The 115,343-nt window shown below is 55.2% G+C and carries 103 protein-coding genes, 1 tRNA gene and 5 pseudogenes (1 of these 109 running past the window's edge); 17 read left to right on the top strand and 92 right to left on the bottom strand.

Features of this window, described 5'->3' with window-relative positions; translation table 11 throughout:
- From menC to N438_RS21620, 6 genes are all read right to left on the bottom strand, one after another.
- A protein-coding gene (gene menC, locus N438_RS21645) for an o-succinylbenzoate synthase (protein WP_060619760.1) crosses the window boundary here: on the bottom strand, nucleotides 1-801 show its 5' portion. It extends 165 nt beyond the left edge of the window; only the first 801 of its 966 coding nucleotides appear in the window; the start codon lies at nucleotides 799-801; the stop codon falls past the left edge of the window.
- Nucleotides 801-1,658 (bottom strand): 1,4-dihydroxy-2-naphthoyl-CoA synthase, encoded by an 858-nt coding sequence (gene menB, locus N438_RS21640; protein WP_008803957.1) that lies wholly within the window; start codon nucleotides 1,656-1,658, stop codon nucleotides 801-803. Before menB ends, menC begins: the two co-directional genes overlap by 1 nt.
- Nucleotides 1,659-1,672: 14 nt before the next feature.
- Nucleotides 1,673-2,431 carry a 2-succinyl-6-hydroxy-2,4-cyclohexadiene-1-carboxylate synthase gene (gene menH / locus N438_RS21635; RefSeq protein ID WP_116696498.1) on the bottom strand — a complete coding sequence of 253 codons (759 nt, stop codon included), beginning with the start codon at nucleotides 2,429-2,431 and terminating at the stop codon, nucleotides 1,673-1,675.
- On the bottom strand, nucleotides 2,428-4,098 hold the full coding sequence (gene menD / locus N438_RS21630) for a 2-succinyl-5-enolpyruvyl-6-hydroxy-3-cyclohexene-1-carboxylic-acid synthase (protein WP_048331061.1): 1,671 nt from the start codon (nucleotides 4,096-4,098) through the stop codon (nucleotides 2,428-2,430). The genes menH and menD overlap by 4 nt, the downstream gene beginning before the upstream one ends.
- A gap of 82 nt (nucleotides 4,099-4,180) precedes the next feature.
- On the bottom strand, nucleotides 4,181-5,470 hold the full coding sequence (gene menF, locus N438_RS21625; protein WP_048331062.1) for an isochorismate synthase MenF: 1,290 nt from the start codon (nucleotides 5,468-5,470) through the stop codon (nucleotides 4,181-4,183).
- Between the two features lie 135 nt (nucleotides 5,471-5,605).
- The gene (locus N438_RS21620; protein WP_094284936.1) at nucleotides 5,606-6,067 is read right to left on the bottom strand and encodes a GNAT family N-acetyltransferase; all 462 of its coding nucleotides are present in this window, start codon (nucleotides 6,065-6,067) and stop codon (nucleotides 5,606-5,608) included.
- A gap of 57 nt (nucleotides 6,068-6,124) precedes the next feature.
- Between N438_RS21620 and rnz the strand changes: the two genes are divergently transcribed.
- The gene (gene rnz, locus N438_RS21615) at nucleotides 6,125-7,045 is read left to right on the top strand and encodes a ribonuclease Z (protein WP_012967513.1); all 921 of its coding nucleotides are present in this window, start codon (nucleotides 6,125-6,127) and stop codon (nucleotides 7,043-7,045) included.
- A gap of 53 nt (nucleotides 7,046-7,098) precedes the next feature.
- Here the strand turns inward: rnz and nuoN are convergent, their stop codons facing one another.
- The 14 genes from nuoN to N438_RS21535 form a co-directional block, all read right to left on the bottom strand.
- Nucleotides 7,099-8,556, bottom strand: coding sequence for an NADH-quinone oxidoreductase subunit NuoN (nuoN, locus tag N438_RS21610; RefSeq protein WP_008803951.1), 1,458 nt, complete (start codon nucleotides 8,554-8,556; stop codon nucleotides 7,099-7,101).
- Between the two features lie 6 nt (nucleotides 8,557-8,562).
- Nucleotides 8,563-10,092, bottom strand: a complete 1,530-nt coding sequence (gene nuoM, locus N438_RS21605; RefSeq protein WP_039102398.1) for an NADH-quinone oxidoreductase subunit M — start codon at nucleotides 10,090-10,092, stop codon at nucleotides 8,563-8,565.
- Nucleotides 10,093-10,393: 301 nt separating this feature from the next.
- Nucleotides 10,394-12,235, bottom strand: a complete 1,842-nt coding sequence (nuoL, locus tag N438_RS21600) for an NADH-quinone oxidoreductase subunit L (RefSeq protein WP_049162180.1) — start codon at nucleotides 12,233-12,235, stop codon at nucleotides 10,394-10,396.
- A complete protein-coding gene (nuoK, locus tag N438_RS21595; protein WP_002913148.1) occupies nucleotides 12,232-12,534 on the bottom strand; it encodes an NADH-quinone oxidoreductase subunit NuoK in 303 nt (100 codons plus the stop codon). The genes nuoL and nuoK overlap by 4 nt, the downstream gene beginning before the upstream one ends.
- Nucleotides 12,531-13,085 carry an NADH-quinone oxidoreductase subunit J gene (gene nuoJ / locus N438_RS21590; RefSeq protein WP_004201743.1) on the bottom strand — a complete coding sequence of 185 codons (555 nt, stop codon included), beginning with the start codon at nucleotides 13,083-13,085 and terminating at the stop codon, nucleotides 12,531-12,533. The genes nuoK and nuoJ overlap by 4 nt, the downstream gene beginning before the upstream one ends.
- Before the next feature lie 10 nt (nucleotides 13,086-13,095).
- Nucleotides 13,096-13,638 (bottom strand): NADH-quinone oxidoreductase subunit NuoI, encoded by a 543-nt coding sequence (gene nuoI, locus N438_RS21585; protein ID WP_008803948.1) that lies wholly within the window; start codon nucleotides 13,636-13,638, stop codon nucleotides 13,096-13,098.
- Nucleotides 13,639-13,652: 14 nt separating this feature from the next.
- Nucleotides 13,653-14,630 (bottom strand): NADH-quinone oxidoreductase subunit NuoH, encoded by a 978-nt coding sequence (gene nuoH, locus N438_RS21580; RefSeq protein WP_002913156.1) that lies wholly within the window; start codon nucleotides 14,628-14,630, stop codon nucleotides 13,653-13,655.
- Nucleotides 14,627-17,353 carry an NADH-quinone oxidoreductase subunit NuoG gene (gene nuoG / locus N438_RS21575; RefSeq protein ID WP_008803947.1) on the bottom strand — a complete coding sequence of 909 codons (2,727 nt, stop codon included), beginning with the start codon at nucleotides 17,351-17,353 and terminating at the stop codon, nucleotides 14,627-14,629. Before nuoG ends, nuoH begins: the two co-directional genes overlap by 4 nt.
- Nucleotides 17,354-17,384: 31 nt before the next feature.
- Nucleotides 17,385-18,722, bottom strand: coding sequence for an NADH-quinone oxidoreductase subunit NuoF (gene nuoF, locus N438_RS21570; protein WP_002913158.1), 1,338 nt, complete (start codon nucleotides 18,720-18,722; stop codon nucleotides 17,385-17,387).
- Nucleotides 18,719-19,219: an NADH-quinone oxidoreductase subunit NuoE gene (nuoE, locus tag N438_RS21565; protein WP_002913160.1), complete on the bottom strand. Its 501-nt coding sequence runs from the start codon at nucleotides 19,217-19,219 to the stop codon at nucleotides 18,719-18,721. Before nuoE ends, nuoF begins: the two co-directional genes overlap by 4 nt.
- Before the next feature lie 2 nt (nucleotides 19,220-19,221).
- Complete coding sequence (gene nuoC, locus N438_RS21560) at nucleotides 19,222-21,030, bottom strand: NADH-quinone oxidoreductase subunit C/D (RefSeq protein ID WP_008803946.1); 1,809 nt, start codon at nucleotides 21,028-21,030, stop codon at nucleotides 19,222-19,224.
- Nucleotides 21,031-21,117: 87 nt separating this feature from the next.
- Complete coding sequence (nuoB, locus tag N438_RS21555) at nucleotides 21,118-21,792, bottom strand: NADH-quinone oxidoreductase subunit NuoB (protein ID WP_002913178.1); 675 nt, start codon at nucleotides 21,790-21,792, stop codon at nucleotides 21,118-21,120.
- Between the two features lie 15 nt (nucleotides 21,793-21,807).
- Nucleotides 21,808-22,254: an NADH-quinone oxidoreductase subunit NuoA gene (gene nuoA, locus N438_RS21550; protein ID WP_002913181.1), complete on the bottom strand. Its 447-nt coding sequence runs from the start codon at nucleotides 22,252-22,254 to the stop codon at nucleotides 21,808-21,810.
- Between the two features lie 648 nt (nucleotides 22,255-22,902).
- Nucleotides 22,903-23,829, bottom strand: a complete 927-nt coding sequence (locus tag N438_RS21535; protein WP_008803945.1) for a LysR family transcriptional regulator — start codon at nucleotides 23,827-23,829, stop codon at nucleotides 22,903-22,905.
- An 876-nt stretch (nucleotides 23,830-24,705) separates the two neighbouring features.
- Here N438_RS21535 and alaA point away from each other — a divergent pair.
- Both alaA and yfbR read left to right on the top strand, forming a co-directional pair.
- A complete protein-coding gene (gene alaA, locus N438_RS21525; protein WP_008803944.1) occupies nucleotides 24,706-25,923 on the top strand; it encodes an alanine transaminase AlaA in 1,218 nt (405 codons plus the stop codon).
- 81 nt (nucleotides 25,924-26,004) lie between these two features.
- The gene (gene yfbR / locus N438_RS21520) at nucleotides 26,005-26,604 is read left to right on the top strand and encodes a 5'-deoxynucleotidase (protein ID WP_002913188.1); all 600 of its coding nucleotides are present in this window, start codon (nucleotides 26,005-26,007) and stop codon (nucleotides 26,602-26,604) included.
- Nucleotides 26,605-26,649: 45 nt separating this feature from the next.
- Here yfbR and N438_RS21515 read toward each other — a convergent pair whose 3' ends face one another.
- From N438_RS21515 to yfbV, 4 genes are all read right to left on the bottom strand, one after another.
- Nucleotides 26,650-28,482 carry an SLC13 family permease gene (locus N438_RS21515; RefSeq protein ID WP_008803943.1) on the bottom strand — a complete coding sequence of 611 codons (1,833 nt, stop codon included), beginning with the start codon at nucleotides 28,480-28,482 and terminating at the stop codon, nucleotides 26,650-26,652.
- A gap of 76 nt (nucleotides 28,483-28,558) precedes the next feature.
- Entirely contained in the window at nucleotides 28,559-29,218 is a 660-nt protein-coding gene (locus tag N438_RS21510; protein ID WP_008803942.1) for a sugar phosphatase, read from the bottom strand.
- Between the two features lie 11 nt (nucleotides 29,219-29,229).
- A complete protein-coding gene (locus N438_RS21505; protein WP_012540982.1) occupies nucleotides 29,230-29,724 on the bottom strand; it encodes a YfbU family protein in 495 nt (164 codons plus the stop codon).
- An 87-nt stretch (nucleotides 29,725-29,811) separates the two neighbouring features.
- Nucleotides 29,812-30,267 carry a terminus macrodomain insulation protein YfbV gene (yfbV, locus tag N438_RS21500; protein WP_002913194.1) on the bottom strand — a complete coding sequence of 152 codons (456 nt, stop codon included), beginning with the start codon at nucleotides 30,265-30,267 and terminating at the stop codon, nucleotides 29,812-29,814.
- A 338-nt stretch (nucleotides 30,268-30,605) separates the two neighbouring features.
- Here yfbV and ackA point away from each other — a divergent pair, with 338 nt between their 5' ends.
- Both ackA and pta read left to right on the top strand, forming a co-directional pair.
- Nucleotides 30,606-31,808 (top strand): acetate kinase, encoded by a 1,203-nt coding sequence (ackA, locus tag N438_RS21495; RefSeq protein ID WP_008803940.1) that lies wholly within the window; start codon nucleotides 30,606-30,608, stop codon nucleotides 31,806-31,808.
- Nucleotides 31,809-32,008: 200 nt separating this feature from the next.
- Complete coding sequence (gene pta / locus N438_RS21490; protein WP_008803939.1) at nucleotides 32,009-34,156, top strand: phosphate acetyltransferase; 2,148 nt, start codon at nucleotides 32,009-32,011, stop codon at nucleotides 34,154-34,156.
- A 90-nt stretch (nucleotides 34,157-34,246) separates the two neighbouring features.
- On the opposite strand, the gene yfcD is transcribed toward pta, so the two are convergent.
- The 3 genes from yfcD to yfcF are packed head-to-tail and all read right to left on the bottom strand — an operon-like array spanning nucleotide 34,247 to nucleotide 36,102.
- Nucleotides 34,247-34,792 carry an NUDIX hydrolase YfcD gene (yfcD, locus tag N438_RS21485; protein ID WP_012540981.1) on the bottom strand — a complete coding sequence of 182 codons (546 nt, stop codon included), beginning with the start codon at nucleotides 34,790-34,792 and terminating at the stop codon, nucleotides 34,247-34,249.
- Nucleotides 34,793-34,849: 57 nt separating this feature from the next.
- Nucleotides 34,850-35,401: a phosphodiesterase gene (yfcE, locus tag N438_RS21480; RefSeq protein WP_116696497.1), complete on the bottom strand. Its 552-nt coding sequence runs from the start codon at nucleotides 35,399-35,401 to the stop codon at nucleotides 34,850-34,852.
- A gap of 56 nt (nucleotides 35,402-35,457) precedes the next feature.
- Nucleotides 35,458-36,102: a glutathione transferase gene (yfcF, locus tag N438_RS21475; RefSeq protein WP_016161591.1), complete on the bottom strand. Its 645-nt coding sequence runs from the start codon at nucleotides 36,100-36,102 to the stop codon at nucleotides 35,458-35,460.
- Between the two features lie 190 nt (nucleotides 36,103-36,292).
- On the opposite strand from yfcF, the gene yfcG reads away from it, so the two are divergent.
- The 3 genes from yfcG to N438_RS21460 all read left to right on the top strand — a co-directional run bounded on the left by yfcG (nucleotide 36,293) and on the right by N438_RS21460 (nucleotide 38,262).
- Nucleotides 36,293-36,922, top strand: coding sequence for a GSH-dependent disulfide bond oxidoreductase (yfcG, locus tag N438_RS21470; RefSeq protein WP_012967506.1), 630 nt, complete (start codon nucleotides 36,293-36,295; stop codon nucleotides 36,920-36,922).
- A gap of 65 nt (nucleotides 36,923-36,987) precedes the next feature.
- Entirely contained in the window at nucleotides 36,988-37,350 is a 363-nt protein-coding gene (folX, locus tag N438_RS21465) for a dihydroneopterin triphosphate 2'-epimerase (protein WP_002913200.1), read from the top strand.
- A gap of 18 nt (nucleotides 37,351-37,368) precedes the next feature.
- Nucleotides 37,369-38,262: a TIGR01777 family oxidoreductase gene (locus N438_RS21460; protein WP_022066031.1), complete on the top strand. Its 894-nt coding sequence runs from the start codon at nucleotides 37,369-37,371 to the stop codon at nucleotides 38,260-38,262.
- Here N438_RS21460 and N438_RS28385 read toward each other — a convergent pair.
- The gene (locus N438_RS28385; protein WP_046621444.1) at nucleotides 38,242-38,361 is read right to left on the bottom strand and encodes a hypothetical protein; all 120 of its coding nucleotides are present in this window, start codon (nucleotides 38,359-38,361) and stop codon (nucleotides 38,242-38,244) included. The two genes, N438_RS21460 and N438_RS28385, sit on opposite strands and share 21 nt — an antisense overlap.
- Before the next feature lie 119 nt (nucleotides 38,362-38,480).
- On the opposite strand from N438_RS28385, the gene N438_RS21455 reads away from it, so the two are divergent.
- A complete protein-coding gene (locus N438_RS21455) occupies nucleotides 38,481-39,008 on the top strand; it encodes a GNAT family N-acetyltransferase (RefSeq protein WP_022066030.1) in 528 nt (175 codons plus the stop codon).
- 5 nt (nucleotides 39,009-39,013) lie between these two features.
- On the opposite strand, the gene hisP is transcribed toward N438_RS21455, so the two are convergent.
- The 5 genes from hisP to argT all read right to left on the bottom strand — a co-directional run bounded on the left by hisP (nucleotide 39,014) and on the right by argT (nucleotide 43,091).
- Nucleotides 39,014-39,787 carry a histidine ABC transporter ATP-binding protein HisP gene (gene hisP, locus N438_RS21450; RefSeq protein WP_008803931.1) on the bottom strand — a complete coding sequence of 258 codons (774 nt, stop codon included), beginning with the start codon at nucleotides 39,785-39,787 and terminating at the stop codon, nucleotides 39,014-39,016.
- Between the two features lie 7 nt (nucleotides 39,788-39,794).
- Nucleotides 39,795-40,511, bottom strand: coding sequence for a histidine ABC transporter permease HisM (hisM, locus tag N438_RS21445; protein WP_002913207.1), 717 nt, complete (start codon nucleotides 40,509-40,511; stop codon nucleotides 39,795-39,797).
- Nucleotides 40,508-41,194, bottom strand: coding sequence for a histidine ABC transporter permease HisQ (locus N438_RS21440; protein ID WP_004201769.1), 687 nt, complete (start codon nucleotides 41,192-41,194; stop codon nucleotides 40,508-40,510). Before N438_RS21440 ends, hisM begins: the two co-directional genes overlap by 4 nt.
- A gap of 64 nt (nucleotides 41,195-41,258) precedes the next feature.
- Nucleotides 41,259-42,041, bottom strand: coding sequence for a histidine ABC transporter substrate-binding protein HisJ (gene hisJ / locus N438_RS21435; protein ID WP_002913209.1), 783 nt, complete (start codon nucleotides 42,039-42,041; stop codon nucleotides 41,259-41,261).
- 267 nt (nucleotides 42,042-42,308) lie between these two features.
- On the bottom strand, nucleotides 42,309-43,091 hold the full coding sequence (argT, locus tag N438_RS21430) for a lysine/arginine/ornithine ABC transporter substrate-binding protein ArgT (RefSeq protein ID WP_002913210.1): 783 nt from the start codon (nucleotides 43,089-43,091) through the stop codon (nucleotides 42,309-42,311).
- 45 nt (nucleotides 43,092-43,136) lie between these two features.
- On the opposite strand from argT, the gene N438_RS28380 reads away from it, so the two are divergent.
- A complete protein-coding gene (locus N438_RS28380; RefSeq protein WP_012540975.1) occupies nucleotides 43,137-43,298 on the top strand; it encodes a hypothetical protein in 162 nt (53 codons plus the stop codon).
- Between the two features lie 65 nt (nucleotides 43,299-43,363).
- Here N438_RS28380 and N438_RS21425 read toward each other — a convergent pair whose 3' ends face one another.
- The 10 genes from N438_RS21425 to pdxB all read right to left on the bottom strand — a co-directional run bounded on the left by N438_RS21425 (nucleotide 43,364) and on the right by pdxB (nucleotide 53,186).
- On the bottom strand, nucleotides 43,364-43,948 hold the full coding sequence (locus N438_RS21425) for a UbiX family flavin prenyltransferase (RefSeq protein ID WP_008803929.1): 585 nt from the start codon (nucleotides 43,946-43,948) through the stop codon (nucleotides 43,364-43,366).
- A 134-nt stretch (nucleotides 43,949-44,082) separates the two neighbouring features.
- A complete protein-coding gene (gene purF, locus N438_RS21420) occupies nucleotides 44,083-45,600 on the bottom strand; it encodes an amidophosphoribosyltransferase (RefSeq protein ID WP_002913213.1) in 1,518 nt (505 codons plus the stop codon).
- A 33-nt stretch (nucleotides 45,601-45,633) separates the two neighbouring features.
- Complete coding sequence (gene cvpA, locus N438_RS21415) at nucleotides 45,634-46,122, bottom strand: colicin V production protein (protein ID WP_002913214.1); 489 nt, start codon at nucleotides 46,120-46,122, stop codon at nucleotides 45,634-45,636.
- A 216-nt stretch (nucleotides 46,123-46,338) separates the two neighbouring features.
- Nucleotides 46,339-47,034 (bottom strand): cell division protein DedD, encoded by a 696-nt coding sequence (gene dedD, locus N438_RS21410; protein ID WP_008803928.1) that lies wholly within the window; start codon nucleotides 47,032-47,034, stop codon nucleotides 46,339-46,341.
- Nucleotides 47,024-48,292, bottom strand: a complete 1,269-nt coding sequence (folC, locus tag N438_RS21405; RefSeq protein ID WP_116696496.1) for a bifunctional tetrahydrofolate synthase/dihydrofolate synthase — start codon at nucleotides 48,290-48,292, stop codon at nucleotides 47,024-47,026. The genes dedD and folC overlap by 11 nt, the downstream gene beginning before the upstream one ends.
- A gap of 75 nt (nucleotides 48,293-48,367) precedes the next feature.
- A complete protein-coding gene (accD, locus tag N438_RS21400) occupies nucleotides 48,368-49,288 on the bottom strand; it encodes an acetyl-CoA carboxylase, carboxyltransferase subunit beta (RefSeq protein WP_002913220.1) in 921 nt (306 codons plus the stop codon).
- A 186-nt stretch (nucleotides 49,289-49,474) separates the two neighbouring features.
- Nucleotides 49,475-50,134, bottom strand: a complete 660-nt coding sequence (locus N438_RS21395; RefSeq protein WP_008803926.1) for a DedA family protein — start codon at nucleotides 50,132-50,134, stop codon at nucleotides 49,475-49,477.
- A 26-nt stretch (nucleotides 50,135-50,160) separates the two neighbouring features.
- Complete coding sequence (gene truA / locus N438_RS21390) at nucleotides 50,161-50,973, bottom strand: tRNA pseudouridine(38-40) synthase TruA (RefSeq protein WP_008803925.1); 813 nt, start codon at nucleotides 50,971-50,973, stop codon at nucleotides 50,161-50,163.
- Entirely contained in the window at nucleotides 50,973-51,986 is a 1,014-nt protein-coding gene (locus N438_RS21385; protein ID WP_012967501.1) for an aspartate-semialdehyde dehydrogenase, read from the bottom strand. The genes truA and N438_RS21385 overlap by 1 nt, the downstream gene beginning before the upstream one ends.
- Nucleotides 51,987-52,049: 63 nt before the next feature.
- Entirely contained in the window at nucleotides 52,050-53,186 is a 1,137-nt protein-coding gene (gene pdxB, locus N438_RS21380; protein ID WP_022066026.1) for a 4-phosphoerythronate dehydrogenase PdxB, read from the bottom strand.
- A gap of 110 nt (nucleotides 53,187-53,296) precedes the next feature.
- Between pdxB and flk the strand changes: the two genes are divergently transcribed.
- Nucleotides 53,297-54,277, top strand: coding sequence for a flagella biosynthesis regulator Flk (flk, locus tag N438_RS21375; RefSeq protein ID WP_048268659.1), 981 nt, complete (start codon nucleotides 53,297-53,299; stop codon nucleotides 54,275-54,277).
- 58 nt (nucleotides 54,278-54,335) lie between these two features.
- On the opposite strand, the gene N438_RS21370 is transcribed toward flk, so the two are convergent.
- The 4 genes from N438_RS21370 to N438_RS21355 form a co-directional block, all read right to left on the bottom strand.
- A complete protein-coding gene (locus N438_RS21370; protein WP_023323056.1) occupies nucleotides 54,336-56,009 on the bottom strand; it encodes a carbohydrate porin in 1,674 nt (557 codons plus the stop codon).
- 60 nt (nucleotides 56,010-56,069) lie between these two features.
- On the bottom strand, nucleotides 56,070-56,381 hold the full coding sequence (locus tag N438_RS21365; protein ID WP_016161598.1) for a PTS lactose/cellobiose transporter subunit IIA: 312 nt from the start codon (nucleotides 56,379-56,381) through the stop codon (nucleotides 56,070-56,072).
- Complete coding sequence (locus tag N438_RS21360) at nucleotides 56,368-57,714, bottom strand: PTS sugar transporter subunit IIC (protein ID WP_016161599.1); 1,347 nt, start codon at nucleotides 57,712-57,714, stop codon at nucleotides 56,368-56,370. The genes N438_RS21365 and N438_RS21360 overlap by 14 nt, the downstream gene beginning before the upstream one ends.
- 108 nt (nucleotides 57,715-57,822) lie before the next feature.
- Entirely contained in the window at nucleotides 57,823-58,137 is a 315-nt protein-coding gene (locus N438_RS21355; RefSeq protein WP_008803918.1) for a PTS sugar transporter subunit IIB, read from the bottom strand.
- Between the two features lie 195 nt (nucleotides 58,138-58,332).
- On the opposite strand from N438_RS21355, the gene N438_RS21350 reads away from it, so the two are divergent.
- Entirely contained in the window at nucleotides 58,333-59,070 is a 738-nt protein-coding gene (locus N438_RS21350) for a GntR family transcriptional regulator (RefSeq protein WP_012540966.1), read from the top strand.
- A 1-nt stretch (nucleotide 59,071) separates the two neighbouring features.
- Here the strand turns inward: N438_RS21350 and N438_RS21345 are convergent, their stop codons facing one another.
- The gene (locus tag N438_RS21345; protein WP_012540965.1) at nucleotides 59,072-60,253 is read right to left on the bottom strand and encodes an MFS transporter; all 1,182 of its coding nucleotides are present in this window, start codon (nucleotides 60,251-60,253) and stop codon (nucleotides 59,072-59,074) included.
- A gap of 209 nt (nucleotides 60,254-60,462) precedes the next feature.
- Nucleotides 60,463-61,683 carry a beta-ketoacyl-ACP synthase I gene (gene fabB / locus N438_RS21340; RefSeq protein ID WP_008803915.1) on the bottom strand — a complete coding sequence of 407 codons (1,221 nt, stop codon included), beginning with the start codon at nucleotides 61,681-61,683 and terminating at the stop codon, nucleotides 60,463-60,465.
- Between the two features lie 158 nt (nucleotides 61,684-61,841).
- Here fabB and mnmC point away from each other — a divergent pair, with 158 nt between their 5' ends.
- Nucleotides 61,842-63,830: a bifunctional tRNA (5-methylaminomethyl-2-thiouridine)(34)-methyltransferase MnmD/FAD-dependent 5-carboxymethylaminomethyl-2-thiouridine(34) oxidoreductase MnmC gene (gene mnmC / locus N438_RS21335; protein ID WP_116696525.1), complete on the top strand. Its 1,989-nt coding sequence runs from the start codon at nucleotides 61,842-61,844 to the stop codon at nucleotides 63,828-63,830.
- A gap of 61 nt (nucleotides 63,831-63,891) precedes the next feature.
- Here the strand turns inward: mnmC and N438_RS21330 are convergent, their stop codons facing one another.
- Genes N438_RS21330 through prmB form a run of 6 tightly spaced genes read right to left on the bottom strand, consistent with a single transcriptional unit; the run spans nucleotide 63,892 to nucleotide 68,449 of the window.
- On the bottom strand, nucleotides 63,892-64,173 hold the full coding sequence (locus N438_RS21330; protein WP_008803913.1) for a YfcL family protein: 282 nt from the start codon (nucleotides 64,171-64,173) through the stop codon (nucleotides 63,892-63,894).
- 31 nt (nucleotides 64,174-64,204) lie between these two features.
- Entirely contained in the window at nucleotides 64,205-64,753 is a 549-nt protein-coding gene (locus tag N438_RS21325; RefSeq protein WP_012540963.1) for an elongation factor P hydroxylase, read from the bottom strand.
- Nucleotides 64,753-65,562 (bottom strand): sulfite exporter TauE/SafE family protein, encoded by an 810-nt coding sequence (locus N438_RS21320; RefSeq protein ID WP_008803911.1) that lies wholly within the window; start codon nucleotides 65,560-65,562, stop codon nucleotides 64,753-64,755. Before N438_RS21320 ends, N438_RS21325 begins: the two co-directional genes overlap by 1 nt.
- Complete coding sequence (mepA, locus tag N438_RS21315) at nucleotides 65,562-66,386, bottom strand: penicillin-insensitive murein endopeptidase (RefSeq protein ID WP_008803910.1); 825 nt, start codon at nucleotides 66,384-66,386, stop codon at nucleotides 65,562-65,564. The genes N438_RS21320 and mepA overlap by 1 nt, the downstream gene beginning before the upstream one ends.
- A gap of 2 nt (nucleotides 66,387-66,388) precedes the next feature.
- The gene (aroC, locus tag N438_RS21310; protein ID WP_110193248.1) at nucleotides 66,389-67,474 is read right to left on the bottom strand and encodes a chorismate synthase; all 1,086 of its coding nucleotides are present in this window, start codon (nucleotides 67,472-67,474) and stop codon (nucleotides 66,389-66,391) included.
- A gap of 42 nt (nucleotides 67,475-67,516) precedes the next feature.
- Nucleotides 67,517-68,449 (bottom strand): 50S ribosomal protein L3 N(5)-glutamine methyltransferase, encoded by a 933-nt coding sequence (prmB, locus tag N438_RS21305; protein WP_002913346.1) that lies wholly within the window; start codon nucleotides 68,447-68,449, stop codon nucleotides 67,517-67,519.
- Nucleotides 68,450-68,616: 167 nt separating this feature from the next.
- On the opposite strand from prmB, the gene smrB reads away from it, so the two are divergent.
- The gene (gene smrB, locus N438_RS21300; protein ID WP_023323062.1) at nucleotides 68,617-69,168 is read left to right on the top strand and encodes an endonuclease SmrB; all 552 of its coding nucleotides are present in this window, start codon (nucleotides 68,617-68,619) and stop codon (nucleotides 69,166-69,168) included.
- 18 nt (nucleotides 69,169-69,186) lie between these two features.
- Here the strand turns inward: smrB and sixA are convergent, their stop codons facing one another.
- From sixA to N438_RS21280, 4 genes are all read right to left on the bottom strand, one after another.
- Nucleotides 69,187-69,672: a phosphohistidine phosphatase SixA gene (sixA, locus tag N438_RS21295; RefSeq protein WP_008803906.1), complete on the bottom strand. Its 486-nt coding sequence runs from the start codon at nucleotides 69,670-69,672 to the stop codon at nucleotides 69,187-69,189.
- 209 nt (nucleotides 69,673-69,881) lie between these two features.
- On the bottom strand, nucleotides 69,882-72,026 hold the full coding sequence (fadJ, locus tag N438_RS21290; protein WP_116696495.1) for a fatty acid oxidation complex subunit alpha FadJ: 2,145 nt from the start codon (nucleotides 72,024-72,026) through the stop codon (nucleotides 69,882-69,884).
- Nucleotides 72,026-73,336, bottom strand: coding sequence for an acetyl-CoA C-acyltransferase FadI (fadI, locus tag N438_RS21285; RefSeq protein WP_016161604.1), 1,311 nt, complete (start codon nucleotides 73,334-73,336; stop codon nucleotides 72,026-72,028). The genes fadJ and fadI overlap by 1 nt, the downstream gene beginning before the upstream one ends.
- A 157-nt stretch (nucleotides 73,337-73,493) precedes the next feature.
- Nucleotides 73,494-73,778, bottom strand: coding sequence for a YfcZ/YiiS family protein (locus N438_RS21280; RefSeq protein ID WP_012540960.1), 285 nt, complete (start codon nucleotides 73,776-73,778; stop codon nucleotides 73,494-73,496).
- A gap of 373 nt (nucleotides 73,779-74,151) precedes the next feature.
- Here N438_RS21280 and fadL point away from each other — a divergent pair, with 373 nt between their 5' ends.
- Nucleotides 74,152-75,474, top strand: coding sequence for a long-chain fatty acid transporter FadL (gene fadL, locus N438_RS21275; RefSeq protein ID WP_012967490.1), 1,323 nt, complete (start codon nucleotides 74,152-74,154; stop codon nucleotides 75,472-75,474).
- Between the two features lie 61 nt (nucleotides 75,475-75,535).
- On the opposite strand, the gene mlaA is transcribed toward fadL, so the two are convergent.
- Complete coding sequence (mlaA, locus tag N438_RS21270; protein WP_008803901.1) at nucleotides 75,536-76,297, bottom strand: phospholipid-binding lipoprotein MlaA; 762 nt, start codon at nucleotides 76,295-76,297, stop codon at nucleotides 75,536-75,538.
- A 289-nt stretch (nucleotides 76,298-76,586) separates the two neighbouring features.
- Here mlaA and N438_RS21265 point away from each other — a divergent pair, with 289 nt between their 5' ends.
- Nucleotides 76,587-77,516, top strand: coding sequence for a formate/nitrite transporter family protein (locus tag N438_RS21265; protein ID WP_008803900.1), 930 nt, complete (start codon nucleotides 76,587-76,589; stop codon nucleotides 77,514-77,516).
- Nucleotides 77,517-77,605: 89 nt separating this feature from the next.
- Nucleotides 77,606-77,680, top strand: a tRNA-Arg gene (locus N438_RS21260).
- Between the two features lie 232 nt (nucleotides 77,681-77,912).
- Here the strand turns inward: N438_RS21260 and N438_RS21255 are convergent.
- The 32 genes and pseudogenes from N438_RS21255 to N438_RS21095 all read right to left on the bottom strand — a co-directional run.
- Nucleotides 77,913-79,136 carry a GIY-YIG nuclease family protein gene (locus N438_RS21255; protein ID WP_032740191.1) on the bottom strand — a complete coding sequence of 408 codons (1,224 nt, stop codon included), beginning with the start codon at nucleotides 79,134-79,136 and terminating at the stop codon, nucleotides 77,913-77,915.
- A 71-nt stretch (nucleotides 79,137-79,207) separates the two neighbouring features.
- Nucleotides 79,208-79,606, bottom strand: a complete 399-nt coding sequence (locus tag N438_RS21250; RefSeq protein ID WP_072023782.1) for a hypothetical protein — start codon at nucleotides 79,604-79,606, stop codon at nucleotides 79,208-79,210.
- A 108-nt stretch (nucleotides 79,607-79,714) separates the two neighbouring features.
- Nucleotides 79,715-80,063, bottom strand: a pseudogene (locus N438_RS28905) (phage baseplate assembly protein V); the annotation flags it as partial.
- Between the two features lie 296 nt (nucleotides 80,064-80,359).
- Nucleotides 80,360-81,339, bottom strand: a pseudogene (locus N438_RS21240) (DUF6402 family protein).
- Nucleotides 81,340-81,758: 419 nt separating this feature from the next.
- A complete protein-coding gene (locus N438_RS21230) occupies nucleotides 81,759-82,058 on the bottom strand; it encodes a hypothetical protein (protein WP_223347231.1) in 300 nt (99 codons plus the stop codon).
- A gap of 76 nt (nucleotides 82,059-82,134) precedes the next feature.
- A pseudogene (locus N438_RS21225) lies at nucleotides 82,135-83,119 on the bottom strand (DUF6402 family protein).
- A 4-nt stretch (nucleotides 83,120-83,123) separates the two neighbouring features.
- A pseudogene (locus tag N438_RS21220) lies at nucleotides 83,124-84,289 on the bottom strand (DUF2345 domain-containing protein); the annotation flags it as partial.
- A 34-nt stretch (nucleotides 84,290-84,323) separates the two neighbouring features.
- Nucleotides 84,324-84,452, bottom strand: a pseudogene (locus N438_RS28900) (type VI secretion system lipoprotein TssJ); the annotation flags it as partial.
- 75 nt (nucleotides 84,453-84,527) lie between these two features.
- Entirely contained in the window at nucleotides 84,528-85,085 is a 558-nt protein-coding gene (locus N438_RS21210; RefSeq protein WP_116696494.1) for a hypothetical protein, read from the bottom strand.
- Nucleotides 85,075-85,959 (bottom strand): glycine zipper family protein, encoded by an 885-nt coding sequence (locus tag N438_RS21205; protein WP_043876243.1) that lies wholly within the window; start codon nucleotides 85,957-85,959, stop codon nucleotides 85,075-85,077. The genes N438_RS21210 and N438_RS21205 overlap by 11 nt, the downstream gene beginning before the upstream one ends.
- A complete protein-coding gene (gene vgrG, locus N438_RS21200) occupies nucleotides 85,960-88,431 on the bottom strand; it encodes a type VI secretion system Vgr family protein (protein WP_116696493.1) in 2,472 nt (823 codons plus the stop codon).
- Nucleotides 88,432-88,435: 4 nt separating this feature from the next.
- Nucleotides 88,436-88,960: a type VI secretion system lipoprotein TssJ gene (gene tssJ, locus N438_RS21195; protein WP_043876241.1), complete on the bottom strand. Its 525-nt coding sequence runs from the start codon at nucleotides 88,958-88,960 to the stop codon at nucleotides 88,436-88,438.
- Between the two features lie 160 nt (nucleotides 88,961-89,120).
- Nucleotides 89,121-90,203 carry a type VI secretion system baseplate subunit TssG gene (tssG, locus tag N438_RS21190; RefSeq protein ID WP_043876240.1) on the bottom strand — a complete coding sequence of 361 codons (1,083 nt, stop codon included), beginning with the start codon at nucleotides 90,201-90,203 and terminating at the stop codon, nucleotides 89,121-89,123.
- Nucleotides 90,167-91,936 (bottom strand): type VI secretion system baseplate subunit TssF, encoded by a 1,770-nt coding sequence (gene tssF / locus N438_RS21185; protein ID WP_043876239.1) that lies wholly within the window; start codon nucleotides 91,934-91,936, stop codon nucleotides 90,167-90,169. The genes tssG and tssF overlap by 37 nt, the downstream gene beginning before the upstream one ends.
- Nucleotides 91,937-91,969: 33 nt before the next feature.
- Entirely contained in the window at nucleotides 91,970-93,577 is a 1,608-nt protein-coding gene (tssA, locus tag N438_RS21180) for a type VI secretion system protein TssA (protein ID WP_116696492.1), read from the bottom strand.
- A 491-nt stretch (nucleotides 93,578-94,068) separates the two neighbouring features.
- Complete coding sequence (locus N438_RS21175; RefSeq protein ID WP_043876237.1) at nucleotides 94,069-97,440, bottom strand: ImcF-related family protein; 3,372 nt, start codon at nucleotides 97,438-97,440, stop codon at nucleotides 94,069-94,071.
- On the bottom strand, nucleotides 97,433-98,641 hold the full coding sequence (locus N438_RS21170) for a membrane protein (protein ID WP_032740193.1): 1,209 nt from the start codon (nucleotides 98,639-98,641) through the stop codon (nucleotides 97,433-97,435). The genes N438_RS21175 and N438_RS21170 overlap by 8 nt, the downstream gene beginning before the upstream one ends.
- A 2-nt stretch (nucleotides 98,642-98,643) precedes the next feature.
- Entirely contained in the window at nucleotides 98,644-98,907 is a 264-nt protein-coding gene (locus tag N438_RS21165; RefSeq protein WP_009309568.1) for a PAAR domain-containing protein, read from the bottom strand.
- Between the two features lie 62 nt (nucleotides 98,908-98,969).
- Nucleotides 98,970-99,269, bottom strand: a complete 300-nt coding sequence (locus tag N438_RS21160; RefSeq protein WP_077257303.1) for a lysozyme inhibitor LprI family protein — start codon at nucleotides 99,267-99,269, stop codon at nucleotides 98,970-98,972.
- A gap of 259 nt (nucleotides 99,270-99,528) precedes the next feature.
- Nucleotides 99,529-99,897: a hypothetical protein gene (locus N438_RS27615; protein WP_133246605.1), complete on the bottom strand. Its 369-nt coding sequence runs from the start codon at nucleotides 99,895-99,897 to the stop codon at nucleotides 99,529-99,531.
- A gap of 677 nt (nucleotides 99,898-100,574) precedes the next feature.
- A complete protein-coding gene (locus N438_RS21150) occupies nucleotides 100,575-101,018 on the bottom strand; it encodes a hypothetical protein (protein ID WP_072041857.1) in 444 nt (147 codons plus the stop codon).
- 117 nt (nucleotides 101,019-101,135) lie between these two features.
- A complete protein-coding gene (locus N438_RS27610; RefSeq protein ID WP_129765697.1) occupies nucleotides 101,136-101,579 on the bottom strand; it encodes a hypothetical protein in 444 nt (147 codons plus the stop codon).
- 1 nt (nucleotide 101,580) lies between these two features.
- Nucleotides 101,581-103,968 (bottom strand): lytic transglycosylase domain-containing protein, encoded by a 2,388-nt coding sequence (locus N438_RS21140; protein ID WP_243414578.1) that lies wholly within the window; start codon nucleotides 103,966-103,968, stop codon nucleotides 101,581-101,583.
- Between the two features lie 342 nt (nucleotides 103,969-104,310).
- Complete coding sequence (locus tag N438_RS21135; RefSeq protein ID WP_116696491.1) at nucleotides 104,311-104,781, bottom strand: DUF3828 domain-containing protein; 471 nt, start codon at nucleotides 104,779-104,781, stop codon at nucleotides 104,311-104,313.
- A 73-nt stretch (nucleotides 104,782-104,854) separates the two neighbouring features.
- Nucleotides 104,855-105,208, bottom strand: coding sequence for a DUF3828 domain-containing protein (locus N438_RS21130; RefSeq protein WP_323108486.1), 354 nt, complete (start codon nucleotides 105,206-105,208; stop codon nucleotides 104,855-104,857).
- 199 nt (nucleotides 105,209-105,407) lie between these two features.
- The gene (vgrG, locus tag N438_RS21125; protein WP_116696490.1) at nucleotides 105,408-107,765 is read right to left on the bottom strand and encodes a type VI secretion system Vgr family protein; all 2,358 of its coding nucleotides are present in this window, start codon (nucleotides 107,763-107,765) and stop codon (nucleotides 105,408-105,410) included.
- Nucleotides 107,762-110,416 (bottom strand): type VI secretion system ATPase TssH, encoded by a 2,655-nt coding sequence (gene tssH, locus N438_RS21120; protein ID WP_080783329.1) that lies wholly within the window; start codon nucleotides 110,414-110,416, stop codon nucleotides 107,762-107,764. Before tssH ends, vgrG (N438_RS21125) begins: the two co-directional genes overlap by 4 nt.
- A 174-nt stretch (nucleotides 110,417-110,590) precedes the next feature.
- Nucleotides 110,591-111,082 carry a type VI secretion system effector Hcp gene (gene hcp, locus N438_RS21115; RefSeq protein WP_080783328.1) on the bottom strand — a complete coding sequence of 164 codons (492 nt, stop codon included), beginning with the start codon at nucleotides 111,080-111,082 and terminating at the stop codon, nucleotides 110,591-110,593.
- A 2-nt stretch (nucleotides 111,083-111,084) separates the two neighbouring features.
- Nucleotides 111,085-112,761 (bottom strand): OmpA family protein, encoded by a 1,677-nt coding sequence (locus tag N438_RS21110; protein WP_110236171.1) that lies wholly within the window; start codon nucleotides 112,759-112,761, stop codon nucleotides 111,085-111,087.
- On the bottom strand, nucleotides 112,761-113,450 hold the full coding sequence (gene tssL / locus N438_RS21105) for a type VI secretion system protein TssL, short form (RefSeq protein ID WP_049162640.1): 690 nt from the start codon (nucleotides 113,448-113,450) through the stop codon (nucleotides 112,761-112,763). The genes N438_RS21110 and tssL overlap by 1 nt, the downstream gene beginning before the upstream one ends.
- Nucleotides 113,447-114,796 (bottom strand): type VI secretion system baseplate subunit TssK, encoded by a 1,350-nt coding sequence (gene tssK, locus N438_RS21100; RefSeq protein WP_049162641.1) that lies wholly within the window; start codon nucleotides 114,794-114,796, stop codon nucleotides 113,447-113,449. The genes tssL and tssK overlap by 4 nt, the downstream gene beginning before the upstream one ends.
- A gap of 11 nt (nucleotides 114,797-114,807) precedes the next feature.
- The coding region (locus N438_RS21095; RefSeq protein ID WP_186980558.1) for a type VI secretion system contractile sheath large subunit at nucleotides 114,808-115,343 on the bottom strand (536 nt) is incomplete at its 5' end.

Below are 115,343 nucleotides of genomic sequence, written 5' to 3'. Positions count from 1 at the left end.
CTCGATTGACGAGCTAATCACCGCGCTAAGCCCCAGGGCGTGTGCCGCGGCGACCTGTTGCTGAACCTTTTGCACACTGCCGGTCAGCGTCGGTTTGATCACCACCGCGCGCACGCCGGGCTCCGCGACAAAGCGGAAATCCGCCTCGCGCAGGCTTTCATCCCAGGCGATAGCGATCCCCGTCTCGCGGCTAAAGGCCCGCGAGTCCTCCCGCGTTTTGCAGGGCTCCTCAAGAAACGCAATGCGCTGGCGATACGCGGGATTGACGTATTTGGCGAACTGCTGCGCTTTAAGCGGCGTCCACGCCCGGTTGGCATCCAGCCGCAGCTGGAGATCGGGGATGGCTTCCAGTAGCAGATTAACCACCATGCCGTCGCGGACCGCCTCCCACAGCCCCACTTTCACCTTAGCGACTTTCTCGCCGGGCATCGCCGCCAGTTTGGCGAACAGCTCATCCGGATCGCCGGAACAGAGCGGCGCCGCGCGATAATCCGCTGCCTGCGGTAGTTCGCCGTAAAGTTCCGCCTGCGCGCAGCTAATACCAAAAGCGACAGAAGGCAGTGTGGGAAGCGGCGGTTCCGCGCCGTCGCGCCAGGCCTGCGCCCACGCCAGCAGCGCCGTTTGCGCGTCTTCCAGCGTCTCGTCACTGAATCCCGGTAGGGGAGAAATTTCCCCCCAGCCTTCGCGTTCATCCTCCTGCAGGCGGATGAACAGCCCGTCGCGGGTTTTTAACCGCCGGTCGCGCAGAACCACGCCCGCGTCCATTGGTATCTGCCAGCGGTAAACCTGCGAAACGCGCATTATGGATTCCGTTTAAATTTGCTGAAGTCCGGCTGACGTTTCTGGTTGAAGGCATTGCGGCCTTCCTGCCCTTCTTCCGTCATGTAGAACAGCATGGTGGCGTTGCCCGCCAGCTCCTGCAGACCGGCCTGGCCGTCGCAGTCGGCGTTCAGCGCCGCTTTCAGGCAGCGCAGCGCCATTGGGCTGTTTTGCAGCATTTCACGGCACCAGCGCACGGTCTCTTTTTCCAGCTCCGCCAGCGGAACTACGGTATTCACCAGCCCCATGTCCAGCGCCTGCTGGGCGTCATACTGACGGCACAGGAACCAGATTTCGCGCGCCTTTTTCTGCCCGACGATACGCGCCATATAGGAGGCGCCCCAGCCGCCATCAAAGGAGCCGACTTTTGGCCCGGTCTGGCCGAAGATGGCATTGTCCGCCGCGATGGTCAGATCGCACATCATATGCAGCACGTGGCCGCCGCCGATAGAGTAGCCGGCTACCATCGCCACCACCGGTTTCGGGCAGGTGCGGATCTGGCGCTGGAAGTCGAGCACGTTAAGGTGGTGAACGCCGGAGTCGTCCTGATAGCCGCCGTAGTCGCCGCGAACTTTCTGGTCGCCGCCGGCGCAGAAGGCTTTCTCACCTTCACCGGTCAGGACAATCACCCCGATATTGTCGTCATAGCGGGCATCCGCCAGCGCCTGAATCATCTCTTTGACGGTCAGCGGGCGGAAGGCGTTGCGTACCTGTGGGCGGTTGATGGTGATTTTGGCAATGCCGTCGGCCGATTTGTGATAGCGAATATCGGTATAGCCTTCGGAACAATCGTGCCATTCCACAGGGGCATAGAGCATTGCTTCATCAAGAGAGATCATAGAATGTCCTTCAGTTAACTTGCCAGAATCTGCGCCAGACAAGCAATCACCGCGGCGGGGTTGTCCCGGTGCGCGTTGTGTCCGGCATGGTGAATGATATGGGTATCGGCAGCGAGCGCTTGCGCGATGGCGCGAAACTTCGCGTCGCGTTCGCCACACAGGTAGTGAAAAGGAAAATCGCGCGCCTGCAGAGGCGCGCGCAGATCGGCCTGCCCGGCAAGGGAGGTTGCCTGCAGCATCGCCGCCAGCGTGGCGCCGTTATTGCGGCTACGTAAGGCGACCAATGACTCGCGCTGCGCGGCATCCAGTGAGGCAAAAACCGGCTGCTGATACCAGTCGGCAAAGACCTGCGCCAACGGATCGCGGCGAAAACGTTCTGCCCAGGCGCGGTCATTGCTGCGCCGCGCCTGCCGCGCTTCTGCATCCTGCAGGCCAGGATGGCCGCCTTCAACGATCAGGCCGCGCAGGCCCGCACGCGGCTGACAGGCGAAGTTCATCGCCACCCGGCCGCCCAGTGAGTAGCCAATCAGCCAGTAGTTAAGGATGTTGTAACTATTTAGCGTAGCCTGCAGTAATTCGCTGACCCCGGCAAAGCCATCGACCGCGATATCCGCCGAGCCACCGTGCCCCGGCAGATCGAGATACAGCCGCGGCCAGGCGGGAAAAGCGTCGCCCACTTCACGCCACTCGTCGCGGTCGCCGGAAAACCCGTGCAGAAACACCAGCCAGGGATAACCTGACTGGCCGTTGTCGACCGCGGCGCTGAGGGTCACAGGCGGCTTACCTGCGCCAGCAGCTGCTGGAGAGTCTGCGTGCCGTCAGTCTCGTTGACCGCGAGCTCAATCACCGTCGCCCCCGCCCTGCGCCAGGCACCCGCCAGCCCCTCATCCAGCGACTGCCAGTCATCGGGACGATGATAGGCCAGGCCGAACATCGCCGCCGCGTGGCTGAAATCCACGTCCTGCGGCATTAAATAGAACTGGCGGCGCTCGTCCTGCGGTGTCGGCAGCATAGAGAAAATCTGTCCGCCGTTGTTATTTACCACGATCAGCACCAGCGGCGCCGACGCCTGGCGCAGCAGGGCCAGCGAGTTAAGATCGTATAAGGCCGACAGATCGCCGACGATCGCCAGCGTCGGCCGCGCACTGGCGCGCTGCACGCCGGCGGCGGTGGCGATTAAACCATCAATCCCGCTGGCGCCGCGGTTGCTGTAAACCGGATACCCGGCCGGTAGCTGCGCCAGGGCGTCGATCAGGCGCACCACCAGACTGTTACCGACAAACAGTTGCCCCTGCTCCGGCAGATAGCGCCGAATACGCTGCGCCAGCTGCGCTTCGCCAAAAGGCTCATTGCTGGCAACCGCCGCCTGCCACGCCTGCCCGGCAAGCTGTGGAATCACCGTCGCCCACGGCTGACGTTTTTCCGCCGGATGCAGCTCAAGCCAGCGCTCAACGCTGGCGAGCAGACGGCGGCCGCGGTGCTGCGCCGGGTCGAGGCGGCCTGGCAGATTATCCACCAGCCAGTATTCATCCGGCTCGCAGGTCGCCTGCCACTGGAGGACGCGTTTGCCGGTCAGGCTGCTGCCGAGCTGCACCACGATCTGCGCCTGCGCCAGTTCGCTGACCGCTTTACCGTTGCCCAGCCACAGGTCGGCGCACGGCAGCGGCTGCCCGGTCTGCGACAGGACATCGCCGATCAGCGGCCAGCCGAGAGTTTGCGCCCACTCAGCCACTTTTTTCCCTTCCGCGGCGCTCATTCTCCCCGCCACGACGACGCCGCGTTTTTGCCGCCAGAAGAACCAGTCGCGCTGCTTCTCGCTCTCTAACTGCAGCGCCTGACGCAGCCAGGGTTTATCGCTCTGCCACCAGTTGCCGAGCTGCTGCTGCCACTCCACGCCGGTCTCATCCATATCGCCATACAGCGGTTCGGCGAACGGACAGTTGATATGCACCCCGCCGGCGTGCAGCGCCCCCAGCGCCTGGTCGATGGTTGAGACCAGCCAGCGGGCAGGAATATCCTGCGAGGGACGCGGCAGAGAAATCGTCTGCGACGGATGGGAGGCAAACATTCCGGGCTGGCGGATCGCCTGGTTCGCGCCGCAGTCGATCAGCTCCGGTGGACGGTCGGCGGTCAACAGGATCAGCTTTTCGCCGGTGAGGCCCGCCTCAATCAGCGCCGGATAGAGGTTTGCGGTGGCGGTCCCGGAGGTGACTATCACCGCCACCGGCTGCCGGCTGGCCTTCGCCAGGCCGAGCGCCAGGTGGCCGAGGCCGCGTTCGTCGAAATGGGTATGATGTATAAAGGCGCGGTTTTCCGCCGCCGCCAGGGTTAAGGGTGTCGAGCGCGAACCCGGCGCGATGCAGATATGCTGCACGCCATGGCGCGTTAAAGCTTCCAGGATCACCGCCGCCCAGCGTCGGTTAAATGCGCTTACTGACATGAAATTGTCCGGTATCAAATATTGATGCTAAGTATAGATAAGGCAAAGTGACGACGTTTTGATATGCATCGTCATTCCCGCCTTATGGACACAGCAGCGAGCGCAGCCCGGCCGCTTTGTTGTCAATCTCCTGCCACTCCTGCTGCGCATCGGAGCCGCTGACGATCCCCGCTCCGGCATACAACCGCAGGGTGTCGTGGTCCACTTTCGCCGAACGCAGCGCCACGCAAAACTCGCTTTGCGCCAGCGACAGATAGCCGGCGGACCCGGCATACCATTCGCGGGCAAAGGGTTCATGGCGCTGAATGAATGCCAGCGCCGCCCGACGCGGCAGGCCGGCCACTGCGGCGGTGGGCTGCAGCTGCAGCAGACAGCGGCTGTCGTCAGGCGCCGCCAGCTCGGTCCAGATGCAGCGCCTGAGATGCTGCACCTTACGCAGCCTCACCACCTGCGGCGGCAGGACGTCCAGCGTCGAGGCCTCACTCTGCAGACGCTGGCAAATATCTTCCACCACCAGCATATTTTCCCGCTGGTTTTTGTCGTCTTTCATCAACCAGTCGGCCAGTTGCTGCGCCTTCGCGTCTTCCGGAAGGTTCGCGACGGTCCCCGCCAGCGCTTCGGTGCGCAGCAGCGCGCCGCGCCGGCGCCACAGCCGTTCCGGCGTGGAGCCGAAAAATGCCTGCCGGGCATTAAACGCCATCAGGAAATGAAAACAGTTAAGATTGCTGCGGCGGCTGGCCGCCATGATGCTCACGGCGTCCAGCGGCGCGGCAAACTGCAGGTCGGTTGCCCGCGCCAGTACCACTTTATCCATTTCACCGGCGCTAATCGCCTTAGTCGCCCGCGCAATCATTGCCTGCCATTGAGAATAGTCGGATGAGTGGCGCTCGCTCAGTAGCGGCGGGATAGCGCCAGGGGTCGCCTGAGTGGTGGTCAGACTGGCGAGAAACGCGCGGGCCGTCGCGGCATCCTCACGCAGGGAGATATCACTATGCAGCACCAGCCGCAGCACGGCCCTGCCGCCGCACCGGCGCCACTCCAGACGCGGCAGCACCAGGCTGCCCTGCTGCGGTTCAAACGCGTTCAGGCCGCAGATACGCAGATCCTGCCGCCCGGTCTGGCATAAAAAGCGGTTCGCCGCGTCGAGCGAGGAAAAGGTTTTTACCGCCCCCAGCGCCGCCAGTTCCTCATCGCCATTGCGCTGCTGCCAGTAAAACTGCGGCCATTGCGCCTGCTGGCCGCACCATAGTAGCGGATCGAAGGCATCATTCAGCGGAAAGGCAATATCGATAATTCGCGTGCCGGGCGAGTCTGGAAAAGACTCACCCAGGCCGTCTTGCAAACGGGCCAGCGCAGTGGAAACAGACAGCACGCAAACCTCCACGGTAGTAAAACCCCACATTATAAGGGGTTCGACGGCGGAATAGCAGTACCCATGACGAGGGAGCGGGTTTTATCTTACCCGCTCGCCGGGCCAAAGCAGCGTGTGGACGAGGGTGCAGAGGGGTCAGATAGCGCGCTTTTCTCGCGCCATGCCAATGTGGGGGATGCCATCCTCATCATAGACCTCGGTCACCGGCGTAAAACCGAAGTGGGCGTAAAAGGATTGCAGGTGCGCCTGCGCCCCGAGGTAAATTGCCTTTTGCGGCCAGTACTGCTGACAACTGGCCAGCGCCTGCTCCATCAGCTGATAGCCGAGCTTCTCACCGCGGGCGGCGGGGCTAACGATAACCCGGCCAATCACCACCGGCGCAAACTCCTCTTCGCTTTTGAGGATCCGCGCGTAGGCCAGCAGTTCGCCATCGCGCCAGCCGAGCAGATGGCGATTTTCACCGACCAAATCATCGCCGTCGACATCCTGATAGACGCACTGCTGCTCCACGACAAAGACTTCACTGCGCAATTTCAGCAGCGCATATAGCTGGGGAACGGTGAGTTCACTATGGTGGAGATCCTGCCAGGTCATCATCTGTAGCTCCTTATTGATATACTGATACTTTGCGACTCGCCCTGAGGACACTGGACGATGGAATTAACTTTTTTAGGAACATCCGCCGGGGTGCCGACCCGTACGCGTAATATGACGTCGATAATACTGAATTTGCAACAGCCGACCCGCGCCGAAATGTGGCTGTTTGACTGCGGTGAAGGGACCCAGCATCAGTTTCTTCGCACGCCCTATCACCCCGGCAAACTGAATAAAATTTTCATCACTCACCTGCACGGCGACCACCTGTTCGGCCTGCCCGGCCTGTTGTGCAGCCGCTCGATGCAGGGGAACTCTCTGCCCCTCACCCTCTACGGGCCAAAAGGGCTCAAAGAGTTTGTTGAGACCGCGCTGCGTCTGAGCGGTTCGTGGACCGACTATCCGCTCACCATCATCGAAGTCGGCCCTGGTCTGGTGTTCGACGAAGAGGGCTATCGGGTCACTGCGTACCCGCTCAGCCATCCGGTGGAGTGCTACGGGTATCGCATTGAGCAGCATGACAAGCCCGGCACCCTCGACGCCGCCCAACTGATTGCCGATGGCGTGCGTCCGGGGCCGCTGTTTCATCAACTCAAGCTCGGCCAGCGCGTTGAGCTGGAAGATGGCCGGGTCATTGACGGCAGCCGCTATCTGGGGCCAGCGACGCCGGGTAAAACGCTGGCCATCTTCGGCGATACCGCCCCCTGCCCGCAGGCGCTGGAGATGGCTCGCGGGGCGGATGTGATGGTCCACGAAACCACCCTTGAGCAGGCGATGGCGGAGAAAGCCAATAGCCGCGGCCACTCCTCGAGCCAGCAGACCGCGGCGCTTGCCAAAGAAGCGGGGGTCGGCACGCTAATCGCTACCCACTTTAGCTCGCGCTACGATGCCGAAGGCTGTCTGAAGATGCTGGCGGAATGCCGGGAGATTTTCGCCAATACGCTATTGGCGGAAGACTTTATGGTCTACAAGATGGCGTAAAATCCGGGCATAAAAAAACCGCCATCCCGGCGGTTTTTTATTTATAGCGCAGATTACATCAGCGGCGTCGCCAGCTGCACGATGCTAATCAGCGGCTGCGGCCAGATACCGAGCACCAGCACCAGCAGGGCGGAGATCAGCACCACGATACCGCCGGCGCTGTACTGCCAGTTCGACGGCGCATCGCGGTTCAGTTGCTCCGGTGCGCTCAGGTACAGGCTGACTGCCACTCGCAGATAGTAGTAGAGACCAATCGCCGAGCCGACAACCACTGCGGCAACCAGCCACCACAGATGCGCATGCACACCGACGGCCAGCACGTAGAACTTACCGATAAAGCCGAGGGTCATCGGAATACCGGCCAGCGACAGCATCATCACCGTCATGACCGCCGACAGAATCGGACGGTGCCAGAACAGGCCGCGGTAGGAGAACAGCGAGTCCGCATCCGGACCGCGGTACGGGCTGGACATCAGGCTGACCACGCCGAACGCGCCGAGGCTGCTGAACAGGTAACCGGCCAGGTAAACGCCCACGGCTTCCATCGACATTTCGCCGCTCTGCAGGGCGATCAGCGCCACCAGCAGATAACCGAGGTGGGAGATGGAAGAGTAGCCGAGCAGACGCTTAATGTTGGTCTGGCTCAGCGCCATCAGGTTACCGAAGATGATAGAGGCGAAGGCGATCAGGCCCAGCACCACGCGTACCGCTTCGCTGTTGCCCACCGGCATGTACAGGAACAGACGCATCACCACGCCGAAGATGGCGATCTTGCTGGCGGTCGCCAGGAAGGTGGAGACCGGCGCAGGCGCGCCCTGGTAAACGTCCGGCGTCCACAGATGGAACGGCACCAGCGACAGTTTAAAGCCAAGACCGACGATCATCAGACCGAGGCCCGCCAGCAGCAGCGGCTCGTGCAGCGTATTGTCCGCCAGGCTTTTACCCAGCGCGAGGAAGGACAGGTTGCCGGAGTTCGCATACACCAGCGCCATACCGAACAGCAGGAAAGACGAGGCTGCAGCGGAGAGGATAGTGTATTTGATGCTCGCTTCCAGCGAACGCTTCTGGCGGAAGGCGTAGCCGACCAGGCCGAACAGCGGTAGCGAAATCAGTTCGATACCGAGGAACAGCGCCGCCAGATGATTCGCACCGGCCAGCAGAATGCCGCCCAGCGCGGCGATCAGCACCAGCAGGTAGAACTCTTCTTTGTTGTCCTTGTAACCCTCAAGCCACGGGTAGGCGAAAGTACAGGTCGCGAGGCTCGCCAGCAGCACCAGCCCTGTGTAGAGCATGGCGTAGCCGTCAACGCGGATCATCGGCGTGACGTCCATCGCCCCGTTCTGACCAACAAACCAGAGCGAGACCAGCGCAGCGTTAAGCCCGAGAACCGACAGCGTGGCATTGAGAAAATGATTGCGTCGCCACGCAATGGAGAGCATCACAACCACCACCGTCAAGCCGACGATCAGCAGCGGTAGCAGTGCGATCAGTTGTTGTGGAGTTATTGTCATGGCGAATTACGGCCTTGTAGTAGAAACAGAATTAACAAACCACTGCTGAATGTTGCTCATCGCAGCATGCGAGGTGTCGAGGATCGGCTGCGGGAAGAAGCCCAACAGCACCAGCAGCACCACCAGCAGCAAGATGATAGACAGTTCACGCAGGGACATCCCCGGCAGCGCTTTCGTCGCGATTTCGCTTTTCGCTTTACCGAAGTAGGCGCGATGCAGCATCGACAGCGAATAAACGGAAGCGAATACCAGACCAAAGGTCGAGATAACGGTGATCACCGGCACCACTTTATAGCTGCCGAACAGGATCATAAATTCGCCGACAAAGTTACCGGTGCCCGGCATCCCCAGGGTGGCGACAGCGAAGAACATCGACATCGCCGGCAGCCATTTAATTTTGCTCCACAAACCGCCCATCTGACGCATATCGCGGGTGTGCAGACGTTCGTACAGCTGGCCGCACAGAATAAACAGACCCGCCGCGGACAGACCGTGGGCGATCATCTGGATCACCGCCCCCTGATAAGCCAGCTGGCTGCCGGTGTAGATAGCAATCAGCACGAAGCCCATGTGGGAAACGGAGGTATAAGCGATCAGACGTTTGATATCGGTCTGGGCGAAGGCCATCCACGCGCCGTAGAAGATACCGATCACGCCCAGCCACATGGCGATGGGCGCAAACTCGGCGGAGGCGTTCGGGAACAGCGGCAGCGCAAAGCGCAGCAGACCGTAGGCCGCGGTTTTCAGCAAGATGCCCGCGAGGTCGACGGAACCGGCAGTTGGCGCCTGGGAGTGGGCGTCCGGCAGCCAGCCGTGCAGCGGTACCACCGGCATTTTCACCGCGAAGGCGATGAAGAAGCCCAGCATCAGCAGGTATTCCACGCCGTGGGACATCGGCGTTTTCAGCAGATCTTCATAGTTGAAGGTCCACACGCCGGTCGCGTTGAAGTGGACGAAGGCCAGCGCCAGAATGGCGATCAGCATCACCAGACCGCTCGCCTGGGTATAAATGAAGAACTTGGTGGCCGCCGTGATACGCGTTTTACCGTCAGAGGCTTTGTGGCCCCACAGCGCGATCAGGAAGTACATCGGCACCAACATCATTTCCCAGAAGAAGAAGAACAGGAACATGTCGATGGCGAGGAACACGCCGATGACGCCGCCCAGGATCCACATCAGGTTGAGGTGGAAGAAGCCCTGGTATTTTTCGATTTCACGCCACGAACAGAGTACCGCCAGCACGCCGAGGAGACCGGTCAGCACCACCATCAGCAGCGACAGGCCGTCGATCGCCAGATGGATGCTAATGCCGAAGCGTGGGATCCACGGCAGCACGAATTCCGACTGCCATTGCGGAATACCCGCGGATTGCGTCAGAGAATAGCCGCCCTGCATCCACAGCTGCAGGCCAAGCGCCAGCGTCAGTCCCATGGTAATCAGCGCGATCCAGCGCGGCACTTTCACGCCAAAGCGTTCGGTCTGCCAGCACAGGAAGCCGCCGATAAAGGGGATTAATATCAACCAAGGCAATAACATGGTGATTTTTATTCCTTATTTAAGTCCGGTTCAGGCTATCTTACTCGTCATAGCGAACGTCGGCTGTGCTCACAATCCTCACGCATTTTAATACGCTCCGGTTGCTCCGCGCAGGCGGTGTCCACTCTGACTTCGCCGATAACGCCTGTCCTTTACGACCTGATTTTCAACGAATTCTCACAGAAAATTCACTTCGGATTGAGGCTTGTTTTGTCGGGTGACGCTAACGCTTGCCCGACCTACGGTCCCGTAGGCCCGGCAAGCACCGCGCCGCCGGGCGAAACAATCCCAATCCTCAAACTCAACGCAATACCATCAGCAGCGCCAGCACCACCACCGCGCCGATGCTCATTGATGCCACATACCAGCGCAGATAACCGTTCTCGCTCACCAGCAGACCTTTGCCTGCGAAGCGGGACAGAATCGCCGGGATATTCATCAACGCATTCAGCGGATCGCTCTTCAGCAGCCAGGCAATCCCGAGGAAAGGTTTCACGAACACCTTGTCGTATAACCAGTCGAAGCCCCAGGCATGGAACCACCAGGTACCGAAGAAGCGGCCAGGCGCGCTGTTGGCGATGGAGGTCACCAGGGTACGTTTACCCAGCCACAACCATGCGGCGATCAGGATGCCGGCAATCGCGATAATCCCGGAGGTAATTTCCAGCGTCATCACGCTGCCGTGCGCAAGCTCAGTGGTCTGCGGCAGTACGCCCTCCAGCGGCGGCACAATCAGCGCGCCAACGAAGGTGGACAGCACCAGCAGAACGATCAGCGGCAGATGATGGGTAATCCCCTTCCCTGCGTGCGCGTGAATTTGCTCTTTACCGTGGAACACGATGAAAATCATACGGAAGGTATACAGCGAGGTCATAAAGGCGCCGACCAGGCCCGCTACCATCAGATTGATATGACCGTTGGCCATCGCGCCAGCCAGAATCTCGTCCTTACTGAAGAAGCCTGCGGTGATAAGCGGCAGAGCGGACAGCGCCGCGCCCCCCACCAGGAAGCAGACATAAACCAGCGGAATGGATTTGCGCAGGCCGCCCATCTTGAAGATGTTCTGTTCATGATGGCAGGCGAGGATCACCGAACCGGACGACAGGAACAGCAGCGCTTTAAAGAACGCGTGCGTCATCAGGTGGAAGATCGCTGCGTCCCATGCCTGCACGCCCAGCGCGAGGAACATGTAGCCAATCTGGCTCATGGTCGAGTAAGCCAGCACACGTTTGATGTCGGTCTGCACCAGCGCGGCGAAGCCCGCCAGCACCAGCGTGATTGCGCCAACGATACCGACCAGATGCAGCACTTCCGGCGTCATCAGGAACAGGCCGTGGGTACGGGCAATCAGGTACACGCCCGCGGTCACCATGGTAGCCGCGTGGATCAGCGCAGAGACCGGCGTTGGGCCCGCCATCGCATCGGCAAGCCACGTTTGCAGCGGCAACTGAGCGGATTTACCGACCGCGCCGCCGAGCAGCATCAGCGTCGCCCACTGCAGCGTGGTGCTGCCGTTTGCGAAGTGCTGCGGCGCCAGCTCAACCATTTCACGGAAGTTCAGGGTGCCCAATTCGTTATAAAGAATGAACAGCGCGAAGGCGAGGAACACGTCGCCGACGCGGGTGACCACGAACGCTTTCATCGCCGCGGCGTTGTTCTTCGGATCGGTGTAATAGAAGCCGATCAGCAGGTACGAACAGAGACCCACGCCTTCCCAACCCAGGTACATCAACAGCAGGTTATCGGCCAGCACCAGAACGACCATGCTGGCGATAAACAGGTTGGTGTAAGCGAAGAAGCGAGAGTAGCCCTCTTCGCCGCGCATGTACCAGGAGGCAAACATGTGGATCAGGAAGCCGACGCCGGTTACCACGGAGAGCATGGTCAGAGACAGGCCATCCAGCACCAGGTTGAAGCCGATGTTGAAATCACCGACCGACATCCAGTTCCACAGCGGTACGCTGACCGCTTGTTTGCCGTTAGCGAAAAAGTCGACGCCAACGTACGCGGTGACCAGCGCCGCCAGGCCTACCGACCCCATGCCAACGGTGGCGGAAAGGTTTTCCGACCAGCGCCCGCGGGAGAAGGCCAGCAGCACAAAGCCAATCAATGGCAAAAGAATGGTTAAGGCAAGCATGTTCATCCACGCAACTCACTTACTGAATCGATGTTCAGGTTCTGGCGGCGACGATGGAGCTGCAGCAGCAGCGCCAGGCCGATACTCGCTTCCGCAGCCGCGAGGCTGATGGCGAGGATATACATTATCTGACCATCTGCCTGGCCCCAGTAGCTACCCGCTACCACAAAGGCCAGCGCGGCGGCGTTAATCATGATTTCCAGGCTAATCAACATAAACAGCAGATTGCGGCGGATCACCAGCCCCGTCAGACCAAGCACAAACAGGATGGCCGCGAGGATCAGTCCATGTGTTAAGGGGATCATGCGTGTTCCTCCGTTTTTCTTTTGTCGCTGTCGTTCACGCGGTTGCTCAGTACCTCACCGGCACGCTCTTCGCGGCCGATGTGGAAGGCGACCACCAGGCCCGCCAGCAGCAGCATGGAGGCCAGCTCCACCGCCAGGACGTACGGCCCAAACAGCGCAATACCCACTTCTTTGGCGTTGATCGCCGCGCCGTCGATACCCTGGTCGTTAATACCCAGGATGGCGTAAACGATAACCACCAGCAGCACTGCGGAAAGGATGGCCGGGCCAATCCAGATCCCCGGCTGCAGCCATTTGCGTTCCTGTTCGATCTCGCTGCCACCCAGGTTGAGCATCATCACCACAAAGACGAACAGCACCATAATGGCCCCGGCGTAGACGATGATTTCCAGCGCACCAGCAAAGTAAGCGCCCAGCGAAAAGAACACCCCGGCAATCGCCAGCAGCGAAATAATCAGGTACAGCAGCGCATGCACCGGATTGGTGTGGGTGACGACCCGCAAGGTTGCGAGGATGGCTATCAGGCCACAGATATAAAAAGCGAATTCCATTGCCCTCTCCTTACGGTAACAGGCTCTTGACGTCGATTGGCTTAGCTTCGTTTTCCGCTTCACCTTTATCTTTGCCGTCGATTGCCATACCCGCCATCCGGTAGAAGTTATATTCCGGGTATTTGCCCGGACCGGAAATCAGCAGATCCTCTTTTTCGTACACCAGATCCTGACGCTTGTATTCACCCAGTTCGAAGTCCGGGGTCAACTGGATCGCCGTGGTCGGGCACGCTTCTTCGCACAGGCCGCAGAAAATGCAGCGTGAGAAGTTGATACGGAAGAACTCCGGATACCAGCGGCCGTCTTTGGTCTCTGCTTTCTGCAGCGAGATACAGCCCACCGGGCAGGCTACCGCACACAGGTTACAGGCAACGCAGCGCTCTGCACCGTCCGGATCGCGGGTCAGCACGATGCGGCCGCGGTAGCGCGGCGGCAGATAGACCGGCTCTTCCGGATACATCCGGGTTTCACGTTTGGCGAAGGCATGCAGGCCAATCATCCAGATACTACGGACCTGGGTGCCGAACCCCACCAATAATTCTTTTAAGGTCATGTTCAATTCACCCCTTATTGCGCCTGCCAGAGAATGACAGCCGCCGTTACCAACAAGTTGACCAGCGTTAACGGCAGGCATACCTTCCAGCCAAAGGACATTACCTGGTCATAGCGCGGACGCGGTAATGATGCGCGGATCAAAATGAACATCATCATGAAGAACGCGGTTTTCAGCGCGAACCAGATGAAAGGTGGTAACCACGGGCCATTCCAGCCGCCGAAGAACAGCGTGACGATCAGCGCTGAAACGGTGACGATACCGATGTATTCACCGACGAAGAACAGACCGAATTTCATGCCGGAATATTCAATGTGGTAACCATCGGCCAGTTCCTGCTCCGCTTCCGGCTGGTCGAACGGGTGACGGTGACACACCGCCACGCCGGCGATGGCGAAAGTGACGAAGCCGAAGAACTGCGGAATGACGTTCCACAGATGCGCCTGGTTGTTGACGATATCGGTCATATTGAATGACCCCGCCTGCGCCACCACGCCCATCAGGGAGAGACCGAGAAACACTTCGTAGCTCAGGGTCTGCGCGGAAGCACGCATCGCCCCCAGCAGCGAGTATTTGTTGTTGCTCGACCAGCCGGCGAACAGCACCGCATAGACCGCCAGGCCTGCCATCATCAGGAAGAACAGGATGCCGATGTTCAGGTCAGCCACCACCCACGTCGGGCTGACCGGCACGATAGCAAAGGCCAGCAGCAGCGAGGTAAAGGCGATAACCGGCGCCAGAGTAAAGATCACGCGATCGGAGAAGCGCGGGATCCAGTCCTCTTTGAAGAACATCTTGATCATGTCGGCGACCAGCTGCAGCGAACCGCCCCAGCCGACGCGGTTAGGTCCGTAGCGGTTCTGGAACAAGCCGAGCAGACGACGCTCGCCGAAGCTCATGAACGCACCGCAGGTGACGACCACCAGCAGAATGACCACGGCCTTCAGGATGCTTAACAGAATGTCGATAAGATCCGGCGTTAACCAGCTCATGCTTTCGCCTCCTGCAGTGAATCAATACGCGATCCTGTCAGCACCGGCGCAATGCCCGGCATGCCCATCGGTAAGCCAACCTGTCCTGCGGTCAGGCCTTCAGAGATAACCAGCGGCAGACGCAGGGTCTGGCCTTCCACGCTAAAGGAGAGCATTGCCCCCGCGTTAACGCCCAGCTTCGCGGCATCCGCCGGATTCAGCTTGATGTACGGCTCAGGCATCCGGCTCTCGAACACCGGCGCGCGCTGTGACAGCTCATCGCTACCAAACAGGTGGTAATACGGCGCGATACGCCATTTGCCCTCTTCCGCCTGGAAGCTGGCCGGCACCGCGGTGAAATACTCCAGCCCGTTGGCGGACGCTTCAAACAGTCGAACACCCGGATCGCCGTGGCGCAGTTTCCCGCCCACTTCATCCTGGAACTTGTTCCATGCCTGCGGGGAGTTCCAGCCCGGCGCCCAGGCGAACGGGATCTGCGAACGCGGGGCGGACGGCTGGTTGTTCCCTTCCATGGAGAAGGCGAACATGGTGTCTTTATCCTGCGGCTGACGCGGCTCGTGCACGCTGATGTTGGCGCGCATCGCCGTGCGGCCGCTGTAGCGGTGTGGTTCACGCGCCAGCTTCTGACCGCGGATGCGGAAGGTCGCATCCGGCGCGGCATCTTTAATGCCCGCCAGCTGCGGCAGCGCGGCAATCGCCGCATCGATGACGTGGTCCAGCTGCGTCCAGTCAACCTGACGGTTGTTGACGGTGCTGTGCAGCGAATGCAGCCAGCGCCAGCTCTCCAGCATCACGGTTTTCGCATCGTAGTAAGCCGGATCGTAAACCTGGAAGAAACGCTGGGCGCGGCCTTCGTTGTTCACCACAGTCCCGTCGCTTTCCGCAAAGCTTGCGGCAGAGAGCACCAGGTGCGCTTTGTCCATAATCGCGGTGCGCTGATGGTCAACCACCATCACCAGCGGGGCTTTCGCCAGCGCAGCGTCAACGCGCGCGGCGGAAGCATGACGGTGAAGGTCGTTTTCCAGCACGATAACCGCGTCGGCGGCGCCGCTTTCCAGTTCGTCCAGCGCCTCTTCAAGCGAGCCGCCGCCGATCATGCCCAGACCGACGCTGTTCACCGCGCGGGCGACCATGGTCACGCCGACGTCGGCGCCGCGGCCTTTCAGGGCTTTTGCGACGTTAGCGGCGGCCTGGATGATCTCCATGCTGCCAGCGTTGGTTCCGGAGATAATCAGTGGTTTTTTCGCTCCGGCCAGCGCCTGGACAATCACGTCAACCTTACCCTTCAGGTCCTGGCTCAGGCCATCAACCGCCGGCGCGCTGTCGTCCAGCGCATGAGCGATGGCGAAGCCCAGACGCGCCTGATCTTCCACCGGCGCGCGGTAGGTCCACGCGGCAATGTCATCCAGGCGGGTGTCATCGATGTTGGTGACGAATAACGGGTGCTTGGCGCGCTGCCCGATGTTGAGGATCGCGGCGATCTGCCAGTCGGCTACTTTCTGCGCCGCTGCCATTTCGCGTGCTTTCCCTTTCACCGCCTGGCGGACTGCCAGGGCCACGCGCGCGCCGGTCTGGGTAATGTCTTCGCCCAGCACCAGTACCGCATCGTAGGATTCGATATCGCGCAGGCTTGGGGTATGGACCCCACCTTCACGCAGCACTTTCAGCATCATCTGCAGGCGCGCTTGTTCGCCTTTGGCGATGCCGGTATAGAAGTTGTCGGCGCCCACCAGCTCACGCAGCGCAAAGTTGCTTTCGATGCTGGCGCGCGGGGAGCCAATACCGATCACTTTCTTCGACTGGCGCAGGATATCTGCCGCGCCCTGCATCGCCTGCTCGGCGTTGAGAGTGATCAGATCGTCGCCGCGGCGCTGCACCGGCTGACGCGGACGGTCTTTCAGGTTGACATAGCCATAGCCGAAGCGACCGCGGTCGCAGAGGAAGTAGCGGTTAACGGTCCCGTTATAGCGGTTTTCGATACGACGCAGCTCGCCATAGCGTTCGCCCGGGCTGATGTTGCAGCCGATGGAACACTGCTGGCAGATGCTCGGCGCAAACTGCATGTCCCACTTACGGTTGTAACGCTCGGAGTGCGTTTTGTCGGTGAAGACGCCGGTCGGGCAGACTTCCACCAGGTTGCCGGAGAACTCGCTTTCCAGGGTGCCATCTTCCGGGCGACCGAAGTAGACGTTGTCGTGCGCGCCATAGACGCCCAGGTCGGTGCCGTCGGCATAATCTTTGTAGTAGCGCACGCAGCGGTAACAGGCGATGCAGCGGTTCATTTCGTGCGAAATAAACGGCCCCAGATCCTGATTGCGGTGGGTACGCTTGGTGAAACGATAGCGGCGGAAACTATGGCCGGTCATCACCGTCATATCCTGCAGGTGGCAGTTGCCCCCTTCTTCACAGACCGGGCAGTCGTGCGGGTGGTTAGTCATCAACCACTCCACCACGCTTTCGCGGAACTGCTTCGCTTCGCCGTCGTCAATAGAAATAAAGGTGCCGTCGGATGCCGGAGTCATACAGGACATCACCAGGCGACCACGCGTGTCTTCCGCGTTCTGATATTGCTTCACCGCACACTGGCGGCAAGCACCGACGCTCCCTAGCGCCGGGTGCCAGCAAAAGTAGGGAATATCAAGACCAAGAGAGAGACAAGCCTCTAGCAGGTTGTCCGCCCCGTTGACCTCGTATTCTTTGCCGTCTACATGAATCGTAGCCATTTGCGTGCTTCCAAAAATAAAAAACCTTTGATTACCAGCGCGTCTTAAGCAGGTTCGGCTGAATCCCGTTGATTGCATGGGTATTGCTGAACTGCTGCTTAATGCCAGCCTCGAATTCTTCGCGGAAATATTTAATCGCGCTCTGTAGCGGTTCGACCGCACCCGGCGCGTGCGCGCAGAAGGTTTTACCCGGGCCCAGGAATCGACACAGTTGCTCAAGCGTTTCGATATCGCCAGGCTGGCCTTCGCCGCGCTCCAGGGCACGCAGGATCTTCACGCTCCACGGCAGACCATCACGGCACGGCGTACACCAGCCGCAGGACTCGCGGGCAAAGAACTCTTCGAGGTTACGCACCAGCGAGACCATATTGATCTCATGGTCAACGGCCATCGCCAGCGAGGTGCCCAGACGGCTGCCCGCTTTACCAATGCTTTCGAACTCCATCGGCAGGTCAAGATGCGCTTCGGTCAGGAAGTCGGTCCCTGCCCCACCCGGCTGCCAGGCTTTAAACTTCAGGCCATCGCGCATGCCGCCGGCGTAATCTTCGAGGATCTCACGCGCGGTGGTGCCGAACGGCAGCTCCCAGACGCCCGGATTCTTCACCCGGCCGGAGAAGCCCATCAGCTTGGTGCCAGCATCTTTGCTGGTGGAAATGTTCTGGTACCACTCGACGCCGTTGGCGAGGATCGCCGGCACGTTGCACAGGGTTTCCACGTTGTTGACGCAAGTCGGCTTGCCCCACACGCCGGAGCTCGCCGGGAACGGCGGCTTGGAGCGCGGGTTAGCACGCCGGCCTTCCAGGGAGTTGATCAGCGCCGTCTCTTCACCGCAGATATAGCGCCCTGCCCCGGTGTGGACAAACAGTTCGAAGTCAAACCCGGTGCCAAGGATGTTTTTCCCCAACAGGCCCGCTTCAGTGGCTTCGGCAATCGCACGACGCAGATGCTGGGCCGCTTCGATATATTCGCCGCGCAGGAAGATGTAGCCGCGGTACGCTTTCAGCGCAAACGCGGAGATCAGCATGCCTTCCACCAGCAGGTGCGGCAGCTGCTCCATCAGCAGACGGTCTTTATAGGTGCCCGGCTCCATTTCATCGGCGTTACACAGCAGGTAACGGATGTTCATGGATTCGTCTTTCGGCATCAGGCTCCACTTCAGACCCGTGGAGAAGCCCGCGCCGCCGCGCCCTTTCAGGCCAGCGTCTTTTACCGCCGTGACAATCTCATCCGGCGCCATCCCGGTCAGGGCTTTACGTGCCCCTTCGTAACCGTTTTTGCTGCGATATTCGTCCAGCCATACCGGCTGCTTGTCGTCGCGCAGACGCCAGGTGAGCGGATGCGTTTCCGCAGTACGAATTACGGTTTTCATTTGTACTGCTCCAGCAGGTCAGGAATTGCCTCCGGCGTCAGATGACTGTGAGTATCCTCATCAATCATCATGGTCGGTCCCTTGTCGCAGTTGCCCAGGCAACAGGTCGGCAGCAGCGTGAAGCGGCCATCGAAGGTGGTCTGCCCTGGCTTGATATTGAGCTTCTTCTCAATCGCAGCCTGAATACCCTGATAGCCGGTAATGTGGCACACCACGCTGTCGCAGTAGCGGATCACGTGACGGCCAACCGGCTGACGGAAAATCTGGCTGTAAAATGTTGCCACGCCTTCGACGTCGCTGGCCGGGATCCCCAGCACATCAGCGATCGCATAGATCGCCCCATCCGGCACCCAGCCACGCTGTTTTTGGACAATTTTCAGCGCTTCGATGGACGCCGCACGCGGGTCTTCGTAGTGGTGCTTCTCGTGCTCAATAGCCTCACGCTCAGCCGCACTCAGCTCAAAAGCCTCGGTTTGTGGTTGTTGATTCTCGTGCATAATTAGCGGTCCACGTCTGACATAACAAAATCGATACTACCCAGATAGACGATCAGGTCGGATACCAGGCTGCCGCGGATCGCCGACGGGATCTGCTGCAGATGCGCAAAGCTCGGCGTACGCACGCGGGTACGGTAGCTCATGGTGCTGCCGTCGCTGGTCAGGTAGTAACTGTTAATCCCTTTGGTCGCCTCAATCATCTGGAAGGATTCGTTGGCCGGCATCACCGGGCCCCACGATACCTGCAGGAAGTGGGTGATCAGGGTTTCGATATGCTGCAGCGTGCGCTCTTTCGGCGGCGGCGTGGTCAGCGGGTGATCCGCTTTGAACGGGCCTTCCGGCATGTTGTCGAGGCACTGCTGAAGAATGCGCAGGCTCTGGCGCAGCTCTTCGACTTTCAGCATCACGCGGGTGTAGCAGTCAGAGACGCCGCCCCCGGTCGGGACTTCGAAGTCGAAGTTTTCATAGCCAGAATAAGGACGCCATTTACGCACGTCGAAGCCGATACCGGTGGCGCGCAGGCCTGCGCCGGTGGTGCCCCACTCCAGCGCCTCTTTGGCGGTATAGGCTGCCACGCCGACGGAACGGCCTTTCAGAATAGTGTTGCGCAGCGCGGCTTTCTCGTAAGAATCCAGACGCTTCGGCATCCACTCGAGGAATTCCCGCAGCAGGCGATCCCAGCCACGCGGCAGATCGTGCGCGACACCGCCGATGCGGAACCACGCCGGGTGCATACGGAACCCGGTAATCGCTTCCACCAGATCGTAAATTTTCTGCCGATCGGTAAAGGCGAAGAAGACCGGCGTCATCGCGCCGACGTCCTGAATAAAGGTCGAGATATACAGCAGGTGGCTGTTGATGCGGAACAGTTCGGAGAGCATCACGCGGATCACATTCACGCGATCCGGCACGGTGATCCCGGCCAGTTTTTCCACCGCCAGCACGTACGGCATCTCGTTGACGCAGCCGCCGAGGTATTCAATACGGTCGGTATACGGGATGTAGCTGTGCCAGGACTGACGCTCGCCCATCTTCTCGGCGCCGCGGTGGTGATAACCGATGTCCGGTACGCAGTCGACGATCTCTTCGCCATCCAGCTGCAGAATAATACGGAATGCACCGTGGGCCGACGGGTGGTTCGGACCGAGGTTGAGGAACATGAAGTCCTCGTTGTCGGTGCTGCGCTTCATGCCCCACTCTTCCGGTTTGAAGGTCAACGCTTCCATCTCCAGATCCTGCTTGGCTTTGGTCAGCTCAAACGGATCGAATTCGGTAGCGCGCGCCGGATAGTCTTTACGCAGCGGGTGGCCTTCCCAGGTCGGCGGCATCATGATACGGCGCAGGTTCGGGTGGCCATCGAAGGTCATGCCAAACATTTCCCAGGTTTCACGCTCATACCAGTTGGCGTTGGGGAACAGTTTGGTGAAAGTCGGCAGATGCAGATCATTTTCAGACAGCGCCACCTTGAGCATGATGTCGCGGTTGCGGTCGATAGAAATCAGATGATAGAAAACGGAAAAATCCGCGGCGGGCAGGCCATCGCGGTGGGTGCGCAGACGTTCGTCCATGCCGTGCAGGTCAAACAACATCACGTAAGGCTTCGGCAATTTCTTCAGGAAATCACCCACCTCAAGCAGTTGCTCACGCTTCACCCACACCACCGGTACGCCGGTGCGGGTTGGCTGAACGGTAAAGGCATCCGGCCCAAAGCGGTTGCGCAGTTCGCCGATCACCGGGTCATCAAGGTGATCGCGGGTTTGCCAGGCTGGTGCGGCGTCATGCGCGGTTAAATCGGTCATATTGTTCACCATTGCAAAAGGTCCGTGGTGACTGCCGGGCGAGACTTCGCGTTGTTGTAGATTGATTTGCGAAGTGGTACTCCCGCCCGCAGGCGCAAATTAAATCTCGTCCGGCGTCCGCAGATTGGTCACTGCAATACGTTCGCCGCGTTTACGCTCGCGTTCCGACTGCATATTGGCGCGATAAACGCCCTGATCGCCAACCACCCATGAGAGCGGACGACGTTCTTTACCAATGGACTCCTGCAGCAGCATCAGCGCCTGCATATAGGCCTCTGGACGCGGCGGGCAGCCCGGGATGTACACATCGACCGGAATGAATTTATCCACGCCCTGGACGACGGAATAGATGTCGTACATGCCGCCGGAGTTAGCGCAGGCGCCCATGGAGATCACCCACTTCGGCTCCAGCATCTGATCGTACAGACGCTGAATAACCGGCGCCATTTTGGTAAAGCAGGTTCCAGCGACCACCATCAGGTCCGCCTGACGCGGAGAGGCGCGCAGAACTTCTGCCCCAAAACGCGCAACGTCATGCACCGCAGTGAATGACGTCACCATTTCCACATAACAGCAAGAAAGGCCGAAGTTATACGGCCAAATTGAGTTCTTACGGCCCCAGTTCACCATGTCATGCAGCGCATGCTCGAGTTTCCCCATATACACGCTTTTATTGACTTCCTGCTCCAAGGGGTCGGTGACGATCTCCTGTTTCTGCAGGGGGTAACGGTCGTTCTCACCGTTAGGATCTATGCGGGTGAGCGTATAATCCATCTTATTGCCTCGCTTTTACTGCATATGACGGTTAGTGGGACTGTCTGTTTCCGGGTTAACCAGCGTGCGACGGGAACGCGCAGGCGTCCAGTCCAGTGCGCCGATGCGAACGAGATAAACCAGACCAGCCAGTAGCACTAAAATGAAAATTGCGGCTTCCACAAAGCCGACCCAGCCGCTCTCGCGGATAGAAGTCGACCATGCGTAGAGATACAGGGCTTCCACGTCGAAGATAACGAAGAACATGGCAACCAGATAAAACTTCGCAGAAAGACGTAAGCGGGCCGAACCAACGGAGTCAATCCCCGATTCAAACGGCGTGTTTTTGCTACGCGCGCGCGCGCGACCGCCAAGGTACCAGCCGCCGACGAGCATGAGGCAGCACAGGCCGATAGCGATGATGAGAAATATAGCGAATGCCCAATGATGAGCGATGACTTCAGTGGATGTTGACATACGCATTGCTTAACCAAAAAAGTGTAGCGCCAAAACCCTCTGCTCTTACTGGCAGATGAACGCCACAGCGTTTCACGGGAGGAATAAAAAAACCGTGCAAAAAAGCGTCCCTGGTTGATGTGAGAAGCCCAGATGCCGTGGCTTTTTACCCCTTTCTTTAACCTTTTGTCAACTTTAACAAAAGTTTTCATAACATTAATTTACATTGGAATCTTTTCATTAACATTAAATGCCCTTTTATGCGAAATAACCTTGCATACTGTTCGGTTTTAGTGTTGTTGAATCGTGTCCGTTTCCGTCGTAAATCAAAAATCCCTTCTATTTTGACAGGATTTAGCCTCGATTCCTCCCCCCAAAGAGGGGTATTTTCTTGATCTGTGACACGGTTTTGTTAATTACCCCAGGAAATCGGCAACAATCCGTCCGGTTTTTTAACATTAGCAGGAAGTGTTGAAAGTGCAGGGAAAAGTCGACAAGGTGAGCGCCCGGTCACGCCAATACGCTGATTTTTCAGGAAAGAAATAAAAAAAACATTCAAAACATCAATAATAGTGCAAAAAAAAGAGCCACCAGGCGGGAAACCCTCCCCTGAGGCTCTTTTTGCTCACTTACATTCTGTTACCAGTTTTTGTGATGTTTGTTAGAAAATTGCCCTCACAAAATGAAGGTGTTATCTCCCTCTTGCGGAGTAAGTGCCGGCCCCGTTCGCCAGGGGTCGCTCTCCTGACTCAGTGACTGAAAAATCACCTGCGGCAGCTCGCTCACCGTCTGCGGATTGCAACTGACCACATACCGGGTATCCGGCAGGCCAGGCAATCCATCGCTGATGCCAGCCACGCGCAAATCGGGGCTCATCATTTCGACGGGTCGCGCGGTGACGCCCAGCCCGGCTTTGACCGCCGCTTTCACCCCGGAGAGAGACGAAGCGCCATGGGCCAGATGCCATGGGACGCGGGCCGCCTCCAGCGCGGCAATAATATCCTGGCGGAATGGACCTGGCTCTTCGAGCAGGATCAGGGGAATAGACTCCCCTTTCGCCAGCACATATTCCGCCGCACAGTACCAGAGGGTCGGTGACGTTCTCAGGATGAAAGAGGTAAAGCCGGGAGGCTGATGGGTGGTCAGCGCCAGATCCACCCGCCCCTCGGCCAGCATCGCCATGATGGCGGCATGGGGATGCACTTTGATCTCCAGCGTCATTCTGGGATAGAAGCAGCCGATGCGGTTTAATAAAAACGGCAGGATGGTATCGGCCGTTTCTTCCGACGCGCCGATGGTCAATCCACCTTGCAGGCTGCCATACATCAGCGACATGCAGGCTTCATCGTTAAAACGCAGGATCTTGCGGGCATAGCCCAGTAGCTGGATGCCTTGCTCAGTCAGCAGTTTATTACGCCCGTGACGGGCGAAAAGCTCTTTGCCGACCAGCTGCTCCAGGCGTTGCATTTGCTGGCTGACCGCGGACTGGGTACGACACACTGCGGCGGCGGCAGCGGCGAAGGTGTTCAAATCAGCGACCGCCACAAAGGTGCGCAGCAGATCGAGATCAAGGTTGAGTATCGGACGTGTTGTATTAATCATCTTTCTTCACTTACAGGTGGCTAACGCTGACCTGCCTTGTTGATGCTTTGCGCCAGGTTTCCGGCTATTCCCTGAGCCTCGTGCTCACCGTCAGATGGCGGATAAACAACTGGACGAACGTTATTACATGCCAAAGTACTCGTCTGGGCAAATGCGCAGAACCACGGAGTAATATATTGTTCGTATTTCTCATTGTTATTTATTACCACGGCCAGCCAGGTGTCATGCGTCGCTCCGGAAAAGCGGCCAGTGGTGGTGAGAAAGTCTCTCTTCCACCGCGCGTTCACACAGGGAAGAATGAACAATAAAATCCTGTAATAACAATATATTAAACATCAATCCAACCGGAGTGCTTACCGGCTACCACTGATATTAACGGCGATATTCTAACCGATTCCCGCCCTTTTTATAAGCCTAAATAAGGATTAACTCAGATAATTTTAAATTTTTTTCAACGTTTTATATAAATTAACAAACCTCAGATTATTACCTGTCAAAAATAATAATAATGCCCCCGCGGACTGTTTTTTATTGATATTATTTAACATCAAAATTACAAATCAGTCCCTATTGTATTAAGGATAGCGTTGTTTAGTCTGCCAACATTCTTCGTTCGCCCCTTCGTCACACAAACAAACCAGATAAATGATGGCAAAAAAGGCATATGGTCTACATATACGACCAAAAAAAGCATCATAAGCAGGTATAACCTACAACCTAAAACCGTAAGCGGCAGATAAATCAATTACGCTTAAAATCCTGCGTTAGCAAAATCTTCTCCTGCAAAGCCTTCAAAACAGCGGGGATGCGGAGTACATTGTTCCGTGCTGACTTCCACGGCAGGGAGTGGCGATAACAGCTAAAAGGTCAAGATTCATGTCCCCCATCGAAAAATCCAGCAAGTTAGAGAACGTCTGTTACGACATCCGTGGCCCGGTTCTGAAAGAAGCGAAACGTCTTGAGGAAGAAGGCAATAAAGTTCTGAAACTGAACATCGGCAACCCGGCGCCATTCGGCTTCGAGGCCCCTGACGAGATCCTCGTCGACGTCATCCGCAATCTGCCTACTGCCCAGGGTTACTGCGATTCGAAAGGGTTGTATTCGGCGCGCAAAGCCATCATGCAGCATTACCAGGCCCGGGGAATGCGTGATGTCACGGTAGAAGATATTTACATCGGCAACGGCGTGTCCGAACTGATTGTGCAGGCGATGCAGGCGCTGTTAAACAGCGGCGATGAGATGCTGGTTCCCGCGCCGGACTACCCACTGTGGACGGCGGCGGTGTCGCTTTCCAGTGGCAAAGCGGTCCACTATCTGTGTGACGAATCCGCTGACTGGTTCCCGGATCTTGACGATATCCGCGCAAAAATCACGCCGCGCACCCGCGGGATCGTGATCATTAACCCCAACAACCCCACCGGCGCAGTCTATTCCAAAGAACTGCTGCAGGAGATCGTCGAGATCGCCCGGCAGCATAACCTGATTATTTTCGCCGATGAGATCTACGATAAGATCCTCTACGACGAAGCCCAGCATCACTCGATTGCTGCTCTGGCGCCAGATCTGCTGACCGTGACCTTCAACGGACTGTCGAAAACCTACCGTGTTGCCGGTTTCCGTCAGGGGTGGATGGTGCTGAATGGCCCGAAAAAACACGCGAAGGGCTATATCGAAGGCCTGGAGATGCTGGCGTCGATGCGTCTGTGCGCCAACGTGCCGGCACAACATGCTATCCAGACGGCGCTGGGCGGCTACCAGAGTATCAGCGAATTCATCATTCCCGGCGGGCGCCTGTATGAACAACGCAACCGCGCCTGGGAGCTGATCAACGATATTCCGGGTGTCTCCTGCATGAAGCCAAAAGGCGCGTTGTATATGTTCCCGAAAATCGATGCCAAACGCTTCAATATTCACGACGACCAGAAAATGGTGCTCGACTTCCTGTTGCAGGAGAAAGTCCTGCTGGTGCAGGGTACCGCGTTCAACTGGCCGTGGCCGGATCATGTGCGCATTGTGACGCTGCCTCGTGAAGACGACCTGGAGATGGCGATCTCCCGCTTTGGCCGCTTCCTCTCCGGCTACCACCAGCTTTAATCGCTACGCCGCCGGCATTTGCATCCGGCGGCGATCCCTGCGCACAATGGAACCCGATGTTGTCACTGATTAAGGGTTCCTATGAGTCAGAGTCATTTCTTTGCCCACCTCTCCCGCCTGAAACTGATTAACCGCTGGCCGCTGATGCGCAACGTGCGCACCGAAAATGTCTCCGAACACAGTCTGCAGGTGGCGATGGTCGCCCATGCGCTGGCGGCAATTAAAAACCGTAAATTTGGCGGCCAGGTCAACGCCGAACGTATCGCCCTGCTGGCGATGTACCATGACGCCTCCGAAGTATTAACTGGCGACCTCCCTACCCCGGTGAAATATTTCAATTCCCAGATTGCCCAGGAATATAAGGCGATTGAGAAAATTGCTCAGCAAAAGCTGGTGGATATGGTCCCTGACGAGCTGCGCGATATTTTCGAGCCGCTGATTGATGAGCATCACTACAGTGAGGAAGAGCAGTCGATCGTTAAACAGGCTGACGCCCTCTGCGCTTACCTGAAGTGCCTCGAAGAGCTGTCTGCGGGTAACAACGAATTTCTGCTGGCCAAAGGCCGTCTGGAAAAGACGCTGGCGTCGCGGCGAAGCGCAGAGATGGATTACTTTATGCAGGTGTTTGTCCCGAGCTTCCAGCTGTCGCTGGATGAAATAAGCCAGGATTCGCCGCTGTAATTTTTCAGGCCGGGCAGCGGTTGCGCCCTACCCGGCCTGACACCCTTAAAACGGAAACAATACCGGGATCAGCAGCACGCAGACCACCATCACCAGTACGGTGAAGGGCACGCCAATCTTCACAAAGTCGCTGAAGGAATACTTACCCGGGCCAAGCACCAGGGTGTTGACCGGCGAGGAAACCGGAGTCATAAACGCCGCCGAAGCCGCCATCGCCACCACCATGGCGAAGGGATAGGGCGACACCCCCATTGACTTCGCTGCTGCCAGGGCTATAGGCGCCATCAGGACCGCGGTCGCGGTATTAGAGATGAACAGGCCTATCGCCGCGCACATTACAAACAGGCAGCCGAGCATCAGATAAGGCCCCTCGCTTCCGGCGACGTCCATCAGTCCCTTGACCACCAGATCTACCCCGCCGGTTTTCTGCAACGCCAGGGCAAACGGCATCATCCCGACAATCAAAATAATGCTTGGCCAGTGGATCGCCTTATAGGCGCTTTCGGCGTTGATGCAGCGGAATTTGCCCATCAGCAGGCAGGCGATGATCGCGGCAATCGGGTTGGGAATTTCATCAGTGAGCATCAGGGCTACCATCAACACCAGACAGAAAATCGCGTGCGGAGCCTGGCTGTGTGCCGGCGAAGCGTCATCCACTTCAACCGGCATATTGAGCACCACGAAATCACGCCCACGCTTCGCCAGCAGGGCAATTTGCCGCCAGTTGCCGACCACCAGCAGGATATCGCCGAGCTGCAGCGGCTCATCGACCACGGAACCATCCATCGCCTCGCCATCGCGCTTCATGCCGACGATATTGAGACCAAACCGGGTGCGGAACGCTATCTCACGCACCGTTTTCCCAATCATCTCCGAATCCGGGATCAGCGACACCTCCGCCATGCCCACATCCAGCGCCTGATCGGCAAAATACTCGCCGCGCAGCACCATCGGCTCGAGCATCTGCTCACCACAGAACTGGCGTAAGTCGACATCGGAGGCGGACATATCGATCAGCAGGACGTCGCGGGCGCGGAATTCCGATACCCCGTTGACGTTAACAATCACCCGACGGAACCGCCGCCAGCGTTCGACGCCGATGACGTTGGCACAGTACCGCTCACGCAGTTTTAAATCATCAAGACGCTGGCCGATCATCGGCGAACCAGGACGGATCGCCAGCCGGCGGGCGCGGCCAGTGAGGTGATATTCGCGGATCAGATCGCGGAAGGTGCTTCTTTTACGGCCATCACGCGCGGATTCGCCATTCTCTGTCTTCAGCATAAAGCGCACCGCCAGCATATAGACGATGCCCAGGATCAGCACCACCAGGCCAATCGGCGTGACGCTGAAAAAACTGAAGCCGTGCAGCCCTTCGCGCAGCAGTTCACTGTTGACGACCAGGTTGGGGGGCGTTGCGACCAGGGTCATCATCCCGCTGATAAGTCCGGCAAAGCTCAGCGGCATCATCAGCCGCGAGGGAGAGGTATTCATCCGCGCCGACACGCTGAGCACTACCGGAATGAAAATGGCGACCACCCCGGTTGAACTCATAAACGCACCCAGCCCGGCGACGGTGAGCATCAGGTAAACCAGCATCTTGGTTTCGCTGTTGCCCGCCACACTCACCAGCCACGCCCCCATCTTGGTGGCCACCCCGGTACGCACCAGGCCATCACCGATAATAAACAGGGCGGCAATCAGGATCACGTTAGGATCGCTGAACCCGGAAAAGGCTTCATTCAGCGTCAGCGTGCCGCTGAGGACGAAGGCGACAATGACCATCAGGGCGATAGCATCCATGCGCACCTTGCCGGTAGCAAACAGCACAACCGCGATAGCCAGAAGGGATAAAACCCAAATCAATTCACCGTTCACAACGTTTCCTTGTCACAAGTGGGAGTCGACATAGTGGCATAAAAAAGCCCCGGCAACGCGGGGCGAAATCATACGTTTACGCTTTAAGACGCACATTAACATAGCCGTCCGCCTGGCGTTCGATCACCAGATCGTCCAGGCTACTCAGCACGAGGTCGGCTTCATCCAGTCGAGGGGCATCGGCAGGCACGTTGACCGCGATGGTGCGACACCCCGCCGCCAGGCCGGAGAGCAACCCCGCCGGCGCATCTTCTACCACCGCGCACTGATCGGCCGGTAGTCCCAGCCGCTCGGCGCCCAGCAGATAGGCGTCCGGCGCCGGTTTTCCGTGTTTTACCTGCTCAGCGGTGATGAAGACCTCCGGCATCGGCAGGCCTGCCGCGCGATGACGCGCGTGGGCAACCGGCACCGACCCGGAAGTGACAATCGCCCATGGGATCCCAGCCTCATTGAGGGTACTCAGCAGGGTTAACGCCCCCGGCAGAGCGACAATGCCCTCGATATCAGTGGCTTCAATCTGCTCGAGGAAGCGGAATTCGGCCTGGATATCCTCCTCGCTACGACCCGGCATAAAATGGCGAATAGAGGTAATGGCCTGCTTGCCGTGAATAAAACTGAGAATTTCATCATGGTCAATGGCGAAACGATCGCCCCACTTACACCATGAACGCTCCACCACCGGCAAGGAATCCACCAGCGTCCCGTCTAAATCGAACAGGAAACCTTTACACTGCACGGGCACCTCCCTCAGGCATTGATAATTTGGTTAATTTCATTACTGCTCAGGTGATACTGGCGCGGACAGGCGTGCCAGACGCTCAGCATCCGCTGATATTTCTCCCACATCGGGGTCTGCGAGTTAAAGCCATGAGTGCCGGCGTCAAAATGGCTGTAGCGGCCTTCAATATTGACCATAAAGCGTACATAGCCGAGAAAACGCGCTTCGGTGGCGGCATCAAATCCGAGGAAGGTAACCCGACGCTCGTCGATACCCGCCGCGTCTTTCAGGTTGGTCCAGGAGACATGTAGCGCGTGGTACATCTCCATGATATCGATAACGGTACGGCAGGTTTCTTCCGTCAGCTGGCCAAACTCGCGGTCCAGTTCGCGCATCTGCAGCCCATACCCACGCTCAATGATGGTCTGCAGACGACGGTAGCGTTCCGCATTGTCCGGGTCGAGCATCGTCATCATTTTGTACTGATTGGATAAAATCAGACGCTGCGCATTGGTCATTTCCATGTTGTGACTCCTGTAGCACGGTAGGGCGTGAAATAAAGAAGGCGCATAAATCATGCGCCTTCTTTTATATGCGTTTTCCGTAGTGAATTACAAATCATCAAGGAAAGTTTTATCCAGTTGTTTGAAGGCGCGCTTAAGCGTGTCAGCCAGCGCCTGATAATCGGGCTTGCCTTCGACCGGCGCCAGCGCCTGCCCCGCCTCCTGCAGTTTGCCGCGCACTTCGTAAAACCAGTTAAGAATGGAGGGCGGCAGCGGCGTCACCGAACGCTTACCCAACCACCATAATCCCTGCATCGGCAGGCTCAGGGCAAACAGCGCGGTGGCGACAGCGGGACCCAACTGGCCGCCCAGGGCTATCTGCCAGCACAGCGTAAAAATGGCGATCGGCGGCATGATACGGATAGCATAGCGGGTGGCACGAATAATGCGGTTTTCGATAAACACCGGCGCGAGGCGCTTGTCGAGAGGCCAGGTCTTTGCGTAATGCTGCCCGCGGTTGAACAAGCTAAAGAAGCTAACGGGGCGTTTCTCAGGGGTCGACATGGCTTTACCTCAACTTTACATATAAAACTTAAAAAATTCGTGCAAAACACCAACTATGCATGACATCGTTCAAAAGATTTTGGCAAAGGATGCCGCAATCAGGTATCCTGTGCCCGCCTGAAAGGGCGGATAGACTCTTTTGCCAGGCTAGTCAAATTATCGCATATTCTGCCATTGGCTGAAAATTATGCAAAATGGCATAAAATCAAATGTACTTCTCTCATCGTGCCCGAAAACAGAACAAGGCATGATGTTAATCATAAATGTCGAGGTCATCCTGCGCTACGCTAATGACACACTGACGTTTTTTTAGCCACGTATCATAAAAAGGTACTTCCATGTCGAGTAAGTTAGTACTGGTTCTGAACTGCGGTAGCTCCTCTCTGAAATTTGCTATCCTTGATGCCGTTAACGGCGACGAATATCTGTCCGGTTTAGCGGAATGCTTCCACCTGCCGGAAGCCCGTATCAAATGGAAAATTGACGGCGGCAAGCAAGAAGCTGAATTAGGCGCCGGTGCCGCGCACAGTGAAGCACTGAACTTTATCGTTAACACTATTCTGGCACAAAAACCAGAACTGTCTGCTCAGCTGACCGCAATCGGCCACCGTATCGTACACGGCGGTGAAAAATACACCAGCTCCGTGGTGATCGACGAGTCTGTGATTCAGGGTATTAAAGACGCAGCGTCTTTCGCACCGCTGCACAACCCGGCACACCTGATCGGCATCGCTGAAGCGCTGAAATCCTTCCCGCATCTGAAAGACAAAAACGTGGCCGTATTCGATACGGCGTTCCACCAGACCATGCCGGAAGAATCCTATCTCTACGCCCTGCCGTACAGCCTGTACAAAGAGCATGGCGTTCGTCGTTACGGCGCGCACGGCACCAGCCACTTCTATGTGACTCAGGAAGCCGCTAAGATCCTGAACAAGCCGGTGGAAGAGCTGAACATCATCACCTGCCACCTCGGCAACGGTGGTTCTGTTTCCGCTATCCGTAACGGTAAATGCGTTGATACCTCTATGGGGCTGACGCCGCTGGAAGGTCTGGTGATGGGTACCCGCTCCGGCGACATCGACCCGGCAATCATCTTCCATCTGCACGACACCCTGGGCATGAGCGTTGACGCGATCAACAAAATGCTGACCAAAGAGTCCGGCCTGCTGGGTCTGACCGAAGTCACCAGCGACTGCCGCTACGTGGAAGACAACTACCAGGAAAAAGCCGACGCTAAACGCGCGATGGATGTCTACTGCCACCGCCTGGCGAAATACATCGGCTCCTACACCGCGCTGATGGACGGTCGTCTCGACGCCGTTATCTTCACCGGCGGTATCGGTGAAAACGCCGCGATGGTGCGTGAACTGTCGCTGGGCAAACTGGGCGTCCTGGGCTTCGAAGTTGACCACGAACGTAACCTGGCTGCCCGTTTCGGCAAGTCTGGCTTCATCAACAAAGAAGGCACCCGTCCTGCCGTGGTTATCCCGACCAACGAAGAACTGGTCATCGCGCAAGACGCCAGCCGTCTGACCGCTTAATTCCACACCGCCAGCCATAACCTTCAATAATTCGAGCTGCAGGAAGGCGGCGACGCAGCAAATCCCCGGTGGCGTACACCACGTACGCCACCGGGGTGAGCAAGTAGAGCCAACGCGCATGCAACTTGAAGTATGACGGGTAGCTGGTGGTGCTGTTTTGTATCCCGCCTGATACTGGCGGTAACGAAAGAGGATATACCGTGTCCCGTACTATCATGTTAATTCCTACCGGTACCAGCGTAGGCCTGACCAGCGTCAGCCTCGGTGTGATCCGTGCTATGGAACGCAAAGGCGTTCGTCTGAGCGTCTTTAAACCAATCGCCCAACCGCGCTCCGGTGGCGATGCGCCAGACCAGACCACCACCATCGTTCGCGCCAGCTCCTCCACGACCACCGCCGCTGAACCGCTGAAGATGAACCACGTTGAATCTCTGCTCTCCAGCAATCAGAAAGATGTGCTGATGGAAGAGATCATCGCCAACTACCACGCGAACACTCAGGATGCGGAAGTGGTACTGGTGGAAGGCCTGGTGCCGACCCGTAAGCATCAGTTCGCGCAGGCGCTGAACTTTGAAATCGCCAAAACGCTGAACGCGGAAATCGTCTTCGTGATGTCGCAGGGCACCGATACGCCAGAGCAGCTGAACGAGCGTATTGAACTGACCCGCAACAGCTTCGGCGGCGCGAAAAACACCAGCATTACCGGCGTTATCGTCAACAAACTGAACGCACCGGTCGACGAGCAGGGCCGTACCCGTCCTGACCTGTCCGAAATCTTCGACGACTCGTCGAAAGCGAAAGTCGTGAAAATCGACCCGGCTCAGCTGCAGAAAGGCAGCACCCTGCCGGTGCTGGGCGCGGTGCCGTGGAGCTTCGATCTGATCGCCACCCGCGCGATCGACATGGCGCATCACCTGAATGCCACCATCATCAACGAAGGCGATATCAACACCCGCCGCGTGAAATCCGTGACCTTCTGCGCGCGCAGCATCCCACACATGCTGGAGCACTTCCGTGCAGGCTCGCTGCTGGTCACCTCGGCAGATCGTCCTGACGTGCTGGTCGCTGCCTGCCTGGCCGCGATGAACGGCGTGGAAATCGGCGCCATCCTGCTGACCGGCGGCTATGAAATGGACGCGCGCATCAGCAAGCTGTGCGAACGTGCCTTCGCCACCGGCCTGCCGGTGTTTATGGTCAATACCAATACCTGGCAGACCTCCCTGAGCCTGCAGAGCTTCAACCTCGAAGTACCGGTTGACGATCACGAGCGCATCGAGAAAGTTCAGGAATACGTGGCCAACTACATCAACGCCGACTGGATCGAATCGCTGACCGCGACCTCCGAGCGCAGCCGCCGTCTCTCCCCGCCAGCCTTCCGCTACCAGCTGACCGAGCTGGCGCGCAAAGCCGGCAAACGCGTTGTCCTGCCGGAAGGCGACGAACCGCGTACCGTGAAAGCCGCCGCTATCTGTGCGGAACGTGGCATCGCCACCTGTGTGCTGCTGGGTAACCCGGATGAGATCAACCGCGTTGCCGCAGCGCAGGGCGTTGAGCTGGGCGCGGGTATCGAAATCGTCGACCCGGAAGTGGTTCGCGAAAGCTACGTGGCTCGCCTGGTCGAACTGCGTAAGAGCAAGGGCATGACCGAAGCCGTCGCTCGCGAGCAGCTGGAAGACAACGTGGTTCTCGGCACCCTGATGCTGGAACAAGACGAAGTCGACGGCCTGGTGTCCGGCGCGGTTCACACCACCGCCAACACCATTCGTCCGCCGCTGCAGCTGATCAAAACCGCACCGGGCAGCTCGCTGGTCTCTTCCGTATTCTTCATGCTGCTGCCGGAACAGGTTTATGTCTACGGCGACTGCGCGATCAACCCGGATCCGACGGCAGAACAGCTGGCGGAAATCGCCATTCAGTCCGCTGACTCCGCCATTGCTTTCGGTATCGAACCGCGCGTAGCGATGCTCTCCTACTCCACCGGTACCTCCGGCGCGGGTAGCGATGTTGAGAAAGTCCGCGAAGCGACCCGTCTGGCGCAGGAAAAACGTCCTGACCTGATGATCGATGGCCCGCTGCAGTACGACGCCGCCGTCATGGCTGACGTGGCGAAATCCAAAGCGCCGAATTCGCCGGTTGCTGGCCGCGCGACCGTGTTCATCTTCCCGGATCTGAACACCGGTAACACCACGTACAAAGCGGTACAGCGCTCTGCCGACCTGATCTCCATCGGGCCGATGCTGCAGGGTATGCGCAAGCCGGTCAACGACCTGTCTCGTGGCGCCCTGGTTGACGATATCGTCTATACCATCGCTCTGACCGCGATCCAGTCAGCTCAGCAGCAGAAGTAATTCCCCGCTGAGATAAAAGCAAAAGGCAGCCAGATGGCTGCCTTTTTTCGTCAGGAGGCGAGCAGCTGTTGCTGCTGCGCGATTGCGGTATTACTCGCCCTCTTCCGCGTCATCATACTCATTACCCGCGTTACGGGTCATCCACAGCGCCAGCGCTTTCAGCGAGTCCGGCGTGAATTCATCGCAGCGGGCGGTGATCTCTTCCGGCGTTAACCAACACACCTCGCTGACCTCTTCTTCCTGCAGCGCAAATGGCCCATGCGAGACGCAGCTGAACAGGCTTCCCCAGACGCGACAGAACTTATCTTCGTAGTAAAACTGACCGTGATCGGCAAACGGTACTCCCGCGATGCCTAACTCTTCTTCGGCCTCGCGACGGGCAGACTCCAGCAGTTGCTCATCGGCCTGAACGACGCCTCCGGCGGTGGCATCCAGCATGCCCGGATGAAAGTCTTTTGTCTCGGTGCGTCGCTGCACCAGAATTTTTCCCATTCCGTCGTGAACGACGATATAGGTCGCCCGGTGACGCAGGCACTGCGCGCGCATCTGCTCGCGGCTGGATTGTGCTATCACCTCATTGTTTTCATTAACAATATCGACCCATTCTGTGCTTGCCAAATGATTCTGTTCCGCCATCAGGAAACCTTACTTTGAAAGCGCTCTCGCGGCGCGTCTTTATGATTGAGGGCTAAATTACGGGTAAATTGCGACCTCTGCAATAACCTGATTATCATTGAGTGCTAAAACCTGCAGACGCCCCTGATCCAGCAGCCCATAGCTGGCGGAATATCCCCCTTTCGGGATACTCACTGAGCCAGGATTAAACAGGTAGATCGCACCGCGTTTTTCCGCAACCGGAATATGAGTATGGCCGTAAGCCAGAACATCGCCAGCGTCCAGCGGCGGCAAATTTTCCGGGCTATAAAGATGGCCATGGGTCAGAAACAGGCGGTAGCGTTCGCTGAGCACCTGTTGCCAGGGCGCGGTCATGGGAAAACGAAGTAGCATCTGATCCACTTCGCTGTCGCAATTGCCGCGAACGGCAATAATGCGCTCCGCCACGCTGTTAAGCCGCTCCGCCACCTCACCCGGCGCATAGCCTTCCGGCAGCGCATTGCGTGGCCCGTGATTGAGCACATCGCCGAGAATAATAAGCCACCTGGCGCCGCTTTGCGCGAATCGTTCAAGCACGCGTTCCGTAGCGGGCAGCGAACCGTGAATATCGGAGGCAAACATCAGTTTCATAGATTCCATCTCCACTGGTTACAATGCCACTATGATAGCGGAAGCGCGGCGGGCGATCAGCCTGCGCGTTTGGCGGAAAGCGCGGCGTAACGCTGGATTGAGGCCCGTTGCCACTGAAAAGTCGCATAATCGGCCAGCGTCTCCGGCACCTCATCGCCATTGAGAACCAGACGATTGAGCATCAGCGCCAGGTCGGCGTCGGCAATGGACCATTCGCCAAATAAATTTTGCCCGCCGTGGGCCAGTAGCATGGCGGCGGTGGTAAACAGTTTTTCCGCAGATTGCTTGCCTGCCTCGCTGAGGGCCGGCATTTTCACCCCGCCAAACACCACGGCGGTCGATCGCTCTTCACGAATCGGCACCAGATCGCTGCGCAGCCAGGCCTGGATCTGCCGGGCGCGGGCGCGTTTTTGCAGATCATGCGGGTAAATGCGCTCCCACTCCGGCGGGGCGAAACGCTCATCCAGATACTCGGTAATCGCCGAGGACTCGCTCAGCGCGAAATCATCAACCTCCAGCAGCGGTACGCGACGGGTGGCGGTATAGCCCGTCCAGCCGGCCTGCAGATGTTCGCCGCGGTTCAGGTCGACGGTTTTAAGGCTAAAAGGCAGGCTCTTTTCCTGCAGGGCGACATAGACAGACATCACATACGGTGAGAAAAAATCGGCATCGGACCACAGGGTAATCACAGGCTGGCTCATGGCTTCCTCAAGGATGGTAGACAGGACAATAAGCCAACATAGCCTGGCTTGCCGGGGATGTCACTGCTCGTCCGCGAGTCAGCATCACCTGGCTGCCTCCAGACCGATGCGCCGCTCGCGGATTTCCTCCCGGGTTGCGCAGCTTCACCTATACTCGAACAGTTTGCGACCCACGACGGCGGGAAATATTATGATCGATCTCTACTATGCACCCACCCCAAACGGCCACAAAATCACCCTGTTTCTCGAAGAGGCGCAGCTGGCCTATCGGCTAATTCGGGTCGATATCGGCAAAGGGGAACAGTTTCATCCACAGTTTCTGGCGATTTCGCCGAATAACAAAATCCCGGCGATTGTCGACCATATGCCTGTCGATGGCGGGGCGCCGTTGAGCGTCTTCGAGTCCGGCGCCATCCTGCTCTATCTGGCGGAGAAAAGCGGCAAGCTGCTGAGCGGTGAGCTGCGGGAGCGCTATATTACTCTGCAATGGCTATTCTGGCAGGTCGGCGGTCTTGGGCCGATGCTGGGACAAAATCAGCATTTTGCCCACTCGGCGCCGCAAACGGTGCCCTATGCCATTGAACGTTTTCAGGTGGAAACCCAGCGACTGTACGGGGTTCTCAACCACCGTCTCGAAGCCAGTCCGTGGCTTGGCGGCGACCATTACAGCATCGCCGATATTGCCGCCTGGCCCTGGGTCAACAACCATGTCCGACAGCGTATCGATCTGGCGAACTATCCGGCGGTGCATAACTGGTATGAGCGCATTAAGCAGCGACCGGCGACCATTGAAGCGATGCTAAAAATTCAGCCTTATTAACCCCCTGCTCGCCCGTCGCGCTTTGTTGTATGATTGCAGAACTTACAACACGGAGGAAGCCTGCAATGTCTCAACCAGACGCCATTATTCGTATTAAGAACCTGCGCCTGCGTACTTTTATTGGAATTAAAGAGGAAGAGATCGCCAACCGCCAGGACGTGGTGGTGAATGTGGCGATTCACTATCCCGCCGATAAGGCGCGCGATAGCGAAGACATCAATGATGCGCTGAACTACCGCACCATTACCAAGCGCATCATCAGCCATCTTGAGAATGGCCGTTTCTCGTTGCTGGAAAAATTAACTCAGGATGTGCTGAATATCGCATGCGAACATCACTGGGTCACATATGCTGAAGTGGAGATCGATAAACTTCATGCGCTGCGCTATGCCGACTCGGTGTCAATGACCATGAGCTGGCGGCGATAACGATGTCAGGGAGGTGGTATGAAGATCCTGCTTACGGGTGGCACCGGCCTGATTGGCCGACATCTGATACCCCGGTTGCTGGAGCTGGGGCATAGCGTCACGGTTTCCACGCGGCACCCGGATAGCGCCCGCGCCCGCCTCGATCCGCGCGTCACGCTGTGGCGCGATTTCGAAGGCCATCACCACCTCAATGATATTGATGCCGTTATTAATCTGGCAGGTGAGCCCATAGCTGATAAACGCTGGACGGCCGAGCAGAAACAACGCTTGTGCCATAGCCGCTGGGATCTCACTCAGCGGCTGGTGGGCCTGATCCACGCCAGCGACACGCCTCCCTCCGTGCTGATCAGCGGGTCTGCCACCGGCTACTACGGCGATCTCGGCGAGGTGGTGGTGACCGAAGAAGAACCACCGCACAATGAGTTTACCCATAAGCTTTGCGCCCGCTGGGAGCAAATTGCCTGCGAAGCGCAAAGCGAACGTACCCGCGTCTGCCTGCTGCGCACCGGCGTGGTACTGGCCCCGCGGGGCGGTATTCTCGGCAAAATGACGCCCGCCTTTAAGCTCGGCCTCGGTGGGCCTATCGGCAGCGGCAGACAGTATCTGGCCTGGATCCATATCGACGATATGGTTAACGGCATTCTGTGGCTGCTGGATAACGATCTACGCGGTCCGTTCAATATGGTTTCTCCCTACCCAGTGCATAACGAACAGTTCGCCCACGCCTTGGGTCATGCGCTCAATCGACCAGCCATTTTCCGCGTTCCTGCCGCTGCTATTCGCCTGCTGATGGGTGAGTCTGCCGTCCTGGTGCTCGGTGGCCAGCGCGCGCTGCCTAAGCGTCTGGAAGCCGCTGGATTCGCCTTCCGCTGGTACGATCTGGAAGAAGCGCTAAAGGATGTGCTGAGTTAATGGCTGACACAGGGGAGCATTGGCTCCCCTGATTCCATTCTGCTGGCTCATGCTCCACGCCTGGATGGCGGCCTCACCCTGGCGCTGCAGCATCGCCATATTCACGACAAATAGCGCCCTTAATCGCCTGAATTCACCGCCAGCCGGCCGGTTCGCCGATGTTACCTGGCGAAGCAAAGTGCTAAGGTAGGCTTTTCTTTCTGCGTATTGACTGCTTTATGACAACCATCACCACACCACGCCTTTCGCTTACCCGCTTTGTTACCGATGACTGGCCCTTTTTTCTGCGCCTGCGCCAGGATCCGCTGGTGATGCGTTTTATGGGGGAAGTGTTAAGCGAGACGGCGCTACGCAGCGTATTTGCCAGCCGCTGTGCCGATCCCGGGGTGTTTGTTTTGCGTGATAAACGCGGCGACGCGCTGGGCGATATAGGGCTACGCATCAGTCCGAAAAATCCGCACGAGGCTGACGTCGGCTACGCCCTGTTACCGCAGGCTCAGGGAAGAGGCTATGCCAGCGAAGCGCTGCGCGCGATCTGCGATTATGGTTTCAGCACGCTGGGGGTGCAGGCCATCAATGCCTGGGTGCTGAGTGAAAATCATGGCTCATCGCGCCTGCTGGAGAAGCAAGGCTTTGTGCGCACCCAGGTGCTGGAGAAAGCCTATCATCTGAACGGCATCGATTACGATGACTGGATCTATCGGCTGGAGCGGGAAGTTCACCCGACGCCTACAGACGCCGGGTGAGCCGGTTATTTCAGCGACCCTTTCAGAAACTGCTGCAGGCGCGGGCTTTTCGGCGCGCCAAACAGCGCGTCCGGATGCCCTTCTTCTTCAATTTTGCCCTGATGCAGGAAAATAACATGCGAAGAGACGTGGCGGGCAAAGCCCATTTCGTGGGTCACCACCACCATGGTTTTTCCCTCTTCCGCCAGCTGCTGCATGATACGCAACACTTCGCCCACCAGTTCCGGATCCAGAGCGGACGTTGGCTCATCAAACAGCAGCACTTCCGGCTCCATCGCCAGCGCGCGGGCAATCGAGACACGCTGCTGCTGGCCGCCGGAGAGATGCACCGGGTATTTCGCCTGCTGACGTTCGTCAATCCCGACCTTGGCCAGGTATTTTACCGCGCGATCGCGCGCTTCCTGTTTGCTTAAGCCCAGCACCTGAATCGGCGCCTCCATGACGTTCTCCAGCACCGTCATATGGCTCCACAGATTGAAATGCTGGAACACCATGGTCAGGCGGGTGCGCAGCAGGCGCAGCTGGTTCTTATCAGCCACCTTCAGCTGGCCGTCCTTATCCCGCACCAGGCCAATATTCTGGCCACTGACGACGATCGTGCCTTCGCTCGGTTTTTCAAGGAAGTTAATGCAGCGCAAAAAGGTACTTTTTCCGGAACCCGATGAACCGATGATACTGATAACGTCCCCGGCTTTCGCCTGCAGGGAGACGCCCTTCAGCACCTCGTGTTCCCCATAGCGTTTGTGCAGATCGATAACGTTTAATTTATTGTCGGACATGGCGTTCTCAATGCGTCGAAGAAGGTTTGATATGCTGCAACCAGCGCTTTTCCGCTTTACGGAACAAGCTAATCAGCACATACGAGATAATTAAATAGAGCACCGCGGCGATGCCAAAGGCGGTGAACGGCTGATAGGTCGCGGAGTTAATATCGCGAGCGATTTTCAGCAGATCCGGCACCGTAGCGGTAAACGCCAGCGCGGTGGAGTGCAGCATCAGGATCACTTCGTTACTGTAGGCCGGTAGCGCAATGCGCAGCGCGGAAGGCAGAATAATGCAGCGGTACAGTTTGACGGACGAGAAGCCGTAGGCCCGTGCCGCTTCAATTTCTCCGGCGGGTACTGAGCGGATCGCCCCGGCGAAAATTTCAGTGGTATAGGCGCAGGTATTCAGGGTTAACGCCAGCACCGTGCAGTTTAGCCCGCTGCGGAAAAAAGCGTTCAGCAGCTCCGTGCCTTTGACGATTTCCAGGGTATACATGCCGGAGTAAAAAACCAGCAGTTGCACATACAGCGGCGTGCCGCGAAAGATGTAAGTGAACAACCAGATGGGGAACTGGATAAATTTATTGCTCGAGACGCGGCCAATGGCCAGAAACACCGCCAGAATGCCGCCCATCACCACCGAAGAGATCAGCAACCATAAGGTAATCGCCACGCCGGTAAAGCGATAGCCGTCGGTCCACAGCAGTGATTTCCAGTACTCCTGAATAATTTCAATCACAGGTCAGCCCTCTTCACGCCAACGGTATAGCGGCGTTCGAGCAGCAGCAGTACGCCATTAGAAAGGGTGGTAAACACCAGATAAATCAGGCCGCAGACGATGGCGAAATAGAACGGCTGCCAGGTGCTTTTCCCGGCCAGCTGCGTGGCTTTGACCACATCCTCCAGCCCCAGCAGCGAGACCAGCGCCGTTGCCTTGAGAATAACCTGCCAGTTGTTGCCGATCCCCGGCAGCGCGTAGCGCATCATCGCCGGGAACAGAATACGCCGGAACGTCTGCCCGCCGCTAAAGCCAAAGGCGGTAGCCGCTTCGATATGCCCCTTCGGCACCGCAAGGTAGGCGCCGCGGAAAGTTTCCGTAAAATAGGCACCATAGATAAAGCCGAGGGTAATAATCCCGGCGATCATCGGATCGATATCAAACTGCGCCATGCCCAGCGCATCGGTGACGCTGTTCAGCGCAATCTGCAGGCCATAGAAAATCAGCAGCATCAGCACCAGATCGGGCACGCCGCGAATCAGTGTGGTATAGCCTTCAAATACCAGCGCCAGAGGACGGTTGCTCGATAACTTTGCGCCAGCGCCCGCCAGCCCTATCAGGACGGCGAGAACGACCGAGCTGAGCGCAAGCTCCAGGGTGACGAGCGCACCCTGCAAAATAACCTGTGAAAACCCATACAGCATGCTGCCTACCCTGTCTGTCATTCACCATTGCGCGCGAAACGCACGCTATGGTGAGGCGTGAGAATTATTCGCCGTATACGTTAAAATCGAAGTATTTTTTCGCCAGTTTGTCGTAGGTGCCGTCCTTACGCATCTCTGCAAACGCCTTATTCAGCGCTTCACGCAGTTCGTTGTCTTCCTTACGCAGCCCCATACCGGTACCGACGCCGAACAGCTTCTCGTCTTTAATCGATGGTCCGCCAAACTGGTAATCTTTACCGATAGGCTGTTTCAGGAACCCTTCGCTGGCCGCGACCTCATCCTGGAACGCGGCGTCGATACGGCCGGCGGTCAGGTCGGAATAGATATTGTCCTGCCCCTGATAGGAGACAATTTCGATACCTTTCGGCGCCCAGTGCTCATTGCCATAGGTTTCCTGAGTCGTCCCCTGCAGCACACCCACGCGCTTACCCTTCAGGGTGGCGAGATCCGGCGTTACCGGGCTGCCTTTTTTCACCACCAGACGCGAATCTGCCGCGTACAGCTTGTCGGTGAAGGCAATTTCCTGCTGGCGCTTTTCGGTAATCGACAGCGAAGACATAATCGCGTCGATTTTCTTCGCTTTTAAGGAGGGGATCAGTGCATCCAGCGGGTTTTCAACAAAGGTACATTGGGTATTAATACGCTTACACAGCTCTTTTGCCAGATCGATATCAAAACCCACCAATTCCCCCTGCGCATTCTTCGATTCGAAGGGGGCATAAGTCGGATCGGTGCCAATACGAATTTTTTGCGGAATGGCGGCAAAGACTGTGGAAACGCTGGAAAGGGCCAGCGCTAAAGAGAGAGACAACGCCAGTTTTTTCATAACTATCCTCGACAGACTGTCATTCTAACGGGTTTATTAGAACTATTTACGCCAGTTATCGTGCCATTATTCGCCCCTTAAGGGCAAAGATTTATGCACCAGAAAGGCCGATTTTTTGCATCAGAAACGCTTAACTATGCATTTTTTAGCCAAAAAAATGGCTGCTTTTGCACTGAAATGATCCGCAGCGTGTTTGGATGCACCATTTTGGGGCATGGATACGAACCTGGCGGCAGGCCCACCCTATTGTGCGGGCCTGCAGCAGTCTTAGTCGCCGTACACGTTAAAATCGAAGTATTTCTTCGCCATTTTGTCGTAGGTGCCGTCTTTGCGCATCTCGCCCAGCGCTTTATCAAACGCGGCTTTCAGCTCGGCGTCGTCCTTACGCAGGCCGATACCGGTGCCGTCGCCAAAGTACTTTTTGTCTTTAACGGACGGGCCGGCGAAGGCGAAATCTTTCCCGGCAGGCTGTTTCAGGAAGCCTTCGCTGGCGGCGACTTCATCCTGCAGCGCCGCATCCAGACGGCCAGCTGCGAGATCTGAATAGATCAGGTCCTGGTTCTGGTAGGCCACCACGTCAACGCCCTGGCTGCGCCAGCGGTCATTGGCATAGGCTTCCTGAGTAGAACCTTGCAGCACCCCGACGTGCTTGCCTTTCAGCGCCTCCAGCGTCGGCTGGATCGGCGACCCTTTGGCGGCGATCAGACGCGAGTCAGCGGCATAAAGTTTGTCAGAGAAAGCGATCTCTTGCTGACGCTTCTCGGTAATGGAGAGCGAAGAGATGATGGCGTCAATTTTCTTCGCCTTGAGGGAGGGGATCAGGGAGTCAAAATCACTGCCGACCCAGGTACATTTCACCTTAATTCGGGAGCACAGTTCATTGCCTAAATCGATATCAAAACCAACAAAGTCCCCTTTTGCGTCTTTCGACGAAAATGGCGCATAGGTCGCGTCAGTGCCAATGCGAATGCTCTGCGGCAGAGCAGCAAACACGCTGGCTGTGCTGCTCATTCCCACGAGTAAAGAGAGAGCCAGAATCGTCTTCTTCATACAGTACCCTTAAGTGTCGTGTCGTGATGTGGTGCGTTGCTTGTTATGGTGATTGCCGATCAATCCTGCAGTTTTTGTGCCATCTTCCCGGTGCGTGCCGGGAACAGGGTTAAATTTGTTAAAATAAAGTTGCAGGATTGTCTTGGAAGGGAAGATACCAGCATTACTGGCGAAACCGCAGTGCCTCAGCGCAAAAAGACGAAATAAATGTCGAGGATTTGATCGGGACGACAAATTTGCACCACTGCGGCGCAAGCGTACATTGACTGCACTTATTTAGTGCAATCCTGTGCCCCCTGCCAGCGAGTAAACAAGTCTTGAGACAGGCTAATATCGAACTGATCGAGCACCCGGTTGACGGTTTGGTTGATGACATCATCCAGGCTTTGCGGCCGATGATAAAAGGCCGGCACCGGCGGCATTATCACCGCCCCGAGCTCCGCGGCCTGAACCAGTAGTCGCAGATGGCCGAGATGGAACGGGGTCTCCCGCACGCAGAGCACCAGCGGACGACGCTCCTTCAGCACAACATCGGCCGCCCGCGTCAATAGGCCATCCGTATAGCTATGGACAATGCCAGAGAGCGTTTTCATTGAGCAGGGTAAAATCACCATCCCGGCGGTTTTAAACGAACCGGAAGAGATACTGGCGGCGATATCGCGGGCGTCATGCACCACATCGGCCAGCGCCTGCACGTCGCGCACGCTGAAGTCGGTCTCGAGGGCCAGCGTTTGCCGTGCCGCCTGGCTGAGGATCAGATGGGTCTCAATCTCCGGCACATCCCGCAACACCTGCAGCATCCGCACGCCATAGATAGCGCCGCTGGCGCCAGAAATGCCAATAATCAGTCGTTTCACGTTCTGTTACCCCTTGCGCGTGTGCCGCAGACTTTGCCGGATTATAGCCTGTGGCGCAACTATTGATGCGCAGTTGAGGGGCGAAAAAAAGCCCGCCGTCCCTCAGGAGCGGCGGGCCGCGACGCGCGAACGGGTTAACCCTCGTTGTGCATCTCGAGGTTTTCGACTTCGTTCTGCAGCTGGACCGCTTTGGCATCATCGTTACGCAGGGAGTCAAGATAGTCGAGGTACTGCTGGTCGACATCCCGGGTCACATATACGCCGTTGAAGACAGAACATTCAAACTGTTGAATATCCGGGTTCTCCGCGCGCACTGCGTCGATCAGATCGTTGAGATCCTGGAAAATCAGGCCATCGGCGCCGATGATCTGGCGGATCTCATCCACTTCGCGGCCATGGGCGATCAGTTCGTTGGCGGTCGGCATATCGATACCATACACGTTCGGGAAACGAATTTCCGGCGCAGCGGAGGCCAGATACACTTTTTTCGCCCCCGCTTCGCGCGCCATCTCAATGATCTGCTCCGAGGTGGTGCCGCGTACAATGGAATCATCGACCAGCAGCACGTTCTTATCGCGGAATTCCGCACGGTTGGCGTTGAGCTTACGGCGAACAGATTTACGACGCAGCTGCTGACCGGGCATGATAAACGTCCGGCCGACGTAGCGATTCTTCACAAAGCCCTGACGATAAGGTTTGTCGAGAATGCGGGCGATTTCCAGCGCGATGTCGCAGGAGGTCTCCGGGATCGGGATAACGACGTCAATATCCAGATCTTCCCACTCGCGGGCAATCTTTTCGCCCAGCTTAGTCCCCATGTTGACGCGGGCGCTGTAGACGGAAATTTTGTCAATAAACGAGTCCGGACGGGCAAAATAGACGTACTCGAACAAGCATGGGTTGCTGACCGGATTGTCGGCACACTGACGGGTATACAGCTGGCCTTTCTCAGTAATATAGACCGCTTCGCCCGGCGCGACATCGCGCAGGAATTCAAAACCAAGCGTATCAAGCGCCACGCTTTCCGAGGCCACCATATACTCAGTGCGACCGTCGCCAACGTCACGTTTACCCAGCACCAGCGGACGAATGCCGTTAGGGTCGCGGAAGGCCACCATGCCATGACCGATGATCATCGCGACGCACGCGTACGCGCCGCGGATCAGGCGGTTGGTCGCCGCAATCGCAGCGAAGATGTTGTCCGCTTCCAGCGGGTAGTGACGGAAGTTATCCAGCTCACTGGCGAAAATATTGAGGAGGATTTCGGAATCAGAGGTGGTATTGATATGGCGGCGTTTTTCTTCAAACAGCTTTTTACGCAGCTCGTGCGCATTGGTCAGGTTGCCGTTATGCGCCAATGTGATGCCATACGGCGAGTTAACGTAAAACGGCTGCGCCTCGGAGGCGCTGGAGCTGCCCGCCGTAGGATAACGCACGTGGCCAATACCCATATTGCCCTGCATACGCTGCATGTGGCGGGCTTCGAATACGTCGCTTACCAGCCCGTTAGCCTTACGCAACCGGAAGCAGTTGTTGGCATCAATGGTGATGATGCCAGCGGCATCCTGTCCACGGTGCTGGAGCACCGTTAGCGCATCATAAATCGACTGGTTAACCGGCATAACACCGGCGATACCGACAATACCGCACATACGTCTTTTCCTCGTTCAGCAACGACCCAAAGTCTATACTTTAGGCAAGAAACTTGACGAGCTTTGCAGGTATTCAAAAAACCATCTGATGACAGGGGTAAAATAGGGAATAAACTGCGACTGATGCCAGTCATCGCTCTTCGCCATCCCGGTAAAGGTGTCCAGGAAGAACAAGATAGCGGCGATGATCAGCACCCCACGTAGCGCGCCGAAGCAGATCCCCAATACCCTGTCGGTTCCTGACAAACCGGTCTTCTCCACCAGCTGGCCTATCACATAGTTCACGATAGCGCCAACGATGAGCGTCACGATAAACAGCGCCGCAATAGCAATCCCATTTCGAACCCGTTCATCCTCAAAGCCCGTAAACCAGACAGACAGGTCAGCGTAGTAATGGCTGGCGACATAAAACGCGCAACCCCACGTCACTAACGATAAAGCTTCGCGAACAAAGCCGCGGATCAGGCTGACCAGGCAAGAAAGACCCAGCACCGCCATAATGGCGTAATCAATCCAGACCATATACGTCCCACGATTTACGCCCTGTCGTCCAGTTCGGGGCGCATTCTAACAGAAAAAGAAAACGTTTGCGTAGGGATTTCCATGCCCTACAGAAATAAAAATGGCGCTGAAAAAACATTCAACGCCAGACTGCCTTTCGCCTCTTGAGGGCGGCTGAGACAGGGTTTGCGGGGCGTTTCTCCCCGCCACGTTCTCTCCGCATGGCGGAAAAAACAATCAGTTTGGGGTGAAGCCCATCACGACCCCGCTAAGCCCGGAGATCTGCTGTAGATCGCCCAGCTGGCCTTTCAGCTTGTCTTTTGACGCATCCGGGCCGACGAGGATGCGGGTAATTTTACCCTGTACCGGCGTCGAAGGCGACGTATAGACTTTGAACCCCGAGGCCCGCAGTTTACCCACAATCTCATTCACCTTATCGGCGTTCTTCAACGCGCCCAGCTGAACCACATAGGCTTTCCCGGTCGGCGCCGGCAGGGCCGCCTGCTGCTGCGGTGGCTGTTGCTGCTGTGGCTTAGCCGGCGGCGGCGTTGGCGTCGCGGCCTGCTGTTGCGGCTGCGGCTGTGGTTTCGGCTGCGGCTTGGGCTGCGGTTTCGCGGCCACCACCGGCTCCTGAACGTCATCGAAGCTGTTGCTGTTCACCGGAATACGCGATGGATCTAACGATGGCGCGGCGGCATCGCCCGCCCGCACCTCTTCCGCCGCTCCTTCCGGCGGTTGCGAAGGCAACGCCTGGGTCGCCGCTGGCAACATATCCGGTTCATCGCGATCGCCCGGTTTCGGCACCAGCGGGATCGCGGCAAACTCATCCTGGTAATGCTTTTTCTGCCCGTCCAGCAGCCCTGGCAGGATAATCACCCCCAGCGCCACCAGCACGATTGTCCCGACTAAACGGTTCTGAAACTTACTCGCCACCGATTCTCCCCGCGTCTATCTCTTCCATAACCTGCGCTACGGTGTGAAACGAACCACACACCAGCACGGTATCTTCCACTTTAGCGTCAGCCATGGCCGCATGCCACGCCTGCGCCACGCTGGTATAGACTGTGCCGCCACGCAAATGTTCCACCAGCTGCTCCGCCGTCGCGCCGCGCGGGCCTTCCAGCGGCGCGCAGTACCAGGCGTCGACTTCCGGGGCCAGATTGGCCAGCGTACCGGCAATGTCCTTATCATGCAGCATACCAATAACCGCCAGCACGCGTCCCGTTTTCGCTAACGTTTTGAGACGCCCGGCGAGATAGGCCGCCGCGTGCGGGTTATGCGCTACATCGAGGATCACCCGCGGGGCATCGCTGATTATCTGAAAACGGCCCGGCAGCATCGCGTCGCGGACCCCATCGCGTAGGATGGCGTCATCCACGGCAAGCCCGCTGGCGCGCAGCGCCGCCACGGCCGTCGCCGCATTCGGCAACGGCACCTGAGGCAACGGCAGGCGGCTTAACGCCCCGGCCGCGTCGCGGAAGGACCAACTCTCGTCCTCCACCTCATAGCACCAGTCGACGCCGCGGCGCTGGAGCAGCGCGCCCTTCTCGCTGGCCACGTCGGCAATGGTGTGCGGCATATCCGGCTCACCCACCACCGCCGGTTTACCGGCGCGAAAGATACCCGCTTTTTCCCGGCCGATACTTTCGCGATCCGGCCCCAGCCAGTCGGTATGATCGAGGGCGATGCTGGTGACCACCGCGACGTCGGCATCTACGATATTGGTGGCGTCGAGACGGCCACCCAGCCCGACCTCAAGGATCACCACATCCAGCTGCGCCTGCTTAAACAGCCATAGCGCCGAGAGCGTGCCGTACTCAAAATAGGTCAACGAGATGTCACCGCGCGCGGCTTCGATTTCAGCAAACGAGGCCGTATGCGCGGCCTCCGGCAGTTCCGCTCTCTGAATGCGCACGCGTTCGGTGTAGCGCACCAGATGCGGGGAGCTGTAGACCCCCACTTTATAGCCGGCCGCCATCAGGACGGTTTCCAGCGTGCGGCAGGTGGTGCCTTTGCCATTGGTGCCCGCGACGGTAAAAACAAATGGCGCCGGTTTAACGATATCCATCTGCCCGGCGACCTCGCTGACGCGCGCCAGCCCCAGGTCGATGGTTTTACTGTGCAGATGTTCCAGATAAGAAAGCCACGTAGCCAGGGGCGACGTGGCCTGAGGAATAGGATCTTTTTCCATGATGCCCGTAAGAATTGACGGTTAACGCGTATGAATAAAAAAGGGCAGCGCCGCCAGGCCCTGCCCTCTGCTTTATCAGGCCTCAGGTTCCTGATCCGGTGCCGGCGGCACCACCACGCCTTCATGAGGCGCTTCCGAAACGGCAACCGGCGCCGGCAGGTTCATCAGCTTCGCCAGAATGCTGGCCAGCTTGAGACGCATTTCCGGGCGGCGAACGATCATATCGATCGCCCCTTTTTCAATCAGAAACTCGCTGCGCTGGAATCCCGGCGGCAGCTTCTCGCGTACGGTCTGCTCAATTACGCGAGGACCGGCAAAGCCGATCAGCGCTTTCGGCTCGGCAATGTTCAGATCGCCCAGCATCGCAAAGCTCGCCGATACGCCGCCCATGGTCGGGTCGGTCAGCACGGAGATGTACGGCAGCCCGCGCTCCTGCATTTTCGCCAGTGCGGCGGAGGTTTTCGCCATCTGCATCAGCGACATCAGCGCTTCCTGCATACGGGCGCCGCCGGAGGCGGAGAAGCAGATCAGCGGGCAGTTGTCTTCCAGCGCCTGCTCCACGGCGCGCACAAAGCGTGCGCCGACGACGGAACCCATCGAGCCCCCCATAAAGGAGAACTCAAAGGCGGCGGCAACCACCGGCATCGCGTAGAGCGTACCTTTCATTACCACCAGCGCGTCTTTCTCGCCCGTCTCTTTCTGAGCGGACGCCAGGCGGTCTTTGTATTTTTTTGAATCGCGGAACTTCAGCACATCTTTTGGCTCAAGTTCGCTACCCAGTTCTACCAGAGAACCTTCATCCAACAGGCTATGCAGGCGATTACGCGCCGACATGCGCATATGGTGATCGCACTTAGGACAAACCTCCAGGTTGCGCTCCAGCTCGGCGCGGTAGAGTACCTGACCGCAGCTATCGCACTTGGTCCATACACCCTCAGGAATGCTCGCCTTGCGGGTGGGAGTGATGTTGCTTTTAATTCGTTCAATCCAGCTCATTGATAACCTTTCTGCCTGAACCTGGTCGATGCCAGTTTTGTCGTAAGGGGCGCATAATGCCATTTTTGCCTCTTACAGACCATGAATGTTGCACATTAAATCATATCATCCCGGAACATGGGATAAAAAAGTGGTCAAACCGCTGCGCGCGACGATCATGCTCGGTCACGCGCAGCGCAGGGCGAACTACTTCGCCTGCTTTGACGCCGCCCGCTTATGGCGGATGATCTCAATCACACCCGGCAGGACGGAGAGGACGATGATCGCCACGATCAGCAGCTTCAGGTTCTCCTGCACCACCGGCAGATCGCCAAACAGATAGCCGGCGTAGGTGAACAGCAGCACCCACAGCAGCGCCCCGACCACGTTATAGGCTGCAAAATGACGATAGGACATATGCCCCATTCCCGCCACAAACGGCGCGAAGGTTCGGACTATCGGCACAAAGCGCGCCAGGATAATGGTTTTTCCGCCGTGACGTTCATAGAAGCTATGGGTTTTATCCAGATAGCTACGACGGAAAATCTTCGAGTTCGGATTACTAAACAGCTTCTCGCCGAACAGTCGGCCAATGGTGTAGTTGACCGCATCGCCGACGATGGCTGCGATGACCATCAGCAGTACCATCAGGTGAACATTGAGATCGTTCGTCGGCAGCGCCGAGAGCGCGCCCGCGACGAACAGCAAGGAATCGCCCGGCAGGAATGGCGTCACCACCAGCCCGGTTTCGCAGAACAGAATCAAAAACAGAATGGCATAAACCCAGACGCCGTACTGGGCAACCAGTTCGGCAAGGTGCACATCAATATGCAGGATGAAATCAATTAAAAAGTGAATCAAGTCCATGTTTGTCTTTACCCTTAATGACTCTATTAGTCCGCCAGAAACAGCGGGCCCATTGGCAGCACCGGTAAATCATAGTGGGCCGGGTAATCCACCGACACCAGATACAACCCTTCCGCTTTTGCCGTTGCCGCAGCGAGCGTCCTGTCTTTTGCTGCCAGCAGTTCTGCCATCCAGCTCTCCGGCTGGTTTCCGGCCCCGACTTCCATCAGGCTGCCCACAATATTCCTGACCATATGATGTACAAAGGCATTCGCTTTGATATCCACCACCACATACGCGCCGTAGCGGGTAACGTTAATATGCATCACATTCCGCCACGGGGTACGCGACTGGCACTGTACCGCGCGAAACGAGGTAAAGTCATTCTCGCCCAGCAGACACTGCGCAGCGCGCTGCATGCGCTCGGCGTCGAGCGGCTGGTGAAAATGCGTCACGCCATGACTTAGCACCGCCGGGCGCAGGCGATGATTATAGATGACGTAGCGATAACGGCGCGCCGTGGCGCTGAACCGGGCGTGAAAATCCGCCGGCACATGTTTAACCCAACGCACCGCGATGTCACCAGGTAAATTCGCATTTACCCCCAGCGTCCAGGCGGCATCTTTACGCTGCGCCCGGGTTTCGAAATGCACCACCTGGCCGGTGCCATGGACACCGGCGTCGGTGCGGCCAGCGCAAAAGACGGTAATCGGTTCGTTCGCCACCTGCGAGAGCGCCTTTTCCAGCTTCTCCTGCACACTGCGCACTTCGTTTTGCCGTTGCCAGCCGTAATATTTGCTACCGTCGTACTCGATGCCCAGCGCGATTTTAAAGATCGGCTGTTGCTCCATCTCAGACATCAGTACAGGTACTCCTCAATCAGCTTCTCGGCGATTTTCACCGCCATCAGCGCCCCGCCGAAGCGCACGTTATCCGCGACGGACCAGAACTGAATCTGCTCCGGCATGCCGTAATCGTTATGCACGCAGCCGATGGAGAGACGAGCGTTGCCGGAGGCATCGCCAACCTGGGTCGGGAATTCTCCCTCTTCAGAAAGTTCGATATCCTCACCGCGGGTAAAGGCGTCACGCGCCTCTTCCGCCGCCAGCGGACGCATCGCTTCAAAGTTCACCATCTGCGCATGGCCGTAGAAGACCGGCGACTGGACCACGTTGGCGGAGATCATCAGCCCGTCATCCTGAAGAATTTTGCGCGCTTCATCGACGATACGGCGCTCTTCGCGCACGCTACCTTCCCGATCCGGCAGCAGCGGCAGCATGTTGAACGCCAGCTGGCGGCCAAAGAAATCGTCTTCATCGATGGGGATGCCGTTCAGCAGCTTGGCGCTCTGCCCTGCCAGTGCATCCACCGCTTTTTTCCCCTGCCCCGAGGCGGAGAGCAGGTTGGTGACACTGATCCGCGATAGTCCCCCCTGGTCGATAAGCGGCTTGAGCGCCGTCAGCAGCTGGCTGGTCAGGCTATTGGGCACGGCAATCAGATTGCGGTTGCGGTAATCGCCTAACACGAACGGATTCACGTCCGGCACCACCAGCGGTACGTCTGGCTCCAGCGCAAACAGGCCGCTGAGATCGATAACCAGACACCCGGCGTTGGTGGCGTCTTCAATATACGCCGCGCTGGCTTCGACGCCGGCGGCGAAGAAAGCCAACTGGGCCTGGGTCCAGTCAAACTCGGCAGCGTCTTTGACGATCACTGACTTGCCACCAAAACGCAGATGTTCGCCCGCGCTTTCATTGCGCGCCAGAGCAAAAATCTCCCCCACCGGGAACTGGCGTTCAGCAAGAGTTTCGAGCAGGGCTTCGCCTACGGCGCCCGTTGCGCCCAGTACGGCAATATTCCAGCCTTCAGACATGGTGGTTTACTCCAGAAATAAAGCGGCCCTGCCGGAGTATCCGGCAGGGGCATTAAGAAGACATTAACGAACAGGATGATGCACAGCGTTAAAACCGAGCTGGCGCAATAGCGTCGCCGCCTGCGCATCGCTGCACTGTACGTACAGCGAAGACCATTCGCGGCGTTCCTGATAGTTTTTACGCAGCTTGTCAAATTCACCGGCGACGCCGGCCACCTTCCGCAGCGGCGCATCATCGCGGCGCACATCATACACCAAGTGGACCAGCCTTTTCAGCGTCGGCTGATCGAGCGGCCCATGCAGGGTGATGCGGCCAAATTCCGGCGCTGGCAACAGGGTATCCAGCGCCACCTGCTGCGGATGGCCGATAAAGGCGCTGTAGGCTTCAAAAACCTGCGTCGTCCCGCGCGCTTTCCCTTCGAGGGTGTAGCCGGCGATATGCGCGGTACCGATATCCACTCGCTTAAGAAGCTCTACGTTAAGATCCGGCTCCGGCTCCCAGACGTCCAGCACTACGCTCAGCGGCTGTCCAGCTTCCAGCCGTTTCAGCAGCGCAGCGTTATCCACCACCGGTCCGCGGCAGGCGTTGATCAAAATCGATCCTGGCTTCAGACGGCTAATCAGCGACTCATCCGCCAGATGCAGAGTTTTATATGGCCCTTCTTTATACAGTGGGGTATGGAAGGTGAGGACATCAGCTTCCTGAACCAGCGCATCGAGGGAGCGGAAATCGCCTTCGTCTCCGCGATCGGCGCGCGGCGGATCGCAGAGCAGCGTTTTGATCCCCAGCGCTTCCAGCCGTTTTTGCAGTCGTCCACCGACGTTGCCGACGCCGACGATCCCGACGGTACGATCGCGCAGCGCGAAACCGTCGCGTTCGGCCAGCATCAGTAGCGATGAAAAGACATACTCCACCACCGCAATGGCGTTGCAGCCGGGCGCCGCGGAGAAACCAATCCCTGCCTGCTGCAGCCACGCCTGATCGACGTGATCGGTGCCAGCGGTAGCGGTGCCGACGAACTTAACGGCCTTACCGGAGAGCAATGCTTCATTGACCCGGGTGACCGAGCGTACCATTAAGGCATCCGCATCGGTCAGGGCCTCAGCCGGGACCGGACGCCCCGGAACCGCTTGCACATCGCCTAAACGGCTAAAAAGCTCACGGGCATAGGGCATATTTTCATCAACGAGGATTTTCACAGTTCAGTACCTGTCTGAGAACGAGAGTTAACCGGGGAAGTGTGCCATAATCTGGCCGCCAGGCATACTCATCACCTGGTTCCAGCACCGCGATATCGAAAGGATGAATCATGACGCACCCCCTTGCAGATATGCCAGACCGCCCTCCGGGGCGAGGTCCATCAGGCACTGCCGCCACCGGCGAACCTTCGCTTTCCATGCAGCAACGCACCGTCCTGGAGCGACTGATCACGCGCCTGGTGGCGCTGACCTCGCAGCAGAATGCGGAAGTGTGGGCCTGCGTCAAGCATGATCTCGGACTGAAAGGCGACACGCCGCTGCTGGCCTGCCATTTCAGCGCCGCGGAGGCCAGTCTCAATCAGCGTTTAGCCGCCGCTCAGGACAATCATCATCATCGTCAGACGCTGGCGCAGCTCAGCGATCTGCTGGGTCAGGGCAATAACCGTCAGGCGGTCAGCGATTATATTCGTCAACATTATGGGCAAACGGCGCTGCATGCGTTAAGCCAGCCGCAGCTGGAGAACATTCTGCACCTGCTGCAGCGCGGCCAGCTATCGATCCCGCAGCCGCAGCAGCGCCCGCCGACCCTGCGCCCGCTGTTGCCGGCCGAGCACAACACGCTCAATCAGCTGGTGACTAAGCTGGCGGCTGCCACCGGCGAACCGAGCAAACTGATTTGGCAATCCATGCTGGAACTTTGCGGCGTCAAATCCGGAGAGCTTATCCCGGCGACGCACTTCACGCCGCTTTCATACTGGCTGCAGGCGCGGCAAACGCTGAGTGCGCAAAGCGCGCCCACGCTCACCTCGCTGCAGGGTGCGCTCAAGCAGCCGCTGGAGGCCGCAGAATGGCAAAAGATTGTCGACTTTGCGCGTCGCAGCTGGCAGGTCACCCCGCAGACGACGCTGAGCCCAGCGCAGATCCTGGCGCTGTTGAACAAGGTGTTTGTGCTGCGGGTAGCCCGCGCCCAGGAGACGCTGGCCATCCCGCAGGAAGAGCCCGCGCCGAAACGAGCGTGGGCCGCTAAGCCGTGGCAGCTGGCGCTAGGCGGTGTGCTGATCCTGCTCCTCCTGCTTTGGCTCCTGCTGTAGCCCACACCGTAGGAAAGCGCGCCCGCCTCATGCGGGCGCCCGTTAAGTGATTTGCCGGTTACCACCACACCTCGGCCTGAACGCCAACCATAAACTCATCTTTGCTGTCGTCGTTGAACGCAAACTGCGACAACTGGTTATCGAGAATATTGATATACGTACCATAAAAGCGAATTTCAGGACGTGACCCCAGCAGGCTCGGCCCAACCTTCAGCGCATGGTACAGCGTCGTTTTATACGCTGACTCCTGCAGATCGTCGCCCTGACGGGTGTTGTTTTTCTGGGTAAACCACCCCAGCTCGACCCCGGTCTGGTTCCAGGTGTCCCATATCCACGCCGGGCGGATCACCGCGCGCAGGCTGTCGAAATCGCTGTGCGCTCCGCTTTCATAGCTATACACATCATTGCCATGGGCCCACACCAGCGAATTGGCCATGATAATGCGATCGGCGAGATACATTTCCCCCTGCGAGATCAGACGCCAGGCCACGCCGTTGGTATGATCACCATAGTAATAGCGTCCGCTGGCCATGGAGTTACTGGCGCCGGAGAAGTTGGCGAAACTGCTGGCGTACGAGTTGTTCGCCACCTGCAGCGTAAATTCGTTAAAGCCCTTGCGCTCCAGCTCCTGACGAATAATGGCGGTGGCCATCCAGGTATCTTTGAACCGGAAGTAGCTGTTGTTATCCTCGTTTCTCTCCTGCTCGTCATTTTTATTCGCGAACGCATATTTGCCCATTAGCGACAGAGACCCCGACTGCCACAGGGGAATATTGCGATAGCGCAGGTCGACTGAGTTGGTGTTCATCTGAGTGGTTTGTGTGAAATCTCGTGAATATACGTCGACATCGTTCCGGCTGACGGACGCATCCAGCTGACCAACCCCCAGCGCCCAGTTCTGGATCCCGACCCCGGCCGCAACGTCGGTGGTCAGTGACTTCCAGTCCAGCATCTGAATTTCATACTCGGGCAGTTTATGTTTGCCGACCCAGAAATCCGCCTCTGGCGCGAACGGCAGGAAACCTTTGGTGGTCAGGTAAATATCACTAAACTGCAAAATGCTGTCGTTATCTTTGCCACCAAACCAGGCGTCGTTATACTGCTCGCCGACGTTACCGTCGTAAGTCACAACGGCATTCGCCGTTTTGCCATCCTGGTTATAGACCCGCTGATTCAATGTTAAGTCGAACCAGCCACTCATTTCATTACCGAAACGACCCAGCGAGCCGGGGGCGTAGGTCTGCGACGATCCGTGATTTGATGTTCCCCAGCCGGAACGGAAGTACCCCTGGTAGCTAAAGCCAATATCATCTTTAACAAATTTACTGATGTCCTTCAGGGTGACGCTTTCCAGTTTCGGCTTCTGGCCTTCGGTATCAATAACCGCCACCTGCTGAGTGGCTTTCACCTGCACCGGGGCCGCTTTTTTACTCAGTTCATTATTTTCATTGGCTATATTTTCCGCCACCGGCGACGTTGCTGTTGGATAACCCGTCGTGACATGACGTTTTTCATTCTCCTTAATACTTTTTTGTAATTCGGCCACCTTACCTTTATAGGTCGATAATTGTGATTGCGTTTTTTGTAGCTCTTTTTTATTCGCCGAAAGTTCAGACTCCAGTAATTCCAGACGCTGTTCGATGGTTAATTTAGCCGCCATCACATCACTTGTCGAAATAGCCAGCAGTACCGATAAAGACAATAAGCTCACCTTCAATTGACTTGAATACATAGGGTACCTTTACATATTGTTATAATTGGCCTTCAGCCAGAACGGCTGAAGGCGGGTAAATCAGGCAGAGCGCTCCTGGCGCAGGGCAATAATTTCTTTGGCTAAATCCTGGCACAGCATCGCGGTCATTAAGTGATCCTGGGCGTGCACCAGAATAAGGTTAACGGTGATTTTTCCGCAGCCTTCGTCCTCACCTATCAACGCCGTTTGGATCTGATGCGCTGCCCGACAGGCCGCTTCCGAGCTGGCCATCAAATCCGCTGCCCGCTCCCATTCCCGCTGCCGGGAGGCGGCAATCGCCTCCATGGCGTCTGAGCGCGCCTGACCGGCATAAATCAGCAACTCCATGACCGTACTTTCATCTGCAAACATCGCCATCCTCCTGATCCGTCGCCGCCGCGGTATTGACCTTGTTGGCGGCAATCACAAACGGTAAGTAAATCAATGTTGAAACCGCGAGACACAAAATGCCGACAAACAGCGCCAGCCAGTTGCCGCCAGTGCCAAAGAAGGCGATAAGCGGCCCGGGCGTGGTCCAGGGTACGGCGTAAGCAATCGGCGGAATAAACTCCATGCTAATAAAGAAATAACCGATCAGTGAATTCACAAATGGCACCAGAATAAACGGGATCACCAGGATAGGGTTAAGCACAATCGGCAGGCCAAACATCACCGGTTCATTGATGTTAAACAGGCCCGGCACGAAGGCCATTTTTGCCAGGTCACGGTAGTCTTTGCGCCGGGAGGCAATAAAGATGGCCAGTAACAGGCCCAGCGTCATACCCGACCCGCCGCAGTTGGCAAACGCATCGTTGATGCCAGTCCATGTGATGGGGTACGGCGCTCCCCAGGTGCTGCCATGCGAGGCGGCATAGGAGAGATTTTCGAGGTTGGCTTCCGAGAAGATGGTCTCGCGGATGGCGGCCACGGTGTTCGGCCCATGGATCCCCAGCACCCACAGGAAATTCGCCACCAGCCCCAGCACCAGAACCGTCACGATGTTGGTCCCCATATCCTTCAGCGGGGCCTGAATAAGGGTATAGATCAGATCGTTAAGACCGTTAGGCGAAATACGCGTCAACAGATAGTTGAGGATCGAAAAGAAGATCATCACGAAGAAAATCGGCAACAACACCTTAAAGGAACGCGCCACCGCCGGCGGCACCGCAGCCGGCATCGTGATGGTCACCCTTGGGTTGCGCGCCAGGCGGCAAAAGACTTCACTGGAAATCAGCGCGACGATAATCGCCACAAACAACCCCTGCGGGCCAAGATATTTGGTCGCCAGATAGGCCTGGCCATCGATGATGGTATAAGGCGTGTACACCACAAAAAAGGCGCCGATCGCCGTCAGGCCGCACAGGAGATCGTCCTGCTGATAGCTGATCGCCATATTGCGCGCCACCAGAAAGGTGATCAATATCGCCATAATATTGACCGAACCGTTCATTACCGGGGTGAAAATCTGCTGCGCCTCCGCGAGGTGGGGGAATATCGCCCCTAAATGCAGAATACTGGCGATAAATCCGTCAGGCGACAAAATAGCAAAGTTGATAAGAATAATCAGCGAACTGGCCATGACGATGGGAAACGAAAGAATAAACGCATCGCGAATCGCTGAAACGTGGATCTGAGAATTTAACTTAATCGCGACAGGCACGAGGATTTTTTCCATGCCGCGCTCAAAGGTATCCATGAAACTCATGACGAACCCTTATTCATAATAATTTATTAACGTCATCGTGTTTTTTAGCCGCAGCAGCCCAGGGCAGCAACGAAAGTACCCACACGATAACGGGGATAAATGAGAAAACTATTGGTTTGCCAATAATGCCAGCGCACTTTCCAGAACAGCTTTACCGTCCATTTGCCCATAATATTTCATATCAATCACCGCCACGGGTATTTTTCCCTGAGCCACCTCTTCTATTTCCTTTTTTTGAAAGCGGACCTGTGGTCCCAAAAGGACGACATCTACTTCATTGTTCTTAATTTTTTCTTTAGCTTCAGAAATGGCCAGCGCATTGATATTAACCTGAGCCTTAATATTTTCAGCCTGCTCCTGCATGCGTTTCACCAGCATACTGGTCGACATTCCCGCCGCACATACTAATAATATATTTTGCATTACCCCTTCCTGTTTTATTTATGACCTCAATTGACGAGCACTTTAATAATTGTTAATTTTCTTAACCGCGGTTTTGATCACAGTTAGCCATACCAAAGTGGTGCAGAAGCAAAGCAAAAAATGAACGTCTTGCCCTGTATTTAACAACATACGTTAGCAAACCCATGTTTCCAAAGGGATTGTGGAGGTTCAAAAGTGGTTTACAAAAATATCGTCAATTTGCTTAAAAACAAAATTAATAGCCCGTTTTACAACATTGGCGATCTTCTGCCGGCCGAAAAAGAGTTGGCAGAACTTTATGATGTTTCACGCAATACGTTACGTAAGGCGCTGAAAACCCTGGAAGAGGATGGTTTAATCGAACGCCGACATGGCTCAGGTACATGGATTAGAAATAAGCATTTCCAGGCGTCGGTGACACACCTAGACAGTTTTACCGAAATTGCCCGTAATCAGGGGAAAACGCCCTCCAGCCAGATCCTCAAATTCGAGTTACAGCCAGCGTCGGAGGAAATTGCCCGTGGACTGCAATTGCAGCATGGCGAAGCGGTATATTATGCTAAGAGATTACGTTTTATCGATAATATTGCCATGCAATTAGAAGAAACCTGGCTCTCCGCGACCCGTTTTCCCGATCTGACCATCGCGCATATGAAGAAATCGAAGTTTTCATATATAGAAAACGAATGTGGAGTAAGAATAAATGGATGTTACGAATCAATAGTGCCGGTGCTCCCAACGCCTGAGCTGGCAACCCTCCTGCATATCAGCGCTAAAGATCCGATTATCCGCATGCAGACGCAGGCGATTGATGAACACCACCAGCCTATCGATTATTCCATTCTGTATACCAATATGTTTGAATTCCAGGTGAAGTATTATCTGCCGCGACAGACGGCGTCCGGTCTGCCCGCAAGCAAGACCGGACAATAACTTAACCCTGGCGGCGAAAAGAGACGAGGGTGACGAGGATCCCCAGCGCCGCACAGAGGGCGCCGGCAAGGAACACCGACGAGTAGCCCAGCGAGGTCGCCAGCAGGCCGGTCAGCGGCCCGGTCAGGCCATAGGAGATGTCCTGAAAGGCCGCATAGCCGCCGAGCGCGGTGCCGCGCACCTGCGCCGGGACGCGCTTCACCACCTCCACGCCGAGCGACGGGAAAATCAGTGAGCAACCGCATCCGGTTAGCGCCGCACCGGCCAGCGCCAGCCAGGCATTCGGCGCCAGCCCCAGCAGGGTCAGACCAACCGCCTCTATCATCAGCGAAACCATCGCCACCCTGACGCCGCCAAACCGGTCCGGCATCCAGCCAAACAGAATACGCATCACGACGAAGGCGCCGCCAAACGCCGTCAGGGTAAAGCCGGCCATCGGCCAGCTATGGCTGGCGAAATAGAGGGAAACGAAGGTGCCGATCACCGCAAAACCAACGCCCTGCAGGCCCAGGCCAATGCCTGGCCGCCAGATCATGCCGATGACGCTCCATAATGAAGGCCGCTCGCCACCGTGAGCCGCCACTTTGCGCACGGTACCGTTAATAAGCCAGGCAACGAGCGGTAATCCCATGGTGACGCAGGCCAGCACCGCCACGCCGAAATGGCTATAGATCAATAATCCCAGCGGGGCGCCCACCGCCAGCGAACCGTACATCGCCATGCCATTCCATGACATCACTTTGCCGGAGCGGGCCGGCCCCACCAGCCCCATCCCCCAGCTCAGGTTACCGGTCAGCAGCTGGCTTTCGCCAAACCCGAGGATCAGGCGGCCCAGCAGCAGCAGGCCAAGCCTGGCGAGCACCGGCAACGGCAACAGCGCAGCGGCCAGCCATGCCGCGCCCGCCAGGGCGCAGGCCAGCATCCCTTGCAGGACGGAGCGTTTAGCGCCGTACTGGTCTGCCAGGCGCCCGGCGTAGCCGCGGGTCAGAACGGTGGCGAGGAACTGGATCCCTACCGCCACGCCAACCACGGTGTTGCCAAATCCCAGCTCCTGATGGACAAAGAGCGGGATCACCGGCAGCGGCAAACCAACAGTCATATAGGTCAAAAAGACGGCAAACGTAATACGGAAAAGCGAAAAATTCGCCGAAGAATGGGATGTTGTTTCAGTAACTGCGGACATGCATTACTCCAGATTCGCAGAGTAAGGCGAGCAAAGCGACACGCCCCCTCCACCTGATTATCAGGGTTAAGGCGCGTTGGTTGACGTTAAACGCTTACGCATTAGTGGAGAGACTAATGGATCCGCCAGCAGTGTGCCTGCTGGCCCTTACCCTGTCAAGATAACGAAAAAGGGGAGCCGGTGGCTCCCCTCTGCACTTCGCATGCTGATTAGGCGTTGTATTTACGCATCACCAGCGTGGCGTTGGTGCCGCCGAAGCCGAAGCTGTTGGACATCACGGTGGTCAGCTTAGCGTCAGTCGGTTTGGTGACGATGTTCAGGCCGGCAGCCTGCTCGTCCAGCTCTTCGACGTTAATGCTCGGCGCGATAAAGCCGTGCTCCAGCATCAGCAGGGAGTAGATGGCTTCCTGTACGCCCGCCGCGCCCAGCGAGTGGCCGGTCATCGCTTTGGTTGCCGAGATAGCCGGGCTGTTGTCGCCGAACACTTCGCGGATGGCGCCCAGCTCTTTCACGTCGCCGACCGGAGTAGACGTACCGTGGGAGTTCAGGTAATCGATCGGCGTATCAACACCGTGCATCGCCATCTGCATGCAGCGCACTGCGCCTTCACCAGACGGGGCGACCATGTCCGCGCCATCGGAAGTTGCGCCGTAACCGACGATTTCGGCATAGATGTGCGCGCCACGCGCCAGGGCGTGTTCCAGTTCTTCCACCACGACCATACCGCCGCCGCCGGCGATAACGAAGCCATCACGGTTCGCATCATAAGTACGGGACGCTTTTTCCGGGGTGTCGTTGTATTTGGTGGACAGTGCGCCCATGGCGTCGAACTCGCAGGCCATTTCCCAGCACAGCTCTTCGCCGCCGCCGGCAAAGACGATGTCCTGTTTGCCCAGCTGGATCTGCTCTACCGCGTTACCAATACAATGGGCGGAAGTGGCGCAGGCCGAGCTGATGGAGTAGTTAACGCCGTGGATTTTGAACGGCGTAGCGAGGCAGGCGGAAACGCCGGAAGCCATCGCTTTCGTGACTACATACGGGCCCACGGCTTTCAGACCACGCGGGCTACGCATGGCATCAGCGCCGAAGACCTGGAATTTCGGGGAGCCGCCGCCGGAGCCTGCGATCAGGCCAACACGCGGGTTGCTCTGGTATGCTTCCGGCGCCAGACCTGCGTCGGCAACGGCCTGTTCCATGGACAGGTAAGCATAGATAGAAGCGTCGCTCATAAAGCGCACTACTTTGCGGTCAATGAGGCCAGTGGTATCCAGTTTGACGTTGCCCCATACGTGGCTGCGCATCCCTGAATCTTTAAGCTCCTGAGAGAAAGTGATCCCTGAACGTCCTTCACGCAGAGATGCCAGGACTTCCTGCTGGTTATTACCGATGCTGGAAACGATGCCCAAGCCAGTAATCACTGCACGTTTCATTAAATACCTCTGTAAGTCGCACTATTTTAAGTTTCGTGTCGCACAATAGCGTACACTTGTACGCCGAACAAGTCCGATCAGACATTTTGTGTATAAATTTGCGCCCTCAGGCACACATCGTTAAGATCGTGCTACGCCTTGTGATTCGAGTAACTTACGTGAAACAAAACGCCATACAACCCGCCAACCTGGAATTCAACGCTGAGGGTACACCTGTTTCCCGAGATTTCGACGATGTTTACTTTTCCAATGACAACGGTCTGGAAGAGACTCGCTACGTTTTTCTCGGTGGAAATCGCCTGCCGGAGCGTTTCGCCAGCCACCCTCGCCCGCTGATGATCGTCGCGGAGAGCGGCTTCGGTACCGGGCTCAATTTCCTCACCCTGTGGCAGGCGTTTGACGTTTTTGTTCGTGATAACCCGGACGTTACCCTGCAAAGGTTACATTTCATCAGTTTTGAAAAATATCCGCTGAAGGCTGAGGATCTCCGCCTGGCGCACCAGCGCTGGCCAGAGCTGGCTCCGTGGGCGCACCAGCTGCAGACGCAATGGCCGTCGGCCTTCGGCGGATGCCATCGTCTGCTGCTCGACGGCGGGCGGGTGACGCTCGATTTGTGGTTTGGCGATATCAATGAGCTGACCAGGGAGCTGGATGATTCGCTGAACCAGCAGGTGGACGCCTGGTTTCTTGACGGCTTTGCCCCGGCCAAAAATCCCGACATGTGGACCCAGGATCTGTTCAATGCCATGGCACGTCTGGCGCGGCCCGGCGGGACGCTGGCCACCTTTACCTCCGCAGGGTTTGTCCGCCGCGGCCTGCAGGAGGCCGGCTTTACCATGCGTAAAAGCAAAGGCTTCGGCCGCAAGCGGGAGATGCTGACCGGTGAGATGGCGCAAACGCTGAGCTTTCCTGCGCGCGTCCCCTGGTTCGCTCGCAGTAGCAGCGATGCCCGCGAGGTAGCCATCATCGGCGGCGGGATCGCCAGCGCCCTGCTCTCCCTTGCGCTGCTGCGCCGCGGCTGGCAGGTGACCCTCTACTGCGCCGACGACGCCCCGGCGCAGGGCGCCTCCGGCAATCGCCAGGGTGCGCTGTATCCGCTGTTAAGCCAGCACGATCCGGCGCTGGCGCGCTTTTTCCCGGCGGCCTTTACCTTCGCCCGCCGAATGTATGACGCGCTGCCGGTGATGTTCGATCATCAATGGTGCGGTGTCACCCAGCTCGGCTGGGATGAAAAAAGCGCGCACAAAATCGCCCAGATGCTGGCGCTGAATTTACCTCCGGACATCGCCTGCGCGGTGACGGCGGAACAGGTTGTCGGGTTGACCGGCGTCGATACCGGCTGCGGCGGCATCACTTATCCGGCCGGCGGCTGGCTGTGCCCGCAGCAGCTCACCGCCGAATTGCTGGCGCTGGCGGCAACTCGCGGACTGCACGTGCACTATGGTTATCACGTTGAAACGCTCAGCGCGGAGGGCGATGGCTGGCTGCTCAATCAGCAGCGCAATCATCAGGCGGTGGTGCTGGCGAACGGCCACAGCATCGCGGATTTTGCGCAAACCGCGCAGCTGCCGGTCTACCCTGTTGGCGGCCAGGTCAGTCATATACCTACCACTCCGCGGCTTTCCGCCCTGCGCCAGGTGCTGTGCTACGATGGCTACCTGACGCCGCATAATCCGCAAAATCAGCAGCACTGTATTGGCGCCAGCTACCATCGCGGGAAGACCGATTCCACCTTCAGCGAGGAAGATCAGCAGCACAACCGGCAACGGTTGATCGACTGTTTCCCGAACGCGGAGTGGACGCTGGACGTGGATATCAGCGCCAATGCCGCCCGCTGCGGCGTGCGCTGCGCCACCCGCGATCACCTGCCAATGGTCGGCAACGTGCCAGACTATGAGGCAACATTGACGCAATACGCCAGCCTCCACGAACAGCAGGATCACGCCGGTCGCGCGCCGGTCTGTCACAACCTGTTTATGCTTGGGGCACTCGGATCGCGGGGACTCTGCACCGCGCCGTTAAGCGCTGAGCTGCTGGCGGCGCAGATGAGCGGTGAACCGCTGCCGCTGGATAGCGATACTCTGGCGGCGCTGAATCCGAATCGGCTGTGGGTGAGAAAACTGCTGAAGGGAAAAGCGGTGAAATAAAACCACGAGGGCAGGCAATTTCCCGGGTACGGCTGACGCCTGACCCGGGCTACAATATGGCTCAGGCCTGATTTTTCGCCTGTTGATACAGGTTATGCCACATCCCCTGCACCAGAATTTGGTCCGGCGGCGACAGTTCACCAGCGCTGATGGCCTTCTCCAGGCTCTGGCTGACCTTACTGTTTACCGCTTCAGCAGAATGCTCGCCCTCACCTTCCAGCTCAGCCACCGCCAGCGTCAGGTGGCCGCGCAGATAACCGCCGGCAAACAGTTCATCATCACTGGCGTGGTCTACCATGTTGTCAATCAGCGCCAGAATGCGTGATTCAAACTCCGCGATCATCATCTTACCTCTTGTCATGTAATGTGTGGCCTTAGTGCAGGTCTTCCGGCCACGGAAAGTGTTCCGCCGTCAATGTCGGCGTTTGATAATAATGTTGCAATGCGCGAATAAAACGCGCCGGACGTTCGGGGATCCCTTGTTCAAGCAAAGTCATCACCCGAGCATGGACCCGGCGCTGGAAGGCGATGCGATCGGGCTCAACGTCTCCTTCCAGATTGTCACAGCTGACGTTAAACGGAAATCCCGCCGCCACGCAGAACAGCCACTCATAGGCCTGCGGTTTCACCTCGACGTCCTCAAACTGGCTTTGAGTCATCGCATCGCGGCCATCCGGGCAGTACCAGTAGCCAAAATCGACTCGTTCGCGGCGCGCTTTGCCGGCGACACACCAGTGAGAAATCTCGTGCAGGGCGCTGGCAAAAAACCCGTGCGCAAACACGATACGGTGATAGGGCGTGTCGTCATCGGCCGGAAGGTAGATCGGCTCATCGTCGCCTTTTACCAGGCGAGTATTAAATTCTTCGGCAAAGCAGCTGTCGAAAAGGTCAATCAGCTGCTGATAATGGTGTTGCTGTTGCATTAATGAATTCCCAACCACTGCAAAATCTCAGCCCCGTGGCTGTCATAGAGAAGCTTCGCGCTCATCACCGCCGAGACGATAACGATCATCGGCCGGATCAGCGACTGCCCTTTACTCAGCACCAGCCGGGAGCCGGCGCGAGCGCCAATAAACTGGCCGGCCATCATCACAAAGCCGGTGGCCCAGATGACCTTCCCGCCGATGATAAACAGCAGCAGACCGCCGACGTTTGAGGTCGCGTTCAGCAGCTTGGCATGGGCCGTCGACTTCGCCAGGTTAAATCCGGCCAGGGTGACAAAAGCCAGTGCATAAAACGAACCGGCGCCGGGGCCAAAAAAGCCGTCGTAGAATCCTACGCTGCCGCCAGCAACCAGCGCAAACGGCAGACCGTACAGCCGACGCTGCCGGTCCGCTTCACCCAGTTTCGGCATCAGCAGAAAATAGAGACCGATGCCGATCACCAGCAACGGCAGGATCTGCTTAAGAATATCGGACTGGACGTGCTGGACCAGCAGCGCACCAGCGGTTGAGCCGATAAAGGTCATCAGAATATTCAGCTTCTGATCGGCGAGGCTGACCACCTTACGGCGGACAAAATAGAGGGTCGCCGATAGCGACCCGCCGCAGGCCTGCAGCTTATTGGTCGCCAGCGCCTGCGCTGGCGGCATGCCGGCCGCCATCAGTGCAGGGACAGTCAATAAGCCCCCGCCTCCGGCCAGTGAGTCAATAAAACCGGCCAGGATGGCGACAAAGAAGAGTACCACCAGCACCAACGGCGATACGGCAAACAACTCGATAAAACTATCCATTACAGCACATGCTCATCCAGTAGCGCCTGACAGGAAGGCGGCAACGGCGGCGGCGTCTTCTTCACAGGTGGGGTAGACCCGGGTTTAGGTGGTTCGAACCAGCTCTGCAGCTCCGCTCCGCAGCCATCGCCGGGCGGCGGTGGCGCCTGATCCTCGCACTCCAGACTTCCCGCCGGGCAACGCAGTCGGACGTGCATATGAGCGCGATGCTGGAACCAGGGACGGACTTTACGCAGCCACTGGCGGTCGCTGCCCGCGTCCAGGCACAGTTGCTGTTTAATCGCCGGGTTGACGAAAATACGGGTGACCTCGCTATCTTCCGCCGCCAGCTTGATCAGCTGGCTGATTTGCGGGCTCCACAGCGACGGCACCACGTGCTTGCCGTCGCTGGCGACCAGATCCAGCGCCTGCGGCTTCAACAGCTGAGACGATGTCCAGCGCGTTTGCGGCAGCTGGAGGAAAATATCGACATCCAGGCCCGTCTGGTGACTGGCGTGACCGCCGTTAAAGCGCCCGCCCGCCGGCATCCCCATGTCGCCAATCAGCACGGTTCCCATTCCTTTATTGTGCACCTGATTACTCAGGCGCTGAATAAACTGAACCAGATCCGGATGACCGAAGTAGCGACGCTGATCGGTACGCATCACCTGATAGCCGGTGGCGCTCAGAGGGAGCGCCTCGGCGCCCACGATACAGCCATTGGAAAATGCGCCGATTGACTGGGCGCTGCCGCCGATCGGCTGGGATATTTTCTGCCACGGCGTCGCGGCCAGGCTACCGGCGCTGGCCAGCAGCGCGAGCAGTGCGATAACGGTGTTTTTCATGGTTACCAGCGTGGAATTGTCGTCGTCACATCGCCATTCTGCGCGCGCTGACGCATAAAGTGATCCATCAGGACGATCGCCAGCATCGCCTCAGCGATCGGTACGGCGCGAATGCCGACGCACGGATCGTGACGCCCTTTGGTGATCATCTCCACTTCTTCGCCAAAGCGGTTAATCGTATGACCGGGAACGGTAATACTGGAGGTAGGCTTCAGCGCGATGTTGGCAAAGATCTGCTGGCCGCTGCTGATGCCGCCAAGAATGCCGCCGGCGTGGTTGCTCTGGAATCCGTCTTTGGTGATTTCATCGCGGTTTTCGCTGCCGCGCAGCTTCACCACTTCAAAGCCGTCGCCAATTTCCACCCCTTTCACGGCGTTGATGCTCATCAGCGCGTGGGCGATATCGGCATCCAGGCGATCGAAGACCGGCTCGCCGAGGCCCGGCGGTACGCCGTCAGCCACCACCGTCACTTTCGCGCCAATGGAGTCACCCTCTTTTTTCAGGCCGCGCATCAGTTCATCCAGAGCGTCGATTTTATCCGGGTCCGGGCAGAAGAACGGGTTCTGCTCGACCTGATTCCAGTCTTTGATGGCCAGCGGAATATCGCCCATCTGCGTCAGGCAGCCGCGAATGACGATGCCGAACTTCGCGGCAAGGTATTTTTTGGCAATCGCCCCGGCCGCTACGCGCATCGCGGTTTCGCGCGCAGAAGAACGACCGCCGCCGCGATAGTCGCGCAGACCATACTTTTGCTCGTAGGTGTAATCGGCGTGGCCCGGACGGAACAGATCTTTGATTGCGCCGTAATCCTGCGAACGCTGATCGGTGTTCTCAATCAGCAGACCGATACTGGTCCCGGTAGTAACGCCTTCGAAGACGCCGGAAAGAATTTTGACCTGATCCGGCTCGCGACGCTGCGTGGTGTAACGCGAGGTGCCCGGGCGACGACGATCGAGGTCGTGCTGCAGGTCGGCTTCGGTCAGCGGGATGCCCGGCGGCACGCCGTCGACGATGCAGCCCAGCGCCAGGCCGTGCGATTCGCCGAAGGTAGTGACGCGAAAGAGTTGTCCAATTGTATTTCCTGCCATCACGGCTCCAATCTTTTTCGTTATGTTGGCGTGTTGTTTTTTTTAGTCTTTATAAATACCGAAGTGCGCGCGGGCGTCAATCAGCTGCTGTTTGGTCAGCATGAAGACACCGTCGCCGCCGTTATCAAACTCAAGCCAGGTAAACGGCACGTCCGGATATTGCTCCATCAGATGTACCATGCTGTTACCGACTTCACAAATCAGAATCCCGTCATCGCTGAGATAATCCGGCGCGTTACCGAGGATGCGGCGCGTCAGCTTCAGGCCGTCGCTACCGGAGGCCAGACCCAGCACCGGCTCATGCTCATACTCTTCCGGCAGATCGGCCATGTCCTCTTCATCGACATACGGCGGATTGGTGACGATCAGATCGTACTGCAGCTTCGGCAGATCGCGGAACAGGTCGGAGCGGATCGGCGTCACGTGATGGATCAAGCCATGGGACTCCACGTTGTGCTCGGCGACGGCCAGCGCGTCCGGGGAAATATCCACGGCGTCGACTTCGGCTTCCGGGAAAGCATAGGCGCAGGCGATGGCGATGCAGCCGCTGCCGGTGCACATATCAAGGATATGCTGCGGCTTATGGTTAATCAGCCCGGCAAACTGATTGTTGATCAGTTCGCCAATCGGGGAGCGCGGGACCAGCACCCGCTCATCGACGTAAAACTCATGCCCGCAGAACCACGCTTTGTTGGTCAGATAGGCGACGGGAATGCGCTCGTTCACGCGGCGGATCACCCGCTCAACGATGCGGTGTTTCTCGCTGGAGGTCAGACGCGCAGTCCGCATATCTTCCGGGATATCCAGCGGTAGGTAGAGCGACGGCAGCACCAGCTGTACTGCCTCGTCCCACGGGTTATCAGTCCCGTGACCGTACCAGATATTAGCAGCACTGAAACGGCTTACCGCCCAGCGCAGCATGTCCTGAATGGTATGCAGCTCATTGACTGCCTCATCAACAAAAATTTTATCCACGACAACCTCCAGGGCACACTCTGCTATAAATTCGGCGGCTAGTGTGCCATGAAGACGGCGATAAATCAGCATTCTTGCGTGGGGTGACCGGGGAAAAAACAGGTTTTCCTTGCCCGAAGGGATATTGAGTCGGGTAAACTAGCGCAAAGTATTAATGAGAGTGGACAATGAAAAAGAAGACATCGCTAAGCGAGGAGGATCAGGCGCTGTTCCGTCAGTTAATGACCGGCACGCGGAAGATCAAGCAGGACACCATCGTTCACCGTCCGCAGCGCAAGAAAGTCACTGAGGTTGCTCCGAAGCGTTTGCTGCAGGAACAGGCCGATAACAGCCACTATTTCTCTGATGAGTTTCAGCCGCTACTGAATACTGAAGGCTCGACGAAATATGTCCGCGCCGACGTCAGCCATTTTGAGCTGAAAAAGCTGCGCCGTGGGGATTATTCGCCGGAACTGTTTCTCGATCTGCATGGGCTCACCCAGCAGCAGGCCAAACAGGAACTGGGCGCGCTGATTGCCGCCTGCCGCCGCGAACATGTGTTTTGCGCCTGTGTGATGCACGGGCACGGCAAACATATTCTCAAACAGCAAACCCCGCTGTGGCTGGCGCAACACCCGCATATTATGGCGTTTCACCAGGCACCAAAAGAGTACGGCGGTGACGCCGCACTGCTGATACTGATTGAGGTAGAGGAGTGGCAACCGCCGGAGCTGCCTTAACGGCGGGCTCCGGGGCCGTCAGATGGCGTTGGCCATCTTGAGATTGCAGGGGCTTTTCTGCCAGAGGTATTCACCCTTGCCGTCGGCGTCCAGCGTCACGCAGGCGATAGCCGAGGTGGTGAACATCGGAGGCGTTTCCCCCGGACACAGCTCTGAGACCAGGTACCCCACCAGCGGCAGGTGGGAGACGACCAGCGCCGTCGCCACGCCTTCATTCGCCAGCGCCTGCAGATAGGCGCTAACCAGGCCTACGTCGCCGCACGGCGTGAGTTCCGGCATCACGTCGACATGTTTCGGCAGGTTCATGCACTCCCCAACAATATCCAGCGTCTGTTCTGCACGCAGATAGGGACTGACAAGAACGCGCTCAATATCCACTTTTTGACCTTTCAGCCAGGTTGCCATCTGACGAGACTCATCACAACCGCATACGGTTAATGGACGAACTGAGTCGCTGGCTGCATCGAGGGCAGCGTCGCCGTGACGCATAATAAAAACTTGCATATTGCACCGCTTTTGTTAACCAGAAGCACCGTAGTTTGGCCTGCGAAGACAATACGCAGGTGACCCGGTGGCCGGGCATTGTGCCTGATCCATTCAACGAATGAAACGCTGTTTTTTACCTCAATGGCGTAAGTATAGTCAATCATTGTTTACAAAACAGCCAATCAACAGCGTCATCCGCAGCCGGATTTATCTTCTTTGACCACAACTTAGGTCAGCCGTTCATCCGCTGGCCAAAAGGTTGTCCCCTGTTCGGCCATGCGTAATAAAGTGTCACAGGGTGTAAAACGTGGGCCGTACTGGGCGGCCAGGCGCTGCAGGATCGCGGCAACTTCACCCGCGCCGATAGTATCCATATACCGGAACGGGCCGCCAAGAAATGGCGGAAAGCCTATACCAAAGACGGCGCCGATATCGCCATCGCGCGCGCTACGGATAATCTGCTCATCAAAGCAGCGCGCCGCCTCGTTAAGCATCATCATCACACAGCGTTCCGCCACCTGCTGCGCGGAGAGCCGCGACTGGGGGCGGTCGATGCCGAGCAGCGGATAAACTGCCGGGTCGGGCCGTTTTTTGCTTTTACGCCCTTTTGTCTCATAAAGATAGAAACCACGATTATTTTTTCTACCTTTGCGATCGTCCTTCAAAATCGCGTCAATGATGTTTGCAGGTGGGCTAAAACGTTCTCCAAACGCGCTCTCCAGCACGGGGATAATTTTGGTGCCGGTATCGATGCCAACCTCATCCAGTAGCTGGATTGGCCCTACCGGGAAACCGAATTTAACCAGGGCTTTATCAATCTCTTCAACCGGTTCGCCCTCCACCAGCAGGCGCATCGCTTCATTGATATAGGGCGCGAGGATGCGGTTCACATAGAAGCCCGCTTTATCCGCTACCACAATCGGCGTTTTCCCCTGACGTTTAGCCAGTTGCACCACGGTGGCGATAGCCTGCGGATCGGTTCCCTTATGCGGGATCACTTCAACCAGCGGCATTTTTTCCACCGGACTGAAGAAATGCAGGCCGATCACCCGCCCGGGGCGACGGGCCTGGGCGGCAATATCGCCTATCGGTAACGATGAGGTGTTCGACGCAAAGATGGTCTGCGGCCCACAGTATTGCTCCACTTCGTTGACCATCCGCTGCTTCAGGGCCAGGTCCTCAAATACCGCCTCGATCACCACGTCGCGATGAGCAAAGCCCTGATAGTCGGTGGCGCCGGAGATCAGCATCATCTGGCGATCGCGCTCGCTGGGGCGCAGACGACGCTGGCGGACCTGTTTATTCAGTAGATCCCAGCTGTACTTTAAGGCATGGTTAATCCCGCGCGGCTGGATATCTTTAATGCGCACCGGCAGCCCGCCCTTACAGGCGGTCACATAGGCGATCCCCCCGCCCATCAGGCCGCCGCCCAGCACCGCAATGCTCGTCAGCGGTCCGGGCTCGGCTTCAGCGCCACGGTCTTTTTTCAGATCGGTACTGGCAAAGAAGATCGAACGCAGCGCTTGCGACTGCGGGGTCATCGCCAGTTCGCCAAACGCGCGAGCTTCTTCGGCGTAACCGCTGCTGCAACCGTGGGCCAGGCCATTCTCGACAACCTGCAGAATTCGCTTCACCGCCGGATAGTTCCCCTGGGTCTTGCGCTGCGTTTGTTTGCCGACGAAATGGAATAACAGATGGCGGCCCAAAGGCCCCGCCAGCACGCGTTCGCGTACGGGCATATCCCGACTGGCCGGGCGCCCCTTCAGCGCCAGCTCCACCGCCGCCTGCAATAAAATCGCCTGCGGAACCACCTCGTCTACCAGACCGGCCTTCAGCGCCTGGCGCGCACGCAGCTGCCTGCCGGTAAGCATCATATCCAGCGCTGTACTGACGCCAATCAGCCGCGGTAAACGCTGCGTTCCCCCGGAGCCCGGCAGCAGGCCAAGCTGCACTTCCGGCAAACCGAGTCGGGTTTTTTCGTCATCGCTACAGATCCGGCCATGACAGGCCAGCGCCAGTTCCAGACCGCCGCCGAGGCAGGCGCCGTGGATGGCGGCAATCACCGGGATCGACAAGCCATGGATCTCAGCCATAATCTGCTGCCCCTGGCGCGCCAGCGCTTCCGCTTCCTGCGCGCTGCGGCAGCGGGCAATCATGTTAATGTCTGCGCCGGCGATAAAGTTATCCGTTTTGGCGGAGATAAACACCACGCCGCGCACCGACTTATCATCACGAACCTGTCGTATCAGCCCCCGCACCTGATTGCCGAACTCAGCTTTCAGGGTATTCATTTTCTCACCCGGGGCATCGATGGTGATCACCGCGATCTTGTCCGCACGGACCTCAAGCTTAAAAGCGGAAATAGCATCCATTATTCAGCCTCCACGATCATCGCCGCACCCAGACCACCTGCCGCGCAGGCCGTCACCAGACCAAATCCCCCGCCCCGTCGCCGCAACTCATGCAGCGTCTGGGTGATCATCCGCGCGCCGGTGGCAGCAAAAGGATGACCGTAAGCAATAGATCCGCCGAGGACGTTAAACTTGCTCTCATCCACCTCACCGGTGGCCTGCGAGCGTCCCAGCACTTCACGAGCAAAGCGCTCGCTTGCCAGACACTGGAGATTGGCCAGCGTCTGCGCAGCAAAAGCTTCGTGCATATCAATAAGCGTCAGATCCGCCAGCGTCAGACCTGCCCGCTCCAGCGCCAGCGGCGTGGACCATGCGGGACCCAGCAGCATATCCTGCCAGACGTCGATGGCGGTAAAGGCATAGCTGCGCAGATAACCCAATGGCGTCAGCCCCAGCTCTTTGGCCCTCGACTCGGTCATCAGGATCACCGCCGCCGCGCCGTCCGTCAGCGGCGTGCTGTTGGCTGCGGTGACGGTGCCATGTTTGCGGTCAAAGGCAGGGCGTAACTTTTGGTAATCTGCGAGGGTTGAATTTTTACGAATATTGTTGTCCTGCTCCAGCGGCTCGCGGAAAGGGGGCGCGTAGGCCGTCATCACCTCAGCTGACAACTTTCCCTCTTCCCAGGCTTTGGCCGCCAGCTGGTGCGAACGATGCGCCAGCGCATCCTGTTGTTCCCGGGTGATGCCCCAGCTTTTCGCCATCTGTTCCGCGGTATCGCCCATCCGCAAACCGGTCGAATATTCCGCCACCGCCGGGGGGACCGGCAGCAGGTCGCGTGGCCGCAGACGGGAAAACAGCTTCAGCTTTTGGCTCAGCGTGCGGGCTTTATTGGCATCCACCAGCGTGCGGGCCAGTGTTTTACTGACCCCAATGGGCAGTACAGAAGAGGAGTCGGCGCCGCCGGCGATACCGGCGCGGATGCTGCCGGCCATCAGGCTTTCAGCAACATTCGCCACGGCCTGGAAGCTGGTGGCGCAGGCGCGACTGACGCTATAGGCATCGGTGTGCACGCTCATTCCAGTGCCGAGCACGATTTCCCGGGCGATATTCGGCGCTTCCGGCATCTGCACCACCTGGCCAAAAACCAGTTGCTCAATGACGTCCGCGGGAATGTCACTCCGGGCAAGCATTTCGCCAACCACCATTTTCCCTAAATCAACGGCCGGAACGCCATGAAAAACCGTCGCCTGGCGCGCAAATGGCGTGCGTAAACCCCTGACAATGGCAATGCGATCGCCCTGACGGGTGATAAGCGGTAATGCCTGACTCATAACGCTCCCCTGTTAAGCAAAACAACCAAGTGGTCTGACCTGATAACAGTCTTAACTAATTTTTTACATTAAGCCAATCGGGGAAGCGAAAAATTGCGAGCCAAAACACATTGAACAGAAAGGTAACGCCCCTTCTACGGGGCGTTAAACGGAGGCATTAACGTAATCCTAACTGGAAGATCAGCGATTCGGCTTCGCAGCTAAAAATAAAATCGATATCCAGCTGTACGCCGCCGTCAACATCGGTGAAGGCCGGGTTGATTTTGCACGGTTCAGATTGCACATTACGCGCTTTCTCGCTCAGCGCAGCGAGCATTTGCTCCGCTTCCGCGCGGTTGGCGAACACGCGGCTGTATGAGGCGGTGCAGTCGGTGTTGTCCACAATGGTGCCAACATCCATACAGCAGCATACCGGGGTTTCATCAGCGCTACATTTACTCATCGTAGATTTCCTCTGTATAGGCACCTTCGGTGCCAGACAAATAATGTGCCTATTTTACGCCCTGCCCCCGGTGAGCCTCCAGCCGAGAATCGCCATCACCGCGTTAAGTGACAGAAATCACACTTAAAAATGATCTAAAACAAAAATCAGCTTTTCTGCCTCTTACTCCCCCCGACAATTTTGCCAGCTGGATCGCGTTTCTGTTATCACAATTGAAAAACTTCATAAACAAACTTGCAACAACTCATCTGGTCAGACCTATACTCAGCGCACTGGTCTGATTTCTCTGTTGTACCACAGACCCTACACTTCCGCGCTTCTGTTACGGCATGTAACATAGTTTAAAAAAAAATAACTCAATGAGGTTATGGGCATGAGCCAGAAAACCCGCTTTACCCAGTCTGCCCTTGCAGTGGCTGTAGCACTTGTTTCCACCCAGGCCTGGTCAGCAGGCTTCCAGCTCAACGAATTCTCTTCATCAGGGCTGGGTCGGGCCTATTCCGGTGAAGGGGCTATCGCAGACGATGCAGGCAATGCCAGTCGTAACCCGGCATTAATTATGATGTTTGACCGTCCAACTATGTCGGCGGGCGCCGTTTTTGTTGACCCGGGTGTCAATGTCTCCGGCACCTCTCCCACCGGCAAGAGCCTGAATGCGGACAATATCGCCCCGACGGCGTGGGTTCCCAACTTCCACTTTGTCGCGCCGATTAACGATCAATTCGGTTGGGGGGCATCCATTACCTCTAACTACGGCCTGGCAACGGAATACAACGATGACTATGCGGCTGGCAGCATGGGCGGTAAAACCGACCTGACCACCGCGAACTTCAACCTGAGCGGCGCCTACCGTCTCGACAGCAACTGGAGCTTTGGCTTAGGTTTTGACGCGGTCTACGCCAAGGCGAAGATCGAGCGCTATGCGGGTGACCTGGGTCAGATTGTCGCTGGTTCTGGCGCACTGCCGCCGGCGCTGGCAGGCCAGGTGGCGAAGATCCCTGCCGACACGCAGATCGCCCATCTTAACGGCAACGCCTGGGGCTTTGGCTGGAATGCCGGTATCCTCTATGAGCTGGATAAGAACAACCGCTACGGTTTTACCTACCGTTCCGAGGTGAAGATCGACTTCGACGGTAACTACCGCAGCAGCCTGCCGGCGGCCTATAACCAAATCCTCGGCAACTTCGGTCTGCCAGCGGGCACTAACGGCCAGACCACTGGCGGTTCACTGACCCTTAACCTGCCGGAAATGTGGGAGCTGTCGGGCTATAACCGCGTGGCGCCGCAGTGGGCGGTCCACTATAGTCTGACCTACACCAGCTGGAGTCAGTTCCAGGAGCTGAAAGCCACCGGCAGCAACGGCCAGACGCTGTTCTATAAAGAGGAAGGCTTTAAAGACGCTTACCGTCTTGCTCTGGGGACCACGTATTATTACGACGATAACTGGACCTTCCGCACCGGTATCGCTTTCGATGACAGCCCGGTGCCGGCCAACAACCGCTCCATCTCCATTCCTGACCAGGATCGCCTGTGGCTGAGCGCGGGTACCACTTACGCGTTCAACAAGGATGCGTCGGTTGACGTCGGTCTTTCCTATATGCACGGCCAGCACGTAGAAATTAAGGAAGGCCCGTATACCTTCCGTTCCGAAGGGACCGCCTGGCTGTACGGCGCTAACTTCAACTACCGCTTCTGATAAGCCGCACGCAACAAAAAAGGGTGAACAACATGTTCACCCTTTTTTTATCATTCGCAGATTACTGTGAATCAATATCCTTCAGCTCATCCTGAATAGCCTGGGCATTCGGGTTGTCCGCCGGGGTCAGCTTACCGCCGTTGGCGATAAAGTCATGGCGCTGGAAATAAGCTTCACGCACCAAAATGTAAGGATCCGAAGACTGACGGAGCAGGCCGTCGGAATCCAGCAGCTGGGCACGCGTTTCAATCCCTTCGACAGCCCATTTACCAATCGACATCGGCCAGGTCAACCAGGAGAGTACCGGGTAGAGGCCATCGGCCATATCACCGCCTTCATCGCGCAGCGTAAAGCTACCGTAGAATGGCAGTTGCACATACGGACCATAGCCGACGCCATAATGGCCGAGCGTGCTGCCGAAACGATGCGGTTCAACGCGCTGCAGCTGCGGATTCGCCATGCCCGCGACATCGATCAGACCGCCCATCCCGAGGATGGTGTTCAGGAAGAAACGGGTAAAGTGCACCATACCTTTATAGGGGTCGCCCTGCAGGAAGGAGTTCACCATTACCGCCGGCTCTTCAAGGTTGCTGGTGAAGTTGCTCAAACCATTGCGCGCCGGCTGCGGGACGTAGTCACGCCATGCCACCGCCACCGGGCGAAGCACGTAAGGATCAACCACGTTAAAGTTGAAATTGAACATCGTGCGGTTAAACCCTTCTAACGGGTCTGAACGCCCCTGCGGCTGATCGCCAGAGCTGGAACTGGCACATCCCACCAGCAATGTGGCGCCAAGCGCAAGCGCCGACAGGCGATAATTCATAGGTGTCTCCCTGGTTTTTATGGCTATCGCGAGTTGCCATCCATGACGGAAAGACAACGTTTCCGCCCGTATAGATGTGAGCGATTGTAACAGCACGTTGAACGATGTCTATATCACCCAAGTTGTTGATTTGATCATAGCCTGGGAATAACGAGATCGCGGGGCTCCTATTCTACCGGAGCAACAAAAATCTGACGTTACCATTTTTGCGATTTCAGAGTATGCCCAGCCAGACGGCAGGGAAAGCCGCTACGCTATAACTATGTAGATTGATAGCGAGGGCCACGAAATGGATGAACTAGACAATAACAAATTAAAACCAGCGGATGACGAGCGAGAAGTCGAAAGTGAAGAAAAACAGCGCGGCGAGGAAATAGAAGTGGATGAAGATCGCCTGCCCTCGCGGGCGATGGCCATCCATGAACATATTCGCCAGGAAGGGGAAAAAGAGATGGAACGCGATGCGCTGGCCCTGTTGTGGTCAGCCATTGCGGCCGGTCTGTCGATGGGCGCCTCCCTGCTGGCAAAAGGGATTTTTCACGTCAAACTGGAGGGGATCCCGGGCGGGTTTTTACTGGAAAATCTCGGGTATACCTTCGGCTTTATTATCGTGATCATGGCCCGCCAGCAGCTGTTCACGGAAAATACGGTTACCGCCGTTCTGCCGGTGATGCACAATCCCACACCAGGTAACATCGGTTTGCTGATGCGGTTATGGTCGGTGGTGCTGGCTGGCAACCTCATCGGTACCGCAGTGGCCGCATGGGCCTTCAATTTTATGCCCGTCTTTGATGAACCAACTCGTCAGGCCTTTGTCAGCATCGCCGAAGACGTAATGAAAAACAGCCCGACGGAGATGTTCGCTAATGCGATTATTTCCGGCTGGCTGGTCGCCACCATGGTCTGGATGTTTCCTGTCGCCGGTGCGGCCAAGATCGTGGTGATTATTCTCATGACCTGGCTTATCGCCCTGGCGGATACGACTCATATCGTGGTGGGATCGGTCGAGATCCTTTATCTGGTGTTTAACGGAAGCCTGCCCTGGAGCGACTTTATCTGGCCGTTCGCCCTGCCGACGCTGGCGGGAAATATCTGCGGAGGGACCTTCATCTTCGCGCTGCTGAGCCATGCGCAGATCCGTAACGATATGAGCAGCAAGCGAAAAGCGGAAGCCCGCGCCCAAGCTGCGGAGAAAGCCAAAAACGCCGACCGGGCATAAAAAAAGCGCCCTGAGTGGCGAGGGTTTAAGCAGTCAGACGGTATGGCTCTTACTCAGGCGGGCAAAAAACGCTATACTCGCACCGCCTTGTCCCCTTAGTTAAATGGATATAACGAGCCCCTCCTAAGGGCTAGTTGCAGGTTCGATTCCTGCAGGGGACACCATGCCCAGCCGCAATAATCTTCTCTCTCGATCGACATCCGTTGCGTTACATCGCCATTACCTGCAATCTACAATCGTCCTTCCGCCTCGCCCTTTTTCCGCTCTTATCTGGTTAAGACAGCGGTGTTTTCATGGGGTTCATTTTGCTTCCCACGCCAAGTCGGTCGCTACGGGAAATGATATCATCACTGCCAAAAGCGCTTTCACACACGTGTAACTATCCAGCCTCCTATTTTATGCAGCTTCGCTTTCTGCATATTCAAGACTCTGCAGATATTGCAATGCTATCGGGTCGGCAACATATTCAACCTGACCATGATGGCGCTCAACTTCATCAATAATCCGACTAAGCTCAACCCGAAAAAACTCCTTGCGCAGATTAACTTTATTAATGCGATAATTTTCCAGGTGATCGTGCAGCGTTCTTTCCAGTGCGGGGGCATCGTCGCAGGAAATCATGGCATGGACGTCAAAATCAAAAGGTACCGCCGCTCCACTTAGCTCTTTCACTCGCTCCATAGGTTCCAGCCGTCGGGTCATACCAATTTTGAAGACATTTTCACCGAAGGAGCCGATATTCGAAATCACATACACATGTCCCTGTCTGGTGAGCTGAGCCATGGATTTGGCGCGTTCATACTGCTGATGTACTTCCTGGATTTTCTGCTCCAGCTCCAGACGCTGTCTTTCCAGCTCTTCCCGGTGTGTGCCTTCAGCGGCGAGAAGGGCTTCCCCCAGTAAACGCTGCTGCTCAGCAAGGCGTTGCTCCTCTTCTTCCGCTTCGCGCTGCTGCTGCTCCAGTTCATCCTGACGCTGTTTTTCTTCCCGCATCTGACGCTTAAGCTCAGCCTGATACTCTTTTTCTTCCTGCGCTTTTTCCAGCAGGGCGACCTTATCCAGAAACTGCTGCTTTACACCTTCCCAGTCGGCGTTATCTTCAAGTTCCAGAAAGGTGATTTTCTCGCTAATGGCCGCGTAAGCGTCTCTCTCCTTCCTGAGCTGGTCGTATTTGCTTTGCCAGTTATTTACCGTGGTGCCGGAAAGTAGTGTTTTGACTTTGAATTTATACGCGGAGTCCACAATACGCTGCAATGCCCTGGAGGCTTTATTTCTGGCATTGCGAAATTCATCCCACTGACCGGCAAGCTGTTGCTTTTCCTGATACAGCTTGCAAGCCACTTCGGTACTGACGATTTCGTCAAAGGCTTTCTCTTTTTTTGCCAGATCTGCGGCTTTTTTTCTAAAGCCGCGATAAATAATAATCCGTATTATCAGTGCAATGGCTAGCAGTAACCCAAAGAACAAACCAATAACGCCTGCCGGATTCGATACGGATTCAATGAATCGCTCATTAAGATTGATTAATGCCTTTACCGCAACATAAACTCCCCAGACCATCACGCCTATAATGACCAAAATGAGAATTGCAACATTATCATCCTTTTTTCTTCGTGCCATATTTACTTCCTGTTTTATTTTAATCTTGATGAATTACGCGGAATAACAGAAAAATGATGCTCCGCTCCCTGTTAATACTGATTTCCGGAACAAATCGGTAAATGGGTAAAGCCGGGCTTACTGGCCATATAAAGAGGCGCACAGGTGGGCTGGCGGGCTGGTGTTTCGACCGGCTCATCGCTTTCAATAACGCGTTGTGGCTCTTGCTTTTTCGCTGTTGTCGCCTTTTTGATTTGTGTTTTATGGGAGGGGGTGGAAGGTTTAACCCGCTCGCGAGTTACAGAATCACCATATCCAGAGCAAAATCGCTTTGATTGACTCAGGCTTCCGTCATTACAGACAAACCGGCCATCGGATGTACAATGCGCTATCCCGCCTTTTGAACCGGAGCAGGGCTTTCTTCCACGAGCAGCGTCAGCCTGAGTGGTCAACAAAATGCCTGAAAGCAAGAGAAGAATTAATTTTTTCATTTCCATATCCGTGTTGTATTTCGTTATTTGGGGTTCTGTTCCCTGTCAGTTATTAACTGATTCGCCAGAGAATACGCAATGATTAACTGACAGATAAATTATCACTTCTTCCGTTTTCAGGTTATTGGTGGCCGGTGTGCGCAGGACATGGCGGGTGCGGTTATTCCGGTTAACGGGGTCAGGATGTCCATTACGCCGGAGAGTCGTGCAGCGCATACGCGATGTACGGCAGGTCAATATCGCCATTGCTGTACGCTATCGCCACCTCGGTTCCATCAATCAGCGGCGTATGCCAGCCGAGTGTTTCACCGGCATACGGCTTCGCCATCCGCAGCCACAGGTAGCCGTAACCCGGCTCCGTCCCCTCCCGGTCGAAGTCCAGCTTCACCCGATAGCGCCCCTGCCCGTCCAGGTGAGCGTAGATATCGTCCTTCTCCCGGCTCTCAATCCGGGCCGGATGCTAAAGATGGTGATTTTCTATCGGGCATTTTGACCTTAGGAATCTTGCCGAAATGATTGATTACTATTTTTAATTATTGTTGAAGAGTTCATGTGTTTTCCTCTATCATTTTCATCGTTCTATGCACGCTTACATTCAGATAAGTTAGGAATTAACTGTATTGAATCAATGCCATCATTTGTCGGGAAAAATAGAGTATTTTTGTCATATTTAGAAAAATGCCCCCCCCATATACTACAGAACGATCCATGCCAAACCATAAAGAAGGCTTAAACGCAACATCCCCACATTTATCATAGACGACAAAAAAAATAGTTTTCGCCGCGAAGAAATTTGTATAATGAGAAAAGGTTGTAAACCTCTGCCTTATATACAACAACCTTAAATGTGTTGTTAGGGCTTGAGTTTTCAAACACCTTGTTATGGTTGCCATAGAAAACTGATGTTGGAAATATCAAACAACCGGAAATCAGTATAATGGTGATTATTTTCGCGTAGATTCTAAGGCTCATAAAAAAAATCACCTTATCTGATTCTTCAACCTTAGCCCATAGTACATCAGAAAGAATAATATAATCCCCGCCGGTACCATGTTTTTTTTGCCAGAGTCTAAAGTCATGATTAAAAACAGGTACAAATCCTGAGTAGATACGTGCAAGATCCCCGAAAAAGCCTGATAAATATGATGACATATAAATCGCTGACTCTTTTTTATCTAATACCCTGTTTTTACTCCAAATGCCTAGCGGTTCTGGAGTGTTACTTTCATCGACAAAATCATATGTATCTTTAAGATAAAACCCCAATTCATCAATGATAAATGCATTTTTCCCATTAATTTTAGACGTACTGCCCCGCACGCATACTTTTAAAACGGAATTCCCCATTACCCCATACCAGGCATTTATAGTGTCAGTTTTATTTCCTATCCTTTTAAAATTCACTTGAGCTGTTGCATCTAGATAAGCAACATCTTCGGAATACCCTAGGAAAATACAGTTATTAGTAAAGTCACCAGCATTTTGCAGACGCTCTAGTAGTTGTGTTTTGCCTTTCGGACTGCACCATGTTTTTTTAGTACATCAATCCCATTTTTAACCTGTTCAAATTGTATAGCCCATGACATTTTAACTATATCAACATTTATCTTAGACGAAGACAGATTGCGAGGATCTTCATTTACAGCTTGATCTTTGCTATTTATATCAAATGCGTAGGCAGGTTGTATACTAAACCAGTGACGCATCAACTTTGCTGCCGTGGACCATCGCATCTTATCCATCGCATCCGGGATCATATCAATGTGGAAGAAATCAACACTGACCTTCTATTCCTGATGCTCCCGCTCTTTTGTGGTGGTCGTTGATGAAACCGCCATTACTTTGTCCCCGCTCTGATCTGGAAAACATAGTCCGGATTTATATTTTCTTCTGTATCTGAATTTACTACATGCGTCAGAGCTGAATCAGTTCTTCCTTCCACTGTACCTGTAGATGTCTGAACTTGATATGAAAAATCCATATCTTCAGATCCTGTTAAGGAATCCATGACCCTGAAACATGCGGTATTTGGACCACATGATAAATTTGGTATTGCCACCAAAGTCCGTATCACCCTGCTTATATACATCGCCGTCGTGCCGTACTCGACCTTCCTAGCCTCAAGTTTCGGAGGGAATTGGTATTTTAAACGTTAACCACACTCTGGAATTTTCCATCCTGCCCACCCTTCGCTTGTGGGATACATTGCATATTGCCCGTGCCATTCTGGTGCAACCGAATCAGAGAACTGAGCTTGCCAAAAATGCCATGCAGAACTTTTTATTTTATTCCCATGAGCATCATATACAACAAAAAAAGATTGGTTGGAAAATAACCGCAACACTCTCCCGATACCACCATATGGTCGATAGTTAGGAATATAAGTAGTCAGTTCACACTTATTATCTCGACTCCATATAGAATCATTCTTTATTGCGTTTTGATAAGCCATAATCTTAACCACCATTAGCAAAACACAAAAGAAGAGAACTGATATCAACATGAAGCAGCATGTTTTTTGTATAAAGCTATGCATTTATATTTACCCCTTTCCAGTAAATATATTCCACCATATCTATCTTATTCAAATGAATGATAATGTTAGTAGGGATTTTTTTCACCGTCGAGTATACGAAAAAATCTCCGGTTTTATTTTCGTTCTTATATTTTTCACGGTACCTCACAAAAGATGAGTTAGTAACTCTAAAGTATCTGCAGTCATCGTCATCAATATATTCTTTTTGCAATAGCTCACTTATCACTCCTGGTTTGATGACACCATTCTCCCCCCAATAGCCTAACGGTTGATCATCACCATCATTCATAAACTCGTAGGTATCCCTAACGTACAATCCAAGCTCTTTAATTTCTAACCTCATGAAGCCATCAGTATCTCTCGTAACATTAAGATCTGTAAACGCAATTTTGATTATAAAAGACCCAAGAGCACCATACACATCATCTAGGGTATCTGTTTCTTTTTCCCACAATGTACTACCAATTTTTATAAAGTTAAACTGACTTGTTTTATCAAGTTCTATTGCTGACAAATTGCCATAATTCAAATAACAGTCCTTTATTTCGTCGCTAATAAAAAGACCTGATTCATCCAATCTGTTAATGATAAAACAAAGACCATTAGACAACTGTTGTGATATTTGTTTTTTTCTCCCTAGATAGTCATTATACTCAATAACACTCGATACTTGCTTCACAAATGTATCGTAAATTGGTTTGATTCGTAAAGATGAAGTTAATAACCAATCAAAATCCAAATCTTCAATAATATTGATTTTTGTCTACAGTATTCATATCAACTTTATTTTGTTTCTCTTTTGGTGTCATCTCGTAAAATGGATCATAGAACCATTTCCGCATGAAACGTGCTGACACCGTCCAACCTTTCCCCTCCATCACATCCGGGATGTCAGTTATTTTGAAGATTCTGACCGGAACCGTTTGTTTGTTTTCATTTTGACTTGTTAACTTTGATTTTATCTTTACAGTTTCCACAAAATCACCCTATAAATAATGAATATTGTTTTAAAATATTTAATTCTACTTCAGCCTCATCAGGGTGACTCACGAAACTTGTGAAGCCCTTCTCGCATGAAATCCCTCTAACGACCGAACCTGTAGGTGAGGTCAATTCATATCTAATATTTGATATTGGTTCTTGGGTTCTATCATCTACACATCTACAAGAACAAAACTCCTTCGAAAAACATCACCAGGCCCTGGTAAAAATGGGAGTTCTGGTGCCTGAGAATTACTTCCCGCCGCCATAGTCCTTTTCACCTTCCGCAGATACGTCGCCGTCGTACCATACTCGACCTTCCCGGCCTCAAGTCGCAGATAGCTCCCGCCACCAATCAGCGTGATACGCTTCTTCCCGGCAAACGAGATGTCACTCGCTGAACTCAGCGTCAGCTTCTTCTCCGCAAACAGCCGCAGGCTGGCATTCTGCGCCTGCACCTCCACTGGCCCCTCCCCGGATTTCAGACTCAGCTGACCGGTGCGGGCAAAGAGCCCCAGCTTCTCCCCGGCCAGTGCCGTCATGTTGCCCATGACACCGGCACTGATATCCTCCCCGGCATTAATGGCGACATTCTTCGTGGCCGTCATCTGCAGGTGCTCCCCGCTGGTGAGAGCCATGCCTTCCGGCGCCGAGAAAAGCACAGCTTCATTGAGCGGTTTCAGCCTCTGCTCAAACATCTCTATCTGGCTGTCCACATCCGCCTTCAGCGCCTGCGCCTGCTCTGCCGCCATTTTCAGCGGCTGCAGTTGCTGGTTAAGCCTGTCGATTTCCTTCAGGGCCGTATCCCTGTCCAGTGCGTCACCCTGCGCTTTCGGCAGCGCATCCGCACTGACAAACAACCCTTTTCCGGCGCGGATTGTGCCCCACTCATCGGTGCGCAGTTCGGCCCCCTGGCCGCGACGTAGTCCCTGGCTGTCCACCAGATGCCCGGTATTGAGCTGTGTTTTTCCGTATTCCGTGGCGAGCTTGATATGCTCCTCGCCACGTTTATCCTCCATCCGCAGCTTGTTGTTCGCCAGGGTGCGCAGCACGTTACGGGTGTGATTGTCCCGGTTCACCAGGTCGGGATGTTCGGAGTCGTGCAGCGCATACGCGATGTACGGCAGGTCAATATTACTGTTGCTGTACGCCATCACCACTTCGGTGGTGACCGCATCATGACGCACAAATACTGAGGCATCCATCAGCGTTAATGGCCGTGCACGGGGTAAAATCCAGATGCAGTTTTTTAGTATTCCTGTAGAAGATGGATTTCGTGATGCTAACCTTACCGTCCGTGACGGTCTGCGTCAGGCCGCAGCCCGTGATACGAACCTAATATACCAATAAAATTTACGTAGCAATTTTGGATAATCGAAATGAGTAATACTGTATATACTTTAGCTAACGGCGGTGTTCCAGAAATTCAATGGTACCAATCGATAAATTACTTCGTTCAAGATATTGTTTTCTTTCTTCCTCTCTTAAACTTTCCCAAAATGGTTTCCAGTATACGTTCCACCAAAACTCCATATCTCCTTGCAGACTACCATAAGCACCAAAGTCCTTATCAGGAAATGCACACTCTGGCTCTGGAGGTTCTAAGCCTTTCTCACAAAGGCAATTGATAAATTCATTATCATTTGTGATAAGTCTTACAATATCCTGTTCAAACTCCTTAAATTTATAACAAACGAGGACTTTATTATGGTCTGAAACTTTCTCTTTTACCTCGCTTATTTTTACCTCCCTGTAAAAAAATAATTCAATCAAATGTTCAATGACTAATATGTCCTCAGGTTTTATCATAAAACATGCTGAATGTGCATATACATTGCTTTTATCTAGAGAGAAAAATAAAGGATACCCCCCCTCCTCTGGCAACGCCATAAATTGAGCATGAGGAAAATCATCCTGTAATCTGTTTTTTTTCCTGAATAAGTTAAATAAGTTAATTTTCATCAATATAGTCCGCCACCCAATCTGCACCAAAATAACCAGCGGTTCCGAATATAACTCCGCCTATAAGCCCTGTTAGCACCGCCCCAGGGCCCGTCTCAATGCCAACCGCCGCACCAGCCACTGTACCTATTTTTGCTCCAGCTACAGCCATCCCCCATCCTCCAGCTTGCCTAATGACTTCAGCGGTTATCGGTTTCACACTCCCGTTTTTAAGCGATTTTTCTGACGCCTGTTCTAGATCATAAGCTGTAAAGACGATTCCTGTCACCTGTACGACACGAGCGGCACGTGTAAAGTACTTTGCGTATTTTAATGTCTCTGGAGTGAAAACCGCGGATGCGGGTATTTTTTCACCGTGTAGCAATACTTCCTTATCTATATCCTTAACATATTTTGATATTTTATCAATACGTTTTACCAAGTGTGGATTTTGGCTCTTGTAATCATCAAGGCTCTTAAGTATTTCTTCTGTAGAAATTAATTTCGCACCCGACTTTACAGCTTTTTCAATATCAACAATAATTGTTTTACCTTCAAATCTTGGAGATCCTTCCGGAAAGGCAGAGCTAGTGGAAATATATGATGAAGCGTTCTCCCCCATCACATGCTCAGCTACAGAGTAGGATGCTGAAAAATTCTTTGGAATTAAACCATACCGTTCAGGGTTAGTTTCTGAAAGCATTTTTGCTTCTGATAAGTCCATCTTTGAAAGATAGGAATCAGAATTTGAAGCATATATTTTCCTAACAAGAAAACCGTCTTTCCCTGGCTCATCAACAACGATAAAGAAGAATGCACGGGCTGGCATTAACATACCAGTTATTTCGTACGTTGAATGTGGAGTTTCATTAGTTAAAGTTGAATGCTCAGTCATCTACCATCTCTCCAGAGCCAGGACACCTAGCCAAACGGTAAGTTTGGCTGATTCTTTTGAAAAAACGCGTTTGCACAGACCTTGATTGTCGGTGACACCTTTAAATGTTTCACCATTTTCGCTAGAGATAAAATATGGGACATTGGCCATGGGCTTACCACTATCATCCAAGATTCGGAATTGTTCATCGAAGAATCCATTCCGGATTAAATCGTCAACTAATGGCATTGATATTGATGGTGTTGGTGTTGAATTTGCACCAGCAAACATCGTCCGCTTCACCTTGCGTATATAGGTCGCCGTCGTACCATACTCGACCTTCCCGGCCTCAAGTCGCAGGTAGCTCCCGCCACCAATCAGCGTGATACGCTTCTTCCCGGCAAACGAGATGTCACTCGCCGAACTCAGCGTCAGCTTCTTCTCAGCAAACAGCCGCAGGCTGGCATTCTGCGCCTGCAACTCCACCGGCCCTTCTCCGGATTTGACGCTCACTTGCCCGGAGCGGGCAAAGAGCCCCAGCTTTTCCCCGGCCAGCACCGTCATATTGCCCATGACACCCGTGCTGATATCCTCCCCGGCATTCAGGGCCACGTTTTTCACAGCGGTCATCTGCAGATGCTCCCCGCTGGTCAGCGCCATCCCGTCCGGAGCGGACATCAGCAGCGCCTCATTGAGCGGTTTCAGCCGCTGCTCAAACATCCGTATCTGGCTGTCCACATCCGCTTTCAGGGCCTGCGCCTGCTCTGCCGCCATTTCCAGCTGCTGCAGTTGCTGGTTAAGCCTGTCGATTTCCTTCAGGGCCGTATCCCTGTCCAGTGCGTCACCCTGCGCTTTCGGCTGCGCATCCGCGCTGACAAACAACCCTTTTCCGGCCCTCAGGGCTCCCCACTCGTCGGTACGCAGTTCGGCCCCCTGGCCGCGACGTTGTCCCTGGCTGTCCACCAGATGGCCCGTATTCAGTTGCGTCTTTCCGTACTCCGTGGCGAGTTTGATGTGTTCCTCACCCCGTTTGTCTTCCATCCGCAGCTTGTTGTTCGCCGGGGTGCGCAGCACGTTGCGGGTGTGATTGTCCCGGTTCACCAGGTCGGGATGTTCGGAGTCGTGCAGCGCATACGCGATGTACGGCAGATCAATATCACCGTTGCTGTACGCTATCGCCACTTCGGTGCCATCGATGAGCGGCGTATGCCAGCCCAGCGTTTCACCGGCATACGGCTTCGCCATCCGCAGCCACAGGTAGCCGTAACCCGGCTCCGTCCCCTCCCGGTCGAAGTCCAGCTTCACCCGGTAGCGCCCCTGCTCGTCCAGGTGTGCGTAGGTATCATTTTTTTCGCGACTTTCGATCCGGGCCGGGAGCGTACCCGGGATGACCGGGCGAGGGATCTCTACCGGACGGAAGCAGTAACGTTCGGTATAAGGCTGGCCCCAGACTGACACATGCAGACGGGAATCACGGGCCCCCCGGTAGGTCACCAGGGTGAGGACGACGCCTTCTTTCAGGGCCGCAATGACATCGCCCAGCGGCTCCAGCACCTGTCCGGGTGTGAGATGAGCAGCGTTGCTGAACAGATGAATACGGGCTGATTTATTCAGCTCCCGCTCGTGATGGATGTGCGCATAGAACGCCCCGGATTCGGTTTCCGGCTCCGGGCTGGCGTCATCACCCGCGTCACGATAAGGTGCGGCGTAGCGGTAATGCTCCCCGGTGGTGACCGCATCATGACGCACGCTGACTGTGGCATCCATCGGCGTGGCGGCGGTCCGGTAGTTGTAATCCCGCGTGGCAACGGTGCCGGTGGCAATGTTGTGCCAGGTCCGCACATCCCAGACCGATTCTGCCGCGCCGTCAAACAGGCCCGATGGTTCGCTGTAGGGCAACTGTACATCAAAGTGGTAGTTAAGCTGGCTGTCGGCCAGTATATAGGTATCCAGACCGCGCACATCATCCATCTCCGTGCGCCAGTAAATCCCCACCTCAGACAGAATGCGCCGGATAAACTCAAGGTCCGTTTCCCGCCACTGGGTGATAATTTCCCGCGCCGGGTAGCTGCGCTCCAGGCAGAAGTCAAAATCAGGTCCTTCCAGGCCATGTTTGCGTAGCACCTGCTCAACCACCTCAGGAACGGACTGGTTCTGATATACCGCGCACTGTCGGGTGTATCCCAGGAGCGCCAGGCGCGAACTGAGCGTAAGCCGGTAGTGAGACTGGTCCTGAGAGGTGGACAACCATTCCAGGCGGGTCACCATGCCGTGAACACTTTTACCGCTCCGCATCCGGAAAGAGGCATATTTCATCAGCACCTCTTCCGGGGGGATGTTCGCCTGAAGCGTGGTGAACTCGATGTCCCAGCTGAACGGCTCGCTCAGGGCTTCCCGGCCGCGAAAGCGCAAAACATCCGGCTTCACCGAACTGTCATTGATATCCAGAAAGTAACGGGTCTGCCCGTCAAAAAGCGCCAGCCAGTTATCCATTACGTCACTCCTTTATCGGTACAAGACTAAGCCAGCCATCACCCAGTTCAATCGTACGGGGTTTGTCCGGGTCAAGATCGTCACGGGTCAGTACCAGGCGCCAGCGGTTGTCCTTCTGATCCGGTCGGTTAAACAGCCCCACCGCCACCACGAACTGCGCCTCTTCATCCATAGGCATATTGAGCGTCACGCTGCCACTGGGCATCACCAGCAGCTCCTTTGATGCCAGCACGTCGTCCTTAAGTACCGTATCGGCCCTGCGCAGCACCGTCTGGTAATCAGCGGCATCAACCGCTTTACGATCCCTGAGCTGATAAACCCGCACCATGGTCGCCAGCGGCGTCTGTGCACCATCGGCGTTGATGGCGGTGCGCGGGGTAAAATCCAGATGCAGCGTTTTAATTTTTTTGTAGAAGATGGATTTCGTGATGCTGACCGTACCGTCCGTGACGGTCTGCGTCAGACCGCAGCCTGTGAGCAGACCGCAGGCAATAAGCGTCAGCGCCCACCAGCGGGTTATTGTTGCCATTCAAAAGCTCCTTTTACCCCCTCCCTACTTCTGATTGCTGATGCGTTGGCTGCACACACTCGCCCCGGTCACATAGTTATCTATGCTCCCGGAGACTCATGCGTTTGCCGCCTTCCTGCAATCAGAAGTATTGTGGGGAGAATGAATGATTGATTGATGATTAGTCGAAGCGGTAATGCCCGTCTTCAGCGGGAGATAAAACCGAGCATTGTAGCCCTTCATAACAGCCCAGGCTGACGGTCAGACTCTCCCGGCTATTGCTGAGCTTGCCCGCTTTCAAACCCAGCAAACCGGTACGGCCCAGCTGGATACGCCTGCCTGTGCTAAGGCGGGGCTCAGGCAGCAACCGCACGGGTACGGTGAGGCGCAGTCGGGCGTCACTGCGGTAGCCAAGATAGACACGCAACAGGACCAGCAAATCGGTATGGAGGGCACCACCGGGTAACCAGCCTTCCGCCTCGTCAGGATCCGCTGTCTCCAGCGTCACCAGTACCCGGCAGCATGCTTCCTTTGCCGTTTTGCCCAGCGTGGCACGTTGCGAAAGCCGGATGCGGTTTCCGGTCCCCAGCCCACTGCGGTTACCGATATGGACCTTAACCGGATCGGGTTCGGTGATAATTGCCCGGGTATTCGGTGCCAGCAGGCTCACCAGGGCCCGAATGCCTTCGGCGTTACGGGTGGGTAATCGCATAGTGCCCAGCAGGGCCAGGAAACGGGAAACCGGCGTGGCCACCTGTTCCGCCGTGCCCGGGATACCAAGTCCCACCAGCCCCAGCAAACACTGAGAGGTGGCATCACGGCCCCCGGCCTCGAAAGTGGCCGGCCAGGCGTATTTTCGCCAGATCCGGTAATACTGCGTGGTGATCCGGTGGCTGAATATATCCAAAAACGAGGTGGCCGCCTCGTAACCTTCGCGGCGCTGCGCAATATCATCCAGCCAGGACGTCGGCAGAGGAGAGTCCACGCCATACACCCCGAGAAATGTCGTGCGGACCGTTGGGGGGAATGTCGGATGGTCTTCGTCGATCTCAACCGCCTTCAGGGTACTGACCGGGAAACCCATACCAGGCCAGGGTCTGAATCGTACCGGATCGTCGCCCGGATGGCTGGTGGAGCCCAGTTTCGGCGTGTCCGGATTTTCCTGTTCCAGCAGCTGACAGAAACGATAGAAATTGGCCCGCCAGATGTCTTTATTAAGAGCTAATGTCAGCCCGGTACGTGCTGGCTGTGATTCTCGCGCCATCTCAGTCGTTTCCCTGTTGGTTGCAGTACCAGCGTGAGCTGGTTAAAGAGGTGAATATCGGCATAGAGCGCGAAGAATCGGTGCAGCATCTCGCCAAAGAGATTCACATCACCCTCGCCTGCAAAATTGTCCCTATTCAGCGTGACCTCAATGTCCACGCCCCGGAGCATAAAACCCTTCTCAAAACGGCGGATCAGGGTGTGCTTTACGGCGACTATTGCTTCAAGCCGACGGCGGTTCATTTCATCGTCGGTCCAGTCATAGAGCGCTAGCGTGCCCCGCAGCACTTCCGGATTATCCATCATGCTCAGGAAGTTTGAACCGAGGTGACTCATCACCCGCCAGTGAAAACGGTCGTTTGCCGGGGGATATAACGGCATCGTCGGTGCGGTGACGTTCAGGACCCTGACGGGCACCTTGCCGGTTTTAACCACCCTGTCCAGCAGGGTGCTTTCCAGTGCCTTACGCGGAAGCTGGCCGTTGGTGCCGGTTATTCGCATCGAAAGTGACTCCGGTTTATCGGACAGTTGCTCCAGTTCGAACGAGCGCCCCCCGAGAATTAGCCAGGTGTCATACAGGCCAGAGGGACCGCGTTTCACACGGGTATGAAAATAACGCTCAGGAGCATCGTGGCGCATCATACCGCCACGGTGCCGAAAGCTGGTGAACGGCACATAAGGATGTTTGCCATTCTTCACCGCGCCATGGATGTTATCGACGCTGTAAATTTCGGTGTGCCCATCCTGAAGACGCAGCGGCCTGAGCAGATATTCATTCTCCAGCGGGTTAAGCGTCAGCGGGTCGGCTTCCAGGGTAAAGAGATTGATGACCGGTGCACAGTGCAGCCGGAAGTTTTCCGTCTCAAAAGGCAGATCGGATGACCAGGCTTCACTGAGCACCATGTCGATTTCAAACCAGGTGCTGGCCGCAGTGAGCCCGATGGTGTCGAGACCGCGCAGCTCAACAAACATAAACTTCGGACGGAAGCTGAAATACTCCAGCAGAAGCTGGTAACCACTGAAGGTAGTATCGGCTTTCTTCCACAGGCCATCATTGTCGTCAAAGCCCATGGGTTTGCACCAACCATTAAACTGATGACGTTCAGTATGCGTCCCTGCATGCCGGGCATACATGGCATGTACACGCCGGGTCATTGCCAGATGCAGCGCTGAGCTAACTGGACTCTCTGCGTTAAGAAAAATGGCGACTTTATCGATCCCGGCTTTACGCCAGTCCACTTTTTCAGGGCATTCGAAGCGCAGACGGATAGCTGACCGGCCATCGGTTTCAGTATGGAGGCGAGCCTCCGCAAGTTGCAGCGGTTGTAGCGACACATCGCGGGTCGTCCGATACTGACAGGCGGTTTTATGCGGTCCTACAGGCCGTGACAAAACGGAGAAGCCTTCCGCCAGCATTTCGGCCTGACGCAGACTACGCCAGTCAGGGGAGAACTCGACGATGGCCAGTGACGGGATAGTCCGCATATAGTGCGGCCACAGCAGACTCACCAGCCCTTCGGTCAGTTCCGGCAGATCATCATCCAGCTTTTCACGCAGACGGCCCATCAGGAAGGCAAAGCCTTCGAATAGACGTTCCACATAGGGATCGCGGGCGCCAGGTTTATCAAGATTAAGCATTGCTGCCCGGTCCGGATGAGCCCGGGCAAACTCTTTACCCGCCTCACGCAGGTAGCGCATTTCCGCTTCGTAATAGCGCAGGGTTAAATCATCCATGAACGGTATTCCTGAAAATTATTAAAGAGAACATTAGCCACAGAGCACCATGGCACGGGCCGGGTCAATGGCAATAAGCCCGGCAATTAAAGACTCCATCTCAGGCATCAGACGGGCTTTATCGGATTCGCTGCGACCGGCTTTCAGGCGCAGCAGTTTCAGGCGACGGGCCTGGATTTCAAACAACAGCCCGGGTTCCCAGTCTCCCAGCGTCAGCTGTGGCGCGCAGATGGTCAGTTCGCCAAGCAAATGAAGCGCCATTTCGTTTCGGCCATACTGCTCTGCCACCCGGGCCATCAGCAGGCGTATCAACCAGCGATGGCGCGGAGTGTCCATCCCCGGTCGGGACTGGAGCCAGGTAAGCGCCGCTTCGGGACCTTCCGTATCGCCCTTTTCCATGGCTTCCGACTCAAGGAGCAGCACATCATCAGCCGGACCATTAACGACGGTAGCGAGTTCATCGCCGTACATCAGGCCTTCTTCATTCACTTTTTCCGCAATCCAGGCGGTGGTGACTTCGTCGGCAAAGGGGGTACCGTCATTCCATGCCAGACCTTCCAGGCCCGGGAGGCGTTTAAGCAGCAGCCGCAGATCGCACAGGACGGAGTCTGTCCAGGTATCCCAGGGTTGACCGGCATGGCTGAGCCCCTGCCAAAGGTACCACTGAAGATCGAACCAGAAATGATTGACCCCTTCGCAATACATCTGGCTGGCCTGCTCAACCAGTTCGGTCCAGTTTTTCTGAAGATATAGCCGCTTAAGTTGAGCGCGATACTCGGGTTTCGGCGGTACCAGGCGGGTGCGACCGCTACTGTCGAGTGGGGGGATCTGATTGACCGTATCCCACCGTACGGTCTTTATCAGCCGGTGAGAAGCCAGCCAACCCTGAGGTTGTTCGCTCAGCCAGCGGGAAAGTAACTTTGCCTGGTCGAGTAGATCGCGGCCCGACTTCACGGCTGACAGTTGCGGTGAATCCGAATGGGCTGGCTCACGCCCGTGATCCTGGGCGCTGCTGTTCTGAGGGACCAGTGCTTCCATGCCACCGGAACGTGCCAGGCGGTTTTCAAGAGCGGTACAGAGACCTGCAAAAGACGGTTTTTCAGCTTCCGGCCAGTCAGCCACGGCGGACTGAAGCAGGTTAATGGCGCCAGCCGTCAGACCAACATCATTGCGGTCTACCTCAGGCCATAACAGCAGTGCATCAATCACTTTTGCACTGTTCAGCCACTCCATCGCAGCTTTACGGGCTACGGGACGCTGGGGATGACATGCCTGCCCGTAGCGAGTCAGCATTGCGACAAGCAGCAGTAAACCTTCGGCCAACCCTTTTTCACCGTCGCGGCTGAGTCGGGCCTGAACATACCAGGTCACCACACGAATGTCTTTGGCGCATTCGCAAAGACACTTCCGGGCCAGCTCGCACAACCGTGCTGAATCGGTACCCGATATCTTATTGATCTCTTCACGCATCAGCAGAAAATTATCATCGTATGCGGGATCGTCCCCGGTTTCAGACCCGGAGGTGAACGGGTGCAGCCAGTTATCCCAGAGCAACAGGGCATCATTTGCCCGGGAGGTGAGGCGCTGCCTTTCTTCCTGGCTGGTGGCGCAGGCGGTTAACAGATCTTCCGGTGAACTCATTCTTTTTCCCGTTTGTTAGTCTCTTTCATAAACCTCATGGCCGCTTCCAGAGAAGCGTCGTCCTTACCATTGACGATTTGCGGTGGCTTACATTTCAGCAGCATACTTTTCTCCTCCCCCTGAGTAGGTTTGCCCTTCCAGTCGCTTTGCCAGTGGGCTTTTATGACATGGGGGCGAAGACGCTGATGTGGCGTGGAGAGGCTGTCCCTTGATGACTGGCTTCCGGCGCTCGCGGTGCCTGCCTGAGCGCCGAAGCGGCCCGGACACCCGCAAAAATTGCACGGGTTTATCCGGAGGAATGAAGCGCTGATGCTTTCCGACGCGTCTGGGTTCGGGTCTCACAGGTTTCCCTGTTTTCCCCACTCGCTATTCTCCGAGCAAAGCCAGATCAGCACCGGCAGTACGGCGTGCCAGAATCCACGGTTCCCCTTTCTCCTGCTTACTGATGGCCGTGGAGACAGAAGCGGCAAGGGTGAACAATGCGCCCATCGTTACTGGATCGCTTCTGCGCCAGCGGCAACATTAAAAATAGCGTTGGGCAGCGTGAACCCCTGCAACTTCAGTAATTCAAGAGGACCACTGCCGAGTTCGCTACGCATCACAAACTTCAGAGGGTTGCCATCCGGGGTGATCCATACCAGTTGTGTCCGGCTGGCATCAAGAGGAGTGAGCAGGGCTTTGTCCAGCAGGCGAATGAAGCCCCAGTTGCCCTGGTGACTGGCATAGAGTTGCATACCACTGTTTACACTACGCCAGCTCAACGATACGCCTGGATAGTAGCTATTCCCCGGCCAGGTGAAGCTTTGCCAGCTTTCCATCTGATTGAAGTAGTCCAGGTTCTGCTCATCGAGGGTCAACTGCACTCTGGCAACATCCTTTGAAGGACGCGCCATCAGTTCGAAGTGAATACCTGCATCGCCCTGAGAGAACACGATATCAGACAGCTCTGCCAGCTGATTAATCGCCCGCAGGAAATCCGGACTGACAACCATCCCCTGACTTGCGGAAGGGTCAACGACCCAACGATTTCCCTCCTGGTGGAGGATCCCGCCAAGATTAGTTTTCAGGAAGGTAGTGATTCGACCCGAGTCGCTACGCAGGAACTGAGCCAGTAACGGCAGAGAGGCATCGCTGCCGGTGGCCTTAAACGGATACCGCCCCGCGAAGGCCTTATTCCACTGTTCGACAATGGTCGATTGCCAGCGGGTATTGAGACTACCCGCAGCCGGGGCAAGGACCTGCCGCCAGGCCAGATCCAGCGGTTGCACAAACAACGACTGACCAAATCCGTTCCACTCCTGCCCCAGGCTTGCCGCAACCAGACTGCCGTAATCGCGGGTGTCCGTCAGGTCGATGGCTTTACCCTGGAATACGGTCTGTGCCAGCATCTGCGACATCGCTTGCGGATCCGGGGCGCTGGTGACCTGCTGAAGCTTCAGCCGCACCTGGGTAACGCGGGCCAGCCAGGACTGGAAACTGAGGTTACCGTTGCTACCAGTGCCCTCTTTACCTTCCATGAATCCCGTCAGTGGTCCAAAAACGTCCTCCAGTGGACCTTTCGGCCCCTGCGCCTGCTCAATGAACTGTCGGGTATATTTTTTCCGACCAACCAGTTTTTTCGCTGAATCCACTATCGAATCAGCCAGTGCCTCACCCTTCTCTCCTGTTTTTCCCTGCCAGGCCAGCGTATTCATTAAGGCCACAAGCGGAGACTGACGGACATCGCCGATCAGACTGAGCTGGGCAATTGCTTCAGAAAGAGACGTGGCTTCCTGCCACTGAATGCTGTTGACCATGTTCAGCCAGGCATTACCAAAATCGGTAAAATAGCGTTCTGTCAGGCGGGCCTTCAGCGCCTCCGGGGAGATATCACTTCCTGCCTGGTGCGTTTTATCCGTCAGGACCCAGTCGATTTCATCACGTCGTGTCTTAACGACCTCGTTAATTGCATCCTGTACCTGCTCTTCCCAGGCCTGCCGCGTAAACATTCCAGGGACGATTTCGTCAGTGCTGAATACCGTTGAAGCATCGGTATCACCGGTCATATCAGCAAGTGTTAAATCAGGCCAGTTACTGGCCACGCGCTTAAGCATGTCCTGGTACAGTCCGGCCTCAGCGTTCCGCTGGCCAATCTGCTTGAGCAGGATCTGACGGACCGTACTGATTAATTCAGCGTCAGGCTTAATTTTCCATTCCGGATGTGTCGGGAGGTTCTGCGCATAAAAACCCAGTAATTTAGGGGCAATTTCCTGCCATGTCCCATCCGCCACATTCTGGCGTTTCGGCCAGGTTATTAGTACATTTTTCGCCAACCATCCTTCATCGGCTTTGTCCGGTCTGGCCATCATCAGGTAAGCTTTCAGGACATCGTAGGTCCGTTGCGTTCCCTGCATCCGGGCATCACTGGCCGGAGGAAGTTGCACAAAGGTATTCAGTTGTTGTTTCAGATGTTCTGCAGTGGCATCCCTCATCAGCTGTGCGTTGTTTTTCGCATACAGGGGCCAGAGTGCGGCCAGCGTGTCGCTGTCCTGATTAAGACCAAAGCGGGTGTACCACGGAGCACCGGTCGCCTCACGATGTTGCAGACGGGCAATGGCTTGCTGGAGGACGAGCTGGTTGCGCAGGCGTTCAGCCAGGGATTTTGCGGTATCCGCTGCCTGCCTGGCCGTCTCCTGCGCCTGATAAATCTGGGTACGGTTAACGACGAGGGACAGCAGTGTACCGGCCCCCCACAGGACAATCAGGGAAAGCAGAATTAACCGCAGCATCTTCAGCCAGTTGAAGCCCAGCTTCCTGCCGCTGACGGCATCACTGTCATCAATGACGGCTTTCCATGTCGGTGTGTCGAGGCGCGTGTTCGGTACCGTTCCGGCAACGGCCAGTTCAGGGCTGAACATGACACCGCGTAAACGCCAGGCCGCAGATCCCTGCATCAACCCACTGAGCAAAACAGTTAGACTGGCTTTCAGTTCGTGTTGCAGACGGGAAGATAACTGAAGCAGGCCGTTATGAGCCGGATTATTCAGTATCTGTGCCATACCGGCTTTTTGCAGGCGCTGAGACAGCATAGTCAATGCCTTATCCGCCTCTTTTATAGTGCCTTCCGGCCCGAAAATAACCCCTGTTGCAACTGTTTCCTGTCCCTGCTGAGCACCGTTGGCGTTATCAGTCAGCCACAGCCAGACGGGCGCCTGCCAGCCTAACAGGTGGTCGGCTTTCTGGCGGCAACGCAAGAAGGCATCCCGTTCGCTATCCGTCGGGAGGGCTGAAGTACTCGTCACCTGAATGATGCCATCAACCGGTTGCCCGGATCGCAAGCGTTTCAGTTTTGCAAGAAAGATCTCATCCGGGAGTGACTGCGCATCACCGCCATAAATCAGCACATTGCCGTCGCCTTCCTGCCAGAGGTCATGGCACAGACCCGGGGCCGCTTTCTGGACGTCGTCCGGATTGCCCATCACCAGCAGGAGTCGCACCTTACGCTGCCAGCGGCGTCCATAGCGAAAGCGCAGGTGTTCGGACACGGCGTCTTCGCTGAAGACCGGTTCATCGTCATCTTCTTCTCCGGGAATGGTGTTCGTCACCGGAGTGATACTCTCAGCCTTTTTTTGCCCCCAGTGGAAATACAATCCGGATTTACCGGCGAAGTCGAAAGCCTTCTCTGTCAGCCAGCCGAGTAAAAACAACGCGGCAACCAGTATGGCGCAGAATATGAGTATGCGCTGGCCGTCATAGGGACCGAATCCCGTGGCCGAAGCTACGTATTCCGGAAAGGCATATAACAAAAATGCCACGATGACCGTCATAAAAAAAGCGACAGTGACAACGGAGCCGATGAGTGTTTTGACTTTTACCTTAGTCATTCTTAGGCGTTTCCTTGCGAACTTCTTCTTTGGTGATGACAGCGATCCAGATGTCGTCCTTATCAACGGCGGGTTGTGCGGCGATAACTTGGGGGCCCCGTTGTTCAACGTCAGCATTAGCAAGCGTGATGGCCAGCCATGGAGCAGCATGGCCGGTATATCCCAGCACGGGATCGATACTGGAATTGTCTTCTGAAAGACTAAATTCCACTTCGCTCTCTTCGCAGGCATTATTCCAGCCGCTGCCCGACGTCAATGTGGGACCGGAGATCCAGCTTCCTTTGAGTTCATTGGGCAGGGTCTTCGACCAGAGCAGCGCCCGGGTGAGCGTCTTTGTGAGCGTTGTTTCTGTTCCCCTTTCGGGGCGATGGAGGCGGAGCGCATCCGGCCAGGCATTGGCTTTGCGGTTGCTCAATACCACCATTGATACAGCATCAGCATCTTCTTCCCGGGGAGACGCCGGTAACGACAGCGTGATGGCAACCAGAATGCCCGGGGTGTCCCATCGCTTGTCCAGCCAGGCATCAAACGCCCCCAGCCCTTTTCCGGCCATCAGGCGAAAAATCCTGCCCGTCTTGAGTGAGAGCTCGGCTTTAAGCTGCTCTTCAATCAGGGGATACAGATCGTTATCACAGTCCAGCATCAGCCAGCATGGCAGCTCGGGCGGAAGCGGCTTAACTATCCCCTCTACACGCGTGGTCAGTTTATTAACCACTGCTTTCAGGGCCTTCGTTAAATCTGTCTGATATTCTGGTAATGCCGCGTATCTGACCGGTTTGTCACATCCTCGTGGGCAAGAGAAGTCGATAACCGGAGCTGCGACTTTCATTGCCTTCAGCAGGTCATCGGCTTTGTTTCCAACCGGAGCATGGATGTGCGTACCGAGGATCCAGGCGCAGCGCTGACCGCGCAGAATTTCACTGTCAATAAGCGCTTCTCGCTCGACATTACGGGACTCGGCCCCCACCTGTTCGGCTTTGTAGGCAAACCGGCGTAAGCCGAAAATAAGCCCCCAGGTGCAAAACGGGAGGCCCAGAGCGGTGAACCAGAAGACAAATCCGGTTCGCTCTGACGTCCAGCACCATAGCGTGAGCGCTATGCCCACCAGCATGACAAACGCGAGGAATAGCAGCCAACGACCGGTGCCGGGACGCGCTACCTTAGGAGCCTTTTCAGGGATGGCATCCAGCCAGACGGGCATAATCAGGCAACCTTTGCAGCGGCAAATGAACTGATCAATGTGCAACCACAGGCACATTTGTGACCGTGAAAGGCAACCGGGATACCATGATCAAGATAATCAGAATTGCCTTCTATGATAGTTGTAGGGCCATGTCCCGGAACCGGGCAGGACACTTTGTCGCCTTTACGGGCAACACCGATACCACCGAATTTCATCGTTTCTGAGGCGGTCAGTACTGAACCACCGTGGGTAGTTTTATCGCCTTTGCGGATAATCTGAAGCATTAATAAGGACCTCTGCGAGTTAATAATTATCATTAGGTTAAAGTAACTAGTCCCCAGACATATTAATTCTGAATCTGTTCCAGTAAGTCATTTAACTCATTCACTCTTGAAATATTCATGTCCATACAGCATACGCTGAACATTGGCGAACCGATTATAAATCCTTGAATATCACACCAATTTTCACGTGAAGCAATCCAGTTTTTTTGTGCTGTCTCGAATTTACTTGTAATGTCAGGTATTCCACGCGCTTTAATGATTTTGTATATTTTCTGGTAAACAATATTCATGTCTTTCTTTGCGGCGTCTGATGCCTGGTCGGCACAACCCATTACAACAGAGTTATTTATATCTTGATTCATTTTGCGACAATCAGTTTCAATCTTGGAATAGTAGTTTAGTGCAGCATGTGAAATACAAGGGAGTATTAGAAGTAAAGTCAGTATTTTGTTCTTAATCTTCATTTTATTTGAATAATCCAGTGGAGGCACTAGTAATTTAACTTACCTATAAGTGCCTGGTTCTACAATTGAAAAGACCCATTCAGGACTCAATGGCATGTAAATGCTTTTGAATATTTATTCTGTATCATACTCGTCACCATTCCATCGCAAGATATACTTAGGTCCGCAAAAAATATCTTTTAGCCCTTTGTGCGATTTTTTTTGATATTCCAATGGATGTACACATATATGTTGCATCTATTGATTTTCCATCATGCTTTGTGATTTCGAATGTTAAAGTTGGAGAGTTGTCGAGATTAGACATACAGTCCGATTGATCACAAGTGCCGGGTGGCGTTGAACTCAGAAACGTATACTCGATGATATCTTTTTTACCGTCACCATTTAAATCAGTAGTACCGCGACCTGTTTGCCCATCGACAAAGCCAGAGTTTTTCAGCTTACTTGCCGTTACCAGCATATCAACATCTTTGGTTTGAGAACATTGAGCATATGTTGCCGATGCCATTAAAAGTAACATAGCCAAAGAGAGTTTTACGTTTATTTTAATAATTATCAACCGTCTTCATATAGGTTTTAATAAAATCATTTAGTTGCTCTACACCATCACATTAGCATTGGTTTTCTATCAAATATGTTCGTTGACCCTCCATCGAGTTATATAAGCTGCATCGTTCAGAAATAGACTTGCGTTGACTATTATAAAACGCCATATCAATTGAATACTCCTTACCAGATTTGGTAATAATTTCTTTAATGGAGTCCTCTGTTTTGTTTGTGCTGGTTTGTATGCAATCGATCATATCCGAATGAGATTGCATTGAGCAATTGCAAACCTGTGGTAATTTTGCAAATGAAATTACTGGCAAGCTCATGGATAATGCGAATAATATAATCTTCATCCTTTAACCCCAATTTCAGCTAATAATTTTAAGATTTGAAATGCTGAGGCTCTTTGTATGAAAAACCTCTGATTTTTGTAAGAATCTAAAAAGTTTATCCACATGTGAACAATACTAATTATCATTCATTACATTTTCAATTTCTTCTGTTTTTTCTCTAAGTGATGGGTCCGTTTTGCATACGCGAAGAGGGAGTGCCTTGAAGTTGAATATTCTTGTTATTTCTTTTGATTCCTTTGATGCCTCAGATAGTATGCAACCACAACCATATCCGTAACTATTATTTGTGTTAATAAATTCATTAATAAAGGTTGGGGATTATATCTTGCATAGGTTCTAAATCTAACGTGGTAGATTTCTCTTTTATTTCTTTTCCTGATAAATTAAATGTCTTGAAAGTTTCACCACATGAATTGCAACCACCTGCACCGGATAAAATAACCCTGTCATTTTTACATGAGGCACCGTAGAAGACGAAATTCATCATTTTTATTTTGTCACCTTTGTTGTTAATACGTTCTACAAGACCCGCAGACTTTGATAGTTCATGACTTTCCTTACCAAGAACGAATGTTTGTTTGCTGCAAATTGGTATATCAAGTTTATCCTGGTCATCCTTAAGATTATTTACACTACAAAATGATTTGATACTATATTGGACACCACCGCACGATGATTTGAAAACATTTGCAGTATTTGCATAGCAAAATGTGGGCAATAACAGAATGCCAATAAGATTTTTCATAAACTTACCGAACATTTTTTAAAATCACTCCCCTCAACTTTTGGAGATAATTATTTTTAAAATTGGGGCAATGCTGACAAAACACAAAACACAGACCAGCGATTATAGGAAATGTAGCTATTTTAGCCTCGCTAGTTTGTTGTCTTTAAATATCCACACCTCAGAATTTTTAGGATCATTGACATCTTGAATATTAATTTTGACTTTATCACCGTCATTATTAATCATAACAACTCCTGTGCAGTAATCTATTGGCTTATGCACCTGGGTTTTATTTTCAGAATCCAAGGAAATAATTCTGATTGCTCCAGCCTCACAAGCATTTCCCATTGGAGAATCCTGGAATATCCAAACTCCAGTCCAAGAGTCAGTAAGGAGAGAGTAAGATGTCAAATAGGAAGGAGATTCATACTCACAGTCATGCTTCGAAACAACTTTATCATTAAAAGATATTTCACATTGGTTTCCATTTTTTATTGAATGAACTGTTGGCAAGTCGAAACTGTTTGCCATACTATACATAGGCAAAAGTGTAACTATCAAAGACAGAGTTTTTCGCATGTTAACCTCGATATCCTTCTTTCATTCCTAATTTTAATTTCCCTCTTACTTTAAAGCCTGCTTCATATTTAGTTATTGCATTGTCTTTATTCAGGTCTAAGCCTTTATTATCATTATAGCTTCTCCCTTCATCATACAGAATGTAACTATCTGGTTTTCCTACAGCCCTAGGGCAGAATATAACCATATAAACATCTTCAATTGTTTTAATCTTTCCAGCGTACGGTTTGAAATATTTTTCCACATAATCCATTTGTTCAACCGAAGTCATGTCAGCCAATTCATTAGTTGTCGTACCTAAAGACCGCGCAGTATTCGACATAAATTGTATCAGGCCAGTAGCACTTCCATTTGGATTTCTAACGCTTGGAGAAAAGGTTTCTCCTGTTTCAAATGCCATACACGACATCAAATAATCTGGGTTTATTTCCAGTCGTTCACAAACTTCAATAACCTTAAGCTTAAATTCTTTTGAAACTTTAGCACCCCATGCGATCTTCTCAAGATTTTGGTCCTTTAATGAGCCAAGGAATCTAAGCGGGTGCATATGCCACAATGAAGGCCCAAGTTTCTCAGCTGTAACATCCTGCATCCATGCCATCTTATCGATAAAATCTTCGCTGTATTTCTTCCATTCTGGCGCATCTTTTTTCAGCGCATTGAGGAACGGTTGCCAGATAGCATCGCCTTTTTTGAAGTACCAGTCGCTTGGATGTTTTACGATTGTTTTCTGAATAACGTCACGATAGTCGGGATTGTGAAGTGCTCTCCAGTACTCCATTGGAGAATAGCGGTCGCTTCCGCTGTCAATTTTATCCAGCAGGCGCTGATAATTATGCTTCACGAGAGCATGACTGGTTCGTGTATCATCTATCGCGGCCTGGTAGAGCGAATCGATGAGGTTACGGAAGAATCCAGTGGGCTGGTTTTTTCCATCCAGGTAATCAAAGCTGGCTGGTTCTGCGGTTTCAGTTCTGAAGCCCAGCTTTGCCAGATCATACTGCGACAAAAGTTGAGGTTCCGCCTGGCCTTTAGGGACGTAAGCATTTTCTGGTCGCAGCTGCCAGTATTCCTGTTTGGTCGACTTATCGACTTCTGTTTGCACCTGACTCAGTGGAAGGATCCCCGCCCTGGTTGTTGCCCTTGTATCTACTGTGAATGTTCCTGTTGCAACATCTTTTTTGTACAACGTAAGGCCCGGAGCGTACTTCAGCCAGAGTGGATTCTTTTCTCCCGCTTGCTCAGGGTTGGTCAGGAACGTTTCCAGGTTATCATCCATACTCGTGCATTCGATATGAACCTGGTATCGCGCTTCATATCCGCCATCCTTAGGTGCCTGATAATATCCCATATGACCAATAGGGTCACCTGCACTGATAGCAAAGGGAGTCGGACATACAACCTGGTCAAATTTCATCGCTTCTTTTGCTGGCGGCATGAGTTTCTGCCACCAGGAAGGCTGTACCACCCCATCTGTGCCAGGTGACAGGTTGTTTTTGTCCACAAGCATCCAGTATTGCTGCCCTGGGTTCAGGGATGTTTTCTTACCCTTTTTCAACGCCTGTTCTGAGAGGCTAACAAATGTAACAAGGCCATACTCTCGCTTATTAAATGCAACGGTATGGAGGCCGCTGTCTGTTTTATCCCACTCAACAATAGATCCTTTTGGGATCGTACCCTTGCGATAGCTTTCACTGATACTTTTATTGTTGGTACTGGCGGTCATGACCCATTCTGGATCGTAGGCAGTAAGCGTATCCTGGACTGTCCACTTTTTTTCCGCCGGATTGACACTATAGGCTGAATAGGGAGCCAGGTGCATATACAGGGTATAGAAATGCAGTCCGCTGGATTCCTTCTCCCCCGGTTGAATAAAGTGTTTAACCAGAACAAACGAACCGGAAAAGCTAAGCGGGCCGGATTCCCACCCAAGCGTGAGATAATCCTTGCAGACACGATATGCAACGATTTCCCCATCTGCCATGCAACGTATAGCCTGCTCACCTTTAAAGGCAACTGGGAAATCTAATGCTTCAAGAGGAGACTTGCCACTCAGAGCACACCACGGGGTCGTTGCTTCCGTGATATGGATCCCGCCATGCCACATCCCGCTACGGCCAATCATATACTGCCCGGTGGATCCCCCCCCGACATGAGAGAGGATCTCTTCCTGATTATTGAACTCACTTCCCCGGTTATTAGAAGGGATCGGCCAGACAATTTTAATTTTTCCTTTTTGGGTAGCCGTGGCGTTCTGCTCTGATGTGGTATTATCGCCATAACGATAAAGTGTATAGGGTATGTTTTGATCACGATATATCTGGGCAGGATAGAACCCCCTTTCCTGGACAAAATCAGATACCCAGTGTGTACCATTAAACATCGCCATATGACCATGCACATGGTGTGGTGCTGCCTGGATTACGACAACATCCCCCACTTGCTGACCAGAAATTGTGAATACACCGCCAGTACACACTGTTGTAGCGCCACCCACAACTTTAAAGTTATTTTCAAGCAGCCATGGGCCATAATTTTTAGCTGATTCAATTCCTGAATTTTTTGCAGATGCCCCTCCAGCTATTAATGCTTTTTTAACATAGCGTGCACATTTTGACTCGCCATATTTAAGCTTTTTATCTATGCCATTTTTAAAATTCTCAGCGTTAATTTTCGCTCTAGCCAGGGCTTGAGTGTTTAAAACACTAACTGCTACATTCTTGTCCAGCATTTATTCTCCCCCCTCTGCTTGTCGAGGACAATAAATACTACTATGAGATATGGGCTTAACAGAATCCATTAACCATTTCCCTTTTTCTTTAACCAGGTTAACGGCATACAGGGATACACCCTTACCATATCCTAATGTTAGCTTCACTTGTGCGACCTGGTCATTCTCTGAAACAGTTTCCACATTAATGCTGTCCTTCCATTCTTCACAAATATCCTGAGCATCGACAAAATAATCAGCACCCGATTCATCATTATCCCGCAGACTTCTGAGATGCTCAGTTGTATATTCAAAAATAGCTTTTTGAGTTAGTTTATCAGCTGATTCTATATCAGGCATTTCAGACGCAACAAGGTAATCATGATAAAAATTTGCAACAATTTCCCGAGGCATTGAACTTTCGTCTGCTGAAGCTGAGGCTATACTGGCCACGCAGAATAAGCAGCAAGCAAAAATAATCTTCTTCAACATGAACGTCTCTCCGTAGATATGTTGGTATTTGTATAAGTAGTCGAGGTGAGAAATTTAGAAAATGACCACGTTTTTATTGTTCCGTTACGCTGGTGACTTTCCACTTCCTATCAATTTTTTCTAGCACAACATTAAATGTAACTTTAGGCTCGGAACCTGCTCCTAAAATAACGTTGACTGAAGAGTCATTCTCTTTCTGATATACATCAAAGGTACTTATACTTGCTTTCCATGAAGGATAAACATCTTGTGATTTTGTAAAATAATCAACATCAGTATCAACCCAAGCACCATGCCAGTTACAAATATAACGCCCTTTAAACTGCTTGCATTCGCGCTTTTGTGAACATTTTCCTTCGAGTTCTTCTGCCGACACTGAATCATCAGAATCATAATTACACATCATTGAGTCGTTAATGCTTTTCATTAACTCATCAGAAACATATTGGCTGAGAAATCGACTGTTGTCCGATGATTCTTCTTTCAAATATGACTTATAAAAATTGTACACGATGCTTTCTGGGCTTGTTTGCTCGGATGCCTGTGTAAAATTTGATAAACAAAGCAAAAATGCAAATAAAAAAAACATTACGCATATGAGGAATTAATGGATCCATCATCAGCCCTTAGTCATTGAAAGATTTGCTGCTGATTTTGCTTTCCTGAGTGATATCCGTCAGGCTGAAATTGGGTGTTTCGTTGGGAAGATTCGCGCCAGTACCCGGTACCATATAATTCGACGTCTTCATAATGAACTCACCTGATGAACCATGCTCAATGCCGTTCTTACTCAGCCTCAGGTAAGATCCGCCGCCGTTCAGCGTCAGCGTTTCCGGGGTGCTGATAATAATTTCATCTTCACTACTGGTCACAGTCAGCTGTTTTCCAGAAAACAGGGCCATCGTGTTGTGCTGAGCCTGAATCTCGATGTCTCCCTGGTTCGCGACCAGCTTCGCCCCGTCTTTATGCACAAACAACCCAAGCGCTTTTTCAGCGCTCACGGACAGATTTTTCATCGCACCGATATCAAGATGCTGGCCTGCATTGATCATGGTGTTGCGGGTGCTGCTGAGCTGAAGGTGTTCACCTGAGGTCAGTGCCACTCCCTGCGGCGCGCTACCCAGCAGCACCGCCGACCGGAGGTCCCTGATTTTGTCGGTTACAAAACTAACCTGGGTATTGATGTCACAGACCAGCGCTCCCGCCGCGTCGGCGGCGCTGTTCAGGGCCTGCATCTGGCTGTTGGCCTGGTTAATCTGGTTGATGGCAGGGGCCATTTCAAGCACAGGCCCCTGCGCTTTTGCCTGTTCATCCGCCGTCAGGAACAGCCCTTTTGCCGCACGGACTGCGCCATACTCATCCGTTCGCAGCTCAAAACCGGCCCCGCGTTTTTCACGCTGGCCATTGACCAGGTGCCCCATGTTCAGCTGCGTTTTGCCATATTCCGTCGCGAGCTTGATATGCTCTTCCTGGCGCTTGTCCTCCATCCGCAGCTTATTGTTCGCCGGCGTGCGCCACACGTTCCGCGTATGATTCTCGCTGGTAACATGGTCCGGATGCTCTGAATCATGCAGGGCATAAGCGATGTAGGGACGATCCGGGTCTCCACCGTCAAATACGACGGCCACTTCCGTTCCGTCGAGAAGCGGTGAGTGGAAGCCGTATGTATCACCGGCATACGGTTTCGCCAGCCGCAGCCACAGATACGCATAGCCCTGTTCGGTACTGTTGCGGTCAAAGTCCAGTTTCACCCGGTAGCGGCCTTCCTGGTCGAGCCAGGAACAGGTGTCGCCTTTCTGCGTGCTTTCCACCCGGGCAGGCAGTGAACCAGCTATCACCGGGCGACTGAGCAGTGCCGGGCGCCAGCAGACGGTTTCGCTGTAGGGGATGCCTTCAAACGTCAGCGTAAAGCTACTTTTGCGTGAACCGCTGGTGCGTACCGTGGTGATGACGATACCTTCTTTTACGGCATCGGGTAACGTGCCGTCCGTTTCCAGTACCTGACCCGGCGCCAGATGAGGGCTTGAGGAATGCCCGGTGACGTGATACTGGGCGTTCAGAATGCGTTCGTGACGCAGACGGGCAAAGTATGCCCCGGACTCTGTACTTTCCGTATCACCTGCTGTCAGGAAGGGTTCCGCGTAATGGTACGTTTCCCCGGTGGTGATCCCTTCCCTGCTGAAAATGCTTTCGGCACTGTCCTGCGGCGTCAGCGCTTCCCGGTAGTTGTAGTCCCGGGTGGCCACCCTTCCGCTCACCACCTTATACGCGGTCTGAATATCCCAGATGCTCTCCTGCCCGCTGTCGCTCATCCCGGCCTGGTTGCGTAATGGCAGGATGACACCGAACTCATACTGCTGCTGGCTGTCCTGAAAAATCACCACGTCCTGTTCAAGACGGCTGTCCATTTCATAGCGCCAGTAAATACCCACCTCCGCCAGCAGGCGCTGGATAAACTCAAGATCGGTCTCCCGCCACTGGGTGATGAGTTCCCGGGATGGATATTCGCGGGAGAGCCGGAACTCGAAATCAGGCCCTTCCAGACCGTGTTTACGCAGTACCTTTTCCACGACTTCAGTGACTGACTGATTGAGATAGATTTCGCTCCCTTTCGTATAGTCCAGAAGGGCGATACGGGGAACGATCGTCAGCGCGTAACGGGTATCGTCATTTGACGTGGATATCCGGCGAAACGACTCCACCACGCCGAAAACCGTCCGGACCGGCAGCGCCGGGGTGCCGTCAAATCGCGGGGTCAGAAAAGTGAATGATGCGGGTTTCAGCAGTAATGCGTCGCAGGCAATATCCGCAGAGGAGCAGGTGACCGCCACGTCATACCGCCAGGGCTGACTGAGGGACTCCACCGAACGGAAGTTCAGCACATCAAGAAACTCAGTACAGTCATGCACATCAACCCGGTACCGTGATTGCCCTGAAAGCTGTTGCACCACGCTGGTAGCCTGGTTGATCAGGGAATTGCTCATGACGACTCTCCTTCTGCCTGTGCGTCAAACTCCAGCACAATGCCCTCTTCATCATCCCAGGTCAGCTGTAGTGAAGACGGCTTTTGTTTTGCCGCCATATGGCTCAATAACTGCTGGCTCAGAACCGGCAGGATCTGCTGATTAAGAAGGCTGTCCACGTTGCGGGCACCGGTATCCGGCAGCAAACACGCCATCGTTAGCGTGTCGATGAGCCTTTCGTCAATGTGCGTGGAAATGCCGTAGTGGCGTTGCAGACGCGTGCTCACCTGTGCGAGCTTCATGCCGACGATGGTGCGCATGGCATCCATTGCCAGCGGGCGGTATATCACCGTCTGGAAGCGAGCCAGCAGCGCTGGCTGGAAATGATCGCGCAGGATCGGGCGTAACAACTCATGCAGATCGCTCTCAGTAGCTTCTGGTTGCTCTTCCAGCAACTGCATCAGCGGGTCACTTCCCAGGTTGGACGTCATCAGGATCACGGTATTGCGGAAATCAATTTCACGCCCTTCCCCGTCCCGCATAAAGCCCCGGTCAAAGACCTGATAAAACAGGTTCATTACATCCCGATGGGCCTTCTCCACTTCATCGAGCAGCACAACGCTGTAAGGCCGCTTACGGACGGCCTCGGTGAGAATGCCGCCCTGACCATACCCTACATAGCCCGGAGGAGAACCTTTCAACTGCGATACCGTGTGCGGCTCCTGGTATTCAGACAGGTTAATGGTAATGAGCGATTTTTCACCACCATACATAACATCAGCAAGTGCCAGCGCGGTTTCTGTTTTACCTACCCCGCTTGGACCCACCAGTAAAAACACCCCCTGCGGTCCGTTCTCCGGCGTCAGGCCGGTTTTTGACGCCCTCAGGCGCTGGGCAATGGCGTTCAGCGCTGCGTACTGACCAACAACACGTTTTGACAGGTTGTGTTCAAGACTCAGTAATTCCGTCTGCTCGTCCTTCATTAATGAAGAGAGCGGCACTCCGGTCCAGTCTGCGATGACGGTAGCGACGGTCCGGGCGTCCACGTCGAGGCCCAGTAGTGGGTTAGTCTGTTGTATCCCGCGCAGTTGTTGTTGCAGATCAGGGATTTCCGCCTGGCGGGAGATGTCGCTGCGGCAGGCCAGCAGTTGTTCCGTCAGCTTCAGTTCTGCGCCGTACTGCGTTTCCAGTTCATCGAGTTGCAGGATAATGCGGACTTCGTCCCGTTCGATGGCGGCCAGAGGCTCGCGGTGCGCCTCTTTGCCCGCCGCGATATCTTCCAGCAGCGCCTGCTTTTCCATCGCCAGCGCGGTGAGCTGCACTTTCAGCCGGGTCAGCGGTTCCGGGATGGTATCCAGGCTCATACGGATACGCGCGGAGGCGGTGTCCAGCAGGTCCACCGCCTTGTCCGGCAACTGGCGGCCGGTGAGATAGCGTCGTGAAAGGGTGACGGCAGCGCGTACTGCCTCATCGGTGATATGCACGCCGTGGTGCTCCGCGTAGCGTGACTTAAGGCCACGCAACATCAGGCAGGCCGTATCATCATCGGGCTCATCAACCTTGACCATCTGGAAGCGGCGCTCCAGGGCTGCGTCGCGTTCGAAGTACTGCTTGTATTCACTCCAGGTTGTGGCCGCGATAGTACGTAGCTCGCCACGCGCCAGCGCCGGTTTCAGCAGGTTAGCCGCATCCGCCCCGCCCGCCTGATTACCCGCCCCGATGATGGTGTGCGCTTCATCAATAAACAGCAGCACCGGTAACGGGGATTGCTGCACCGCTTCGATAATGTTTTTCAGGCGCTGCTCAAATTCGCCCTTCACACCCGCCCCCGCCTGCAAAAGGCCGAGGTCAAGAGTGCGCACGGAGACCGGCTTCAGGCTGTCAGGAACGTTGCCTTCCGCGACTCGCAGCGCCAGCCCCTCGACCAGTGCGGTCTTGCCGACACCCGGTTCACCCACCAGTATCGGGTTGTTCTTGCGGCGTCTTGAGAGAATATCCACCATCTGGCGGATTTCATTGTCGCGACCGAACACCGGGTCTATTTTTCCGTCGCGGGCGCGGGCGGTGACGTCAAGGGTAAATTTGTCCAGCGCGTTCCGCAGTGCATCACTTAAGCCGTTGTTGCCGGAAACGCCCATATCGCGGGAGAGGTCGTCATTCCGTGTTGAAAGCGACGGGCGCAGACTTTCCACCTGCTGCACCTCCAGACGTTCATCCGACTGCGCATCCAGCACAGGATGCAGACGCTCCAGCTGGCTCTGCGCCAGGGTCAGCAGCGGCCACAGCCCATCGCAACGGATGAGTGACGGTTTTTCCACCAGGGCCATTAGCAGGTGCAGGCTGCGTATCTGCTCTTCACCCGCCAGCGAGGCACGCAGCCAGGCCTCCTGCATCAGCGTCTGTATGGCGTCCGACAGCTGCGGGCGGCTGCGCACAGAACGGGGAAGCTTATCCATAAAGTTCAGTAAATCCTGCCATATCGCATCCATATCCCACGTATAACGCCGCGCCAGCACCGTCAGGTCGCCCTCGCCCTGCTCCAGCAGTTTCAGCAGCCAGTGCTCCGGCAGGATTTCCGCGTGTGCGCGGGTCTGGCACAGGGAGGCGGCGCCTTCCATCGCGCGGGCGCTGTATGGGTTAAGACGACGTAACAGGATGGCGGGATTGTCCATGAGATTCTCTCTTTATCAGTTCGCAGACACGCTACCGCCCGTCGCTGTTTCCTTTTGATAAGGAGTCCAAAGCGCATCAGGTCAGGCAGGCAGATTGTGTTTTTCTTTGCTCAACGCCCGTGAAACAGACGCTCAGCAAAAAGAGCGGACAGAGAGGCTCTGTCCGCCAGGTTCTTACGCCGTAGTGCGTTCGTTCCAGGAATCGGAATGAATGATGTTGCCGTCTTTGTAGGTCCAGGTGATTTTTTCGTAGCGCAGTTCGATCCGCTCAAGATGGTTGTGCTTCTCGAAAGAAGGATCCTTGATGTCGTGCATCACTGGATTCACTTTCACCACTTTCACGTTTTCCAGCTTCGTGTTGAAGTACTCCACTTCCTGACCCGCGTCGTTGATCTTGTACCACTTGAATTCAGCAGATTTCAGGGTCTGGCCGGTGGTCACCGCCTTGTACAGATACGGGCTGGAAGAGTCGATTTCTTTGGTGAACAGGAACGGCGTGTGGATACGGGTTCCGGTCAGCTTGCCGGTGTTGTTATCGGTCGGGATGTACAGACTATGCTCCTGAGCAACAACTTCGATGCTGCCCTCACGGTCCTTCACGTCCACGGAACCTTTAATGTCCGCTCCACCGTCGTCTTTCAGCCACAGATAAACTGGGATTGCCATGTTTACTTCTCCATTTCTCGAGTTGAAACGTCACCTACATCCTGTGACGTGTGTTTTGCGCCTGGCAGACGACAGGCGTCAGCCTGCGGTACCAGACTGATCTCAACACGCCGGTTATGCGCACGGCCATCAGGCGTGTCGTTTGATGCAATCGGTCGACTGTCGCCGTAACCCTGCACGGCAAAGCAACTTTCCGGTACGTCCCCGGTATCACGCATCCAGTTACGGACGGCCTCAGCTCTTTGCAAAGACAAGGTTTGATTTAGCTGAACGCTGCCGGTGTTGTCTGTATGACCGCTGACCACGATCAGCCAGCCTGGTCTGGCTTTAATCCCTACCAGTGCATTAACGAGTATTTTGGTTGAGCCGTCTTTGAGTACCGATTTGCCGGAGTCAAACAGTGACATGCTGTCGAGTCGTACAATTTTCGGTACCGGTTTCGGTTCAGGGGCGGGTGGCGGTGTCCAGGTATCGATAGCCTGCTGCAAGGCCAGCCACAGACGTTGTCCCGGGTAATAACCCAGGCTGTAACGTAAAGGCTCTCCCTGACGCTGCCAGCGTTCAAGCAGGAGCGCATCCTGTTTCAGTGCAGCCAATGATTCTGCTTTAGGGGGGGAGTGACTCATTGGAATAGCATTCCAGCGCTGTAAATGGGTACTGACATGACGGATAAGTTCACGATTATTGAGAGCGGAGATGCCCAACGCCGTCAGAACGCACAGCCAGATCAGCAGAACCAGAAGACGGGTACGCTGGCCCCCCTGTACTTTCGAGGCAAACGGCGCCAGAAGTGGCAAAACCGCATCCGGGAACAGACTTGTCGATGACTGCCCGGGAGCTCGGGAAAACTGCAAGCAGGTGCGCGAATAGAGCCAACCGGCCCAGACAGACCGAGTCGCTGGATTGACTACTCCGAGACGCATGATCACGGAAAATACACGCACAGGCGGCGTTAGGCCGTCAGGTTTCTCCAGCTCATCAGCCAGCGTATTACGGATAAAGGAAAATGCCTGGCTGACTGTCGGCAGCGCCAGGATATTGTCGTCCGTCTGCTGCCAGTCAATGAATGCCTGCGGCGAATCATTAAACGGACATACCAGCGGCTTGTCACCCCGGACGATTATCCATGGCGTTTCAGGCCCGGAAAATTCAGCGCTTAACACAGCCGGCAATGTGATACCCGTCAGGGATTTAATCTGTTTACACTGCTGGCGGAGCGTTTTTAGTGCGGAACGAAGTACGGCTTCATCCTGATGACGGTCTGGCAGGCAACGGTACATTACCGAGAGCTGACCGACCTGGTGCGGGAACTGCGTCTGTATGCTGCGGACAACGTCAGTTAACCGGCTGACGTCGCCGACCCGTAGCCACCATCCCTGGGCTGTTTTACGTAGAGGGCTTCCCTGAAACAACGCATCCAGCATGTCGCCACACACCAGTACAACGGGGCCCTCGGCGTCGAGTAATGGAAGTTCAGCCGCCGGGAGGTTAGCGTCGGATACGTGCTCCTCATGCCGACAGTTTTTGAACACATACCAGCCTGCCAGAAGAATGATCAGCGCAGTGGACAGGCCGTTAAATACGTTGCCTGTCGGAATGAAATACCACAGCAACCACAGTAGCCCGGCTACGGCTGCTAAAGTGTGTAGGGCTACCGAAATGATGACTTTTCTGCGCATTAGCCATGCAGCTCCGGTATTTGTGCTGACAACAGCGCCTGAAGCCACAGATGGCCACCCCACCAGATAACCCCGGTCAGAATGACGGCCAGCACTATCCAGAACCAGACCGAGCGCATCAGACTCCAGCGATGTTTCCCCATCCGGTAAACAACCAGCGACAGGCCAGCATCAGGTGGAGAAACTCGCTCAGAAAGAGCTTTCACTACCTCATCCCGCTGTGACTGGCTGACCGCTTTCAGGCTGTATAATCCCTGAAAGCCCAGCGCTATCACCCGGTGATAGCAGGTTAAAACGGCCGGGTTCGGTGAAGGTTGACGCAGAACCTCTGCAATCCGATCCCATAGTGCTTCACCTGCCCGAAGTGAGCCAAAAAAACGGGCCTGAAGCGGTGCTTTACGCCAGACCATCTGGCCTTCATCTACTTTCGGCTCCTCTCCTCCTTCGCTTTTTTCGGGCTTACGGCTCATCACCGTTTCATCCAGCAAGGCACATTGTGCGTAGGAAATATGTTCCACACTGGCATCGTCATAACCGGCACGCTCCAGCGCTTCCCGCACACTTTCAACTTGTTTAACGCATGTGTTGTAAAGCGCAGAGCCATTAAGCGTGATGGCGCCTTTCTTAAGCATGGTGACGGTGAGCCAGGTCTCCGTCATTAGCTGGTCGATATCGATATCCTGTCTCATGAGCGCAATACCGCAAACAGTTCAAGTTCCAAAGCACCAAGTAACTCAGGCACATAGAACATACACACCCCCTGCTCCAGCATTTCATGCGCAGCGGGGCTTTGTATATCAAGTGCGAAATACTGGTTTTCCATGCGTACAGGCAACGCTGCCGGGACCCTGCTCACCGGTATCAACGGGATCCCCTTGAGCGCAGCACCATAGATTTCGCGCACATCATCAGGTGAACCTGCCTGACAGAGTGCAGGAAATTTCTCGGCAACCTGCCAGGCCGGGATATCCGAGCGTACAGAGAGATAGAGATCGGCCTCTTCACGCAGACGGATATCGTGGAGGTTGGCCTTCCAGGTCTGTCCGTCCGGGCGGGACATTTCCAGAGCAATGACCCGAGATGGCAAACTTGCCTCCAGCAAACCCGTTATCAGGTCAAACAGCGGAGGAAACGCCTTAGCTGGCTCCTCGTGGTCGTAACCCGGTATGGCGTCGAGATCATGGTCCAGGGAAAAGGTCAACATACTGCCTGCCAGACGAGCGAGCTCAGCCCATACCTGTTCAGGTGGACGTGAAGGAAAACGCTCGTATTCTGTTAGCACTGTGGCGTGAGAATTCAGTGCATTCAGCAACCAGAAAAGGGAAACATCGGCGACGGCAAAATCGGCGAGCCTTTCGTTGCTTTCTCGTCGCATCGTCATCAGACGCTGGCGTCGGGAACGTAACTGGCGATTAAGCAACATCAGACGTTCGTGAAGGACCGGGCTTGCTCCAAATGACGCCACTGGAGGAATAAAAGAGGGATCCTGTCGCCACGCATTTTGTCCATCCCGAATCAGTCTTGCGACCGGACACACTTTCCAGGAATCATTGCTTTCATGGGCAAACCGGATGGTGAAATTAAACCGGGCAACTGCCATAGATTCTTCTTCAGAGCCAAAGGCATCCTGCAATGTTATCCACTCTTCACGATAGCGAAGCGGCCGTTCTGAACGGACGCCCTCCTGTTCAACGTTGCTCATACCTGGCTGCATGTGCGGCAATGCAATGACGACAGTTACCGCATCACGACCTGCCAGCTGGCTGGTATCTAACTCACGCGGCGCCGGAGGCAGATCGCTCCTTTGCGCATCAATTAATGAACCATCTTCCAGCCAGAGGCGTAACTGCGTAATCTGGATCAGACCGGACGAAAGAAGACTGTCATTAAACTCAATCTTCTCCACGCCCCAGGGGAATGGGGATGCCAGCGCTGCTGCACCGGCACTGCGGAAAGACTCCCATTCAGCCTGCTGCTGGAACTGTTGAGGGGACAGTAAAGCCCCCTCGTTCCACAGTGGACGATAAATTTTCATCCCATCCTGCCTTATGCTTTTGCTTTGGGCATCTGGCTAACCAGCGACAGATTGACGTCCATCCCCTCGACCTGGAAGTGCGGCACCGCGTAAAGCTTCACGCGGAAGAAGCCTGGGTTATCCTCAATATCTTCCACCACCACGCTGGCATCGCGCAGCGGATGGGAGGCCTGCAGCTCGTCGCCGGGGTCGGTCATTTCAGTCACCAGGCTCCGCACCCAGGTGTTCAGCTCCAGCTCCAGCAGCCGCCGGTCCTTGGTGGTGCCGATATTCTCGCGCTGGATCATCTTCAGGTAGTGCGCGATGCGCGAGAGCAGGAAGATATAAGGCAGACGCGCGTTGATGCGGCTGTTGGCGGTGGCGTCAGCGGTATCGTACAGCGCCGGTTTCTGCGCGGAGTTGGCCGAGAAGAAGCAGGCGTAATCGCGATTTTTGTAGTACGACAGCGGGATAAAGCCCAGGCTGGCGAACTCAAACTCCCGCGTTTCCGGGATCATCACCTCGGAAGGAATTTTCACCTGGTTGCCGGTGCCCAGATCGTACAGAT

The sequence above is a fragment of the Klebsiella sp. GL120222-02 genome (genome assembly GCF_003097195.1).
Lineage (GTDB): Bacteria > Pseudomonadota > Gammaproteobacteria > Enterobacterales > Enterobacteriaceae > Klebsiella > Klebsiella variicola.
The sequence above is the reverse complement of the archived record's forward strand: the minus strand, read 5'-3'. Positions and strand labels throughout refer to the sequence as shown.

Bases quoted from the DNA above. Each gene is read 5' to 3' on its own strand.
- flk (WP_048268659.1), top strand. From the start codon at position 53,297: ATGACGCACCCCCTTGCAGATATGCCAGACCGCCCTCCGGGGCGAGGT.
- N438_RS21135 (WP_116696491.1), bottom strand. From the start codon at position 104,781: ATGTTGAAGAAGATTATTTTTGCTTGCTGCTTATTCTGCGTGGCCAGT.
- menD (WP_048331061.1), bottom strand. From the start codon at position 4,098: ATGTCAGTAAGCGCATTTAACCGACGCTGGGCGGCGGTGATCCTGGAA.
- fadL (WP_012967490.1), top strand. From the start codon at position 74,152: ATGAGCCAGAAAACCCGCTTTACCCAGTCTGCCCTTGCAGTGGCTGTA.
- sixA (WP_008803906.1), bottom strand. From the start codon at position 69,672: ATGCAAGTTTTTATTATGCGTCACGGCGACGCTGCCCTCGATGCAGCC.
- yfcG (WP_012967506.1), top strand. From the start codon at position 36,293: ATGATCGATCTCTACTATGCACCCACCCCAAACGGCCACAAAATCACC.
- N438_RS28385 (WP_046621444.1), bottom strand. From the start codon at position 38,361: ATGGCGATGCTGCAGCGCCAGGGTGAGGCCGCCATCCAGGCGTGGAGC.
- fadI (WP_016161604.1), bottom strand. From the start codon at position 73,336: ATGAGTCAGGCATTACCGCTTATCACCCGTCAGGGCGATCGCATTGCC.
- N438_RS21230 (WP_223347231.1), bottom strand. From the start codon at position 82,058: ATGGCTTATCAAAACGCAATAAAGAATGATTCTATATGGAGTCGAGAT.
- N438_RS21210 (WP_116696494.1), bottom strand. From the start codon at position 85,085: ATGAAAATTAACTTATTTAACTTATTCAGGAAAAAAAACAGATTACAG.
- mepA (WP_008803910.1), bottom strand. From the start codon at position 66,386: ATGAAAAACACCGTTATCGCACTGCTCGCGCTGCTGGCCAGCGCCGGT.
- truA (WP_008803925.1), bottom strand. From the start codon at position 50,973: ATGTCTGAGATGGAGCAACAGCCGATCTTTAAAATCGCGCTGGGCATC.
- N438_RS21325 (WP_012540963.1), bottom strand. From the start codon at position 64,753: ATGCAACAGCAACACCATTATCAGCAGCTGATTGACCTTTTCGACAGC.
- N438_RS21255 (WP_032740191.1), bottom strand. From the start codon at position 79,136: ATGGCACGAAGAAAAAAGGATGATAATGTTGCAATTCTCATTTTGGTC.
- N438_RS21370 (WP_023323056.1), bottom strand. From the start codon at position 56,009: ATGTATTCAAGTCAATTGAAGGTGAGCTTATTGTCTTTATCGGTACTG.
- nuoH (WP_002913156.1), bottom strand. From the start codon at position 14,630: ATGAGCTGGTTAACGCCGGATCTTATCGACATTCTGTTAAGCATCCTG.
- yfbR (WP_002913188.1), top strand. From the start codon at position 26,005: ATGAGTCAGAGTCATTTCTTTGCCCACCTCTCCCGCCTGAAACTGATT.
- fabB (WP_008803915.1), bottom strand. From the start codon at position 61,683: ATGAAACGTGCAGTGATTACTGGCTTGGGCATCGTTTCCAGCATCGGT.
- accD (WP_002913220.1), bottom strand. From the start codon at position 49,288: ATGAGCTGGATTGAACGAATTAAAAGCAACATCACTCCCACCCGCAAG.
- fadJ (WP_116696495.1), bottom strand. From the start codon at position 72,026: ATGGATGCTATTTCCGCTTTTAAGCTTGAGGTCCGTGCGGACAAGATC.
- N438_RS21455 (WP_022066030.1), top strand. From the start codon at position 38,481: ATGACAACCATCACCACACCACGCCTTTCGCTTACCCGCTTTGTTACC.
- tssL (WP_049162640.1), bottom strand. From the start codon at position 113,450: ATGAGACAGGATATCGATATCGACCAGCTAATGACGGAGACCTGGCTC.
- nuoA (WP_002913181.1), bottom strand. From the start codon at position 22,254: ATGCGTATGTCAACATCCACTGAAGTCATCGCTCATCATTGGGCATTC.
- yfcF (WP_016161591.1), bottom strand. From the start codon at position 36,102: ATGAGCCAGCCTGTGATTACCCTGTGGTCCGATGCCGATTTTTTCTCA.
- N438_RS27610 (WP_129765697.1), bottom strand. From the start codon at position 101,579: ATGCGAAAAACTCTGTCTTTGATAGTTACACTTTTGCCTATGTATAGT.
- tssK (WP_049162641.1), bottom strand. From the start codon at position 114,796: ATGAAAATTTATCGTCCACTGTGGAACGAGGGGGCTTTACTGTCCCCT.
- yfbV (WP_002913194.1), bottom strand. From the start codon at position 30,267: ATGTCGACCCCTGAGAAACGCCCCGTTAGCTTCTTTAGCTTGTTCAAC.
- ackA (WP_008803940.1), top strand. From the start codon at position 30,606: ATGTCGAGTAAGTTAGTACTGGTTCTGAACTGCGGTAGCTCCTCTCTG.
- N438_RS21150 (WP_072041857.1), bottom strand. From the start codon at position 101,018: ATGAAAAATCTTATTGGCATTCTGTTATTGCCCACATTTTGCTATGCA.
- vgrG (WP_116696493.1), bottom strand. From the start codon at position 88,431: ATGGATAACTGGCTGGCGCTTTTTGACGGGCAGACCCGTTACTTTCTG.
- folX (WP_002913200.1), top strand. From the start codon at position 36,988: ATGTCTCAACCAGACGCCATTATTCGTATTAAGAACCTGCGCCTGCGT.
- N438_RS21205 (WP_043876243.1), bottom strand. From the start codon at position 85,959: ATGACTGAGCATTCAACTTTAACTAATGAAACTCCACATTCAACGTAC.
- N438_RS21110 (WP_110236171.1), bottom strand. From the start codon at position 112,761: ATGCGCAGAAAAGTCATCATTTCGGTAGCCCTACACACTTTAGCAGCC.
- N438_RS21165 (WP_009309568.1), bottom strand. From the start codon at position 98,907: ATGCTTCAGATTATCCGCAAAGGCGATAAAACTACCCACGGTGGTTCA.
- aroC (WP_110193248.1), bottom strand. From the start codon at position 67,474: ATGGCAGGAAATACAATTGGACAACTCTTTCGCGTCACTACCTTCGGC.
- N438_RS21175 (WP_043876237.1), bottom strand. From the start codon at position 97,440: ATGACTAAGGTAAAAGTCAAAACACTCATCGGCTCCGTTGTCACTGTC.
- N438_RS21280 (WP_012540960.1), bottom strand. From the start codon at position 73,778: ATGAGTAAATGTAGCGCTGATGAAACCCCGGTATGCTGCTGTATGGAT.
- tssF (WP_043876239.1), bottom strand. From the start codon at position 91,936: ATGGATGATTTAACCCTGCGCTATTACGAAGCGGAAATGCGCTACCTG.
- folC (WP_116696496.1), bottom strand. From the start codon at position 48,292: ATGGAAAAAGATCCTATTCCTCAGGCCACGTCGCCCCTGGCTACGTGG.
- nuoM (WP_039102398.1), bottom strand. From the start codon at position 10,092: ATGTTATTGCCTTGGTTGATATTAATCCCCTTTATCGGCGGCTTCCTG.
- N438_RS21440 (WP_004201769.1), bottom strand. From the start codon at position 41,194: ATGCTGTATGGGTTTTCACAGGTTATTTTGCAGGGTGCGCTCGTCACC.
- nuoC (WP_008803946.1), bottom strand. From the start codon at position 21,030: ATGGTGAACAATATGACCGATTTAACCGCGCATGACGCCGCACCAGCC.
- nuoG (WP_008803947.1), bottom strand. From the start codon at position 17,353: ATGGCTACGATTCATGTAGACGGCAAAGAATACGAGGTCAACGGGGCG.
- hisJ (WP_002913209.1), bottom strand. From the start codon at position 42,041: ATGAAAAAACTGGCGTTGTCTCTCTCTTTAGCGCTGGCCCTTTCCAGC.
- N438_RS21250 (WP_072023782.1), bottom strand. From the start codon at position 79,606: ATGAAAAAATTAATTCTTCTCTTGCTTTCAGGCATTTTGTTGACCACT.
- nuoI (WP_008803948.1), bottom strand. From the start codon at position 13,638: ATGACCTTAAAAGAATTATTGGTGGGGTTCGGCACCCAGGTCCGTAGT.
- N438_RS21320 (WP_008803911.1), bottom strand. From the start codon at position 65,562: ATGGATAGTTTTATCGAGTTGTTTGCCGTATCGCCGTTGGTGCTGGTG.
- hcp (WP_080783328.1), bottom strand. From the start codon at position 111,082: ATGGCAATCCCAGTTTATCTGTGGCTGAAAGACGACGGTGGAGCGGAC.
- menB (WP_008803957.1), bottom strand. From the start codon at position 1,658: ATGATCTCTCTTGATGAAGCAATGCTCTATGCCCCTGTGGAATGGCAC.
- yfcD (WP_012540981.1), bottom strand. From the start codon at position 34,792: ATGGCGGAACAGAATCATTTGGCAAGCACAGAATGGGTCGATATTGTT.
- N438_RS21355 (WP_008803918.1), bottom strand. From the start codon at position 58,137: ATGCAAAATATATTATTAGTATGTGCGGCGGGAATGTCGACCAGTATG.
- N438_RS21330 (WP_008803913.1), bottom strand. From the start codon at position 64,173: ATGATCGCGGAGTTTGAATCACGCATTCTGGCGCTGATTGACAACATG.
- nuoB (WP_002913178.1), bottom strand. From the start codon at position 21,792: ATGGATTATACGCTCACCCGCATAGATCCTAACGGTGAGAACGACCGT.
- N438_RS21140 (WP_243414578.1), bottom strand. From the start codon at position 103,968: ATGGCGATGTTTAATGGTACACACTGGGTATCTGATTTTGTCCAGGAA.
- N438_RS21395 (WP_008803926.1), bottom strand. From the start codon at position 50,134: ATGGACTTGATTCACTTTTTAATTGATTTCATCCTGCATATTGATGTG.
- nuoK (WP_002913148.1), bottom strand. From the start codon at position 12,534: ATGATCCCCTTAACACATGGACTGATCCTCGCGGCCATCCTGTTTGTG.
- N438_RS21360 (WP_016161599.1), bottom strand. From the start codon at position 57,714: ATGAGTTTCATGGATACCTTTGAGCGCGGCATGGAAAAAATCCTCGTG.
- N438_RS21620 (WP_094284936.1), bottom strand. From the start codon at position 6,067: ATGATGACCTGGCAGGATCTCCACCATAGTGAACTCACCGTTCCCCAG.
- purF (WP_002913213.1), bottom strand. From the start codon at position 45,600: ATGTGCGGTATTGTCGGTATCGCCGGTGTTATGCCGGTTAACCAGTCG.
- N438_RS21505 (WP_012540982.1), bottom strand. From the start codon at position 29,724: ATGGAAATGACCAATGCGCAGCGTCTGATTTTATCCAATCAGTACAAA.
- N438_RS21460 (WP_022066031.1), top strand. From the start codon at position 37,369: ATGAAGATCCTGCTTACGGGTGGCACCGGCCTGATTGGCCGACATCTG.
- N438_RS21160 (WP_077257303.1), bottom strand. From the start codon at position 99,269: ATGAATCAAGATATAAATAACTCTGTTGTAATGGGTTGTGCCGACCAG.
- nuoN (WP_008803951.1), bottom strand. From the start codon at position 8,556: ATGACAATAACTCCACAACAACTGATCGCACTGCTACCGCTGCTGATC.
- nuoF (WP_002913158.1), bottom strand. From the start codon at position 18,722: ATGAAAACCGTAATTCGTACTGCGGAAACGCATCCGCTCACCTGGCGT.
- tssA (WP_116696492.1), bottom strand. From the start codon at position 93,577: ATGAGTTCACCGGAAGATCTGTTAACCGCCTGCGCCACCAGCCAGGAA.
- nuoJ (WP_004201743.1), bottom strand. From the start codon at position 13,085: ATGGAATTCGCTTTTTATATCTGTGGCCTGATAGCCATCCTCGCAACC.
- N438_RS21345 (WP_012540965.1), bottom strand. From the start codon at position 60,253: ATGTCCGCAGTTACTGAAACAACATCCCATTCTTCGGCGAATTTTTCG.
- nuoE (WP_002913160.1), bottom strand. From the start codon at position 19,219: ATGCACGAGAATCAACAACCACAAACCGAGGCTTTTGAGCTGAGTGCG.
- cvpA (WP_002913214.1), bottom strand. From the start codon at position 46,122: ATGGTCTGGATTGATTACGCCATTATGGCGGTGCTGGGTCTTTCTTGC.
- argT (WP_002913210.1), bottom strand. From the start codon at position 43,091: ATGAAGAAGACGATTCTGGCTCTCTCTTTACTCGTGGGAATGAGCAGC.
- alaA (WP_008803944.1), top strand. From the start codon at position 24,706: ATGTCCCCCATCGAAAAATCCAGCAAGTTAGAGAACGTCTGTTACGAC.
- mlaA (WP_008803901.1), bottom strand. From the start codon at position 76,297: ATGAATTATCGCCTGTCGGCGCTTGCGCTTGGCGCCACATTGCTGGTG.
- rnz (WP_012967513.1), top strand. From the start codon at position 6,125: ATGGAATTAACTTTTTTAGGAACATCCGCCGGGGTGCCGACCCGTACG.
- tssG (WP_043876240.1), bottom strand. From the start codon at position 90,203: ATGGCGCGAGAATCACAGCCAGCACGTACCGGGCTGACATTAGCTCTT.
- tssJ (WP_043876241.1), bottom strand. From the start codon at position 88,960: ATGGCAACAATAACCCGCTGGTGGGCGCTGACGCTTATTGCCTGCGGT.
- N438_RS21535 (WP_008803945.1), bottom strand. From the start codon at position 23,829: ATGATTAATACAACACGTCCGATACTCAACCTTGATCTCGATCTGCTG.
- nuoL (WP_049162180.1), bottom strand. From the start codon at position 12,235: ATGAACATGCTTGCCTTAACCATTCTTTTGCCATTGATTGGCTTTGTG.
- N438_RS21170 (WP_032740193.1), bottom strand. From the start codon at position 98,641: ATGCCCGTCTGGCTGGATGCCATCCCTGAAAAGGCTCCTAAGGTAGCG.
- smrB (WP_023323062.1), top strand. From the start codon at position 68,617: ATGAAAAAGAAGACATCGCTAAGCGAGGAGGATCAGGCGCTGTTCCGT.
- N438_RS21265 (WP_008803900.1), top strand. From the start codon at position 76,587: ATGGATGAACTAGACAATAACAAATTAAAACCAGCGGATGACGAGCGA.
- hisP (WP_008803931.1), bottom strand. From the start codon at position 39,787: ATGTCCGACAATAAATTAAACGTTATCGATCTGCACAAACGCTATGGG.
- vgrG (WP_116696490.1), bottom strand. From the start codon at position 107,765: ATGAGCAATTCCCTGATCAACCAGGCTACCAGCGTGGTGCAACAGCTT.
- yfcE (WP_116696497.1), bottom strand. From the start codon at position 35,401: ATGAAACTGATGTTTGCCTCCGATATTCACGGTTCGCTGCCCGCTACG.
- N438_RS21365 (WP_016161598.1), bottom strand. From the start codon at position 56,381: ATGTTTGCAGATGAAAGTACGGTCATGGAGTTGCTGATTTATGCCGGT.
- N438_RS28380 (WP_012540975.1), top strand. From the start codon at position 43,137: ATGGTGATTGCCGATCAATCCTGCAGTTTTTGTGCCATCTTCCCGGTG.
- tssH (WP_080783329.1), bottom strand. From the start codon at position 110,416: ATGGACAATCCCGCCATCCTGTTACGTCGTCTTAACCCATACAGCGCC.
- N438_RS21130 (WP_323108486.1), bottom strand. From the start codon at position 105,208: ATGAAAAGCATTAACGACTCAATGATGTGTAATTATGATTCTGATGAT.
- N438_RS21385 (WP_012967501.1), bottom strand. From the start codon at position 51,986: ATGTCTGAAGGCTGGAATATTGCCGTACTGGGCGCAACGGGCGCCGTA.